Genomic DNA, 97065 nt, shown 5'->3' on the forward strand with positions numbered 1-97065 from the left:
TTTAGATAAAAAGAGCTTCTCTTATTCAATAGAAGCTCATAATCCACATTGATTTAACACTATATTATAGTAGTTGTCTTCTTGCATGTTTCAATGCAGTACGTAATCCTTCTTCTAGTGTTGGATGGTAAAAGGGTTTTTTAAGAATATCATCAATTGTTAACTCTTCACCGATCATCCAAGAGAGTAGATGTGCCATGTGTTCTGCGGATTCTACAAATAATTCAGCACCTAAAAGCTTTCTTGAATTTTTGTCTACATACACTTCTATCGCGCCTTTATTTTTACCTAAAACTAAAGCACGCCCCTGTTTTTCATAGGATACAAATCCTGTCACAAAATCGATATTTTGTGCTTTGAGTGTCTGATAATTTTGCCCGACACTCGCCATTTCAGGGGAGCTAAACATAATTCCAAGCGGGGTAAATGTTTTTATATTCCTGATTTTTGAAAGATTTAAGCAATTATGTACAGCCATTCTCCCTTCTTGTGCAGCTTCGTGTTGAATCGGGGTGTTGGTAAATGCATCACCAACCACAAAAATGGGTAACTCTTCAAGTTGTTTATATTCGGGATGAATTGGGAGTTTTTTCAGATCTTGATATTTTTTATCAATATTTTCAAGGGATAATGTACTCAGCAAAGACTGTCTTCCTGTTGCAACAAGCAGATAATCGGTTTCTAAAATTCTATTTTCATTTGCATATTGATAATGGATTTTTACACCATTTGGTGTTTTTTCAACTCGTTGAGGCAATGTTTCAAATAAAATATTAAGTTCTTGAGAAAGAACTTGTTGCGCCAAGACTTGTAATTGTGGGCTAGACAGTGAACCCACTTTTTTACTGCGTGCAAAAATGGTAGTTGCGACACCTAAACGTTGCATTGCTTGTGCTAATTCAATGGCAATAACACCACTGCCAATGACGGCGATAGATTGAGGAAGTTGTGCTAATTCAAAAATCTGATCTGAAGTAATAAGGCGTTCTTCAAGTTCCTGTTTCCATGCACGATCAAAACTTGGTGTTGAACCTACTGCAATAATAAAGCTTTTGGCTTGAAATAGTTGCTGATTGACTTCAATTGTACTGGCATTAATGAATTTGGCTTTGCCATTGATTTTATGTGTTGGATCCCAACGCTCTACATCTCTCAGCGTTGCTCTTGTAAAGCGATCTCGCAGTTGACGGACATGAGGCATGATTTGAGACGTATCTATTTTTATTTCGATGTTCAATGCAACTTCATTTGCATGTTGAATGTCATATAAACGATTGGCACTTGAAATCAGTACTTTACTTGGCATACAACCAATACGTGCACAGGTTGTATCCCAAGGTCCATCATTAATAATTAAAAGATTTTGTGTGTATTTAATCGCTTCTTTATAGGCAGCAATACCCGCTGTTCCTGCACCGATGATGATGAGATCTAACATTTGTGAATTCCTATCTGATAAAAAAGACATTTAAATGATCATTATCTATATATCATTATTTACACAAAACGTGAATTATGGTTACATAGGGCGGATTTTAATTACAAATTTACTAAAAACTAACCGTAGGGTTTTGGGGATACAAATGACAAATAATAAGGTTGGCTTAAAGTTATCAGCGATAACAATTTCTATTTTGTTAGCAAGCTGTGGTGGTGGTGGTAGCGATGGTTATTTTGATGGGGGAAGTACTGGAGGTGGTTCTACGACTACACCTACAACTCCAGTAGCTGCTAGTGCTGAATTACTATCAGTTGGTCAAAGCAAAAGCAATTTAAATGCAGGTACAACTGATTCAATGACTTTAACAATTCGAACATTGGATAAAAGTGGGGGGGTTGTTCCACAAGCAGGTGTAAAGCTTGAAATAGTCGATGCTCAAAATGCTGGTGCTAGTTTTAGTACTCCAACTTCAATGGTAAGTGATGAAAAAGGCATTGTAACAACAGATTTGGTGTTAGTTGGTGGCTCTAATCTTAACTTGAAGATGAATCGCACAATTACAGTTATTGTAACTTCAGGTAAGGTTAAACAAGAAATTGAAATACAAGTAAATGGAACAGTGGTTTCGATATCATCAGATTTGAATTTACTTGAAGAAGGTCAAACAGCAAAGGTTACTGTTAAAGCGGTAGATTCGTCAGGGAAAGCTTTAAATGGTGCAAAAGCATCTTTAGTAGATGCTCAAGGTAAGGAAATATTTGCACCAATTATAACGGATATTACTGGAAGTGCTATATTTAGTATTCCTTATGCTCAAATTAGTAATACTGCGAATAAGAAACTTGAGCTTGTAGGTAAAATTACAATAGATGGGCAAAATCAAGGAGTGTCTAATCTACTTTCTGCAGGCGGTATAACTTTGGTTGCTAATGTTGCAAATAATGTTTTACAAATACTATCTAACTCTACTCCTGTGGGTGTTGGTGAAAGTAAGGTTATTAAAGTTAAAGTGAATGCTGCAACTCAAGAGGCTTTAGTTGGTAAAAAAGTAAATTTTGAAACAACAAATGGTACTGTAACACCTACAGCAATTATTACAAATATTCGACAAGAAAATGGAAAATGGGTAGGAGAAGCCTCTGCTACCTTAGTTGGTAAAATTGCTGCAATAGCAACTATATCAGCCCAATTTGGTAATGATATTCTTTATATCGGGCAACAAATTAGTGCTGGTGCTCCTGAAACTGTAAGTATTCAATCCGAAGCAAGTGTTTTAGCTCCTGGTGCAAGTACAAAAGTAATAGCACTTGTTAAAGATAAAAATGGAACTCCTATTCCTAATACGAAAGTTAATTTTAAGGTATTGAAAGATACCTCTTCAAATGGTCGTATTTCACAACCTTATGCAATAACAGATTCATCTGGACGAGCAACTGTTATTTATACAGCAGGTTCTGCACAAACGCTTGGTGGTGGTGTTGAAATTCAGGCAATAGCGAGCAATGCATCTGCTCCTTTACCAGTTTATTCTAAAAACTTACTCTTAACAGTTTCTACTCAATCAGCATTTATTACAATTGGTCAAAACCATAACATTTTAAAAGTTACTGGGGATAATACAAATTATTATAAAGAATTTTCAGCGTCTGTAGTTGATAGTGCAGGAAATCCGATTGCTAACCAGAAAATTAGTATTTCACTTGATTTGGATCGCTTCTATAAAGGTCAATTTAATTGGGTAAGAGATTTTAGTTATGGTGCAGATGGTAGTGGAGTGTGGGGTTGGTATAGTACGTTAGGTTGGTCTCGTAGTTACACAATTTATGAAAATAAAGAGCCAAAACGTATAACGACTTTTATTGAGTGCCCAAGTAGTGAGTTCCCAAATCCAATTTCTATTTTAGCAGCAGATAATTCTATTTTAGGAACAACTGGAAGTTTTGTGACAGATGCTCAAGGACAGTTCTCATTTAAAGTCCGTTATGGTCGTAATTATTCAAATTGGCTGAGAGTAAATTTAACAGCATCAACAGTAGTTTCAACTAAAGATAATAAAACAGCACTATCATTCATGCCGCCAGTAGCAGATGATGATGTTGATAATCAAGATGGTAAATGGCGTCCAGATCAAGAAAGTCCATATGGTACAGATATTAGTACTTGTTCTAATTATAAATAAGTTTAAAAAAAACAGCGCTTCGGCGCTGTTTTTTTATTCAAACTAAATGGAAGTACCCATACTTACACCGACAGTTGGTTTAACATTCATCGAACTACATGCTGCTAGGCTTAAACAACACAATATAACTAAGAAAAATTTATTCATAATTTCCAATCCTAAAACAATGCGAAACTAAAGATATTAAAATAATCATAGAGTGTTTCAAGGAGTGCGTCTGTTGTAAATCGTTATTTTTATTGTGAATTTAAGGAGAGATATGAAGTATTATTGATGTGAAAAAATAAATATAGAAAAAATTGACCTATAAACTTTCTTGTATTTTTTAGATAAATTACACAATGTATTTATAGATCAAATCTTTAACCACAGTACAAATTAGTCGTCCAAAAGATCCATTTGTTTTGCGAGTTGGTAGAGATTATTTGAGCGATTACCTGTACGGCAGAACATCAAAACAGGTTTTGGAAGTTCATTAAAGTGATTGGCAAAAGTACGCACATCGACTTCAGAAATTTGACCTGCGACAACTGGTTGATAAACATAGTCTATGCCAGCAGTGCGCGCAGCTTCTTCAATTTGTGCACTTGTTGGTTGCTCAGCCCCACCTTCCATATCAGGACGGTTATTAATGACAGACTTAAAACCTTTCTCAACCACTTGAGAAATATGTTCAGGACCAATTTGACCTGCAAATCCTACATTTTCACTCATAATGTCATTCCTAAATATTGTAAAAAACTATGCTATTATCATAGCATTAAGCTTTGCATTACAATTCAATGCTGAAGCAGATTTATAAGATAAAACCAACAAAAGATAACGAAATGGAGTGCCTATGTACGCTTATACAGTCGAACCACTGTATGTGCCAAGCGGTCAGGAGGTGATTGCTGCTGATTTTTATAAACCTAAAAATATAAAAAAACCAGCTGTAATTGTGATGGCGCATGGATTTGCAGCCTTAAGACAATTCCGATTGATTGAATATGCCAAACGCTTTGCTCAAGCAGGCTATGCGGTAGTGTTATTTGATTATCGTTATTGGGGTGGGAGCACAGGAAATCCACGTGAGCAAATTACTTTGACTGATCAATTAGAAGATTGGAAAACAGTGATTAGCTATGTCAGTGGTAAAAAATGTATTAACCACAAAAAAATTATACTATGGGGAACGTCTTTAAGTGGTGGTTATGTTTTAACACTTGCTTCTGAAGTTAAAAATATTCAAGCAGTGATAGTGCAAATTCCTTTCGTGGATGGCGCTGAAACTGCCAAATTGTACCCAATCCACTATCTACCTAAAGCCTTGAAACTTTCTAGCCAAGACTATATGAGTTCAAAAATAGGCATGCAACCCAAGACATTGCCTGTGGTACACCCTTTTAGCTTATGTTTTATTCCAACCAAAGAAAGTTATAACGGTTATATGTCGATAGTGAATCCTGATTACTATTGGAGTGGTGAAGTTCCTGCACGGGTGTTTTTTAATCTCATTCGTTATCGTCCAATTCAAACGGTGAGAAGTATTAACATTCCTGTGTTGTTTATTGCTGCAAAAAAAGACAATGTTGTTCCGATCGAGTCAAGTCGTGAAACAGCAACCAATATCGCACCATTTGTACAATATTATGAATGGAACATGTCACATTATGATATTTATCATGGGAAATGGTTGGAAAAAGCAATTTTGACCCAATTAGAGTTCTTACATCAACATATTGGAGTGAGCTAGATGATCATTATATGTCCGTCATGTGGTGCTAAAAATCGAATCCCAGATGACAAATTGAATGCACAGCCAACATGTGGAAAATGTCATGAAAATTTGATTCCATTGGCACCAATTGAGCTCAATGAACAAAATTTTGGTAGTTTTATCAGCAATAGTGATTTACCTATATTAATTGATCTTTGGGCGGACTGGTGTGGTCCTTGTAAAATGATGGCACCGCATTTTGCTGAAGTGGCGAGTCATAATCCGCATGTCGTTTTTGGCAAAATTGATACTGAAGCAAACCCTCGTCTAAGCAGTGCATTTAATGTTCGTAGTATTCCTACACTGGTTTTAATGAATAAAACCACAGAAATTGCTAGAATAAGTGGTGCTTTACGTTCTAGCCAGTTACAAGATTGGTTAGATGAGCAGTTAAAATCTTTTTCCGTTAATTGACCAATTTGGAGTTCATGTGTCAGATTCTCATGTAAAACCTGAAGGTACGCTTTCCCTTCAAACCATCGCAATGCCTGCGGATACCAACTGGAGTGGTGATGTCTTTGGTGGATGGATTGTTTCACAAATGGATTTGGCAGGTGCAATTCACGCAGAACGTTTTAGTAAGGGACGTTGTGCAACGATCTCGATTAATCAGATGACATTCTTAGTCCCTGTGAAAGTGGGTGATGTAATTAGTTGTTATACAAAGATATTGAAAGTGGGAAATACCTCGATTCAAATGCAAATCGAAGTGTGGGATAGCCATGACAGTTCTCGTTCGCCTAAACGCGTAACAGAGGGTGTATTTACCTTTGTTGCAGTCGATGTCGCGGGGAACAAGCGTCAAATTCCTGAAGATGTGAAAGTGAAATATGCGGCATCACAAAGTGTTTAACTTTGCTTAAATCGTAAAATAAAAATCCCAACAGCGCTTGGGATTTTTTATTTTTAAATGTTGAAAATAATCATTTAAAACATAGTATTCGTATTGGCACTTGGTTCAGGAATCTCTTGTTGTACATCCCAATGCTCCACAATTTTACCATTTTCAACTCTAAAAATATCGACAATGGCTTCACCACGATCTTGGGCATTTTGACTTGAGTGCACATGTAAAACCACCAAATCACCTTCAGCAATTGCACGTTTGATGACATTTTTTGCTTGCGGATTTTCTTTAAAATAGCCTGTAAAATAGTTCACAAAAGGTGCTTTGCCATCAGGGACATGTGGATTATGCTGGATATATTGGTTGCCAATATAACGGTCTGAATATTCTTGCACTTGGTGCTTGATAAAAACACCCTCATAGAAATCTGTGACGATTTTTTTATTTTTTTCTGCAATGTTTATGTTTGTTGTAATTGTATTTGCGGTTGTAGATTGAGAATTTTGAATTGGACTTTGGCTACACGCAGTCACGAATAATGGTAGTAAAATAACACTAGAAATGAGTGTCTTTTTTAAAAGAGATTTTAACATGATGTTCTCAAGATGATTGTTTTAGAAACATCATCTTGAGTGTTTATATTAAGAATTTACAGTGTGTTATCGTCACTGAATTTGAGGAATTTAGTAAAATCTAAGCTTACCTAAAAGTAAGTTTTATTTACATTTTTTGATTTTTCATTTATTAGATTTTAACTGAGACTTTGCAACCCATGCCCATAACATTTCACAAATAATCGGCTCTTGTCCAGATTCATCTGTAACAGTCACAGCCACTACAGTTTCGCCTTTTCCTGTGTCTTGCATCAGTTTGCGCTGTTCTTCAGTCAACGTTGCAATCGCAGTTAACCCGCCTTTGGATGGACGTTTAAATTGAATATTCATGTGTTTAATGAGTACGATACATGAATCAGGAATGTTCATACCTGTCACAAAACCTGTTGCAGTTTCCGCAACTAATGCCATCGCACAGGCATGCGCTTGCCCGATATGGTTTTGCATATTTTTGTTATTTTCAAGTTTAACTTCGACACGTGATGGGGTGATATCGATATAACGTAGTTTTGCCGTTCCCACCATCGGGACGACTCGACCAAACGCTTTGCTTAATACGGTACTACGAATACCAGAAGGTAATTTAGACGTTGCTTTGACGATTTTTGCTAAACGGTTGGTCTGAGTCATATGAATCCCGATGTGAAAGACCTTAGTCTTTAAAATTGTTAAATTGGAGTGGGACACCAAACTGTTGTTCTTTTAAAAAAGCCATGACTTGTTGCAAAGTATCGCGCTTTTTATCAGTTACACGAATTTTGTCACCTTGAATAGATGATTGCACTTTGACACCACTTTCTTTAATGGCTTTATTAATTTTTTTTGCAGTATCAGAGTCAAGACCATCTTTAAGTTTGATGACTTGGATCACATTTTTACCTGAAGCAGTCATTTTTTGTGGATCAAGTGCTTGGATGTCAATTTTGCGTTTAAAGAAATGATTTTCAAGCATGCTATAAACTTGTTCACACTGGAAATCACTTTCAGTGGAAATTTTAATTTCCTTATTTTTTTCATTAATTTCAATCGAAACATCTTGACCACGGAAGTCAAAGCGAGTCGCAATCTCTTTTTGGGTGTTCTGAACAGCGTGATTTACTTCAAAAATCTCTAATTCTGAAACAATATCGAAAGATGGCATGGTTTAGACCTTTACAAAGGGAAAGAATATCTGAGATGCTAGGGATGTTTTCTTCATTTGCCAAGTGTTGTTTACATCAAAGGAGTGCGCAATGATCCGTAAACAAGAAATTACAACATTTGAGTTCCCAGAAAATGCAGTGATCTGGGATGTTCGTGACGCTAAAGCCTTTGCAGAAGGGCATGTTAAAGGTGCTGTAAATCAGCCCATTGACAGTTTATCAGCGGACAGCTTAACTCAAGTGGATTCGGATCAGTCCATTTACATTTTATGTGGTGGCGGTAGTAAAGCACCTCGTGCAGCAGAAAAATTGGAGGGCTTGGATAGTTCTCGTGATTATGTTGTGCTTATGGGGGGTACACGTGCAGCACGTGACGCAGGCTTGCCTTTAGAGCAAGAAGCATAAAGAAAAGCGCCGTAAGGCGCTTTTTTTGGCATTGGGAAAAGGTTTTTTGAATAAAATGCGCATTTAGAAAAATATAAAACTAAAGTTATGGTGCTTGATAGTAGGGTTTACGAACTCGAACCTTTTTTCGACCACGAGCAGAGCTAAGCGTATTCAATAAGTTTTCTGAGATCGGACAAGCCTCATTTAAAACCAATGCTGCCAAGATTTCACTACACAGTGGTGCAAATAAAAAGCCTTTCGAGCCTAAACCCGCAAAGGTATACATTTCTAAATCATCCACACCTTTGCCGAGTACAGGAAAATAATCCAGTGTTTGTGCACGGACAGAGGCACGACCGTGCCAATTGTCGATTTTAGGCAATGATTTTGCATAGTCAGGGAAAGCAGTGTGGATAAGTTCATAGTTATGCACATGATCGGCATATTCAACTGCTGTATCATCTCGTTCAGGGTGAAATGATGCGCCTAAAATCAAATGCTCAGCATCGAGTTGCATACAATAACCACCAAAACTATAAGCTTGTTTGGGATTTAATTGTAATCCAGTATTTTTCAGCCAGCTCACTTGTCCTCGAATCGCTCTTAAACGGGGATAATGAGAAAAGAAGCGCTGACTTTCACGTGCACAGCACACGACAACATGATCAAATGCTCCTAAGATATTTTGATCAGTATCTAAAAGTTGAACTTGTGCATTGTCCAATTTTTGACAGTGTTCAATTTGTGCGATTTTAAAATCAATCAAATCATGCGCAAGGATTTGATCACACAATTGCTGTGGTGAAATTGCTCCTGCATGTTTTAGTTGTACACTGGAATAGTTTGTTTTCAGGTCTAATTGTTCAGCAGAAAAGTGCTGTAAAACATCAGGAGAATATTCTGTGACTAGATCCAAAGCTTCTTGCGGATTTTTTTGAATCAGCTGTTGTACTGAAATCGCACGAAAAGCTTTAAATTGAGGATAATAATGCTGTGCAAATTGCCATGACAAAGTCATCAGATGGTCTGCACTTTGCGCAATCGGGCTGAGTTTAGGATTCAGGAGCGCAAGGGGATTACCCGAAGCACCTGACAATGGCGCTGATTGGTCGTAAATGCTCACTTGATGTCCACGTTGAGCAAATGCCCATGCAGAGCTTAAACCCGCAATTCCTGCGCCTATGATCGCGATATGGCGTTGTTTAAATTGTAAACTAGATGCGTGTTCAATTTCTTGGGGTGTTGAATTTTGGTTTTCACTCGCTTCATGCGGATTTTCAGCCGTGAATTTTTCTACTTGCACCTCTGGTTTAAGCCAAATCGCTTTCAACATTTCCCGTTTATGTCCAAAACCTTTTGGACGTGAAATAGAAATTCCATGTTGTTTTAAACCACGTTTAAGCACGCCCGCAACACTAAATGAGGCAAATGTTGTTTCAAGATCAGATAGACGAACAATATGATTTAACACATTTTCTTGCCACATATCAGGATTGCAAGAGGGCGCAAAACCATCTAAAAACCATGCATTGACAGGTGCAGTTTTTGGAATAATCGGAAAAATGTCTTGTGCGTCACCGAGCCATAAATCAATCGAGAAGCGTTCATTTGGAAAATTTAGACGATGACAACCTGCAATGGGCAAAGGATATTGCTGAATCAGTTGATCTGCTAAGGGTTTGAGTTCATCCCAAACATTTAAAGCTCGAATCAAATCTGCTTTAGATAAGGGAAATTTTTCGACACTGATGGCATGTAAATGGCTGTGATTATTCGGGCGTACTTGTTGCCAAAGTTGCCATAAGGCTAAAATATTTAAACCCGTGCCGAAACCTGTTTCAGCCACTGTAAAGTATTCAAAAGCCTGTAAATCCGCTAAACGAGTCGAAAGATCATTACCATTTAAAAATACATGGCGAGTTTCAAGCAGTCCATTGTCTTTGGAAAAATAGACATCGCCAAATTGTTTAGAAATCGGAATGTCAATTCCATCAACGCATTGCCAATCCAAGTCAGCAGTTTGAATGGTATTTGGCAATGTGATGTACCTTTTGAAGTTTTAAATAGAAAGCTTAAATTAGAGCGGAGAAGTCAGTGGTTTACCACTGACGACGACGTTTCGTATAGATATAACTTGCGATCAAGAAGCCTAACAATACACCAACAGCAATGGTTGCTGCGCCGTATAAAAACATTTGCGCACTTTGTTCGCTTTGTAAAACTTGAACTTGTACACCAAGATTATCATTTTTTAATTGTAATTCTTGATTCTGTGATAATGCTTCTAAATTGGCTTTTTCAAGTTGCTGTAAGCGCGTGGCTTGGTCTTTGACCAAGGCTTTAACTTTGGCATCTTGTGAGGCTTTCTCTTTAATAATCTGTTCTGCGGTTAAAGGCTTATTTTCCTGTGATTGCGCTTGATTTTGTACAATCGCATTTGCACCTGCAACCGCTGGTAAAATAGAGGGTTTTGGAGGTGGCGTTGCCGCAGCAACTTGTGCAGGATTATTTGTTGGTGTTGTAGCTGTTGGTTCTGCGGATACGACAGAGGAACAGAGTAAAGAAAAACCCAATAAACTTTGGACAACAACACGCATTGGCTTATCCTTTTGGTAGAGCTTTGTTAAATGGTTTCACATCAACGTGGCTATACACACCTTCTTTGACAAAAGGTTCATCTTTCAACCATTCATCTAAGGCTTCACGACTTTCAAAATCTAAAATCATGGTGCTACCATAAAAACCTGCTTGTGGATTTTCACGATCCTTAGGCATTGCACCTGCTACAATCACACGACCTTCGGCATCTAATTTTTCTAAACGTGCTAAATGTTGAGGACGAACAGCAAGACGTTTTTCAACTGTACCGTCTTGGTCGGTACAGGTAATCACAAATAAAGGCATGGAAAAGACCTGATTTACTCTGAAGATTTAAAATGTTTTCGCAAGCAAAATAGTATAACAGCAAGGTAGCTCAAGGATACGATAATATCGCCAAAAGCGGTAAATTCGCCCCAATATTTGCCATCCATATACAAGAAACCAAAAAAGTAATGTAAGCCTGCTAATAAGAAAAATTGACCACACCATGCCCAGTTCAAACGCATCCAACCTTGGCGAGTCAGTTCAAGCATCGAACCTAACATTTTTTGAATAATCGGTAAACGTTCTTTATTGAAGAAAGGTGTGACTAAAAAGCCAATGCCAATGCCTAAATTTAAGATAACTGCTTTGAGTTTGATATAAGTGACATCACTAAAAGCAAGGGTAATTCCCCCAAAAATCACTGACATAATGACAATAAACCATTGCATTTTTTCGAGTCTGAATTTTTGTGCAAAGAATAAACAACCATAAACCACTAAGGTTGAAATTAATAAAGCACAAGTCGCCACTAAAATATGGTTTTGGTCAACATTGCCTGTACTTCCCACCAATTCTAAGAGTGGGTGATGGCTATCTTTAGGATCTGTCGTTTTATAAAAATAAAAGAAGATAATAATTGGTAAATAATCAAATAGCGCTTTCATGCTACAGTAGAGTCATCAAATTTTGGTGACTTAGCATAATACAAACAATGATTGGTGTCGATTTACATACGCATAGTAATATTTCAGATGGCACACTTACGCCTGAAGAATTGCTTGAAGCAGCACATGCATTGGGAATAAAGACCTTTGCACTTACTGACCACGATACGATGGATGGCGTGGCACGTGCGAGAACTTGTGCTGAAAATCTAGGGATGCAATTGATTTCAGGTGTGGAAATATCCAGTCAATGGTCACGTCCTGCAACAAAAAAAAGCTATGGTGTGCATATTGTCGCTTTAAATATGCAAAATCCTGAGCCACTTGAGAGAGTTCTCGCTGAACAGAAACGTATACGGGCAGAACGTTCAGAAAAAATTTGTCAATTACTGTTGCCTTTGATTGGGCAAGATATTTATCCTGATGTTTTGTTGATGGTAGATGGTGAGGCAGATCGGGTGACACGAACTCATATCGCTAAAACATTGGTGGAAAAGGGCATCGTCAGTCGTGCACAACAAGCTTTTGACAAATATATTAAGGAAGGCAAAAAAGCCTATGTGAAGTTTGATGGTTTAGGTTTAGAAGAAACCATCAAAGTTATTCATGATAGCCAAGGCTTTGCTGTTTTGGCACATCCAACACGTTATGATTTATCAGCCACTAATATTCGTTATTTGATTGAAATTTTTGCTCAGTTTGGTGGTGATGCTGTAGAACTTCCGCCTGCGATAGAAACGTTATCGACCCGACAAATGGTCGATCGCATGATTGAGCAGTTTGATTTAAAAGTATCCGTGGGCAGTGATTTTCATGGTAGCCACATGCCTTGGATTAAACTGGGCAATATTCCTCGTGTTCACGATGGGCAAGTGGGCATTTGGGAGTATTTTAGATAATTGAGTGTTAATTTTAGGGTAAAGCGTAAATTAATGATGTGATGCATAGATAACTTGATCAAATTCTAGATTGATATTTATTGTTGTTGTGCTTTGAAATAATGAATGTTTTAACTTTAATGCTTGTAAATAAGTCATGTATTGATGGGGTAATTGTTTTAAATGAAGTGGTGTTTTAGGAATACATACTAATTCATATCTATTTTTATCCGTCCAATCATAAACAAAAAATCCACGTTCAGCGATTGCGATAAACTCATTGGGATAGGGAACAGAAGTTGTTAAATGGGCTAAGCTGGAAATGGGAAATTGTAAAATTTTTTCCTCAAGTTCTATAAAGTTTATTATTGTGGATTGAATGGCATTTAAAGAAATTTCGCCTTCACCCGCAGTGATAAATGCTCCAAGCATTCCTGTTTGATCTACTGCAATCCACACGCAATCGATTCCACTTGGATACATTCTTTTTCCTAAATTGACGATTTGAATAATATTTAAAAAATCACAACAAATTATGATCCTGTGCCTGAATCGGTGGCGGTGTAGGTTTACCTAAAGTCCCTAATAACTCGATTTCAATGGTACGTACCATCGCATCCAAAGGTAAGTCATTACTTTGTGTACCAAAAGGTTCTTCGATTTCACTACTTAAAGCATCCAAACCTAAAAAAGTATAGGCTAAAATCCCAACTAAAAGCGGTGTTGCTAAACCCAATAATGAGCCTAAACTGAATGGCAACATAAAACAGAAAAAATACACAGTACGATTGAGCAAAACAGAATATGCAAAGGGTAAAGGTGTAGTGGCGATCCGATCACAACCTGTTTGCACAAGACTTAGCTCATTGACATGTTCATTCAATTGCGCATAAATAATATCGGAAATTTCACCTTCTTTCAGGGCTTGCATCAGCTCCCATTGGATCAAGCTCAAGGTGTATTGAGGGGCATTGGCTTGCTGATAGAGTTGTTTGAGTGCTTGTTGGCTCATGCCACTAGTTTCAACCAAAGCATCAGGACTGGCAGTTTGATGACGGAGGCGGTCTCGTAAAACATTTGCAAATACAATAACATGTTGGATGATTCTTTCACGTCGACCTTGTGGAAACATACGACAGTCACGGTCAAAATGTCGAGCATTAGCGATCAACATGCCCCAGAGTTTACGTGCTTCCCACCAACGGTCATAACAGGCAGTATTCTTAAAACCTAAAAAAATCGAAAGTACTACACCGATTAGCGTAAAACCTACCAATGGTAATTCAGGAAAACGATATAAACCTGTGTATTCGATGCCACCGACAATGGCAGAGATCAGCATGACAAAGCCTAATGGTGGTAAAACTTTGGGTAAAATCGTGCCACGCCATGAAAAAAGTAGTTTAAAAGTGTCGTTTTGTTCCCGAACAATCATGTAAGTCGAATCTGTTATTTTTGTATGATCTTCCTCACATTAAACACTCTTGTCAATATGATTTGGTACAAAATCCGTAGTGATGATTTGTTGATGTTCAGCAAATGAATAATTTTGTGTAGCTGCCACAATAATATGATCAAGCAGTTGTATTTCAACAAGCTGACAGGCTTTTAAAATCTCCTGTGTAAGCAGATGATCTGCATCGGAAGGTTGTGCCAGACCCTTGGGATGATTATGGGTGATGACAATAAAACTCGCTTGTTTTTGTATGACATAACGCAGCAATTGATTGATGGAAATGTTGCAATAATTGGTTGAACCATAAAATAGTTTTTTGAAGCTGAGTTTACGTAACTGACTGTCTAAACACAGTACTGCAAATACTTCCTGCTGTTCTCCAATCAACTCATAACGTAAATAGTCCTGAATCAGATCAGAGCGGCTTAAATCCATCCCTTGATAAAGTTGTTGTTTGAGATAACGCCGACCAAGCTCTTTGACTGCCATGAGTTGGCTATATTTGGTTTCTGCAATGCCGTGAAATTGGCTGAGATCCTCAAGGCTTGCATCAAATACTGCATTTAAATGCCCAAAATGCTGAATCAGTATCCGTGCCAATTCGACAGCCGAATGCTGTTTTGAACCTGAACGCAGAAATATCGCCAAAAGTTCAGCATCGGATAAGCTTTCTGCACCTTGATTCAGTAAACGTTCCCGTGGACGTTCTTGTTCAGGCCATTGCTTTATCGAAGCGGGTTTATGGGCATTGTTCATTATTATTCCTTGTTATTTACTGTTTTGTTATTGGCTGTTTTAATTTATTTTACTTTTCAATTTTCCCATGTGAATGTCTTGGGATCTGTAATATTTAATGATATTGTGAGCGCCACTGCAACAGAAAGGTGACCTGATCGTGAGTTTCGATCTTAGTGTGTTTTCCAATAAAAATATTATTCTCGCTGTCACAGGCGGAATTGCTGCATATAAAAGTGCAATTCTCGTCCGCCGTTTAAAGGATTACGGTTTTAATGTGCGTGTGGTGATGACCCATGGTGCGCAAGCTTTTATTACCCCTTTAACCTTTCAGGCGTTGTCGGGCAATCCAGTCCATACTGAATTGTTAAACCCAGAAGCTGAAGCGGGAATGGGGCATATTGAGTTGGCTCGTTGGGCGGATTTGCTCCTTGTAGCACCTGCAAGTTGTGACACCATTGCCAAGTTTGCCGCAGGTTTGGCAGATGACTTGCTCAGTACGTTGTATTTGGCGACCAAAGCACCCGTTTGGGTTGCACCAGCCATGAATCAGCAAATGTGGGCTGCCAAGCCAACTCAGCGCAATTTAAATACCTTGGTTGAAGATGGCGTGCATGTGATCATGCCTGATGCAGGCTCGCAAGCGTGTGGTGATGTGGGCTTGGGGCGTATGCCTGAGCCTGAAGATTTAGCGGATCAAGTCAAAGATTATTTCCATCAAGCTCAGCGTGCGCTTGCTGAAAAATTTGGTTTATTGGCAGGTAAACGTGTCACCATTACCGCAGGTCCGACCCGTGAAGCCATTGATCCTGTACGTTATATTTCCAATCACAGTACAGGGAAAATGGGTTTTGCGATTGCAGCAGCCTGCTATACAGCAGGGGCAAAAGTGACATTATTGGCAGGTCCTGTCAGTTTGGATACCCCAAATGGTGTGAAACGTATCAATGTCTCATCAGCCATCAAAATGTTGGATGAAAGCCTGCATCAGCTTGAAGAAGGTTGTGATATTTTCATTGCGACAGCTGCGGTAGCGGATTATCGTGTTGCGGAAGTGGCTGAACATAAGATCAAAAAAGCAGGCGATGAGTTGCATGTATCTCTGATTAAAAATCCTGATATTGTGGCAACCATTGCACAACAGGAAAAACGTCCATTTATGGTGGGTTTTGCCGCAGAAACCCGTAATGTTGAAGAATATGCAGCAGGAAAATTGGTTGCGAAAAAGCTCGATATGATTGCCTGTAATGATGTTTCCCGTGCTGATATTGGTTTTGCTTCGGATCTTAATGCCATGACAGTATTTTTTGCAGACCAATACCAATTGGAAAAGCGTGATCTTGAAAAAGCCTCGAAACAGGAAATCGCACAGCAGTTGGTAGAAGCCATTCACGATGCACTACATCATGAAATAGATCCTGTTTAACTGACGTTTAAACAGCAAAATGCAACGATTTCGTTGCATTTTTTATGGTATAAAAATCTCAGCACAGTGTAAATTTGGCATTCAAGTCAATCGGAATGACATAAACTTTGTTTACAATCCAATCAGTTTAATCAGCCACAGTTTTTCAAAGGATATAACAATGATCAAAAAAACTTTAGCCACGTTAATGCTTGTTTCAGTATGCAGTTTCAGCACGATCAGTTTCGCAGGTGGTGCACTTGAAGGGCACATGGAAATCCTTGCTAAAAACTTCAAAACTTTCAATAAAACCACAAATCAAAATGATGCCATCAAAGCTTTGGACAATATGCGTGCTGCCGCAGTAGAAGCGCAAAAAATAAAACTGAAAGGGCAACAGGATGCTAAAGCCCCAACATCAACACAGTTATATGATCAATTGATTGCTGAAATTGATCAAACCAAAGCACTTGCACAGGTAGGTAAGTTGGCGCAAGCCAAAGAAGAAGCTAAGAAAATTGCTGCGATTCGAGATCAAGGGCATAAATTGTATCGTTAAGTCTATGAAGATTGATCAAACCGCATTGAGATGCGGTTTTTTTATGTCATGAAAATATGCAAAACTGCGCATGATTCGGATATTTTCGCCTTGCTATTCCTGATAACTTAAAATCAGAAAAGAGGGAAAATATGATGCAAGCACAGATTCAGTTTGAACGTATTCGTAAAGCCATTGAATATATCCAATGTAATTTTAAAGATCAGCCAAATTTGGATGAGGTTGCGGCATATTTGCATTTAAGTCCTGCTCATTTTCAGCGTTTATTTACTGAATGGGCGGGAATCAGTCCTAAGAAATTTTTGCAATATATCAGTTTGACACATGCCAAAAATATCTTGAAGCAAGAGCGAAGTGTCTTTGATGCGACCTTTGAAACAGGATTATCCAGTATCAGTCGCCTGCATGAATTGTTTGTGCAAATCGAAGGTATGACCCCTGCTGAATATAAAAATGGCGGAGAACATTTGAGCATTCATTATCAGTTTGTGGATACGCCATTTGGTCAAGTGTTAATTGCTTCGACCAATAAAGGCATTTGTAAAATGTCTTTTGTTGACAACGACACAGAGGCTTTGAATGCGTTGGTTGCACAGTTTCCGAACGCCAATTTTGTGCAGCAATCAGATGAATTACAACAACATGCTTTGGCAATATTTTCATCCAAGACCATAGATTTTCCTCAAATTAAACTACATTTAAAAGCGACAGATTTTCAGCTTAAAGTTTGGGAATGTCTGCTGAAAATTCCAATGGGGCAACTCTCAACTTATGGTGCACTTGCGGAAAATATTGGTCATCCAAAAGCCTCCCGTGCCGTTGGAACTGCAATTGGCAATAATCCTGTCGCATTTTTGATTCCATGTCATCGTGTGATTCAAGCCACAGGTGTATTGGGTGAATATCATTGGGGTAAAGCTCGAAAAACAGCAATAATCGGTTGGGAAGGAGCACAGTGTGATGCAAAGTACTGAAAGCAATCGTGTTCTTCATTCCAATATCTTGCCCTATGAGGGGTGTGTACATTATTTTGGACAGATTTTGACTGAAACTGAGGCAGATGCTTATTTTGAAAAGCTACTGCAAACCATCGCATGGCAACATGATCAAGCGATTATTTTTGGTAAAAAGCTGACAACCAAACGCAAAGTGGCATGGTATGGCGATCAGGCATTTGAATATACCTATTCGCATATTCATAAATATGCGCTGCCGTGGATAGCTGAATTACGTATTTTAAAAGCGTTGGTGGAAGCCGAAACGGGTGAAACATTCAATGCCTGTTTATTAAATCTTTATCATTCAGGGGAAGAGGGCATGGCGTGGCACAGTGATGGAGAAAAAGATTTAAAAAAGAATGGCGCAATTGCATCACTCAGTTTTGGTGCTGTACGTAAATTTGCATTTAAACATAAGCAAAGCAAAGAAAAAATCGACATTATTTTGCAAAATGGCAGTTTATTGTTGATGAAAGATACGACACAACGTCATTGGTGGCATCGTTTACCACCCACGAAAAAAGTTCATACAGCTCGGATTAATTTGACATTTAGAACAATTGTTGAGTCCTGAGACCTTGCCGAGTGTTAAGGCTTGCGAAGTAAATAGCCAATTCCACCGATGACGAACCCCATTAAACAGCCATAAAAAATAACAGAATAAGGCACAAGGGTAGATAAAAACAGTGTTTTACTGAGTGGGAAAAATGGATACATATCACTATGCATCAAAGCATCCAAGAAAATGTGACTAAAACTTCCGATAAATGCACTGAGCGCAGCAACTTTCCAAGAAATTTGCCATGCAGGATAATGAAAAAGCTTTAATACCCATTCACTGATCGGTTTGCCCAACAATGTTGCAAGACCACCAATCAGCAAAGCACCGATGAGATTGTGCGTGTAAAAATGTAAATATTGCCATCCGTAGATCATGCCAAGCAGGGGTTCAAGATCTATCAGCACCTGTGTGCCTGCAAAGATCAGAAAGCTGATTTTTCTATGTCCGATGGCTTTACAACTTGCGCCTAAGCCTAAATGTAATGGAGTAAATGGCATGGCAATGCTGCATGAAAATATTGATTTTAAAATGATAAGTTTTTATACACGATGAAATGTGAAGTCGGGGTGAAGTTTGGATGAAATCTAATAGACAAAACAAAAAAGACCGCATAAAGCGATCTTTTCAGTAGAGTCGTGGCTTAAATGCTTAAGCTTGACCTTCCGCAGCAGCGGCTTGAGCACGTTCCATATTCGCTTCAAACTCAGCATCAAAATTGATCGGAGTAAGTAGTAATTGTGGGAAGCTGCCTTTAGTCACAAGATCATTCACCGCTTCACGAAGGAATGGGAATAAAATGTTTGGGCAGTAAGCACCTAAAATGTATGGAAGACGATCTTCTTCAATACCATCAATCAGGAAAATACCTGCTTGCGTTGCATCTACGATAAATGCAGTTTCGCCAGCATTGTTCGCTTGAACAACAACTTTTAAAGACACTTCAAAGTGTGTTGGGTCAACTTTTTCAGCAGAAGAAGACAAGTTGATGTTGAGTTCAGGTTGCCATTCTTTAGTAAAAACTTGTGCCCCAGGGACTTCAAAAGATAAGTCTTTTGCGTATAAACGTTCTAAAGCAAGTTGTGGTTGAGATTGTTGTTCTTCACTCATTCTTTATATTCCTTAAATATTATGAAGTGATTAAGCGAGTAATTCGTCAAGTTTGCCAGCTTTTTCGAGTGCGTAAAGTTGGTCAAACCCGCCAATGAATTGATCTTTAATAAAAATTTGTGGCACTGTACGGTGTTTTGTACGTTGCATGAGTTCTACACGAACTTCAGGTGCTTCATTTGAAAGATTAACTTCTTTAAACTCAATACCTTTACGCTCAAGAAGTTGTTTTGCTCGAACGCAATATGGGCAAGAAACTGTAGAATATACAATTACATCAGCAGTCATTTTCAACTCCTTAAACTTATTTTGCTTTGATTAATGGTAAGCCTTGGGCTTTCCAGTTGCTAATACCACCATCTAAGCGGTAACTATCTGTATGACCGACTTGTTGCAATGCGCTGCCTGCAACTTGACCCATATTACAAATAAAGACCAATGGACGATCAGCAGTTTTTAACTCTTCCAAATGACTGGTAATTTTGCTGTAAGGGATATTGCGACTACCGCTGATATGACCTTCTTTAAAATCTTTGGCATCACGTAAGTCGATTAACATGGCATTTTTTGCTTTCACTAAAATACCGAGTGATTGAGGCGAGATTTTACGACCACTACGTTGACCTTCAAATACGAAGAACAAAATGATCAGAACCCCTAAAACACCAAATAAGAAGGGGTGATTCCCCATAAACTCAAACCAACGTTCCACAATTCACCTAATTACAATCAAAATTTGTGTCGAGTATAGCCTATATATATGGTGATCAAAATCACTGCTTCAAGGCTAGATTTAAAGAAAATTAATTTTTTTGTTGCGCCTCAGTAATTTCTTCAACTAAGCGCAAATAACTGTCTAAACGTCTAGGTAATATTTCACCTTCAGCAACTGCTTGTTTTAGCGCACATTGCTTTTCGTGCGTATGGGTGCAATTGCGATATTGGCAATGCCCTAAAAAATTGGCAATGTCGGAAAATCCAGCATCTATTTTTTCTAAATCTAAATGCCAAAGCCCAAATTCACGGATGCCAGGAGAGTCGATCAAAGCACCATTTTCACCAAAACGAATTAGACGTGTAGATGTAGTCGTGTGCTGTCCTAGTGCTGAGTTTTCAGAAATAATATTGGTTTTTTGTGCAGCATCAGGCACGATAACATTGATTAAGGAGCTTTTACCTACACCTGATTGTCCAACAAATGCCACAGTTTCATTATCAAGACGCTGATGAAGTTCAGTTAAATCACCTTCAGAGCGTGTGATGAGCACTTCATAACCTAGGGCTTTGTACTCATTTAACATGTTCAAAATTGGATCATTGTCTTTCAATAAATCTGATTTATTCAATACCAATAGCACAGGAATATTTGCATCAGCACATGCCACCAGATAACGATCAACCAATGTGGGTGCAGGTTCAGGTAGAACAGCAAAAACGATGACAATTAAACTGATATTGGCTGCGACAGGTTTGACTTTATGATAGCGGTCAGGGCGGGTCAGTAAAGATGTTCGTGGATGAATGGCAGTGATAATGCCTAAACCTGTATTGGGATCAGCTTGCCATTTGACTTTATCGCCCGTCACCAGTAATTCGAGATTGGTACGGGTATGGCAACGCCAAACACTGTCCAATTCAATCGGCTTCCAAAAAGGTTCAGGGTCGCCCGCTTTCACGTGTGGTTTTTCAGGATGTTGATCTGGAATAGACAGGGCTTGTACTTCGAGTTGTCGTCCATAATGTTGAACAACCAGACCTTCGAGGTCATTTGAAGTGTCGATTTCTTCTTGACGTGTTTTATGTTGTTTCTGAATGCGACGTTGTTGCTGTTCAGTTAAACGACGTTTACGAATTAAAGCCATTCATAACCTAAAAACCATAAAAATAAGAAAGCAAAAATAACATGCTGAACGAATGAATTACAGCGAAGATGTCAGAAATTTGCTAGTATTGATGTTTTATAGTCAAATAAGATTGCACTTTATGAGCAGCAGTACCCCTGATACCCGCTTGATTTGGATTGACCTTGAGATGACAGGTCTAGACACTGACAATGATCAGATTATTGAAGTTGCAACGATTGTGACAGATGATCACTTGAATATTCTTGCGGAAGGTCCTGTACTTGCAGTTCATCAGTCGGATTTGATTTTAAATGCGATGGATGAGTGGAATACCAAGCAACATGGTCAGTCAGGTTTGATTGAACGTGTACGCCGCAGTAAATTAACTGCACGTGATGCTGAACTTCAAACTTTAGAATTTCTAAAGAAATGGGTCAATCCAAAGACATCACCAATGTGTGGTAACTCGATTTGCCAAGACCGCCGTTTTTTACATCGATTAATGCCTGAAATGGAACAATATTTCCATTATCGTAACTTGGATGTGTCGTCTGTGAAAGAGCTTGCAAAACGCTGGCGTCCTGAGATCATGAGCGGTTTAAAGAAAAATGCATCACATTTAGCAATGGATGATATTCGAGATTCGATTGCAGAGTTAAAATACTATCGTCAGTATTTCTTTATCTCAAATCAAGATTAATTAGGTCGTTTTATATCCTAAAAAGAGGCGATATCGCCTCTTTTTTATGCACTTTGCATTTTTGAAAATTAAGTTATACTGTAACGGCAAACGATTTTCGCTTTTGTTACAAAAAGAAGTAAGCTGTACATCAATTTGACAATTCTTCGTTTTACAATCCCTTTATATTTTAAATATTACAATGAGTTGAGATATGCAAAGTAATAACCCTATTTTAACCCGTGTGGAAACACATGCGGACTACAGTCAGCCGATGACCGTACAGGGTGCAATCCAAAAGTCAATCTTAATGACTGTGATTGCTGCTGTGCTTGGCGTAGGCGTTTTTATTTATAGTTTTGCCACCCTAAATTTTGGTATGGCGTATGCTGCAGCAATGGTTGGTGCAATTGGTGGTTTGATTATTGCCTTAGTTGCAACATTTAAACCCAATACTGCACGTGTGTTAGCCATTCCTTATGCATTATTTGAAGGTGCATTCTTAGGTGGTGCATCGGTCATTTTCCAACTGAAATTCCCAGGTGTGCCGTTACAAGCGTTGTTGGCAACTTTTGTCACGACTTTTGTCATGTTTGGCTTGTACCGTTTCCAAATTATTCGTGCGACTGAAAAATTTAAATCGATAGTGATGTCTGCAACGATTGCGATTGCTTTGGTTTTTGTGGTGCAGTTCATCATGAACTTAGCATTTGGTTCAAGTATTCCAGGTCTTTTTGAAAGTTCTTGGTTAGGCATTGGCTTTGCTGCTTTTGTTGCAGTGATTGCTTCACTGAATTTGATCTTAGATTTTGATTTAATTGAAAATGCTGCAGCTCAACGTGCACCGAAAGCATATGAGTGGTTATGTGGCATCGCATTATTGGCGACATTGGTATGGATGTATTATTCATTCATGCGTTTGTTTAGCTTATTACAAGGCGATGACTAAGTTTTAATTTCACTATAATTTCAAAAAAATCGTCCTTGATGGGCGATTTTTTTATGATTTGAGTAAAGTTCTGAAAAAAGGTGGATTATGCAATTTTGTTCTGATTAAACTCTTGGCATTATGCATACAAACTTATTCAAGTGAGAATTTCATGGCACAAGGACTTTTGGCAGGTAAGCGTTTCCTCATCGCAGGTATTGCAAGTAAATTATCGATCGCATTTGGTATTGCACAAGCATTACATCGTGAAGGTGCAGAGCTTGCATTTACTTATCCAAATGAAAAGCTGAAAAAACGTGTAGATGATTTTGCTGAGCAATTTGGTTCTACCTTGGTTTTCCCTTGTGATGTGGCTGTAGATGCTGACATTGACAATGCATTTGCAGAACTTGCAAAACATTGGGATGGCTTGGATGGTGTAGTCCATTCAATTGGTTTTGCACCTGCGCATACGCTTGATGGTGATTTTACTGATGTGACAGACCGTGATGGCTTTAAAGTTGCGCATGACATCAGTGCATATAGCTTTATCGCTATGGCACGTGCGGCAAAACCTTTATTACTTGCACGTCAAGGTTGCTTATTGACATTGACTTATCAAGGTTCTGAGTCGGTCATGCCGAACTATAATGTGATGGGAATGGCAAAAGCATCTTTGGAAGCAGGTGTACGTTATTTGGCGTCTAGCTTAGGTGCTGAAGGGATTCGTGTAAATGCGATTTCAGCAGGTCCAATCCGTACTTTGGCGGCTTCAGGGATTAAATCTTTCCGTAAAATGTTAGATGCGAATGAAAAAATTTCACCACTAAAACGTAATGTTACGATTGAAGATGTCGGTAATGCTGCATTATTCCTTTGTTCTCCTTGGGCGAATGGGATTACGGGTGAGATTTTATATGTTGATGCAGGCTTTAATACAGTTGGTATGAGCGCTTCAATGATGGATGCAGACTGATTTTATTTTGCATTGATGCAAAAAAGGCACTGAATTCAGTGCTTTTTTGTTTGAAAGATTTAGACAAGATGAAAGACTAATTGACTGAACTATTCGGTAATTGTTTCACTGGACTACCACCTAAAGCCTGCATCAAAGTCACATAAGCATTGTATTGATTTTGCTTGGTTTGCACCAAAGACAAACGTGCATTGCGTGTAGTTTCTTGTGTATCTAAGACATTTTTTAATGCTATCGCGCCATTCTTATAACGCACTAAAGTCAGCCTTTCAGTTTTCTCCGCAAGCTCTAGATTACGTTGTTGCAAGGCGACTTGCTTGTCGATCTCAGTACGATTTGACAATGCATTTTCAGTATCTGCAAATGCCTGATATAAAGTTTGGCGATATTGAATAATGGCTTTTTCATAATCCAATTCACTGATCTTTAAATCTTTCTTCATATCGTTATATTGAAGGAAGGGCAGGCTTAAACTTGCACCTAAAGTTAGGGCAGGATTTTGTAAAAGATTGGACAATGATGTACTGCTTGAGCCTAGATTACCTGTCAAACTAATCGAAGGATAATAACTGGCTTTGGTTGCATCTTTACTCGCCAATGCTTCACGTAAACGTAATTCAGCAGCTTTCAAGTCAGGGCGACGTGACAAAATATCTGCTGGTAAACCTGCTGCAATATTCGGTAAGTTGATTCGTGGCAGTTTTTTCGGTTCTTGAATATCCAACTGTTGCACAGGAATTTGTAGTAACACTGCCAATGCTGTTCGTGTTTCAACCAACTGTTGTTCAATTTGGCTCAAACTAGCTTTTTGACTTTGTACAGATTGTTCTGCTTGGGTTAAATCTAAACCTGACACTGCACCTGCACGATACTGTGTGCGTACCAACTCATACAGTTTTTGGGTTGTGGCTAAGCTTTGTTGTGCCACGCTATAGCGTTCATTGAGATAGCCTAATTGCCAATACAGATTTGCTGTTGTACCAATCAAGGTTTGTCCTGTGGCTTGTAAATCTTGCTCGGTAGCTAAAGATTCCCATTTTGCAGCTTCAGTTTGACGGGCTAATTTTCCAAATAGATCAACTTCATAGCTGACACCTGCACTGAGCGATAAACCTTTTGCACTGTCATCGCCTGAATGTAAGTCAACAGAATGACCTGTAGATACGCCTGAACTGACACGAGGACCTTGTTGATCACGTGCCAAACCTGCTCTTAAACGTGCGGTTTGTAAATTAATTCCTGCAACAGCTAAATCGGCATTTTTGGCAATCACTTGTTCAACCAACGCATTCAGTTGAGTGTCGCCAAATAATGTCCACCATTGATCAGCATGTAAATCAGCTTGGATCTGCTGTTGATTCACTTTGCTATAAGCAACTGATTTGGAATATTAACCGTAGGAGCTTCATATGGAGTTTTGACTACAGCCGCACAGCCGACCAAAGAACTTGCAAGAATGAAGGCAGTTGCAAGTTTGGTTAAATTCATTTGCATCATATTTTCCTTATTCTCTTTATTCACGTGAGAGGGCATCGACAGGGTCGAGTTGAGCTGCATTGCGGGCAGGGATAAAACCAAACACCACACCGATTAATGTTGAGCAAACGAAAGCTGCAATGATTGAAGTGGTCGAGTATGCCATTTGGAAACTATCACCTGCAAAATGGCTAATCACTTGTCCGATTCCCAAAGATAGTAGCACCCCTAAAATCCCACCTAAGATACAAACCAAAATCGCTTCAATGAGGAATTGTTGCAAAATATCGCTTTGTCGTGCACCTACAGCCATACGCACACCAATTTCCTGTGTACGCTCAGTCACAGAAACGAGCATGATATTCATCACCCCAATCCCTCCCACGACTAAGGAAATCACGGCAATAGCAGACACTAATAAGGTCATGGTTGCAGTGGTTTGTTCAATCGTTTCTCGAATACTGTCAGAGTTTTGTGTGAATACATCTTGTGCGCCATGACGTTGCTCAAGCAAACTGAGAATGGCATTTTCTGCGACTGCGGTTGGATATTCATCTTTAATACGTACAATAATGCTACGTACATTAGACTGCCCCAACATACGGCTCATCACAGTTGAGTATGGCAAATAAACATTTAAGCTGTCTGAGCTCATCATGCCTTTTTGCGCATCAATCACCCCGATAATTCGACTTGGTACGGTCCCCAATAAAATCACTTGTCCTACAGGATTCGTGCCATCCGCAAAAAAGGTATTTTGCGTATTGGAGTCAATCACTACATCTTGTGCACGTTGCGTTACGCTATGTTTATCAAACGCTTGTCCTGCACTAAAGGTCATCCCTTTAACATCAAAAAAGTCACTACTGACACCATTGACTGTGATCGCAGCTTCAGTGTCTTTGAAGCGCCCTGTTAGGCTTGAATTGACTGAGGGACTGACACCTTCAACATAGGGTTGTTCTGCTAAAGCTTCAGCATCGGCAGGGATGAGGGTTTTGACTTGGGCGGTTTTGGAGTTATCACCAAAGCCTCGACCTTGGAATACCGTAATGGTATTGGTGCCTAAACTGCTAATATTTTCCAAAATTTGTTTTTGTGAGCCATTACCTAGTGCGACAACGGACACCACAGAAGCAATCCCGATAATAATCCCCAGCATGGTCAAGAATGTCCGCATACGATGCGCATTCATTGCCAATAATGCCATGCGGAATGCTTCACTAAAACGATCTAGCGCAGCACGCCATGCAGAAGATTTTTTCTGTTTTTCAATCCCATCGAGAGAAGCTTCTGGATGCTGAATGACTTCAGTTTCAGGAGTGTTTGGTGTATCAGCAATGATATTCCCATCGCTGATTTCAATGATACGTGTCGCATTTTTTGCTACATTCATATCATGGGTAACGAGGATGATGGTATGACCTTTGGCATTCAGTTCACGTAAAATACGCATAACCTCAACACCACTGTTCTTATCCAATGCACCTGTGGGTTCATCGGCAAGGATCACATCACCACCATTCATCAAGGCACGGGCAATAGACACACGTTGCTGCTGACCACCTGAAAGCTGATTAGGGCGATTTTGAGTTTTTTCAGCTAAGCCTAACTCAGTCAGTAATTCTTTTGAGCGTTCTTGGCGAGCAGTTGGATTGACCCCTGCATAAATTGCAGGAACTTCCACATTGGCTGCTGCATTGATATCACCCAATAAATGATAACGTTGGAAGATAAAACCAAAATATTCACGGCGTAACTGCGCCAGTTCATCAGGCTCTAATTGACCTGTTTCACGCCCTTTGACTTTATAACTTCCAGATGTTGGTTTATCCAAACAACCTAAGATATTCATTAAGGTTGACTTACCAGAACCTGATTGCCCAACGATGGCAACCAATTCACCTGCATAAATCTTTAAGTCGATGCCTTTTAAAATCTGAACAGTCGAATCACCAGCGGGAAATTCACGGATCAGATTATTCACCTCAAGCAGAGGTTGTTGAGTCTGATTCATGATTAAAATCTCATTCCGCCTCGGTTACTACGTTTTGCTGCATCATTACTGGTGTCTGAACCATCAGCAATCACCACTTGATCACCTTGTTTCAAACCACGCTTAATTTCCGCAGTTACACGGTTATTTAAGCCGACTAAAACTTGTTGGCGTTTGGCTGTACCATCCGCTTGTACAACACGTACCACAGATACAGAGGCTTTACCTTGATCAACTAAGGCTTTCTCATCTGCAGTGAGTTCTAAGCGTTGTGGACGGTCAGGATTGGCTTGGTCTTTGCCTGCGCTAGGTTTATTTTCTGATGTACGTTGCGCTGCATTTGCACTACGTTGTGGGCGATTTGAATTCTGTAATGCAGATGCAGGTACAGTCAGTACATTTTTAGCTTCAGCCAAAATGATATAAACCTGTGCTGTCATGTCGATGCGTAATTTGCCATCTTCATTCGGTACATCAAACAAAGCATTGTAGTAAACCGCAGTACTTGACGATGATGAAGAACTGTTCGAAGTTTCTGTGTTAATTGATTCAGGTGCAGGTTCAACTTGGCGTAAAGTTGCGTAGCGTTTTTTCTCACTATCCCCCAAAGTGGTGAAATAGACTTTTTGACCTTCTTCGACCTTCATCACATCTGCTTCAGAAATCTGAGATTTAATGGTCATGGTGTCAAGTTGTGCTAATTTCACAATGGTTGGCGCACTTTGATTAGCATTTACCGTTTGACCTTCTTCAGTCACGATTGCAACTACTGTTCCATTCATGGGTGCAACAATACGGGTATAACCAAGGTCTTCTTTAGTGGTGGCAAGGGTTAAGCGAGATTGTTCAATCTGTGCATTCATTGCTGCAATATCCGCTTGTGCTGTTTTAAATGCAGCAAGCGCACTTTCATATTCAGCTTTAGAGGTAGCATCTTGTGCATACATATTTTTTTGGCGGTTATATTCAGCTTCAACTTTTGTTAAGGTCGCTTGTTTGGTTGCCAGTTGCGCTTGTTGATTTTTAATATTAGCTTCTGCTGTTTTTAAATCATTTTCTTGACGTACAGAATCAATTTGCGCAATCAATTGTCCCTGTTTGACTTGGTCGCCAAGTTGTACATACATCTTTTTCACCTGACCTGAAACCTGAGCACCAACGCTGACCATTTTAGTCGCTTCAAGATCACCTGTTGCCAATACAGAATTTTCAATATCACCACGTGTGACTTCTGCACTGATAAATTGGGGTGGGGTTTCTTTCGGTTTTAGCATAAACCAAGCGATTGCAGCAATGATCGTGATGCAGACCATAATGAAAATGATTTTGGACAGCTTTATTTTTGGCATGATGGTCAAAGGAGAAATAAGATAATTGGTTAAATTATAAGATGTAAATAAGGATAAATAGTGAATTTTTTTCACAAAGCTAAATGATAATTAATTCCATTATTAAGCGATTTTCCAAATTTTAATACATAAAAATAATGACGCTTTTTTGTAAGGTATTTCAACGACAAGCTAGGATACAAAATAGCGATTAAGAAAGCATTTAATTTTCTTGAATATGATAATGATTATTGTTCAATTTAACTGTATGATTTTAAAATTTTAATTGACAAAATTAATAAAATATCTAGCATGCTAAGGCATAAGAATTAAAGTCAAAAACAGAGGGGAATATGCGTAAAAATTTATTGAAACTTACAGGGGCTTCTTTAGTTGCGATTACACTAAGTGCATGTGGCGGCGGAGGATCTTCTGATACAACTCAACAACCTATTGCAAAAAATGTAGTTCTTAGTCTAAATGACTTTGAAGATACAGGGCGCGTGAAAACAGACTTTATTACACAAGATCATAATTTTAACTTAGCAGTTAAAGCTGATTTTACCTATAGTCAAACAAGCTATCAGGTATCTAAAGACTTAGGCAAAACATGGACGAATACTTCAGATAAACAGCAACAGTTGGCGGATGGCACATATCAGTTCAAAGTAGTGCTCAAAGATGCCGCAGGTCAAACTGTAAGTAGTAATATCATACAAGTCACAATTGATCGTACAGCGCCTACTTTAGAAAAAATTGAACTCAAAAATGTAGATACGCAAAATGTGGGTATTTCCGATCAAAGCTTAATTTCAGGTCAAACTGAAGCAGGCATGTTGATTAAAGTGAAAGCGGATCAGCAACTTGTCAATGGTGCACCTTTAATTTCCAATACTTTAGGACAATTTCAGTTAGAGATTCCTGCACGTATTCAAGGTGAATCTATTGAAGTGCAAGCAGAAGACTTGGCTGGAAATTTAAGTCAGAGCAAAACAGCGATTGCACCGATTGAAAAATCAGTCTATAGCCATATTGATGTATCTGAATTGAGTGGTGTGTATGAGCTGTCTTATCAAATTACCAAATTGGAAAAAATTCAACAATATTTGTGGATTGATCAAGATGGCGTGATGACCATTTTGAATGATAAAAACAGCAGTTTTTATAGCAAAAACTTGTTAAATGCACAAAACTGTTATGGCTTACCAGAAGTAGGTACACCAAACTGGACATTACAAGGCAAGGAAATTTATAAAAAACAGCCTGAGTCGAAAACATATTTTATCAGTGTAAATGGTGTTGAGTATCAATTTGATCAAAACTTAGATTATTTACATAATGACGGTGCATTAGCTCGTTATATGAATAATATGCCTGCTGATATTAATTATGGAACGAAAAATTGGGTCTTATTCCCATTTGCAAAATCGAATTTGACTGTTGCGGCACTTCAACAAAAAGTGTGTAGCACTGATCAGGCTCGTTTAAAGAAAATGATTCACCCCGCTTTGGTTGATGCACGAAGTGTTGCAGGCATAGTGAAAACCAGTGATGACGCAAAAATAGCTTATACACAAATCACTGAAAATGGTAAATTTAATGTCTACCATTATGATTCTAATGCCAAATGTTATACACATCCGAAAAATTTTGATGTGAATTTTTCACTGGATCAGCAATATTTACAGCAAGATCAGTCAAAACTATTTATTTATCAGCCTTATGGTACGACAGGATTTGGCGCAACAGCATTTGTAAAAGTGATGTTGAGTAATTTGAATCAGCAAGGTGTTGAAGCAAAAGGCGATTATGGTCAAATCTTCTTGCCAAATACAACAGGGCAGCTCAAAGTTGCTATCTCATCGCCAAATATTTATAAACCTGAACATCGCAATTTGATTTTAGGTGGACAGTTTGAGCAGAAAATAACACAACAGCAACTTGAACAGCAGAAATGTAAATAAATTTTGGTTGTTTTAAAACGTGTTGAAACTTTGCTTTCAGCACGTTTTTTTATTGAAGCCATAATAGAATTTAAACTATTCAAAAGTATGAATATTTTAGAGAAAATTAACAGTTTTAAAAGGCTTCATGGGGCAATATTAAATAAGGTTTTTCCACACAATAGAGCAACAGCTTGCTGGATCAGATGTTCAGGGTTTTCATGTCCTAAACCTTTGATGGAGGCATCAATTCTCAGTAATAATGCAGGCCATAATAAAAATGTATGTGGATTCAAACGGCGTAAAGCATCTTGATAATTGGCAATTTTAGTTTTCCAAATCCCAAGTTGTAAGGCATTTTGTGGTTGTTCATACAGTTGCATCAATAGACGCATTTCTTTGCTGATCGTCCATAACAACAAGCTTGCTGCTTCACCTGATTCAATTAGATAATTTAAAATTTTGACTGTTTGAGCAAAATTTCCTGCCAAAATTGCATCACTTAGATCGAAACTGCTATAACGTGATTGATCCTGCAAGCATTCATATAAATGTTCAATTTTGATCTGTTTTTGTTCGGGAAATGTATCAGCAACACGCATTAAGCTGTTTTTTGCAGCCAATAAATTATGTTCATGATGCTGCTCAAGCCAAGCCCAAGCATCTTGATCCAGTTGAATACCCAATTGATCTGCTTCAATCGCTAAAATCCGTTGACGATCTTTGGGATAATTGGCGCTGAGTTGTACCACTACACCATTGGCTTCAACGGTTTGAAAGAAACTTGATTTTAGGCTGTTACTGTCTTGTTTGGGCATCACAATGAGCAATAAATTATGCTCATTATGTTGAATATATTGTTTGAGTTGTTTTAGTCCATTGGCATCGGGTTTGATATTACCATGTACTTCAATCGCTAAATGTTGAGAAAATAAAGATAAGCTATTGAGCGCATTAAATACATGCTTCCAATCCGCTACACTGGTTAAATCATAACGTTGACGTTCAATTTCTTGACGATTCCAACTTTGACGAAATGCATCAAGTAAGTTTTGTTCTAATAACGGCTCTTGACCGTACATAATCCAAGCCCCACGGGCTTCATTGACACGTTTAAAGGCTTGGAGGTAGTCAAGTTTCATAATTCAATTAGATTATTGCGCAGTTTGCGGTACAGATGGATTAGGTAAATATTTTGCTTTCGGCAAACGATTGGCTGAGATCTGACGACTAATTTGTTGTGCAATATCATCAACAATGACTTGTTTTAAATATTTTTCTTGTTGATCATCAGTGTTGACCGTTGCAACGTCATATTGATAACTACGAGATGCGGTCAACGTACGTGGTTCAGTAATCGGATTACCTTGTTGATCTTCGATTTGAAAGGTCACGCTTAAACGCAATAAAGTTTCAATCAATTGACCATTCAGCTCATGACGAATCGGCTTGTAATCTAAAATACGTAGGACAGAAGCATCGCTGGCATTACTCAGTTGTACACCTGATGCAGCTAGATAAACGCTGAGCTTATTTTCCAAATCTTCTGTATTTTTCGGAAGTTGTAGATTTAATTTGGTATAAACCAAAGGAGTTGCTTGTGGGTTTTTGCCTTTTAAATGGAAATCACAACCAACTAAGCCTGCACTGAGACCCAAAGTTAATACAACTGCTGCAACACGTTGAACCAAATGCATGTGGTGTCCTCTGATTTTCCTAAAATGGAAAATAATTTAAAATCTTAGGATGGATTGTAAAGTCAAAGCCCGTTGAATGACAACGGGCTTTGTGTTTTTAAGCTTCCCTTCTTAAAGGTGAGCAGTATGACTGCGCAAGGGAAGGATTATATTCGTCATAAGAATCCCCCTAAATCCCCCTTTGATAAAGGGGGGACTTCCTCTCAAGAATATGCTTCGCGAAAGCACAGCCCCTCCCTTTATTAAAGGGAGGGTGGGAGGGATTTAAAATTAAGACGTTAAACCACCAAATTCACTAACTTATTCGGTACAACGATTTCTTTCTTGGTTGGACCTGTCAAGAATTGTTGAACTTCTGGTAATGCTTTTGCTTGCGCTAAAATGTCGTCTTTGGATGCATCTACAGATACTTCTAACTTACCACGAAGCTTACCATTCACTTGAACCACGATGGTTTGCGTATTACGAGTCAACGCAGATTCATCCACAGCTGGGAATAAAACTGTTGTTAAATCAATACCAAATTCAGCCAATAAAGTTTGACTTAAATGCGGTGCAAATGGTGCAAGTAAAGTTAATAACGTGATGATTGATTCACGAGCAACTGCCACATCATTATCATCTTTTGCTTCAAACTTATTGTTTGCATTTAATAACTCCATCAACGCTGCAATGGCTGTGTTAAATGCATGACGACGTTCGATGTCATCACCCACTTTTTGGATGGTTTCATGCGTTTTACGACGTAAGTCTTGCGCTTCAGTGGATAATTTTGCTGTATCAATCGCAGCAGCATTGTTGCCTTTTTCAAGGAAGCCAGTGGTTAAACGCCAAACACGTTTTAAGAAACGGTTTGCACCCTCAACACCAGCATCTGACCATTCAAGAGATTGATCTGGTGGTGCAGCAAACATCATGAATACACGTGCAGTATCTGCACCGTATTGATCAATAATTGCTTGTGGGTCGATACCGTTATTTTTCGATTTCGACATTTTCTCTTGACCGCCAACAATCACTTCTTGACCATCACCTTGATATTTCGCAGAAGTGATACGACCTTTTTCATCACGCTCTAGGTCGATGTCAGCAGGGTTGAACCAAGTTTTCTTGCCTGACTCAGACTCACGATAGTAAGTGTCTGCAAGTACCATGCCTTGTGTTAACAAGTTGGTGAATGGTTCATTGCCTTGTACCACGCCTTCATCACGCATCAATTTATGGAAGAAACGTGCATAAAGTAAATGCAGGATTGCATGTTCAACACCACCGATGTATTGATTTACAGGCAACCATGATTGCGCAGCTTCGGGCTTAACCAAACCGCCAGTAAAGTTTGGAGATGCATAGCGGGCATAGTACCAAGAAGACTCTACAAAAGTATCCAGAGTATCTGTTTCACGACGTGCTTCGCCACCACAACATGGACATGTCGTTTGGTAGAACTCAGGCATTTTGTTCAGTGGATTACCTGAACCGTCTGGAACCACATCCGTTGGTAAAACAACAGGAAGTTGCTCTTCAGGGACAGTCACTTGACCACACTTGTCACAGTTGATCATTGGAATTGGACAGCCCCAATAACGCTGACGAGAAACACCCCAGTCACGTAAACGGAACTGAACTTTCGCATTTGCTAAAGTTTGTGGTTCTAATTTTGCAAGGAACGCATCATAAGCCGCTTGGAAGTCTAAACCGTCAAATTCATTTGAATTTATGCAAATGCCTTTTAAACCATACCATTCTTGCCAATTTTTAGAATCAAAATCTTCACCTGTAATACCTTCATTTGCAGTATTAACACAGCGACTTTCGATGACTTGTTTGATTGGCAAGTTGTATTTATTGGCGAACTCAAAATCACGCTCATCATGCGCAGGAACAGCCATGACTGCACCTGAACCGTATGACATCAACACATAATTCGCAATCCAGACAGGCACTTCTTCACCTGTGATTGGATGTTTAACTGAAAGACCTGTTGCCATACCTTTCTTTTCAGCAGTGGCAAGATCAGCTTCAGCCACTGAGCCCATACGGCATTCTTCAATAAATGCTTTAAGTGTAGGGTTGTTTTCAGCAGCTTTTAACGCCATCGGATGTTCTGCTGCAACTGCAACATAAGTCACACCCATCAAGGTATCGCCACGCGTGGTATAAACCGTCAAACCATCTGCATAAACATCAGGTTGTGCAGAAGGGAAAGTGATTTCCATCCCTTGTGAACGACCAATCCAGTTACGTTGCATGGTGAGGACTTGTTGTGGCCAACCGTCTTTTAAAGTATCTAAATCGTCTAATAGTTCTTGTGCATAATCAGTGATGCGGAAGTAGTACATTGGAATATCACGTTTTTCAACCAATGCACCTGAACGCCAACCACGACCATTTTCAACTTGTTCGTTTGCTAAAACAGTCTGGTCTACAGGGTCCCAATTCACCGTTGAAAGTTTACGGTAAATTAAGCCTTTTTTATAAAGCTGAACAAATAACCATTGTTCCCAGTGATAGTATTCTGGTGTACATGTTGCAAATTCACGATTCCAATCGACTGAAAGACCAAGCTTTTTCAATTGGTCACGCATGTATGCGATATTTTCAAATGTCCATTTTGCTGGAGCAACTTGGTGTGCAATCGCCGCATTTTCAGCAGGCAAGCCGAAAGCATCCCAACCCATGGGTTGCAGGACAGTTTCGCCTTTGAGACGGTGGAAACGGCTAATTACATCGCCAATGGTATAGTTACGCACATGACCCATATGCAGTTTGCCACTTGGGTAAGGGAACATCGAGAGGATATAACGACGTGGACCTTCTACAGTGTCGGCAACTTTAAAAGATTTGCGATCTTCCCAGTCTTTCTGGACTTGGGGCTCAATCGCACTTGCTTGATATTCAGGGTCAATATGAGTAGTCATAATCAATAAACGTATTTTAAGAAGAGCAAAGATAAAATGTGTTGCACAGCATAGCTTAAAACCTGCCTAAATGTCAGTTATTCAGGCGGTATTTTATGTAAATAGTTGGTGTTAATTTTACTGTGGGCTTAAAATTCATAGAAAGAAATTTTTCTATATTTAAAACGTTAAAATAAAGTGTTTGAATATAAAAATAGGATTAATCTTTTATTAATAAGTTTAATTTTTCTAGATAGGCATTAAATGCTAATACACCATGCTTTTTTTCTATTTTGCTGAGTAGGTTTTGAATAAGAGGTTTTAGTTCATTTAGATCACTGGCTTTTTCTAATTTAAGAATTTGTGTGAAAGATAATAAACCGAAAAATTCAGGTATTTGTATAGATAGAAAGGCATAAGTGCGATGAAAAGAACTACTATTTTCTAACAAGGGTAATTCAATATTTAACTTATTAGAAATTTGTAATGGTAGTTCTGAGTTTTGAGGTGTAGAAATTGTGGCTACATTTTCGCCCCAGTCTGAAATTTCTAAAAATTGTTTTTCTAATAAAGTATCGATAGTACTAAAAGGAATACTGAGCATTAAAACAATTTCTTTTACTGTGAGTTTATCATTAGCAATAATGAGAACATTACGTTCAGCTCTACTTAATTCAGCAGCATGACTAGAAAGAATTTCTCGTCCCTTACTAGATTTTTTCAAAATAGTTGAGGAATTAATTTGTTTTTGATTCATTTAATATTAATCCTTGATGAATTATTGTAATCACTTCCCCGTGATTTTAGTTTTGATAAAACATAATATTTTTAAGCTATTTTAAATAATGTTTTTTATTATAGCAATTTTTATTTTAATTTATTTTAAGTTATTGAATTTAAACTATTATTTTGTTTTTTATATAACATTAGGTAAATAGTGAAAACAATAAAGTGTGACGTATTTCACTTTATTTTTTTCTGAAAGATGCTTTTTATTCCTACTAATTTTTTGGTTAATTTTTATTTTTTAAAAAAATAACAAATAGCGTTTTGTATGTTAATCTTTCCACGCCCTTATGGCTCAGAATTCAAAAAATAATTTTGATTTAGGAGGGATAATAAAATCACTTCAAAAATATTGTGTTTAAAATTTAAAAATTAAGAATATAAATCATTGAGTAGTTAAATAAAAAATCAGAGAGAAGTTGAAGTTGTTTTTATTATTGATTGAAAATTGATCTATAAAACAAAAAAGGATAAATTTAATGGATGTAATAAATCAAGATCATCTAAATAGAAAAATGACAAAAGCAGAGAAGAAAATTATCTTTGCTTCGAGTTTGGGAACAATATTTGAATGGTATGATTTCTATTTATATGGTGCTTTGGCGATCATTATTGCACAGCAATTTTTTACAGATTTAGATGCAACAACAGGATTTATTTTTGCATTATTGGCATTTTCGGCTGGATTTATTGTGCGACCATTTGGTGGTTTAGTTTTTGGTCGACTAGGTGATATGGTTGGGCGGAAATATACATTTTTAATCACGATTGTCATTATGGGGATTTCAACTTTCCTTGTGGGGATATTGCCAAATTATAATTCTATTGGTATTGCAGCTCCAATCATATTGATTATTTTGAGATTAATTCAAGGTTTAGCACTGGGAGGAGAGTATGGTGGTGCGATTACGTATGTGGCGGAGTATGCACCACAATATCGCCGAGGTGCTTATACTGCTTGGATTCAGATTACGGCAACAACGGGTTTATTGTTGTCTTTATTGGTCATTTTAGGTGTGCGCACGGTTGTAGGTGAGGAAGCTTTTAGTACTTGGGGATGGCGTATTCCATTTTTATTTTCTTTTGTTTTGTTGGTTATTAGTATTTGGGTACGTTTGACGATGAGTGAACCCCCTGCATTTAAAAAATTAAAAGAAGCAGGAAAATTGTCTAAAGCACCTATACGAGAGGCTTTTGGGCGCTGGGGAAATCTGAAACTGATTATCTTGGCATTATTGGGTTTAACGATGGGGCAGGGGGTAATTTGGTATACTGGTCAGTTTTATAGTTTGTATTTTTTAACGCAAGCTTTAAAAGTTGATAATGCAACAGCAAGTATATTGGTTTCATATGGGCTATTGATTGGATTACCTTTTTTCATTTTGTTTGGTTATTTATCAGATAAAATTGGACGTAAACCTATCATTATAGTGGGATGTTTACTTGCTGCATGTACATATATTCCATTATTTCAAATGTTAACACAGGCAGCAAATCCACAGCTAGCACAGGCATTAAAGCAATCACCTGTTGTGTTGAGTGTGGATAAATCCGAGTGTTCTTTTCAATTTGATCCTGTCGGGCGGAAAAGTTTTGAGAGTAGTTGTGATATTGCTAAAAAATTATTAGCAACGAATTCGGTAAATTATACGATTGAAGAATTACCTGTTGGCTCAAAAGCACAAATTAAAGTGGGAAGCACTTATATTGAGGGCTTCTCTCCTAAAAATATTTCAGAAGATGATATTTTGCTAGCAGGAAAATTATTGCAACAAAATCAACAACAAGTAAAGCAAAAAATATTTGATGCACAAACTCAACAAGATGAAAAAGCATTGTTGATTGCTAAAAATGAATTAACAGAAGTAGAAGCAGCCATATCCGTGTTTTCACAAAATCCTAAAGTTGCTGCCAGTAATATATTGGATGCAAAATTTAAAGCAGATGTTCATGCAGCATTGGAAGCTGCACATTATCCAGCATATGCAGAGTCTTCACAGGTAAATAAGCCTTTGATTGTCGTTATTTTGGCTATTTTAGTGATCTATGTTGCGATGGTCTATGCACCTATTGCGGCTGCATTGGTTGAAATGTTTGCGACAAAAATTCGTTATACATCTGTAAGTTTGCCCTATCATATTGGAAATGGTTGGTTTGGAGGTTTATTACCAACGATTTCTTTTGCTGTCGTTGCACAAACGGGTAATATTTATAATGGTTTGTGGTATCCAATTATTGTGACCTTGTTATGTATGGTTATTTGCTTGTTTTTTGTCAAGGAATCAAAAAATATTGACATTTTCAAGGATGATTATAAATAAACAGTACATCACACTGTAATTGTAGACATAAAAAACTTCAAAGCGAAAGGTTTTTATAGAAACTGGTTTATAGATTAATTATTGTGGTGCACGCTCAAGTTGACCTTTTTGTAAAGCTGCATTGGCTTCATTTTGTTGATCAGGTTTTGCGGTTTCTGTTGGTTTAGTATCCGTTGTTGTTGATGTTGTGCTGGCAGGTAGTGCGGAAACGGATGAGCTAGAAACATTATGCCCATAAGTTGTTATTGTCGTTTTGTGCTTGGCATTTCTAGGTGGAGGTGTTTCGGAGTAATGTGTAGAACCATTGCTATCAACCCACTTATAAAACTCTTTAGCAAAGCTTGGTGTGGTCATACCTAAAGTTAAGACCAATCCTGTCATTGAAATCAAACCTATTTTTAATTTTTTTAAATTTTGCATAGCTGAACCTTATTTGTGTTGAATACATCAATATTTTAAGTATGCGATGTTTGCAAGGCAGTTAAAACAAAGAATTGTTATCGCAATTTTACTTGATGCTATTTTAAACAAAAAATTAAAACAGTGAAGATTTTTATCGTAAATTTATTAAGTTATAACTATTTGAAAAATTAGTTATAAAATAGCAAAAAAAAAAGGAATAGTTTAAAAAAAAATGCGTATGGTAAATAATCAATAAAAAAGCGAATAGAAACCTTGACTTTGCTCGCTAAAACAACAAAAATGCTGGAACAGTTTTATATGCTTTTATTCGATCACCCTTCGAATAAGAATATCAAAGCAAGCAATAACGTTTTCTCTAAGCCGAGAATTCGAACCTAACCAAAAGATGTTTATCCCAACATTTTTTAGTAATTTATACAGCCCAAACGGCTGTGTGATGATTTATTTTTTATTGCTGCAAAAACTATTAAATATGTGTGTTATAACAGAGCACACAAATCAATGAATGAAAACACAAACTATGTCTCCCATAGGGTTGTGGAAAAAAGATTAGGGTGAATACGTTGGAACTTTTATCTGGTGGTGAAATGCTCGTTCGTGCATTGGCGGACGAAGGCGTTGAACATGTTTTTGGGTACCCAGGCGGCGCAGTTTTGCATATTTATGATGCGCTATTTCAACAAGAGAAAATCAATCATTACCTCGTGCGCCATGAACAAGCAGCAGGTCATATGGCTGATGCTTACTCACGTGTCACAGGTAAGACGGGTGTTGTTCTCGTAACATCTGGTCCTGGTGCGACCAATACCGTAACACCGATTGCAACAGCTTATATGGACTCAATCCCAATGGTGATTTTGTCTGGTCAGGTTGCAAGTCATTTGATCGGTGAGGATGCGTTCCAAGAAACGGATATGGTCGGTATTTCTCGTCCAATCGTGAAGCATAGTTTCCAAGTGCGTCATGCAAGCGAAATTCCTGCGATTATTAAAAAAGCATTCTATATTGCTTCTTCAGGTCGTCCAGGTCCTGTTGTTGTTGATATTCCAAAAGATGCAACAAATCCTGCAGAGAAGTTTGCCTACGAATATCCTGAAAAAGTGAAAATGCGTTCGTATCAACCGCCGCATCGTGGTCACTCAGGTCAAATTCGTAAAGCGATTGATGAATTAATTAATGCTAAGCGCCCTGTAATTTATACAGGTGGTGGTGTGGTTCAAGGCAATGCTTCTGAGCAATTGACTGAGCTTGCACATCTTTTGGGTTATCCAGTTACGAATACATTAATGGGCTTAGGTGCATTCCCTGGGAATGATCCACAGTTCATTGGTATGTTGGGTATGCATGGTACATACGAAGCCAATATGACGATGCATAATGCAGACGTAATTTTATGTATTGGCGCACGTTTTGATGATCGTGTAACCAATAATCCTGCTAAATTCTGTCCAAATGCAAAAGTCATTCATATTGATATTGATCCTGCAACGATTTCTAAAACCATTATGGCGCACATCCCAATCGTGGGTGCTGTAGAGCCTGTGTTACAAGAAATGTTGGCGCAATTGAAACAAATGAATGTGTCTAAGCCTAATCCTGAAGCGATAGCTGCTTGGTGGGATCAAATCAACGAATGGCGTAAAGTTCATGGTTTACGCTATGAAAAAGCCACTGATGGTTCAATGAAGCCACAGCAAGTTGTTGAAACTTTAGATAAAATCACCAATGGTGAAGCCATCATTACTTCCGATGTTGGTCAGCATCAAATGTTTGGTGCGATGTATTATAAATACAGACGTCCACGTCAATGGTTGAACTCTGGTGGTTTAGGTACGATGGGTGTGGGTTTGCCTTATGCAATGGCAGCAAAACTCGCATTCCCTGATCAGCAAGTGGTATGTATCACAGGTGAAGCATCTATTCAGATGTGTATCCAAGAGCTGTCTACATGTAAGCAATATGGCTTAAATGTGAAAATTCTTTGCTTAAATAACCGTGCTTTAGGTATGGTTAAACAATGGCAAGATATGAACTATGAAGGTCGTCATTCAAGCTCTTATGTTGAGTCATTGCCTGACTTCCCTAAATTGATGGAAGCATATGGTCATGTTGGTATTGAGATTAACCATGCGGATGAGCTTGAGTCTAAACTTGCTGAAGCAATGGCAATCAATGATAAATGTGTATTCATCAACGTAATGGTTGATCGTACAGAGCATGTTTATCCAATGTTGATCGCTGGTCAATCTATGAAAGATATGTGGTTGCATAAAGGGGAGCGTACTCAATGAGACATATTATTTCTGTACTCATGGAAAATGAAGCAGGTGCGCTTTCACGTTTAGTAGGTTTGTTTTCTCAACGTGGTTATAACATTGAGACTCTAAACGTTGCACCAACAGAAGATCCAACTTTATCTCGTTTGACATTAACCACCTATGGTGATGATCATAAAATTGAGCAAATCACTAAACAACTGAATAAACTGGTTGAAGTTGTAAAAGTGGTTGATTTGTCAGAAGGTGCACACATTGAGCGTGAACTCATGCTGATTAAAGTCAAAGCATTGGGTTCAGCACGTGCTGAGATCAAACGTACTGCAGATATTTTCCGTGCACAAGTTGTGGATGTGACACCAACGACATATACGATTCAAATCGCAGGAACAACTGAGAAGATTGATGGTTTTATTGATGCATTGGCTGAAAATACCATTCTTGAAGTTGTTCGTTCAGGTGTATCTGGCATCGCACGTGGCGAAAAAGTTTTAACTATTTAATTTATTCACCTATAATCCTCTCCAAATAAAGGAGAGGGCTTAATAATTGTGTGCATAACAACATAAGCACCTTATTAAGTTGAAGGAAACAAAAAGCATTTTAGCGGAGACAGCAATGCAAATTTTTTACGATAAAGACACAGACTTATCTATCATCCAAGGCAAAAAAGTAGCAATCATCGGTTACGGTTCACAAGGTCATGCACATGCGCTTAACCTTAAAGATTCTGGCGTTGATGTAACTGTAGGTTTACGTGCAGGTTCTACTTCTTGGAAAAAAGCTGAAAATTCAGGTCTTAAAGTGTCTGAAGTTCCTGCTGCTGTTGCTCAAGCTGATTTAGTAATGATCTTGACTCCAGATGAATTCCAATCACAACTTTACCGTGACGTGATTGAGCCAAACATCAAGCAAGGTGCAACTTTAGCATTTGCTCATGGTTTCTCTGTTCTTTATAACCAAGTTGTTCCACGTGCTGACCTTGATGTAATCATGGTTGCACCAAAAGCACCTGGTCACACTGTACGTTCAGAATTCCAACGTGGTTCAGGTGTTCCTGACTTAATCGCGATCCATCAAGATGCTTCTGGTAATGCACGTAACGTTGCACTTTCTTATGCTTCAGGTGTAGGTGGTGGTCGTACGGGTATCATCGAAACTTCTTTCCGTGAAGAAACTGAAACTGATTTATTTGGTGAGCAAGCAGTTCTTTGTGGTGGTGCAGTTGAATTGGTTAAAATGGGCTTCGAGACTTTGGTTGAAGCAGGTTATGCACCAGAAATGGCGTATTTCGAATGCTTACACGAACTTAAATTGATCGTTGATTTGATGTTCGAAGGCGGTATCGCGGACATGAACTATTCAGTATCAAACAATGCTGAATATGGCGAATATGTAACTGGTGTTGAAGTGATCAACGAACAGTCTCGTGAAGCGATGCGTAATGCACTTAAACGTATCCAATCTGGTGAATATGCGAAAATGTTCATCCAAGAAGGTGCGTTGAACTATCCTTCTATGACAGCTCGTCGTCGTCAAAACGCAGCTCACGGTATCGAAGTGACTGGTGGTAAATTGCGTGCGATGATGCCATGGATTCAAGCGAATAAGATTGTAGACAAAGAAAAGAACTAAGGTTGCATTACGTGCCTTAAAAATGGGAAAGCAGTGCTTTCCCATTTTTTCGTGCCATGGATTCAAGCGAACAAGATTGTAGATAAAGAAAAGAACTAAGTTTTAGTTTTTTGATTTTAAGAGCCTACTCTATTGAGTGGGCTTTTTTTTGTGATAAATTACACATTATTTTCTGCATACGTTCATGTGGTGAAATTATGAAATTTAAAATATTTTTAAGTCTTGCGGCACTGACTTTTTCGAGTCTTAATCATGCTGAAACTGTGCAAAACACAAATGCAGTCAAGCCATTGAATGATGTGCGTGTGTCTATGCAACGTATGCTGCGCTCTACAGAAGGACGTTATTTTTTAAGCCTTTATGCAGGGATTTGGAATCCGCATGCTGTGCTGACAGACTTGGTAGAAAATAAAAATATTGCATTCAAAGGGCTACAAAAAGCGGATCAACTCACTTTAAAGTCTGTGAATTCGGAAACTGATGCAACTGAAAATGGTGCTTATCAACTGACGGGAACTTTAAATGCAAATACAGGTTATTTTAAAACTTTGCTCTCGGAAAGCACGGATACTTTTGGTAAAAATATCCAATTTGAGCCCGCTGTAAAAGTGAGTAATAAGCCATCTTTTGTGTTTAAATTTTATAGTGGTAATGAAAATACACCTTATGGAGCACCATTACAGCGTGTTGATGTGATTAATAAAAGTACAAATCAAACCATTCAATCTCTCACGGGATTTGTGGCATATCCAAAAAGTATTGGCTATATGGATATTAACTTTGATGGTTATTATGATGTGATTTTGTCTGATATTTCACAGTCGTATTCAGTGGAAGATAAGCGTTATATTTACTGGATGTATAACCCGAAAACTGGGAAATTCCAGCGTTCACCACAGCTTGAAAAAATCATAGGTTTCCCAAATTTACATGGTGAAAAGCAGCAAATTGATTTTGGTGGTGATCGAATTTATCAAGTCACTAATGGTTTATTAAATAGAATCTAGTTTAAATCATCAATATTGTTAGGGCTTAAAATATTCACTATGATGAAATATTAATGATCTTATAGAGATAAGTTTGTTGAGGATTCTGGATGAATATAAAAATTCATCATTTTTTATGACTTGTTATTTGGTTTTGTATTTGAAAATTGTAATTTTGTAGGAATAACTTTTTATGAAAAAAATGCTTTTTATTATATTTTCAACTTTTATGACAGCAAGTCTTCAAGCAAAAAATGTAGATTATGAAGTGCTTAAGCAGCAAGCGATTGAATATGAAAATAGTTTGACGGAAGTTGAGAAATCGCAGTTAAATCAATCTTACGCACAGCCATTATCTAACTCTATTGGTTTTTGTGCACAATTTTATCAAGGGACTTCTTTTGAAATTATATCTAAAGTTGATCAGAATGGGGTGATGTTAGAAAATTGGACGAATACAGAGGGGACTTTTGCTGAATGTATACGTATGATGTTTAATCATCGTCAAATTCAATCTGTTCGCAATGAAGAATTTTATGCAATTTTAGAGTTTAATTTAACAAAGCACTAATTCACTGTAAGCAAAACGTCATTGCATCATCATCTAAGTGTAAAAAAGAAAACCTAAACTACTCAAAAATGAAGAGAAGATGATAGGTGATCGTATGAACAAGACGTACGCAGAAGCCTTACTGTATAGACAACAAGAATTTCCAGATTATTTTAAATTTTATTTAAAAAAAAATAAAAATCCTAACCATATTTCTGAGAATTTAAATACGCTTCAAAAACTTGTTCGTCCAAGGCTAAAAATTGCAATTGTTACTGAAACATGGCCACCCGAAATTAATGGAGTGGCAATGTCTTTGATGCAGTTATGTAAAGGCTTGCAAAAACAAGGACATAAAATTTTATTGGTTCGTCCAAAACAAAAGCATTCATGTCAGGAATTTTCACCAAATAAAGAATGTTTAGTCACTGCACAAGCTGTGCCTAAATATCCTGATATGCGTTTTGGTTGGCCGCAGTATTTAAAAGTGTCACAAGCGATTTCTGAATTTGTGCCAGATGTTATTCATATCGTGACTGAAGGGCCGTTGGGTTTTACTGCTCTGCATGCAGCGAAAGCGAAGCATATTCCTGTGTCAAGTGGTTTTCATTCACCATTTCAAGAGTTTAGTCGGTTTTTTGATTTGGCATTTTTGATTAAGCCAATTCAGCATTATTTGAAGTGGTTTCATAACAATACCCAACTGACTTGTGTTCCAAGTGTAGATACTGAAAAGGCATTACGTCAATTTGGTGTGATTTGTCCGATGCAAGTGGTTGGACGTGGCGTAGATATTGAGAAATTTTCAATAAAGCATCGCTCAGAAAAGCTGAGACGAACGTGGGGTGTTGATCAAGATACAACAGTTTTGTTGTATGTAGGACGTTTGTCTCCTGAGAAAGAAATTAATGTTTTGATTGAGGCTTATGCAGCAATGAAAAATCATCACGATAAAAAAGTGAAATTTGTCATTGTTGGAGATGGACCTGATCGTAAGCGTTTAGAAAAAATGATGGGTGCTGAACAGATCATTTTCACAGGAAGTTTGAGTGGTATGAAACTTGCTGAAGCATATGCAAGTGCTGATGTATTTGTTTTTGCCAGTCAAGTTGAAACATTTGGCAATGTGGTACTTGAAGCGATGGCAAGTGGTTTACCTGTTGTGGCATATAACTATGCAAGTACGCAACTTTATGTGAAGCATCAACAAACAGGTTGGGTGTGTCCTTTGGGTGCAACTGATCAATTTATCCAAAATATTTTACAACTACCCAGTAACTCGATTCTGCATGATATGGGGCTACATGCTATGCATGATGTGCAAAATATTGGTTGGCAGCACGCAGTACAACAATTTGAACAAGCACTTTATCAAGTCACGCAAGATCAGGTTTTAGTGACTTAAAACCATCTCGGATAGAGAGGAGAGCTAAAATGAATTTTAAAGAGACTAAAATAAAAATACTCGATTTAGATTTAAGAGGCTGCTTATATCTTAATAATCTATCTCATGTGCAACATATTGCTTTGTTTTTTAAAGTGATCAGTCGACTAGGTGATGGTGCATTTTGGTATGCAATGTTATTTATTGTCTGGTTAAATAAGGGTTTGATGTATGGCTTAAAATTACTGTATGTGGTTTTGAGTGCTTTGATTGGTACAGGTATTTATAAACTACTGAAACATAAAACGGTGCGTCCTCGCCCTTATCAGGTGCATCAAGTGATTCGTTTGGGAGAGAGACCATTGGATCATTTTAGTTTCCCGTCTGGGCATACTTTACATGCGGTCATGACAACAGTTGTACTCGGTTATATTCAACCTGTGCTGCTATTTATCATGATGCCATTTACGATTTTAGTGGCATTGTCACGTATGGTATTGGGTTTGCATTATCCAAGTGATGTAATTGTAGGGGCTTTGATTGGTGCAACGGTGGCAAGTATGATTTTGGTTGCTGCACCATTCTTAAATATTAGTTTATAAAAAGCCGTAGTATTTTGGACAATAAAAATCTATTTTGGCAAATGTATGAATTTTGCTAAAGTAGAGCAATACATTATGGATAGGATGACCTGAATGGGTTTACGTTGGACAGATACAATTGATATCGCAATTGAGCTTTATGAAGCTCACCCTGATGTCGACCCGCAGTGGGTGCGTTTTACTGATTTACATGCATGGATTTGTGCATTGCCTGAGTTTAGTGATGATCCAACAAAGTCAACTGAAGGCTTATTAGAAGCCATTCAAATGGCTTGGATTGACGAAGCAAGCTAAAAATCAACTCAATCTGTCTAAAAAATCATTTTTTTACAGTTTAAACAGCGGAAAATTGCGCATTATTCGGTATAATGCGGCAAAATTTTCGTGTCAATTTGACTTAAGGAGCCAATCAATGGCTATTGAACGTACTTTATCTATCGTAAAACCAGATGCAGTTGCTAAAAACCACATCGGTGACATCTTTGCTCGTTTCGAAAAAGCTGGTCTTAAAATCGTTGCGACTAAAATGAAACACCTTTCTCAAGCTGAAGCTGAAGGTTTCTATGCTGAACATAAAGAACGTGGTTTCTTTGCTGACTTAGTTGCGTTCATGACTTCTGGTCCTGTTGTTGTTTCAGTTCTTGAAGGTGAAAATGCAGTTCTTGCTCACCGTGATATCTTAGGTGCTACAAACCCTAAAGAAGCTGCTCCTGGTACAATCCGTGCAGATTTCGCTGTAAGCATCGACGAAAATGCTGCTCACGGTTCTGATTCTGTAGCTTCTGCTGATCGTGAAGTAAACTACTTCTTCGCTCAAACTGAAGTTTGCCCACGTACTCGTTAATTCTGAGGCGTTAGGGTCGAGGAACAACGTAAAAGCTATGCTTTTGTAAATTGTAAACAGACCCTGAACCAGATAAGTGTTATACTGCTTGTCTGGTTTTTTTATTTTTAATGTTCGAATATTGAACGAATCCTACCCATTGGCATGTTTTTTAGGTAATACTCATGAATTCTGAAGTTGTCGCTTCGTCATTAACGCAAGATGAACAGAAGCCTGCATCATCAAAATCTGCACAGCAAGCACATGTACAGAAAGTGAATTTACTGGGCATGTCACGTCCGCAGTTGGAAAAATTCTTCGAAGAAATGGGAGAGAAAAAATTCCGTGCAGGACAGGTGATGAAGTGGATTCATCAATTCTTCGTCACTGATTTTGCTGAAATGACCAATATTTCAGGAAAGTTACGTGAAAAACTAGAAAAAGTTTGTGTGATCGAAGCACCTGAAGTGGTACATCGTAACTACTCCAAAGATGGTACACGTAAGTGGGTGTTCCGAGTAGGCGAAGGTGAAGGCTCACTGGTTGAAACCGTATTGATTCCTGCAGAAGATAAGACAGGCTCACGTAAAACCTTGTGTATTTCATCACAAGTAGGCTGTGCTTTGGATTGTTCATTCTGCTCGACAGGTAAGCAAGGTTTTCAGCGTGATCTAACTCCAGCAGAAATCATTGGTCAGTTGTGGATGGCAAATTATTCTTATATGGAAGAAGTGCCCGTTGCAGAGCGTGAGCGTTCAGTGACCAATGTGGTGATGATGGGGATGGGTGAACCATTACTCAACTATGATGCTGTGCTAAGTTCGATGAATATCATGTTAGATGACTTTGCATATGGTATGTCGAAACGTCGTGTAACACTATCTACATCAGGTGTTGTGCCAAAAATTGATCAATTAGCACAAGATATTGATGTTGCTTTGGCGATTTCGTTACATGCGCCAAATGATGAGCTTCGTAACGAACTTGTACCAATTAATAAAAAATATCCATTAGAACAATTGATTGCAGCATGTCAGCGTTATATTACTAAAGATGGTAATGAAAGCTCTCGTAAGCATGTAACTATTGAATATGTCATGTTGGATGGTGTAAATGATCATCCTGAACATGCACAGCAAATGATTAAGTTATTGAAAAACTTACCAAGTAAAATTAATTTAATTCCGTTTAATCCATTTCCTCATGCACCTTATGGTCGCTCAAGCCGTAATCGTATTATTTCTTTTCAAAAAACTTTGTCTGATGCGGGATTTGTGTGTACGATTCGTCAGACACGTGGTGATGATATCGATGCTGCGTGTGGTCAATTGGTTGGTCAAGTGGCTGACCGTACTCGCCGTGCAGAACAATGGAAAAAGAAAGTGGCGCAGCAAAATGAGATTTTGCGCTCACAAGGTTGACCATTTTAAAAAATTAAATATGGGGATCAGGCTTTGAGAAATAAAATGTACAAAAAAACAGGCGCAATTGTGGCGATCTGTTGCACTGCTTTATTGACACAAGCATGTCAAACCACACAAACAGGGACAGTTTTGCAAAAAGACCCTGAAAAATCAGTGAAAGTACGTACTCAATTGGCTGCTGAATATATTCGAACACGTGATTTAGATGCTGCAAAACGTTCACTTGATCAAGCTTTGGAAATAGATTCAGGTGATTCAACTGCAAATATGATGATGGGGGTTTTACTGCAACAAGAAGGCAGTAAAGTCAGCATGGACAAAGCTGAAAGCTATTTTAAACGTGCCATTTCCCGTGATCCTGACAATGCACAAGCCCGTAATAATTATGGGACTTACTTATATTTGATGAAGCGTTATAATGATGCGATTGAACAACTCAAACTTGCAGGGACGAGTTTAGGCTATGACCAACGCTACAAAGCTTTGGAAAATCTCGGCAAAGTCTATATGATTGTGGGCGATAAAGAGAATGCTGAAAAAACATTCAAGCAGACCCTGCAAGTGAATCGAGATTCGGATATCGCTTTAATCGAGTTGGCAGAACTATTATATTTAAAACAACAAACCGCTCAAGCAAGTCAACTTTATGAGCAGTTTGTACGTTTAGTGGGTCAGAAAAATCAAGACCCAAGAGCACTTTGGATCGGAATTCGTATCGCTAGAGCGAATGGTGATCAGATGGGATCGCAAGTATTGGTCAATCAATTACGTGCGCTTTTCCCTGAGAGCCGAGAATATCAACGTTATTTGCAATTACAGTACAGTACTGAGGCCGTATGGAAGTAAATCCTAATTCACAGCAACCTACTGGTTCAAACGTAGCACCTAATGGTTTAGGAAATGTTCAGCGTCCGGGCGAGTATTTACGCCAAGTTCGTATTTCACAGCAACGTGATATTAAAACCGTCGCTACAGACTTAAATATGCCTTTAAAAACATTAGAGGCTTTGGAAAAAGATGAATATAAATCCTTGCCTGAAGCAACATTTATTAAAGGCTATTATCGCTCGTATGCAAAATATTTAAAAGTTGATGCAACTGCAATCATTCAACGTTTTGATGATATTTATCAAAATGATACAGGTTTAATGCCAAATCATGCATTAAATAATTCACCGATTAAAATCATGGGGAAACTCCCAGGTTCAAACAGTGATCGTAATAAAAAGTGGTTGAAGCGGGCTTTGATTGCGATTGCTGTTTTGGCGGTGATTTGGGCAGTCGTGGCAGGCGTACAAAAATGGTCATCCAGTAAAAATGGTGATACTGATGCAAAACCACAACAGTCTGATGTTGAAATATTATCAATGAACAATAGTTCTAGTAATAGTTCTGGCGATCAAATGGTGTTAAATTTTAGTCATCCAACTTCTGTGAAAATTGTAGACAGTACGGGTAAAGTGTTGGCTACAGGTCGTCAATCAGCAACTTTAACATTGACAGGCGAGTCTCCATTCCAGATTCGACTTGATGATGCTTCTGCTGTGTCATTAAGCCTTAATAATGAACAGATTTCATTGTCTCCATATACTGTGAACGGAAAAGCAGAATTCCGTTTATCTCGTTAATTCAAATTAAGTCGAGCGGTACAATGATTGAAAATCCTATTAAACGTCGCCCAACCCGAAAAATTCGTGTCGGTTCAGTCTATGTGGGTGGTGATGCACCGATTAGCATCCAAAGTATGACCAACACAGAAACGTGTGATGTTGAAGCAACAGTTGCTCAGATTCAGCGTTGTGTAGATGTGGGTGCAGATATCATGCGTGTATCTGTGCCGACGATGGAAGCCGCTGCTGCTTTTGGTGAGATTCGTAAGCGTGTCACTGTTCCATTGGTTGCTGACATCCATTTTGATTATAAAATTGCTTTGGCTGTTGCTGACTTTGGTGCGGATTGTCTGCGAATTAATCCGGGGAATATTGGTTCTGAAGCAAAAATTCGTGAAGTTGTTGCTGCGGCAAAACATCATGATATTTCCATGCGGATCGGTGTAAATGCGGGTTCATTGGAAAAAGATATTCAGAAAAAATATGGCGAGCCTACAGGTCAAGCTTTACTTGAGTCTGCAATGCGCCATATTGATATTCTAGATCGTTTAGATTTTCAAGAGTTTAAAGTGTCGGTAAAAGCATCGAATGTGTTTTTAACGATGGATGCTTATCGTTTATTGTCAGCACAAATCGATAACCCTTTACATTTAGGGGTGACTGAAGCAGGTGTGTATCGTACAGGTTCTGTAAAATCAGCAATCGCTTTGGGTGGTTTGTTGATGGATGGAGTTGGTGACACCATGCGTATTTCTTTGGCAGCAGAGCCAGAGGAAGAAGTTAAAATCGGTTTTGATATTTTAAAATCATTGGGTTTACGTTCTAATGGGATTAATTTTATTGCTTGCCCAAGTTGTTCACGCCAAGAATTTAATGTGATCAAAGTAATGCAAGCTTTGGAAGAGCGTCTAGAAGATGTACGTACCCCAATGGATGTATCTGTGATTGGTTGTAAAGTGAATGGACCGGGTGAGGCGAAAGAAGCGGATATCGGTGTGGTGGGTGCTGCACCACGTTCACTGGTCTATCGTAATGGTGAAAAAAGCCATTTGATCGATACCAATCAATTGGTTGATGAGATCGAATCTATGGTTCGTCAACGTGTTGTAGAGCTTGAAGAAGCTAAATCTAAAGAGATTATTCGCACCAGTTTTTCTGAGTAAATCATGAGTTCAATTGTCGCAATTAAAGGTTTTAATGACGTTCTTCCATCACAAACGGCTGCATGGAGACGTCTAGAGCAACATTTAGCATCATTGATGGATGCCTATGGTTATCAACAAATTCGTTTACCGATTGTTGAGCAAACCAATTTATTTAAACGTTCGATTGGGGATGCAACGGATATTGTCGAAAAGGAAATGTATACATTTTTTGACAAAGGTAATCCACCAGAGTCGTTGACTTTGCGTCCAGAAGGAACAGCAGGTTGTGTTCGTGCGATGCTTGAACATAACTTACTCCGTGGTGCAAATCCACGAGTGTGGTATGTTGGTCCAATGTTTCGTTATGAGAAACCACAAAAAGGGCGTTATCGTCAGTTCCATCAGTTTGGTGTAGAAACTTTTGGTGTTGCAACACCTGACCAAGATGCTGAGTTGATTTTGATGACTGCACGTTTGTGGAAACGCATGGGGGTTGCTGATAAAGTTCAATTAGAATTGAATACTTTAGGTGAGTCTGACGAGCGTGCGGAATATCGTGCGGCATTGGTTGAGTTTTTAACCCAACATAAAAATGATTTGGATGAAGATTCACAGCGCCGTTTAACGACTAATCCGTTGCGTATTCTAGATTCAAAAGATGCTAAAACACAACAAATTCTAGAAAATGCGCCAAAATTGCATGACTTCATGGGTGAAGATACGATGCAGCACTTTACGCAATTGAAGCAGTATTTGAGTGATGCAGGTATTGAATTTGTAATTAATCAAAAATTGGTACGTGGTTTAGATTATTACAATAAAACAGTATTTGAATGGACAACGACACATTTAGGTTCACAAGGTACAGTGTGTGCTGGTGGGCGTTATGATGGTTTGGTTGGACAATTAAAAGCGAAACCTGATCAATCTATTCCTGCGGTGGGTTTTGCGATGGGTATGGAGCGTTTATTGCTGCTTCTTGAGCAAGTTGAAGACCCAACACCTGTGCGTGAATGTGAGTTGTTCTTAGTGTCTGATCCCGCAACTCAAAGTAAAGCTTTAGTGCTTGCGGAAAGTATTCGAGATCAACTTGAAGCGTTAAATAGTACGATACGTTTGAAAACTGGTTCACAAGGTTCAATGAAAAGCCAAATGAAAAAAGCAGATCAATCAGGTGCTGTGTATGCTTTGATTTATGGTGAGCGTGAGCAAGCAGCACAACAAGTCTTGGTGAAAGAGCTTGCAACAGCAGAACAGCATGAAGTCGCAGTTGCTGATTTGGTTGCATTTTCTATAGAAAAGTTTTCTTCAAAATAAGTGAAAATATTAGGAAAAGGGTAATCGCATGAGCGCAATGACAGATGAAGAACAACTTGATGGTTTAAAGTCGTTTTTAAAAAAATATGGCTCAGCGATGGTGAGCGGCATTCTCATTGCGTTGATTGCCTTTTTTGGTTGGCAGTATTGGCAAAAAAATAACTTGGCAGATCATCAAAATCAAACTGCAAAAGTACAGCAATTATTTGATCAAGCTGCGGCAGCACATGGCGATGCGAAAGCTGCAACTGCTTTAACTGCAGCTGCGGATAAGTTGGTGAAAGAGAATCCTGATTCGATTCAAGCAATTCAAACACAGTTTATGATGGCAAAATTAGCCTATGATCAAGCGGATTATGCTAAGGCTGAACGTGAGTTGAAAAAAGTTGAAAATTCGAAAATAGATGATAAAGGTCTTCTACAAGCAGTTAAAATTCGTTTAGCAGATGCACAATTTGCCCAAAATAAATATGATGAAGCTCTAAAAACATTATCAACAGTAACTGAACCTACTTTTAAGTCGACTATGGAAGAAATGAAAGGTGATGTTTATGTTGCAAAAAATGATATTGAAAATGCTAAAAAATCATATCAAGCTGCATGGGATGCGTTGTTGGAACGTAAACAAGAACGTCAAATTTTACAAATTAAACTCGAAAGTGTCGGCGTATTAGTGGATGATCCTGATTTTGAACGCCCAATCTTAGAAACACAAGTGGATGAGTCTTAATGGATAGAAAATATAAAATACCTTTTGCTTTGGCAATATTATCAGCAGCATTAGTTGGCTGTTCAAGCAATAAAGTAAAAGAGGAAAAAGTTAAACCCAATCCACTTTCTAAAATTGTGCAGGCAACAGGTCTTGTCCAGGTATTTTCACAAAGTGTTTCTTCAACCGCTAAAGAAGATCCTTTGCGTTTAAGACTTGATGCGGATAATGGTAAAATTTTCCTACTGGATCCAAATGGTAAAGTGGAAGCATATCAAGGTAAGCACGTCTTTGGTCAAAAAAAGTGTCTAAAAATGGTTTGAGTTCAGGTGTTGAAGCAGCACAAGGGCTTGTCATTGTAGGGAATACTAAAGGTCAGTTATTTGCCCTAGATCAAACCACAGGTGAGCAAAAATGGGCAGCGCAGCTTTCAGGTGCAATTATTAGCCCAGCACATATCCAAACGGGTCGTGTGATTGTCGTGGCAAACGACGGTACGGTTTATGCCTTTGACCAAGAAACTGGTCAACAAACTTGGACATATAAATTATCGAATGCATCATTTAGCTTACGTGGTCAAGCTGCACCTGTAGAGTTAGATCCACGTACGATTGCGGTGACTACATCGACAGGTTATGTGTATGCAATTGATAGTTTGTCAGGTATGCCTCGTATGCAGCGCCGTGTTGCGGTGACAGAGGGTCGCTCTGATATCCAACGTTTGATTGATATTGATGGTGAGCCTGTAGTTGCAGGTCAGTTTGTGGTGACTAATAGTTACCAAGGACAAGTCACTGTACTTGATCTTGCATCACAACGTGTACTTTGGAGTGTGGGAGCAAGTAGTGCGACACGTCCAGAGGTATATGATAATAAAGTGTTTACCGCCCAAAGTAATGGTAAGTTTGCTGCATTTGACTTAACTTCTGGTCAAGTTATTTGGTCAAATGATCAGCTGTTAAATCGTGAACTGAGCAATATTGTGGTACTTGGACAGTATTTAGTAGTAGGTGATTTGGATGGTGTGTTGCATCTCATTGATCCAAGTACAGGTTCGATAGTTGGTCGTGCAAAAACGAGTGGTGAAGTACGTACTTTACGTGTGATTGATAACCAACTTTATGTTGCAACACGCACAGGTAAATTAACTGTTTGGCAGAACCGTTAATTTTTTTGGCGCTTGTGTTAAACTAGTCGATATATATATTTAAAAGAACTCGGGGTGATTGAAAATCAATACCCCGAGTTCTTTATTTTAGTGAATTTGATCGAAAGGTCGTGGAGTCTTTACTCCTACATTCTTCCTCGCTCTCTGATGTTCAGACCAGTCCAACTGGCTGATCTTGAATTAAGGTTAATCTATGAAACCCGTAATTGCGCTCATTGGACGTCCGAACGTCGGAAAATCAACGTTATTTAACCAGATTACTAAGAGTCGTGATGCACTTGTTGCAGACTTTGCTGGTCTGACGCGTGACCGTAAGTATGGTGATGCGAAATTTGAAAATAAATCATTCATTGTTGTTGATACAGGTGGTATCGGTGAAAGTGAAGGTGGAATCGACTCATATATGGCAGAGCAGTCAAAAACTGCCATTAATGAAGCAGATATTATTGTATTTGTCGTCGATGCACGAGCAGGTTTATTGGCATCGGACGAGCAAATCGCGCGTGAACTTCGTACTTTAGGTAAAAAAGTATATTTAGTTGCCAACAAAGTTGATGGTGTACATGCTGAGGCAGCTTTGGTTGAGTTTTTTAAACTCGGTATGGGTGAGCCATTACAAGTTGCAGCGAGTCATGGTCGTGGTGTTCAGCAAATGCTTGAAGAAGTGTTGACTGAAGTTCCTGAAGATGAAGATGAAGCAGAGCACGATAAAGCCACAGGTTTACGTTTAGCAATTATTGGTCGCCCAAATGTGGGTAAATCTACATTGGTCAATCGTTTGTTGGGCGAAGAACGTGTTGTGGCATTTGACCAACCTGGTACAACACGTGACTCGATTTATATTCCATACGAGCGTGATGGTCGTCAATATACCTTGATTGATACCGCAGGGGTACGTCGTAAAGGTAAAGTTGATGAAATGATTGAGAAGTTTTCAATCGTAAAAACTTTACAAGCGATTAAAGATGCACACGTGATTGTTGTGGTTTTAGATGCACGTGAAGGTGTTGTTGAGCAAGATCTACATTTAATTGGTTATGCGCTTGAAGCTGGGCGTGCCATGGTAATTGCCATTAACAAATGGGACAACATGACGGAATACGATCGCAAACAATGTAAATTGGATGTGGATCGTCGCTTTGACTTTATTCCTTGGGCAAAAGTGCATTTAATCTCAGCATTGCATGGTACAGGTGTGGGGGATATGTATCCAACAATTCATCGTGCTTATGATTCATCACACTTAAAAGTTTCACCTGCAAAATTGACGCAGATTTTGAATGATGCAACAGAAGCGCATCAACCACCAATGTTTAGTGGTAAACGTATCAAAATGCGTTATGCGCATATGGGTGGGCAAAATCCACCAACGATTGTTATTCATGGTAATAAAGTAGACAAAACACCTGCGGACTATCGTCGTTATTTGGAAAATGTATTCCGTAAAGTCTATAAACTTGAAGGAACACCTGTTCGAATTGACTTTAAAACTTCTGAAAACCCATTTGAAGGGCGTAAGTCTCAGATGGATGAGCGGACAGCGGCACGTAAACGCCGTTATATTCAGAAATTTAAAAAAGCTGAAAAGAAATTTAAACGTTAATTTCTATACCGTATTTGAGGTAAATGTAAGAAACCCAAAGTTAGCTTTGGGTTTTTTGTTCGATCGTTGCAGATTTAATGAAAAAAATACAAAAAACAAGTTGATTTCTTCTAAGTATTTTTAATGGGCGGTGATATAATCAGCCCGCAATGTAGGGGTTGCAAACAAATATAATAGTAATGCTGCAGGTAGATGATTCAATATGATTCAACTGAATATCTCACAACTTAAATATAGTTGTGCGGGTGAGAGCGTTCCTGCACTTGAGCATATTCCTGCGATGCAGCGCAGACGATTATCTTCAATTGCAAAATTAGCTTTAAATAGTGCCATTGAGTGTTTACAGCAAAATCGAGTAGATTATATTGTTTGGGCATCGCAATACGGTGATGAACACAAAACCTATAAAATATTAGAAGACGTACTGCAAGGTTTAACACCATCGCCAACACAGTTTTCAACTTCTGTACATAATGCGATAGCGGGTTTGTACTCGATTTTATGCCAAGATGCGACACCCTCGACCAGTGTGTGTACAAGTTGGTCTGAAGCTGTAGTTGAAGCTTATGCGTATTTAAAAACCATGTGCCCACAAGGTCGTGCAATGGTGGTGTATTATGATGAAGCTTTACCTGATTTGTATATAGAACATCAAATTTTTCAAGGTTTTGCACTCGCAGCAGTGTTTGATTTAACCGATGTAAATGTGCAGTTAAATGAATGTGGTTTGATACAAGTTGAGCCTAAGTACTTAGATGCACAGCATTTTTATAATTTTTGGATAGATCCATTGCAACTGTATTGTGATGCTTGGTCAAGATGTAAATGATGAAACAAATTCGTAAAAAAATAAACTACGCTTGGCGTGTAGGTGCAACTGGTTTTAGTTTTGCTAGTTTTGGCTTGGGTGGCGTTGCGATTGGTGGCATTATTGCACCTTTGGTCAATTTATCGAGTAAAGATCCAAATACTAGGCAAAATCGTGCACAGCAAGTCATTCGGCATAGTTTTAAAGGTTTTACTGAAATGATGGTGAAACTGGGAATTATGACTTATGAGATTGAAGGCTTAGACAAACTACAGCACAGTCGTCAGGAATTGGTGATTGCCAATCATCCAACCTTAGTCGATGTTGTGGTGTTGATTGGACTGATGGAAAAAGCCAATTGTGTGGTGAAAGAAGCATTATGGTCGAATCCCTTTACCAAAGGTCCTGTACGTTCAGCAGGCTATATTTTAAATGCAGGTTCAGAACAGTTTATTCATGATTGTGTGGCACGCTTACAAGAAGATCAAGCCGCTTCGTTGCTCATTTTTCCTGAGGGAACACGGACAGCAAAAGGTGAAATGTTAAATGAATTTCAACGTGGTGCAGCGAATATTGCATTACGTGCCAATGTACCTATTCGCCCGATTTTAATTCGATGTACGCCATCGACATTAACCAAAAATGAAAAATGGTATCATGTTCCATCCGAGCCATTTCATATCCAAATCAAAGTTTTGGATGCAATTCATATTGACGAAGTACTTGAAGATACGCAAGTTTCTCCAAAGCAAGTTCGTCAATTAAACCAGAAACTTCAACAATTTTTTAATCAAGAGTTATCCAACAATGAGCAATCTTGCTGATGAATTAAAACAAATGATTATTGATGTACTTGCACTAGAGGACATCAGCATAGATGATATCGACACCGAAGCACCTTTGTTTGGGGATGGCTTAGGCTTAGATTCCATTGATGCATTAGAATTGGGTTTAGCGTTAAAAAAACGCTATAACATCCATTTAAATGCAGAGTCTGCTGATACTAAGCAGCACTTTAAATCGATTCAAAGCTTAGTTGCTTTGGTTGAAAGCCAACAAAAAGCATAAGAGGTTAAGATGTTAACGCAAGAACAAATTTTAGAAAAACTGCGCGAGTGGATGGAAGAGTTATTTGAGATTGAACCTGAAAATATTCAGTTGGATTCAAACTTATATTCTGATCTAGATGTGGACAGCATTGATGCGATTGATTTGGTCGTGAAAATTAAAGAATTAACGGGTAAACAAGTACAACCTGAAGATTTTAAAAATGTCCGCACCATTCAAGATGTGGTGACAGTCATTCAAAATATGTCCGCTGAATGAAAAATATTTTGAAAGGGATTGTGGTCATTCTCATGGTCGCATATCCCTTTTTAGTAGGGTGGGGGTTATCCCAAGGACAATTCGTTTGGGTCAGTGCGATTTTGATTGGGCTTGGCATTATTCGATTGTTTAGTAAAGGTAATCAGTTGCTTTTACCACTCACATGGTTTGCTATCCTTTGTGGTGGGTTGAGTTTATTACTCAAAGATCATGCTTGGTTGAAAATGTATCCAGTCTTTATGAGTGTGGGTGCAGGCATTATTTTTGCGTCAACCTTGATCAAACCACCCTCGATGATTGAACGTTTTGCGCGTTTGGTGGAGCCAGATTTACCCGAATCAGGGGTAATTTGGACGAGAAAAGTCACCATTGTTTGGTGCATTTTTTTTGTATGTAATGCTGCCATTGCTTTATATACAGTGCTTTTTGTACCTATGAAAATTTGGGTAATTTACAATGGTTTTATTTCCTATATTTTGATGGGAATTTTATTCTTAGGCGAATTTATTTTGCGTAAACGCCATCAACGTTTAAATCAGCAGCAATTGGCTGAGTTAGATGACCAAAAGAAAGAGTGATTTAAAATGTTGTTGTGTCATTTTCAAACGCATATCCAATCATTGAACACTTTATGTATTCAAGAGGATTTAAGCCAAATCAGTTTTAGTGATTTTTGGCAAGTGGTCTGTCAGCAAGCCAGTGCGATCCAACATTTAGATGCAGAACAATATGCACTTTGGGAAAATGACAGCTATACATTTTTGGTCTTATTTTTTGCAGCATTGTTGGCAAATAAGCAAGTAATCCTTGCACCAAATCGAGTTAAAGATTTGGAGTTGGAGTTGGCAGCGCAGGGGATTTATTTTCTAAGTTATCAGCCGGTTTTAGCATCTGCTAACGATTTTACAAGTTTTGCTCCTGAACAACTTATTTTAGACGATGCATTTCTTACACAAGCACAGGTCTATTTTTATACCTCAGGTTCAACAGGGCAGCCGAAAAAAATTCCAAGAACATTGCGCCAATTGTTGAATGAGGTACAAGGTCTAGATCAAAGTTTTGATTTAGGTCGTGATAGCATTGCGATCGCAACCGTTAGTCATCAGCATATTTATGGTTTATTATTCAAACTGTTATTGCCTTTGGCGAGTGGACGTAGTTTTTATACAATGCAATTGGCATTTCCTGAAGATGTTGTGGCAGCACAACGAAAATTAAAACAGTTAGAACAAGAAAATTATGTGATCTCAAGCCCTGCTTTACTCAAGCGTTGGACAAGTGATGTAGTATTGGAAAATTGCCAATATGTGTATTCTTCAGGTGGAAAACTGGAATCAGGTGTACGTCCTTTTTTAAATCGTCCGATTGTTGAAGTGCTTGGAAGTTCTGAGACAGGTGGGATTGCACATCGTCAACAAGATGATGCATTGTGGACGCCTTTTGCCAATGTGGAAATACAGGTGACAGAACAAGAAGAATTGGGCGTGAAAACCAACCATGCTTTTAGTGATGATTGGATTTTTACAGGTGATCGTGCACATGCTGTAGATGGAACACAGACACAATCGGCTTTTCAGTTATTGGGACGTTTAGATCGTATTGTAAAATTAGAAGAAAAACGTTTAAGTTTGGATGCGATTGAGCAGAAAATCTTAACTTTAGATGATGTTGTGGAATGTCATACTTTATTGATTGAAAAGCAGCATCGACAAATCTTGGCATGTGTTGCGGTTTTATCTGATCAGGCAAGACAGATGTTAGCACAAGGTAATAAAGCGCATTTTGTTGCTCAACTAAAGCAGCAACTTACTGATAAATTGGAAAGTATCGCAATACCAAGACAATGGCGATTTCTGTCACAATTACCACGTAATACACAATCGAAACTGAATAAACACGCGATGCAAGCCTTATTTCAACCACAGTTCAGTCCTGTGGTTTTACAACAACAGTATAAGAATGAACAAGCTCAATTTCAGTTAGAGTTTCCACCAGAGTTAGCCTGTTTTAATGGGCATTTTCCAAGCTATCCGATTTATCCTGGTGTAGGACAGATTGGTTTTATTCAGCAGTTTGCAAAGCAAGTGTGGGCAGACTTGTCATGGTGTAATGGTTATGAGCAGCTTAAATTCCAAGATTTGATAAAACCATTTGCAGTGGTTGAACTCATTTTAGTACGTAAGCAACATAAAGTGCATTTTGAAATGCGCTCAGAACAGCATGTTTTGGCATCAGGACGTTTATTGTTTGTGCTTGAAACAGTACAAGATCATTGCAATATTTCTGTCGTCACAGGAGTTGAACATGTCGAATTATAGTTTTGTGATCCCTGTTTATAATCATCCACATTATATTCAGGCTTTGCTTGAGCATTTAAATGATTTTGCTTTGCCAATGATCGTGGTGAATGATGGCAGTGATGTTGAATGCACACAACTTTTGCGTACTTTAGACGAACAGTTTGAGCATGTTGTTTTAGTTGAGCATGAGATCAATCAAGGCAAAGGGCAGGCTGTTATGACAGGTTTGCAAAAAGCCTTGGATTTGGGTTTGAGTCATGCATTACAAATTGATTCAGATGGGCAGCATGACTGGAATGATATCGCCAAGTTTTTAGATATGTCTCAGCAGCATCCAAAAGCGATGGTCATTGGGCAACCGATTTTTGATGACACTGTGCCTAAAGGACGTTTATATGGACGTTATGCTACGCATATTTGGGTGTGGATTAATAGTTTGTCTTTTGAGATTAAGGACAGTATGTGTGGTTTTCGTGTCTACCCGTTAGCAGCGACAATTCCAATTTTAAATACTGCAAAATTTCAATCACGTATGGGCTTTGATAGTGAAATATTGGTACGTTTAAAATGGGAGAATGTTCCTTTTGTAAATGTGCCAACTAAAGTGATTTATCCTGAGCAAGGCATTTCACATTTTGATGTTTGGCGAGATAATCTTGGACTCACTAAAGCACATTCCCGTTTATTTGCAGGTATGTTGCTGCGTTTACCCAAACTACTGAAAAATAAATATAAAGGTTCGACTGATGTCTGACACAGGTTCACCACGTTGGAGTGATCTCAAAGAAAAAGGTGGAACATTGCCTTTGATGTTGATGTTGTGGTTTTACCGTTTAGGCGGTCGCTTCTTATGTCGGATTGTTTTGTATTTTGTCATTATGTGGTATTGGCTATTTTCCAAAATCGCCAAACAAGCATCTTTAGAATATTTGAGTAAATTACACCAATTTGCAGGTGAACAATCACCTTTTTCACAAACACCAACCCTTGCCAATAGTTATACGCATTTGATGCAATTTGGTGAATGTATTTTAGATAAAATCGAAGGTTGGTTAGGGCATATTCCAGATCAAAAGCTTAATTTGCATGGGCATGAAGTTTTTCGTGAACATTACCAGAAAGGTGCAATTATTGTGGTTTCGCACTTTGGTAATACAGAACTTTTGCGTGCCATAAAATCTGAACATGCACAAAAAATTAATGTCTTGGTCTATCAAAAACATGCCACTAAATTTAATGATTTTATTAAAAAATTAAATAGTAAAGCTGATATCCAACTGATTTCTGTGGACGAGTTAGGGATAGATACAGCATTGCTGTTACAAGATAAAGTTGATCAAGGTGAGTGGGTAGTCATTGCTGCTGACCGTGTACCTGTACAGTCTGATCGTGTGCAAAGTGTACAGTTTTTGGGTGAAGAAGCGTACTGGCCACAAGGTGGATGGATTTTAGCTAATTTATTGAAAGTGCCGTTATTGGCAGTATTTTGTTATCGACAACAAGATCGGTTTGATGTGCATATTCATTTGTTGGCTGAAAAAATGGAATTACCACGTCGTGAACGTGCCACTGCAATGCATGACATTACCCGTAGATATGTACAGTTGTTAGAACAACATTGTATACGTGCACCTTATCAATGGTTTAATTTTTATCATTTTTGGAATAAGTAATTGGAAAATAACAACATGCAAGTTTTAGTGGTTGGGGAACAAGCGTTAACGATCGAACAAATTGTAGCTGTAGCACAAAATTGTTGTCGTGTGGCATTACCTGAAACGGCAGAATGGCGTCAGTTGATTCAACGTGGTGCAGATTTTCTGGATCAGTTGTTAGCAGAAGAAGGTGTGATTTATGGTGTAACCACAGGTTATGGTGATTCATGCCTTGTGGAAATTCCACCACATCAAGTACATGAGCTACCTTTGCATTTATCACGCTTTCATGGTTGTGGTTTAGGGCAAAACCTTGATTTGATCACTGCACGTGCAGTAGTTGTCACCCGTTTATGTTCTTTGGCACGGGGTTATTCAGGTGTGTCATTGGCATTGCTTGAGCGTTTGGTTTGGATGCTGAATGAAAATATCATTCCTGTGATTCCATCGGAAGGTTCTGTGGGGGCAAGTGGTGATTTAACGCCATTGTCTTATATTGCTGGGGCATTGGTCGGTGAACGTGACGTGTATTTACAGTCACAAGAAAAAATTGTTCCAATCGCACAAGTTTATGCTGAACAGAACATTGAGGCTTTGGTGTTGCGTCCGAAAGAAGGTTTGGCACTGATGAATGGCACAGCAGTGATGACAGCAATTGCTTGTTTGAACTATAAAAAAGCTGAACAAATTTCTTTGACCAGTACTTTGGTGACAGCACTGAATGTTTTGGCTTTGGAGGGTAATCCAAGTCATTTTGATGAAGTTTTATTTGCACAAAAACCACATCAAGGGCAACAACAGATTGCAGCACAGTTGCGGGCTTGGTTAAACAGTGAGGTACAAACTGAACATCAAAGTCCACGCCTACAAGACCGTTATTCATTGCGTTGTGCGCCACATGTCATCGGTGTATTTGAAGATTCAAAAGTTTGGTTACGTCAGTTTATTGAGAATGAATTGAACTCAAGTAATGACAACCCCTTGATTGATCCTGTGAATTTGCGTGTTTTACATGGTGGACACTTCTATGGTGGACACATTGCACAAGCGATGGACAGTTTAAAGATTATGATCGCCAATATTGCAGATTTGATGGATCGTCAATTGGCGCAATTGGTCGATCATAAAATGAATCACGGTTTGCCTCGTAATTTGACAGGTTCAAGTCTTGAGCGTTTACCATTGAATCATGGTTTTAAAGCTGTACAAATCGGGGTGTCTGCTTGGACGGCAGAAGCATTGAAACAAACCCTTGCCGCTTCAATTTTTTCACGTTCTACCGAATGTCATAACCAAGACAAAGTTAGCATGGGAACGATTGCTGCACGTGATGCGAGTCGTGTGATCTTGTTGACTGAACAAGTCATGGCAGCATTAAGTTGTGCAGCGGTGCAAGCCATTCAGCTCAAAGGTTTGTCTACCGAAATTAGCGAAGTGTTAACGCAGTTCCAACACTGGGTGCTTGAAAGCTTCACTTTTGTAGAAGAAGATCGTCCTTTACAACAGGATTTACAGCGTTTGGTAGATCGTTTTGAACAGTTTGATTTGCTCGATGCAGATCAACAGTTGAAATGGAGCTAAGTCATGCATGCAGATGTGATTATTGAAATTCCATTTCATGATGTTGATACCATGAATATTGTTTGGCATGGGCATTACATCAAATACTTTGAGATTGCACGATGCAAATTGTTAGATGAGTTTCAGTATAACTATGTACAAATGAAAGAATCAGGTTATGCATGGCCTGTGATTGAAAGCTATGTACGCTATGTGCAAGGTATCGAGTTTCAACAAAAAATACGTGTACGTGCCATTTTAAAAGAATGGGAAAACCGTTTGAAAATCGAGTATCAAATTTTTGATGCAGATTCAGGTAAGCGTTTGACCAAAGGCTTTACTTCGCAAGTGGCTGTAGATATTGAGAGTCGAGAAATGTGTTTCCAATCGCCATCTGTTTTGTTTGAACGTTTAAATGCATGGTCGGCTTTTCAGCCTGCTTAGCTTGAATTTAGAGGAAATAGTCATGCAAGATATTAAAGCTTCATCTCAAGCGGTGAGCTTAGAGCAGACAAAGTTTACATGTGCGATCATGTGTAAGTTCTTGTTGAGCTGTTTATGTGTTGTGGTTTTTTGTATGACCTTTTCCACCACAAGTTTTGCACAGAACAGCCAAGTTGGACAAATTTTTAAACAATTGTCAGCAACACCAACAGTACGTGCGAATTTTCAACAGCAAAAAAAACTTGCATCTTTGAATAAAACTTTTGTTTCGAATGGTACGGTTTTATTTTCCAAACAAAATGGTGTGTTGTGGCAGATTCAAAGCCCAGTGCAAGCCAGTCTGATTGTGACACCGAAAAAGTTAGTACAAAAAACCCAACGTACTTTTAGTCAAATTGAAATTGATAAATCGCCATATGGCTCAGTGGCAACCATGTTTTTACAGTTAATGTCAGGCAATGAAGCGGCATTGGCAAAAAACTTTAATATTGTTTCGGCGAATTATGCTCCGACCCAATGGAATGTGACACTGACCCCGAAAAGTAGTTTATTTAAAAAATTATTTGTCCGTGTTGATGCTCAAGGGCAACGTTTTGTGGATCGTATTGTCATCACTGAAAAAGCCAATAATGCAACGACTATTCAATTTAGTCAGCATACGACTCAACCTGTTCAAATGATGGCGACAGAAGATGCTCTTTTCAAATTGGCAAAATAAATTTACGGCTTTATGGCTTGCCATTTTATTGCTTGTCGTTGCATGTTTAGCCTATGCGTGGGTACAGCGTGATATTCATATTCAAACCAATATCTTTGCTTTATTGCCAGAAGAAAACCAAGATAAAGCTTCTGAGCAAACGCAAAAATATGTCAGTGAGCAACTGAATAATCAAGTGTTTTTGGTGGTTGATGCACCCAATGATCAAGTGTTGGATCAAGCTACTCAACTACTTAAGCAACGTGTTGCTGAAACTCAGTTGTGGCAGCCATTAAAGCCACAATTAGATACAGATAAGTTCGCACAAACGTTATATCAACATCATGCAGGTTTGCTGAGTACAGAAGATATCACTACGTTAAAACAGCAAGATTATGCCAGTTTTACTGAGCAAGCTTTATTGCAAGTGATGAGTCCGGGAATGCCGATTACTGCGGAGTTATTGCAAAAAGACCCTTTATTATTATTTCCACGTTTTGCAATGAATTTGTCCAATCAGAAAACGGATCAAAGCATTGAAATGGAACAAGGTTTTGCAAGTATTCATGATGAAAAAACCAATTCACGATTTTTTAGTTTAGCACTGACACAAAGCCCATATAATATTGATTATCAAGAAAGTACAACTGTTTGGATGCAGCAGCTTGATGCTGAAATGCAAAAAATGGGGGCAAAAACGCATTGGACTGGCACACTATTATTTTCAAGTTTTGGTACGCAGTCGGCTGAAAAGGAAATTTCAACCATTGGCTTAGGTTCAAGTCTCGGTGTGTTGTTATTGGTGTGGTTTGGCTTTCGTTCATTGCGTCCGATGCTGACAGAGTTTATCGCAGTGAGTAGCGGTAGTTTGGTGGCATTTGCGATTACTCATTGGGTTTTTGGTGAAATCCATCTGATGACTTTGGTCTTTGGTGCGAGTCTGGTCGGAGTTTGTGTCGATTTTTCTTTTTATTTTATGGCATTGCAGTCACAGCATCCTAAAGTGAATGGTTTTCAGGTTTTAAAACCTGTGTTACCCAGCTTGTTTATGGGCTTGATGACGACTTTGGTTGCTTATGTATTTTTGACATTCACACCATTTCCAGGCTTTAAACAAATTGCGGTATTTTCCATTGTGGGGCTGAGTGCTGCGTGGATCACCAGTATTTTGTTATTGCCACGTTTAAAGGCACTGAATGCACAACCCGCAATTGATACTTTAAGCTTCATTGGTCATGCACGAGATTATGTTTTAACACATGATAAATTGCGTTTTGGCATGATTGCAGTCATAGCTGTGGTATCGATCAGTAGTTTGTATTTTCTAAAAGCCAATGATGATATTCGTAATTTACAAAGTATGGATCAAAAACTAAAACAAGAAGATCGTTATGTGCGTGAGCGTTTTGGGCAACAACAAAGTAATGATTATTTTGTGATTCGTGCGAAAGATAGTGCTGAACTTGAACAGCTTGAGCAAAATTTATTAGTTAAGTTAAATCAATTACAACAACAAGGTCAGTTGCAAAGTGTGCAAGCGATTGGGCAGTCTGTCCCATCTTTAGCGACGCAACGAGCCAATATTCAACTGTTACAACAGATTCCAAAAGCTGAGCTAGAAAGCTATGCCACAGCCATGCAATTGAATGTGGCAGATGTGTTGTCGTGGCAGCGACAACTTGCACAGCAACCCTTATTAAGTATGTCAGCATTTACACAGCATCCTTTGGCATTTTTGCAGGTCAATGCACATGAGCGTTTGGTGATGGTGCAAGGTGTACAACAGGCACAGGTATTCAAACAGTTGCAAACAGAGCAGATACAGTTTTTACAACCTGTTAGTAATTTATCAGCATTGTTTCAGGATCATCGAATCCAAGCACAATATTTACTGCTTTATGCTTTGGTGGCATTGCTGATTGGCTTGGCGGTGATTTATGGTATCAAATCTATTGTGGCGTTGATTTTACCCGTCAGTTTGGCTTTGTTGAGCACTTTTGCTGTGCAGGCATGGCTCGGTGTAGAAATTAACTTATTTAGTATTATGGGGACATTCCTGATCATTGGGATCGGGGTGGATTATGCGATTTTTTATCGGCATGGACATGATCATCCGCAAGTCGTAGGCATGGCATTATTTTTATGTATGATGTCAACGCTACTTGGTTTTGGTTTATTGTCATTTAGTTCAACTTATGCCATTCATTGTTTTGGTTTAACGGTTTTATTTGGCGTCATATTTTCATTTATTTATGCCACAATTTTCACTAAAGCAGATCATCGACATCGTATTATTTTAAAAAATCAGCAAGATAGCTGAGATTGAGGGAAATCATGAATGCAATTCAACAAACCGATGTATTAATTATTGGTGCAGGTCCATCAGGAAGTTCAGCAGCCGCATTATTACGACAAAAAGGCTATGCGGTTACGGTCATTGAAAAGCAATATTTTCCACGTTTTTCAATTGGTGAATCTTTACTGCCACAATCTATGGTGTTTTTAGAGGAGGCAGGCTTGTTAGACACCATTAAAGATCATGTTGAAGAATGTGCTTTTCAGTTTAAAAATGGTGCAGCCTTTTTGAAAGGTGAACAACGCAGTTTTTATGATTTTACTGAAAAGTTTAGTGATGGTCCGGGAACGACTTGGCAAGTACGCCGTGCCAATTTTGACCATTTATTGGCATTGCAAGCAGAAGAATATGGTACAGAAATCCGTTTTGGGCATGAAGTAATCGCAGTTGATGTTGAGTCTGATCATCCGATTTTAACTGTTAAAGATGAACAGGCTGCTGAATATCAAATCCAAGCAAAATTTTTACTTGATGCTAGTGGTTTTGGGCGCATTTTACCAAAGTTTTTAGACCTTGAAAGTCCATCTGATTTTCCTGTACGACGTGCGATTTTCACCCATATCGAAGATGGGATTTTAGATGATCCTGATTTTGATCGTGAAAAGATTTTAATTACGGTACATGAAAAAGACCCACGTGCATGGTATTGGTTGATTCCATTTGCAGATGGTCGTGCGTCTTTTGGTGTGGTGGCAGAGCAAGATTTCTTTGATCATTATCAGTTTGATGATACAAGCCCTGATACTTTACAAGCAACATTTGCACGTATTTTAGCGGATGATCCTGCTTTGTCACATGTACTGCGTAATAAAAAATTTGATACCCCTGTACGTACTTTGGTGGGCTATTCTGCCAACGTAAAACATTTGGCTGCACGTAATTATGCACTCTTGGGCAATGCAGGTGAGTTCCTAGATCCTGTATTTTCATCAGGTGTGACCATTGCTTTGAAGTCATCAAGTTTGGCTATACCGTTGGTTGAGCGGGTGATCAAAGGTGAACAAGTCGATTGGATGCAGGATTATGAGCAGCCTTTACGTAAAGGTATCAAAGTGTTCCGTGCTTATGTCGAGTCTTGGTATGAGGGCGAATTTCAGGACGTGGTCTTTTCAAAAACGCAAAATGATAAAATCCGTCGTATGATCGCATCATTGCTTGCAGGTTATGCATGGGATGACCAAAATCCAATTCATAAAAATGCCAAACAGCGTTTATCGACCTTAGCTGAGTATTGTCGTGAAGGGCAGCCACAAGCTGATGTTGTTGGAATCGAATAATGCAAATGAAATGGAAAAAGTATGCTTTAACTTTGTTGATGATCATGCCATTGAGTGCATGTCAGCAGCTTTTGCCTAAAGCTCAAGGTTTAGTGACCACGCAATGGACTGCACAACAATATCAACGTCAAGATCAAGTTGAAGTTCAGTGGAAAGACCATGGTTTTAGCTTTTTGTTGTATCAACAGCAGCAAGGACAAGACTTAGATTTCTTAGCATTGAGTTTAACAGGACAGCAACTTTTTAAAGTGCATTTTGATGGTCAAAAGGTCACTGTAGAACAGCGCATTGATGCGATGAAATTGTTACCTTTTGAGTTTGTGGTACGTGATATTTTATTTGCAACTTATCCAAATTTCATTCAGCATCCACCTGAACAGGTCAGTGTGAAACAATATGTTGATAGTGCGAATACACAAGTTCAAGAAGTTGAAATTCAACAACAAAAAGTATTAAACATAAGACACTTTGCCACACAGATTGAGCTGGATAATCTACAAGTTCCTTATCAGATGGTATTTAGTACTGTGCCAAATACCTTAGAAAATAATGAGTAAATGCTAAATGTCTCAACAGATTGATGCCAAAAATCCAGCAGTCGGGATTCAACTCAGTGTTGGCTTATCTGCTTTGGGTGCAGATGCGATACAGATGCAACAAGCATTAACCCAAACAGAGAATACGTTGAGTTTAAGCTCAGACTTTATTGCTGAGAAAAAAGTTTGGGTGGGTACATGCTCAGTTGATTTAATTGACTCCGTTTCTGACAGCTTGAAAGCGATCGAAACACGTAATTTACGTTTTGCGTTAACAGCTTTACAACGTATTGAAGCAGAGTTACGTGCTTATACAGCACAATTTGATTCAAAACGTCTGGCGATTATTATCGGAACATCAACCTCAGGAATCGCAGACAATGAACCTGAGTTACAGCGTCATTTTCAAGGGGATCAAACGCTTCAAGTTTTGCAAAAAAAACAGGAAATGGACAGTTTAGCCAAAGCTTTACAGCACTATTTGGCTTGGGAGGGTGTCGCTTACACTATTTCCACAGCCTGTTCTTCGAGTGCTAAAGCATTTGCTGCGGGGCAGCGTTTGATCAATGCAGGGCTTGCGGATGCGGTGCTTGTTGGTGGTGTTGATACTTTATGTAAATTAACCTTAAATGGTTTTGATAGCTTGGAAAGTTTATCAAATGGCGTGTGTCAGCCATGCGGGCAACAGCGAGATGGTATTAATATTGGCGAAGCAGCCGCTTTATTTCTACTCAGTAAACAGACTGCACCTGTGATGCTTATGTCAGCGGGTGAATCTATGGATGCTTGGCATATTTCTGCGCCACATCCTGAAGGCTTAGGCGCTGCCAAAGCCATGCAGACAGCTTTGGATTTGGCACAGCTAAAAGCGCAAGAAATTGGTTATCTAAATCTGCATGGCACAGCAACACCACAAAATGATGCAATGGAAATCAAAGCAGTACAGCAAATTTTTCAGGATTATGCCGTGCCTTTAAGCAGTACCAAACATAAAACTGGGCATTGTTTAGGTGCAGCAGGGGCAATAGAGGCGATGATTTGCACCCAAATTTTACGAGATCAAGCATGGTTGCCTTTGCATCAAACTACTGTGCTTGATGCAGAATTAGATACGCAAAATTTTGTTGATAATGCACAATTGACACATAAAATAAGCTATGTCATGTCAAACTCATTTGCATTTGGCGGTAGTAATATTAGTTTAATTTTTGGAACAGAATTGCCATGAATGCACTACACGGTTTAGATGCCATTGATTTTATTCCGCATGAAAAGCCGATGGTTTTTGTAGATGATATTGTAGAAATAACAGATCATTTTGCAGTTGCAAAGTTGACCATTCGCCCAGAGCTGATGTTTTGTGAAGTACAAGGTTTGCCAACATGGTCAAGCATTGAATTAATGGCGCAAACCGTGAGTTTATATGCAGGTGTGCAAAGCCAAAAAATTGGCAAAGCGCCTAAGATCGGCTTTCTTTTAGGAACACGAAAGTTACATTTACCTATGCCATTTTTTGCGATGGGCGATGAAGTCATCATTCGTGCAGAACGCCAATATTTGCATGAAGGATTGGGACAATTTGCCTGTGAAATCCAATACCAAGGACATACAATTAATGCCATGTTGAGTGTGTATGAACCTGAAGAACATCAGTCAATTTAAAAGATTAGAAAAGATTAGGATAAGTGTGTGACAAGAAGAATTTTAGTAACGGGATCAAGTCGAGGCATTGGTAAAGCCATTGCATTACAGTTAGCACAAGCGGGTTTTGATGTTACTGTTCATGCGCGTTCTAGAAAGATGGAAGCAGAACAAGTTGTTGCTGAAATTCAAGCGATGGGACGTCAAAGTCATGCGATTTTATTTGATGTGACTGAACGTGCACAAGTACAACAATTATTAGAACAAAATATTGCTGAACATGGTGCATTTTATGGTGTAGTTCTCAATGCAGGTTTAACGCATGATGGTGCATTTCCAGCCTTGACGGACAATGATTGGGATGAAGTGATTTCAACTTCTTTAGATGGTTTTTATAATGTTTTAAAACCTGTCATCATGCCGATGATTCGTCTGAAAAAAGGTGGACGTGTTGTAACGATGTCATCAGTTTCAGGAGTGATGGGTAATCGTGGGCAGGTTAACTATAGTGCTGCTAAAGCAGGGCTGATTGGAGCGACAAAAGCTTTAGCACTTGAACTGGCAAAACGTAAAATTACAGTAAATTGTGTTGCACCAGGTTTAATTGAAACGGAAATGGTCAGTGCAGAAGTCCAAGAGCATGCGTTACAAATGATTCCGATGCAACGTATGGGACAGGTCGATGAAGTGGCAAAAGTAGTAAAATTTTTGTGTAGTGATGATGCAAGTTATATCACGCGTCAAGTCATTTCAGTGAATGGGGGATTGATCTGATGAAGCGTGTTGTCGTAACAGGTATGGCTGGTATTACCTCTTTGGGTGAAACGGCGGATGCAATTTTTGCACAGTTTGAGGCTGCTAAAAGTGGCATTCGTTATATGCCAGAGTGGGAAGTATTTACAGATTTACGCTGTAAAATTGCAGGTCCTGTTGAGCATTTTGATATACCCAAACACTTTAATCGCAAAGTTACGCGTGGTATGGGGCGAGTTGCTTTAATGTCAGTGATTAGTGCTGAAAAAGCATTAATAGATGCCAATTTACTTCATGATCCAATTTTACAAAATGGTGAAACAGGTGTGGCATTTGGCTCGTCAGCAGGTAGTGTTGATGCTGTTGCTGAGTTCGGCTCAATGTTAACAGACAACAACATGAGCAGAATGAATGCGACGACGTATATTCGTATGATGTCACATACTAGTGCGGTCAATATGACCGTGTATTTTGGTTTGAAAGGTCTGACATTGCCCACCTCGAGTGCTTGTACATCAGGTTCGATGGCAATTGGTCAAGCTTATGAAGCAATCAAATATGGCAAGCAAACCATCATGCTTGCAGGTGGCGCTGAGGAATTGAGTTCTACGGGTTGTGCAGTATTTGATGTATTACTGGCAACGAGTGGCATGAATGAGCAGCCTGAAAAATCACCACGCCCATTTGATCAAGATCGAGATGGTTTGGTGGTTGGTGAGGGTGCAGGTTGTTTAATCTTAGAAGAATATGAACATGCCAAAGCGCGTGGTGCTAAGATCTATGCTGAAATTATCGGTTATGGCAGTAATACCGATGGTCAGCATGTGACACGTCCTGATTCAGAAATGATGGGGCGATGTATGCAGTTGGCACTTAAAGATGCAAACATTGCAGCTGAGCAGATTGATTATGTAAACGCACATGGTACTTCAACAGATCAAGGTGATATTGCAGAAAGCCAAGCAACTGCACGTGTTTTAGGGTATAAACCGATCAGTTCTTTAAAAAGTTATTTTGGACATACTTTGGGGGCATGCGGTGCGATTGAAGCATGGCTCTGTCTAGAAATGTTACAAAGACAATTGTTCATTCCAACATTAAATTTAGAAAATATTGATCCACTGTGTGGAGATTTAGATTATATTGTGGGGAAAGCTCGAACAATAAATGCCGAAATATTGATGAGTAATAATTTCGCTTTTGGAGGGATTAACACCTCCATTATTTTCAAAAAAACAGATCACAAACAAGGGTAATTCTATGTCTATTAAAAATATCTGTATGGCTTTAACTTTGGGCATCAGTGGTGTTGCTTCTGTGCAAGCGGCTGATTCTATGAACCAATTCAATTTCCAAGAGGCAGTTGCACGTGCAGTTGCTGATGGTGCTTTAGACGGTTCTGTAAAATTTTATTTGGCGGGTACGAAGTCTGGTGGTCAGGTTTTACAGAAAGGCTTAGTGACCAATAAAAAAACCAATGGTTTTGGTAAATCAGCAGAAACAGCATGTGATCATGTATTGCGTTCAGCATTGATCCAGTTCCAAAATACAGCAAAATCTCGTGGTGCGAATGCAGTTACGAATTTGGTGAGTTTCTATAAGTCAAATGAAACACGTAGTACAACAACATATGACTGTGCAAAAGGTACAGCAGTTGCAGGTGTGGCATTAAAAGGTGATATTACAAAATTCTAAGTTGAGTTTTGTAGATGATATTTGAGTGAAACAATTGAGCCAATGAAAAAAAGAACAATACAGATCCATGTTCAAGCATTGGCTCAATTTATCCATTTACCAAAGGCAGATTTTGCAAATTTGCCTGCCTATAATCATTATAAAAAAAATACGATTTATCAGCAGCGTAATCAGTATTTGTCTGCATTTTTACAGCATGATATTGCAGATCAAGACATTCTTAGAACCGAATTTGGTAAACCATATTTAGCCCATTTTACAAAAATTGCATTTAACCATTCTCATAGTCAGCAACATTATGCTTTGGCAATTTCAGAGCAGGTGCAAGATATTGGTGTGGATCTTGAAGATTTAGAGCGTAAAGTACGTTTTGAGGCTTTGGCAAAGCATGCTTTTCATCCGCAAGAATATCAAACATGGCAAGAATTAGATGCTGATCCAGAGTATTGGTTTAAGGTTTGGACAACTAAAGAGGCTGTGTTAAAAGCATCAGGTTTGGGAATTCGTTTAAGTTTGAATGAGTTAAATACTTATGTTCATCCACTTGAAAATGGAGGAATATGTTCTCATCCTTTAATTGGTGTGTTTGCTTACCAAAATTATCGTTTAGCACATTGTATGTTAACCATTGCATGGCGTTCAGAGCATTCGTGTAAAGGCTTCGCTTTCCCAGATATTCAAATCATTCAGCATTAACAATTGATGGATTTTTAGATATAAAAAAGCTCATCCAAAGATGAGCTATTTTAAAATGAGGATATTAATGTGGAATTTGTTCTTCATCTTCAAATTCAGGTTTAACCTGAACAATAAAGTCCTGACGGTTTAGACCACGCCATAAAGCGAATGCTGTACCGATATAAATCGAAGAATATGTACCCACAAATACACCGATACACATTGCCACAGAGAACCATTTCAAACCATCACCGCCTAAGAACATCATGGCAAGTACCACGAGTAATAGTGTCATAGAGGTGTGAATGGTACGGCGTAACGTTTCAGTCAATGCGGAGTTAACCACTTCAAGTGGGCTCGCACCACGGATCTTACGGAAATTTTCACGGATACGGTCAGACACAACGATGTTATCGTTGAGTGAGAAACCGATTAATGCAAGAATGGCAGCCAACACTGTTAAGTCAAATGGCCATTGCATCATCGCAAAAATCCCGACAGTCACGATCACATCGTGCAGTAAAGAAAGTACTGCACCCACTGCAAGTTTAAACTCAAAGCGAATTGTGACATAGACCAACATCAGTAACATTGCTAATGCAACAGCACCAGCAGAGCGGATATACAGTTCATTACCGACTTGCCCGCCGACAGAGTCAACTTTATGAACTTTTGCTGGATTGTCTGGGAGTTGAACTGCTTTGGTTAATGCATTATTTAAGTCTTCAACATCAATATCTTGTACAGGCATACGTACAATTAAATCTTTGTTTGTACCTAAAGTTTGCACAACTGCATCTTTAAAGCCAGCTTTATCTAATGTACGGATGACTTCCTCAGGTTTTGCTTCACGTTGATAGTTTAATTCAGCAGAAACCCCACCTGTGAAATCTAAACCAAGATTTAGACCTTTGGTGACAATAAAGAACAAACTTGCAATGGTCAAAATGATGGAAAGGATTGCCGCAGGTTTGGCAATCTTCATAAAGTTTATGATTTTTTCATCATCAGGACGACCATACTTTTTGGTTGTAGGCACTTCTGGTTGAGTCACATCAGTCATCATAGATCTCCTATATGCTCAACTTTTTCAAGTTGCGTTTTTTACCATAAATGATTTGTACGATACCACGTGTTACTGTAATCGCAGTAAACATTGAGCAGACGATACCAATCATCAAGGTGACAGCAAAGCCTTTAATCGGACCTGTACCAATCGCAAACAAGATAAAAGCAACCAAGAATGTGGTTAAGTTCGAGTCAAAAATGGTGTTATATGCTCGATCATAACCTGCCACAATCGCCTGTTTAGGGGAGGCACCCCAACGCATTTCTTCCCGTATTCGTTCACAGATCAGTACGTTGGCATCGACTGCCATACCAATTGTGATGACGATCCCTGCAATACCCGGTAGAGTTAGAGAAGCACCGATCCACGACATAATGGTGAGGAGCATAGCAAGGTTAATTACGAGTGCTAAATCAGCAATAATACCAAACACACGGAAGAACACGACCATCCAGATTGCTACAAGAATGAAGCCAACTTGGGTAGACAGTACACCTTTATCAATATTTTCTTGCCCAAGACTTGGACCAACCACACGTTCTTCAACAAAGTACATTGGTGCAGCGAGTGCACCTGCACGTAACATCAAGGCAAGTTCTGCTGCTTCTTGTGGAGAATCTAAACCTGTAATACGGAACTGTGCGCCAAGTACAGCTTGAATGGTTGCTGCATTGATCACCACTGATTCTGTATATGGTGTACGTACTTCCGTTTGTACCCCAGTTGTTGGGTCTGTAATAAATTCAATTTTTTGTTTATTTTCAATAAACAATACCGCCATACGTTTGCCAACAGCATTACGTGTTGCATCTGCCATGAGCTTACCGCCAGCGTTGTCCAAAGTAATATTTACTTCTGCACCGCCAGTATCTTGGCTAAATCCACTTGAGGCATTTTGAACACGTTCACCTGTTAAGATACGGTTACGATTCAAAAGTAATTGTTTACCACTTTCTAAAGACTCGTAAGCAAATAATTCTGTGCCTGGCGGAATAGGTTGACCATTCGATTGACCATTTGGAATGACATATTGATCATTTAAATCAGACACTAAACGAAATTCTAAGTTTGCTGTACGACCCAGTACACGTTTTGCCTCAGCAGTATCTTGAACACCTGGTAACTCAACCACGATACGATTACTACCTTGACTTTGTACCAAGGCTTCAGCTACACCTAACTCATTAATACGGTTACGTAAAGTTGTTAAGTTCTGATCTAAAGCATAAGACTGAATCTCTTGCTTAGTCGTATCATTATAAGTGAGTTTTAAGGTAGAACCTGTTTCTGTTGCAAGAGCTTGTTGGGTGTACTTATTACCATTACTACGTAGAAAATCCATTGCAGCAGCACGATCATCATTATTTGCAAATAGCAAAGTAATCGTGTTGTTATTCAACGATAAACTATTGAATTTAATTTTTTGTTCACGCAAGTCACGACGCAAATCAGTTGCAGATGTTTCCATACGTTGTGCAATTGCTTTGTCCATATCTACTTCAAGTAAGAAATGAACACCACCACGCAAGTCAAGCCCCAGTTTCATTGGTTTTGCACCAATTTTCTGTAGCCATTCTGGTGTGGTTGGCGCAAGGTTCAGCGCAACAACATATTCGTCACCTAAATTTTTACGCAAAGCTTCTTGGGCTTTGAGCTGGGCATCAGATGAACTCACACGCAACAATGCGGCATTGTTGGTAAAGGTATTGTCATGAGTGGCAATATTGTCACTCTTTAATATTTGCTCTGCTTTTTGTATGACAGATTGATCAATCTGCGTACCAGCCTTGGCACCAGAGATCTGAACAGCAGGTTCATCAGGATACAAACTTGGCAGGGCATATAATGTACTGATCACAAGGACAACAAGGATCAGTAAATATTTCCATGCAGGGTAACGCATTCGCTTTCTTCTTAAAATTAAAAAGTCGTGCGAGGTGCACGACTACTTTTTGATTAAAGGTTATTTAATGTGCCTTCAGGAAGTACTGAAATAACACTTGCACGTTGTATTTTTACTTCATTACCACGATTAAGTTCAATTACTGCAAAGTCACCGTCAATTTTTGTCACACGACCCATTAAGCCACCTGCAAAAACCACTTCACTACCGACACCTAAGCTTTCAATCAGTGCACGATGTTCTTTCGCACGTTTTGCTTGAGGACGCCAAATGAGGAAATAGAAAATTGCAACAAACACAGCAATCATCAATAAATTAGCCATCATGCTTGGACCTTGTGCAGGTGCATCAGCTGCATGAGCAGCAGAAATAAATAAACTCATTTTAGTTTCCTAAAGTTAAATAACGGGTGTCAAAAACATGACATTTAAATTGACTTGTTCTGCAATTTACATGGTCTTGTGGCTCAGCGCAAATCCTGATGAATGAAAAGTACACCATCTTTAGGATTATTCATCGACTGGGCAAGGCGGAACTTCTAAACCACGACGTTGATAGAAATCAGTGACAAATTCATCAAAAGTATCATTGTCTAGAGCATCACGAATATCTTGAGTAAAACGTTGGTAATAACGCAAGTTATGAATCGTACCAAGCATTGAACCTAACATTTCGCCACATTTTTCTAAATGGAATAAATAGGCACGCGTAAAGTTTTTACAGGTATAACAATCACAATGCGGATCAAGTGGACTTTGATCATGACGATATTTGGCATTACGAATACGCACTAAACCATCCGTCACAAAATAATGACCATTACGTGCGTTACGGGTTGGCATCACACAGTCAAACATATCGACACCACGGCGAATCGCTTCAACAATGTCTTCAGGTTTGCCCACACCCATCAAGTAACGAGGTTTATCTTCTGGCATTTTTGCAGGCAGATAATCCAAAACCTTGATCATTTCTTCTTTTGGTTCACCTACAGATAAGCCACCAATGGCGAAACCATCAAAATCAATTTCTTTTAAGCCATTTAAAGACTCATCACGTAAATCTTCATACATGCCACCTTGGATAATTCCAAACAACGCATTTTTATTTTTGAGTACGTCGTGGTGATGGGTTTTACAACGTTTCGCCCAACGTAAAGAAAGCTGCAAAGATTTTTGTGCTTCTTCGTGCGTTGCAGGATAAGGCGTACATTCATCAAAAATCATCACGATATCTGAGTTCAATGTTTTTTGGATTTCCATTGAAATTTCAGGTGATAAAAATACTTTTGAACCATCAATCGGAGAACGGAAAGTAACCCCTTCTTCTTTGATTTTACGCATCGCACCCAAGCTAAATACTTGGAAGCCGCCTGAGTCTGTTAAAATAGGTTTGTCCCATTTAATAAACTCATGTAAACCACCATGTTCTTGAACCACTTCAAGACCTGGACGTAAATATAAATGGAAAGTATTACCTAAAATAATTTGTGCTTGAATTTCTTCAATATCACGCGGCAACATACCTTTGACTGTACCGTAAGTACCTACAGGCATGAACACAGGTGTTTCTACTACACCATGTTCTAAGGTTAAACGACCACGACGGGCACGCCCCGACTGACCTAATTTTTCAAACTTCATAAATGACCTAAATCTGGCGAAAAAACAGTTCGCTGATTGATTGCTGCAAAGGTGGTTATTTTCCCATGTTTTTATGGTGAATTGCTAGTCATGTTAAAGACTAAATGTGAATTGAAAATGAAAGCTGTGTTGGAATATTTTCATTGATAAGTTTTTAATATAAATCATGATCGGGTACTTATGTGGCTACGCATTTTCCGAAGTAAGCACTACGTTTTGACGAATGAAATCTTATGAAGAAATTTAAGGGGCAATCCTAAATTAAAATTAGTTCTATTCAGTATTTTGTATGTTGCGATTGTTCTAGTCTTCATCAAAATCTTTGTTTAAAATTTCTTCATGCTTAACAAAGAGCAAATCAATAGCTAAACATGGAATTGAATGGGGAAAATGATGGATTTCTTATCTCAACAGTTGCTTTATTTAACAAAAAATAAATTTTCTAAATATTTCAGTGTAGTAATAACTTTATTAATAGCTCCAATTCAGGGTTTTGCAGAAACTGATCAGCAACTTATGGCTGCTGGGCAATGGCGTGATCCTGTTACTAAATTAATTTGGATGCGCTGTTCGATTGGACAATCATGGTCAGGTTCTACATGTACAGGTGATCCACTTATATTTCATGATTCTGAAGATGCTCAAAATGCGATCAAAAAACTCAATACTGCAGGTGGCTTTGCGGATAAAACCAATTGGCGTTTACCTCAAATTAAAGAATTGGTCACTATTCGTAAATGTAGTCATGGTTGGAGAAAAATAGGAGATATTAATTTACCAGAACGAGAGCGACGAAATTTTGGTGAAGATCATGAACTAGAAATGAAAAAAATACCAAAAGGAGGGGAGGTACCAACAAATTGTATGGATCATTCAACTGCGCCAACCTTAGATACGCATATTTTTCCTAATACGCCAGCTAATGGCAAATATTGGTCCAGTTCTTTTTCATGGCAACCAATTGGTTATCAATATAAAGCATGGCATGTAGACTTTAGCTTTGGTTTTGTTGCACGTACAATTAATTATACGGATTATCAAGGTCTTGCTCGAGCAGTACGCAATGATCAATAAACTAAAAACTTCAAAAGCTTAATTAATCCAAATTGCGGAAATACATAAAGCGTAGATTCAACACCGAAGTACAACACTTTGGGGTGTAGTTGAGAAATGAGTTTGGAGTCTAAAAAGATTTCACGCTCCATTTCTTGCGCCCAATGCTGAATCTCAATCTTGGTTTTCTTAACCTTGCTTTTTCGTTGACCGTAGGCTTCCAGATCTCCACGCCAACTACCATTTTTATTTTTATAAATGGATAAACTTTATAAAGCTATCAATCCCAATAACTTAGATCTACAAAACACACATAAAAAAAGTGTGTAAAAAATGTGTAAATGCATACCCTAAATTACTCTTAAATATCTCAAAAAAAACCAAACCCCAGACATGAAAAAACCCCGAAGCCTTTATGTAGCAAGGCTTCGGGGTCTTTAGAATTTGTTCAACCTAAGTTGATGGTCCCGAGGGTCGGACTCGAACCGACACGTCATCGCTGACAGTGGATTTTGAGTCCACCGCGTCTACCAATTTCACCACCTCGGGAGAGGTTGTGTGGCTATAATAGCGTTTTTCAGATCATTGTCAATCAAGATATTTCACATTTGTTTATTTTTAATTCAGATGTGATTTTTTTGGACTAAAAAGCAGCAATTTCTGCGATAAAGTATAAAAAAGACTATACTACACCGAGTTTTATTTCCTAAATTTTTTGTTTTATGCAACTTTCTGATTTTAATTTTGATCTTCCCGATGAGCTGATTGCTCGTTATCCACTTGAAACTCGTAGTGCATCACGTCTCTTACATTTAACTGCGGATGGCTCATACCAAGATCATCATTTCACGGACATTTTAGATCTGTTCGATGAAGGTGACTTAATGGTGTTAAATGACACCAAGGTGATGAAAGCACGCTTGAAAGGCAAACGTGCAACAGGTGGCGCAGTTGAAGTTTTAGTTGAACGTATTTTCGATCAAACTATTGCACATTGTCATATTAAAGCCAGTAACTCGCCGAAAGCAGGTGCTGAATTATTCATTGGTCCCGATGAAGTAAAAGTCACGGTCACAGGTCGTCATGAAAATCTATTTGTAGTTGAGTTTTCCCAGCCGATCTTGCAAGTGCTAGATGCTTATGGTCAGTTACCGATTCCACCTTATTTTAATCGTGAAGCCGAAGCGATTGACACTGAACGTTATCAAACCGTTTTTAATGATCCAACCAAGTTGGCATCTGTTGCAGCACCAACAGCGAGTTTGCATTTCGATGAAGACCTTTTGGCAAAACTTGCACAAAAAGGAGTCAATAAAACCTTTGTGACTTTACATGTGGGGGCGGGGACTTTCTTGCCTGTACGTACAACTGATATTGAAAATCACATCATGCACAGTGAATGGTGTGAAGTATCGGAAGAAGCGGCAAAACTGATTCAGGAAACGCAAGCTCGTGGCAATAAAGTGATTGCCATAGGTACAACAGCAACCCGTGCGGTTGAAAGTGCTGCTCAAGCTTGTGGTGGTAAAATTGGTGCATGGACGGGTGATACACAGATTTTTATTTATCCAGGTTATCAGTTCTGTGTCGTGGATCGTTTGATTACCAATTTTCATTTACCTGAATCAACTTTATTAATGTTGGTTTCAGCATTGTCAAATAAGGAAAATATTCTTAAAGCTTACCAACATGCTGTTACGAATAAGTACCGTTTCTTTAGTTATGGTGATGCGATGTTGATTGAAAAGACTATAGTTTAAGTAAGTTTTGGATTTACACATAAAAAAACGATGCATGAGCATCGTTTTTTATTACACTGAAAAATCAGTGATGACTTTAATTATTGAGCTGCTTCAAGTGCTGCATTTAAAGTTGCACTTGGACGCATTACTGCATCAACTTTTGCAGTATCAACAGCATAGTAACCACCGATATCTACAGCATTACCTTGAACAGCTGAAAGTTCTGCAAGAATCTTATCTTCGTTTTCGTCTAATGCTTTCGCAAGTGGCGCAAACTTCGCTTTAAGATCAGCGTCTTCATCTTGTGCAGCAAGCGCATCAGCCCAATATTTTGCAAGATAATAATGACTGCCACGGTTATCCAACTCACCTGTACGGCGTGATGGTGACTTATCATTATCAAGTAATAAATCTGTCGCTTGGTCTAAAGTTTTCGCAAGAAGTTTTGCTTTTGCATTATCTTCTTTGATGCCCATTTCTTCCAAAGAAGCAGCAAGCGCCAAGAACTCACCTAAAGAATCCCAACGTAAGTGGTTTTCTTCAACAAGTTGCTGTACGTGTTTAGGCGCAGAACCACCAGCACCAGTTTCGTACATACCACCGCCCGCCATTAACGGAACGATAGACAACATTTTCGCAGAAGTACCTAATTCCATGATTGGGAACAAGTCTGTTAAATAGTCACGTAAAATGTTACCCGTTACAGAAATGGTATCCAAGCCACGCGCTACACGTTCAAGTGTATAACGCATTGCACGTACTTGAGACATGATTTGAATGTCTAAACCAGCAGTGTCATGCTCTTTCAAGTATTTTTGTACTTTCTTGATCAATTCATTTTCGTGTGGACGGTACGGGTCAAGCCAGAAGATTGCTGGCATGCCAGAGTTACGTGCACGCGTTACAGCAAGTTTCACCCAGTCGCGGATCGGTGCGTCTTTCACCTGACACATACGCCAGATATCGCCTTCTTCCACGTTTTGTGACATTAACACTTCACCAGTTTCTAAGTCAGTGATGTTCGCAACACCCGCAGCAGAAACTTCGAAAGTTTTGTCATGTGAACCGTATTCTTCAGCTTTTTGCGCCATCAAACCAACGTTAGGTACAGTACCCATGGTACGTGGATCGAAGTTACCATTCCATTTACAGAAATTGATCATTTCTTGGTAAATACGTGCGAATGTAGACTCAGGCATCACTGCTTTACAGTCGTAAGGTTTGCCGTCAGCACCCCACATTTTACCACCACCACGGATCATTGCTGGCATAGAAGCATCTACAATCACGTCGTTTGGTGAATGGAAGTTAGTGATACCTTTAGCAGAGTCAACCATCGCTAATGCAGGACGGTGTTCTTGGCAAGCGTGTAAATCTTCGATGATTTCTTCACGTAAAGACGTCGGTAAAGTTGCGATCTTTTCATAAAGACCTGCCATACCATTGTTTACGTTAATGCCGAGTTCGTCGAACAATTTACCATGTTTTTCAAAAGCTTCTTTGTAGTAAATTTTCACACAGTGACCAAATACGATCGGGTGTGAAACTTTCATCATCGTTGCTTTAACGTGTAAAGAGAACAAAATGCCCGCTTCTTTACAATCATCTAATTCTTTTTCATAGAAGTCGCAAAGTGCTTTTTTGCTCATGAACATTGAATCAATCACTTCGCCATCTTGAAGCGCAACTTTTGGCTTAAGTACGATGGTTTCGCCAGCAGTTGTGATCAATTCCATTTTCACGTTACGCGCACGATCAAGTGTCATTGATTTTTCGCCATGGTAGAAGTCACCTTCGTCCATGTGTGAAACGTGAGTTTGTGACCACTGTTTCCATTCACCCATAGAGTGTGGGTGTTTTTTTGCATAGTTTTTAACAGCAGCAGGTGCACGACGGTCAGAGTTACCTTCACGTAATACAGGGTTTACAGCAGAGCCTAAGCATTTGCCATAACGTGCTTTAATTTCTTTCTCTTCATCAGTGGTTGGATTTTCTGGATAATCAGGAATCGCATAACCTTTCGATTGAAGTTCTTTGATACATGCTGTTAATTGCGCAACAGATGCACTGATATTTGGAAGTTTAATGATATTTGTATCAGGATCTTGAGTAAGACGACCTAATTCTGCAAGGTTATTATTAACCTTTTGCTCATCGTTTAGATAGTCTGTAAATTCTGCAAGCACACGTGCAGCAACAGAGATGTCGGTTTTAACGATCTCTACGCCAGCGGGCTTAGTAAAGGTCTCAATGATCGGCAGCAGTGAATAAGTCGCCAATAACGGCGCCTCATCGGTCAGTGTGTAAATGATAGTTGACTTTCCACCAGCCATATATAGCCCCTTGCTTTGGATTATGTTTTTGAGGACTAAACTTGTGGTTCAGTCCCTACGAACCGATTTGCTTAAATAAAAACATTGAAAGTATCAATGTTCATTGCATTACAGTCAATGTAAGATCTAGTGATAACGACATTTCGCTAGGAAATGATGCTAGGTTTGCATGACTGCTTCATGACGAGATCTGTCATATCCGTTGTAAATCTGAAAATACCTTCAGTTTCCATATCTATGCGACAAAACACATAACAATTTATGCAGGATGAATTTGGGTTTGAATGTGAGTGAATTGTAACAGCGTAGTATTTCTTATTTTTATATTACGACAATCACTTGCACATTTAACACCAAGTGTGTTCTGACTGAAGAATACACAACCTGTCAATATTTGCAAATCTATAACTTGGCGACATGATAACAGAATTTGTTTACACATGCTGAATTAAGCTTGCAGTAATGCTGTCCAATCATCGGACAAAATAGAGAAAAAATGCATGTAGGATCATCCATTCTTAAAAAAGGGCAAATAACATATCAGGTATCATTGTGATTAGAATTAAATATATTGATAAAAAGTGGGTTGATTTTTTAAATAGGTATTTGATATTTTTTTGTAATACATATTTATGATTCATCTTTTATAAAAATATTTTTCACATCTTTATTTTTTGGGTTTCAAGGATGATATTTTAAAAACATACATAAATGTAAGTAAATATACGGCATTTAAATAAAATACAGAGTTTAGCCTTATATATCCTGCTATTTAGGGCTGATTTTATGTCTATTGGCTTAAAAAACGATGATTTTGAATAATGATTCAAATTTGGAAATGTTATAGATAAATGGCTATATTATTCTATAAATATTGTTGATATATTAAAACTGTGACATCTTGTAAATAAATATTGATCATACATTCTTTTTATTCATCCTCATGAGGCAACCATGGCATTAAAACTCTTAGAAATGAGTGAGGCTGATAAGCTAAGTGCTTGTAAGCTCTCTTTATTGTTGGGTGTAAATAGCTCGGATAATAAAATTGAACGTTATATGCGTGTGGCTCGCGGTATATTAAATGTGCAAAAAGCCATTTTTTATTTTCATGATGAGCCGTATGCTTGGTATACCGAATCATTGTATGATTTCCGATTTTTCCAAATTGAACATAAAAATAAAAACTTGATGTCTTATTTTGAACAAGATTTGCTGATTACGCCTTATCATCGTAATTATCAGGCTTTTTCACAGCATATTCGCAATTTAAATGTGCCACATCAACGTGCTTTTGGGCTGAATTTTAAATATAGTGATACTGGTCAGTCTTTTGGACAAGTGATTTTTTTTGATGATGCAGAGGGTGATTTAAACGCAGATAAAATTAGTTTATTGGATGAATTAAGCTCTGGTTTGGTCACGATTTTAGAAAAGAGAACAGAATCAGAAAATTATTTAGAGCTTTATGAACAAGAGCGTGCACTCAATTTTAGTAAAACTAAATTTTTCCAAATCATCGCACATGACTTACGTGCACCATTTCATGGTTTGATTGGTTTTTCTGAGGTTTTAGCCAAAGAACAAGAAACTTTAGATGCGGACAGTATTCAAAATATTTCTGAATATTTATATGACACTGCGATGTCAACCTATACTTTATTGGAGAATTTGCTGAATTGGGCAATGGCAGAAGGGGGACGTTTTGTCTATCACCCGATTAATTTTAATTTAAAACAGTCCACAAAGATTGTCTATGATGTGCTCAATATGTTGGCAGTACGAAAAAATATTCAATTAATTGATGAAGTTCCTGATCAGATCAAAGTCTATGCTGACATTAACATGGTCACTTCGATTATCCAAAATTTGGTGTCAAATGCATTAAAATTCACACATATTGATGGATCAGGTAAAGTCATTATTTCTGCACAAGAAAGTCAACATGGTATTGAAATTTCGATTCGTGATACAGGGATGGGCATGTCAGAGCAGCAAATGCAGAAGATTTTTGAACCTGAAATTAATGCCAGTTTTAAAGGTACATCAGGTGAGCGAGGAACAGGTTTAGGTCTAGTTTTGTGTAAGCGTTTTGTGGACTTAAATCAAGGGCTAATTTCTGTGAGTTCAAGGATCGGGGATGGCACCACATTTAAAGTATTATTACCAAAAGCAAAGCATAGTCATCAAGCTTTAGTTATTGATAGTCTAGATAAAAAATCATCATTAGAACAAGAGTGTATTAAATCTCAATAACTGAGTTTGAGCACCCAAATTAAGTATTCGTAATCTACTGGTCATTTGCCTGACAGCACAGAAAAATTGCTTTTAAAATCTGCCTGTATTGGTGATAACCTGTTATAAAGAGTAAGGTGAATTAAAAAGTATAGGCTCTTTCCTCATGAACGCTGAGCAATTGCAAAAAACCTTACGTGCAAGTCAGTATGCAGAACAAGTATTAAGTTTACATCAGAATTTTTTAGAACAAGATTATGCTGTTGATCAGTTTCAGTGTTCACTTTCAACGGAAAAAATTCAGCAATATTTACATGAAAATTTAATGGATCTTACTGACGAACTGCAATGGATGAAAGCCATTCGAGTGTTACGTGCACGCTTAATGTTTCGTTGGATTTGGCAAGATGCCAATCAGTTGACCAATGTGGTGACATTGACACGAGAATTATCTGATTTTGCTGATGCCTGTATTAATGCTGCTAAGAACTTTGCTCGTATTCCTCTAATTGCAAAGTACGGTGAACCTGTCAGTTATTCAGGGAAAGTACAAGATTTGATTGTGATCGCGATGGGGAAATTGGGCGCTCAAGAACTGAACTTATCTAGTGATATTGATCTGATTTTTGCTTTTGATGAGCAAGGTGAGACCAATGGGCGTAAGTGTATAGATGTGCAGCAGTTTTGTATTTTATGGGGACAAAAGCTGATTTATTTACTCGAGCATATTACCGCAGATGGTTTTGTGTTTCGTGTGGATATGCGTCTGCGTCCATGGGGGGATGGTTCTGCTTTGGCAATTAGCCATGTCGCTTTAGAGAAATATTTGAGTCAGCATGGACGTGAATGGGAACGTTATGCGTGGATCAAAGCACGTATCGTCTCTGGTGGCAAAGAGGGTGATGATTTATTGGATATGACACGACCTTTCGTGTTTCGTAAATATGTTGATTACACTGCTTTTGAAGCCATGCGTGATATGAAAGCCATGATTGAAAGAGAAGTGGCACGTCGTAATATTTCTGATGACATTAAGCTCGGTGCAGGTGGTATTCGTGAAGTTGAGTTTATTGTTCAAGTCTTTCAGTTGATTTATGGTGGCTCAAAATTAGAATTACAAGATCGTCAATGTTTAGTGAGTTTACAGCACCTTGGAGAAGTCGGTTTACTTGATGCACAAGCGGTGCTTGATTTAGAAGATGCTTACTTATTTTTACGCCGTTTAGAGCATGCAATTCAAGCACTTAATGATCAACAAACTCAGTCTTTACCCACTGAACCAGAATTAAGACAGCGTATTATTGACACGCTTGGCTTTGAAAGTTGGCAGCAATTTATCGATGTTTTAAATGAAAAGCGCAGTAAAGTCATTTACCAATTTGAGCATTTAATTAAAGAAAAAGGCTATGACTCACCGGCAGAAAGTTTTAGCCAGCTTGAACAACAATTAGAAGATGTGTTGGATGAAAATGCCAAAAATTTAATCCATGAATTTTGGTATGGACATGCGATTAAGAAACTTCCTGCCAAAGCTGTGCAACGTTTAAAAGAGTTTTGGCCACATTTGATCGAAGCTGTACTTCAGTCGGATAGTCCGCAAGTGGCATTGATGCGTTTGATGCCTTTGGTTGAGTCAGTAATGCGCCGTACTGTGTATTTGGTGATGTTGATTGAAAGCAAAGGTGCATTACAGCGTTTAGTCAAAATGGCGACTGTAAGCCCATGGATTTGTGAAGAATTGACCCATTACCCAGTGCTTTTGGATGAATTTTTGTCGATGGATTTCGAGTTGCCAAAACGTAAAGACTTGGAAGATTCACTCCGTCAGCAACTATTACGCATCGAGATTGATCAAGTTGAAGATCAAATGCGAGTATTGCGTTTATTTAAAAAATCCAATGTACTCACTGTTGCAGCCAGTGATGTTTTGGCTGAAAGCCCACTCATGAAAGTCTCGGATGCATTGACTGACATTGCAGAAGTTTCAGTGATTGCAACATTAAATTTAGCTTATCAAATGGTCGCTAAACGGCATGGTTATCCGCTAGATGCTGATGGGCAACGCTGTTCATTGGATCATATTGCATTTACTGTGATTGGTTATGGTAAGGTGGGTGGAATTGAGCTCGGCTATGGTTCTGATTTAGATCTCGTTTTTATTCATTATATGGATGAGCAGGCAGATACAGATGGACAAAAAGCCATTAGTGGTTTTGAGTTTGCCATGCGTGTAGCACAGAAATTTATGTCGCTGATGACCACACAAACTTTGGATGGTCGTGTTTATGAAATCGACACACGTTTACGTCCATCAGGTGAGGCAGGTTTGTTGGTCACAAGTTTAAAAGCTTTTGAACAATATCAACTAAAAAGTGCATGGGTATGGGAACATCAAGCCATTGTTCGTGCACGTTCAATTGCAGGTGAATCTTCATTGCGGACTAAGTTTGAAGAATTACGCTGTCGTATTTTAACTTTGCCACGTGAAGAAGAAATGGTGCGTCAAGAAGTATTAAAAATGCGCCAAAAAATGAAAGATCATCTAGGTTCTTCAAAAGAACAGAAAAAAGATGGAATTTTTCATTTAAAACAGGATGCAGGTGGTATCGTTGACATTGAATTTATGGCACAGTATGCAGTACTCGCATGGAGTGGGACGAATAAAGATCTCGCCCATTTTTCCGATAATGTGCGAATTCTTGAAGATGCTGCAAAAGCAGGCTGCTTATCCAGTGAAGATGCCTCAGCATTAATCCAAGCTTATCTGCGTGAACGAGCCGAGAGCCACCGTCTAGCCCTTGCAAATCATAATATGCAAGTGAGTGCTACGGATTGGCACGATACCAGAGAGATCGTTTGCAAGTTATGGCAAAGACTAATTGATCCAACTGCGATTTTCGCATTGGAAAGTGAATAATTGTGTAAAAAGAATATATTGGAGTTGTGTCATGAATTTGGCTGATCGTGATGGTTTTATTTGGCAAGATGGACAAATGGTGGATTGGCGTGAAGCAAAAGTCCACGTCTTAACGCATACGCTACATTATAGTATGGGTGTGTTTGAAGGCGTCCGAGCTTATGAAACACCAAATGGTACCGCGATTTTCCGTCTCCAAGATCATACAAAACGTTTGTTAAATTCTGCAAAAATTTATCAAATGAAAGTCCCATTTGATCAAGCGACACTTGAACAAGCTCAAATTGATGTGGTACGTGAAAATAAATTGGCATCTTGCTATTTACGTCCAATCATTTTCATTGGTTCGGAAAAACTCGGTATTGCTGCAACAGATAACACCATTCATGCCACTGTAGCGGCATGGAGCTGGGGTGCTTATCTTGGTGATGACGCAATGGCGAAAGGCATTCGTGTAAAAACGTCTTCATTTACCCATCATCACCCGAATGTGACGATGTGTAAGGCAAAAGCGGCAGGTAACTATACTTTGTCTATTCTTGCACACCAAGAAGTTGCTCAAGCAGGTTATGACGAAGCAATGTTAATGGACCCACAAGGTTATGTATGCCAAGGTTCAGGCGAAAACGTATTCTTGGTGAAAGATGGTGTATTGCATACGCCTGATATCGCAGGCGGTGCGTTGGATGGTATTACCCGTCAAACCATTATGACCATTGCTAAAGATTTGGGTATTGAAGTAGTTGAACGCCGTATTACTCGTGATGAATTCTACATCGGTGATGAAGCATTCTTTACAGGAACTGCTGCTGAAGTGACACCAATCCGTGAATATGATGACCGAGAAATTGGTTCAGGTACTCGTGGTCCGATCACTGAAAAAATCCAAAAAGCATTCTTTGATGCTGTTCAGGGTAAAGACCCTAAATATGCACATTGGTTGACTTATGTTAAATAAGTTGATCAGTTAAGATAAAAGGCGGAACATTATGTTTCGCCTTTTTTATTAGACCTCTTGCGAAAGTTATTTTCAGCGAGATCTAAATCAATATTGAATGTTCCCTCTCCTTTCAGGATGAGAAACATCGTTTCGCAAGAGGGAGAGGTTTTCTATTTAAAAGCCCCCTCATCCTCTTGCGGAGTTACCTCCTCATCCCTGAGCCATATATGGCGCAAGAGAAGGAACTCCCAATATTCTTTTGGATATGTTTTTAATCTAAAATTTGAACATTTTTTGACTTACGCAAGAGGTCTATTGTTTATTTTCAATTTTTTTTGAATGTTTGTAAGGATGTTGAGATGCATATCGTCTATGTCAGTGATGGAAAAGCAGGGCATCGTTCACAGGCGATGGGGCTGTTTAAAGCCATGCAAAGACAGTCATTACAGCAGGTGACTTTTGAAGAAATTTCAATTGAAACATTGCCTATTTTTCCTTTGCTGATGGGGATATTCAAAAAGGATATTTCACAACTGAAGCAAGCACCTGATTATATTTTTGGTGTGGGCAGTCATACCCAATTACGTGTTTTACTATTGGGAAAAATATATCAAAATGCCAAAACTGTGATTTTGATGAAACCCAATTTTCCATTTTCATGGTTTGATTATGCTGTGATTCCTGAGCATGATGAGGTGCAAGCATCGGAGCATGTTATTGTGACGCAAGGTGCATTGAATCCGATTGTGAATGAGCAGCGACATCAGCAAAATCGGATTTTAATTACGCTTGGTGGCTCATCTAAACGACATCAGTGGAATGCTGGAAAAGTATTGCAAAATATTGAAAGTATTGTACAAGATAATCCTCATGCTGAGATTATTCTGACCACGTCACGTCGTACTCCAAATGAATTTTTAGCGCAGTTGCAGCAGTATGATTTTGCAGAAAAATTGCAGATTTTCCCTGTAGAGCAAACACCACAAGGATGGATCTTTGAGGAAATGCAAAAAGCCGAAGCAGTGTGGGTGACAGAAGACAGCGTTTCGATGATTTATGAAGCATTAACCGCAGGTTGTCGAGTGGGGGTGATCATGATTGATCGTTTAAAATCTGATAGAATTACGAGGGTATTGGATCAGTTGATTTCTTCGAATAATTTTGATCAGCAAATGATCATTTATTTAATTCAGAACTGAACGAAGCAACTCGAGTTGCTCAAGTGTTATTGAAAACATAGAGTTTTTTCATGAAAATTTTACACATTGCAAATTTTGGCTTTAATAAACAAGGTGCTCATTTTTATTGTACAGACCGTAAAATTTCATCAGGTCTAATTGAAAATGGGCATTTTGTATATGATTTTAGTTTTCGTGATATGGCGCGAATGGGGACTATATTTAAGACTAAAAAACTAGGTGCAAGTTGGGCAAATAAAGAAATTTTAAAAATTGTTCATAATATTGAACCTGATTTAGTCTTAATTGGACATAGTGACTTAATGAGTCCTATGGTGCTCCAGAATATTAAGCAATTATTTCCAAAAACGAAGATTGCATTTTGGTATGTTGATCCTTTGTACTTGGAGCAAAAATTAGGTTTTATACGTGAGTTTTCTCCTTATTTAGATGCAATATTTTGTACGACAGGTGGAGAATATTTACAGAAATTAAAACAACCACATTTAAAAGTCGCTTATATGCCAAATGTAGGACATCGAAATGTTGAGGTCTTAAAGCAGTTTGAGTCTGAAAATATTGATAAAGATTTTATTTTCTGTGGTGTTGTATATAAAGAGCCAGTACGTGAAAAGTTCTTAAAAGACTTAGCTGATACTTTACAGAATAACCAAGTTAAATATCAGTATTATGGTTGTTTTGATCAAGCAGGTGTTTATGGTAAAGGCTATTATAAAGTGTTGTCAGAGGCGAGAATGGGATTAAATTATTCTCGTAAAAATGATGTGACTTTATATAGTTCAGATCGTATTGTGCAATTAACAGGAAATGGGTTATTGACATTCAGCCCACGTATTCCTGATTTTGAAAAATTATATACCGAGCAAGAGATCATTTATTTTGATGATCAAAATGATTTAGCATACAAAATTAAATATTATGCCGATCATTTGATTGAAGCGAAACAAATTGCTGAAGCTGGGTGGAATAAAACACGCCATAGTTTTAATGCGAAACGTATTAGTCAATTTATGTTGGAAGTTACGTTTGATCAACTACTTTCGGAAGTATATGAATGGGCAGATGAGGTGTATACATAATGTGGTTTTTTTACATGATCTTAGGGTTCTCCATCTTTGCAAGTGTATTATATTTTATGGGGAATTACACCTTTTGGCTGCCATTGCGTAGTGCAAAACTACCTCGTGTGATTATGTTCCATCAAGTGACGCCCTATGCTGAATCATCAGGTATGAATATGCCACCTGAAAAATTTGAGCAATTACTACAATACTTGTTGAAAAAAAATGCAATATTTTGTTTTGTGTCTGAACTTGATCAATATCAAGGGCAAAGTAATGTATTTGCATTATCATTTGATGATGGCTTTTTAGATAATTACCAATTTGCTTATCCATTAATCAAAAAATATAAAGCGAAAGCAACGATTTATCTTGCGACTCAAATCGAAGGGATTGAAAAGTTAGATTCTAAACAAATTCAAGAAATGGCGGAGTCGGGCATAATTGAATTTGGTGCACACACACAGCACCATGTGAATTTATTAAAATTGAGTGATGATGAAGCCTATCGTGAAATGCAGGCATCAAAACAAGATGTTGAAGCACTTGTTGGTTGTTGCCCAAGCTTTGCTTACCCATTTGGGCGTTTTACTGAAAAGCATCAGCATATGGCGAAGGAAATTGGTTTTAAAAATGCAGTTTCTACACGTAAAAAAGTTGAAGCATATACGCCTGATAATCAGTTTAATTTACCCCGTGTCAGTACACATGGTGCAATGAATGCTTTGCAAATGCGTATTGCTTTAGCAAAAGGACGTTATAAATTATGATTCCTTGTAGTGTTTATATTGTGACCTTGAACTGTGGCGCATGGCTTAAGGATACTTTAAAAAGTGTGCAAGATTTTTCAGAAGTGATTATCTTAGATTCGGGAAGTACAGATGATACTTATCAAATTGCCAAATCCTTTGCGAATGTCACGATTTCACATCAAGATTGGCAAGGCTATGCAGGGCAAAAAAGCTTAGCATTGGCTAAGTGCCAAAATGAGTGGGTATTAAATCTTGATGGTGATGAAGTTTTATCACCTGAGTTGAAAGCTGAAATATCACAAACAATTCAAGATAGCCAAATTGATGCTTTAATTACACCGATTAATGATGTTTTTCTTGGTGTTGCGAATAGTAAGCATACAAAAAAACATGCCAAAATTCGTTTTTTTCGTAAGAGCAAAGGACATTATGACCTTGAAAATAAAGTCCATGAAAATGTAATTGTGGATGGGCAAAGCATTCGTGCTGATGGGGATATTTATCATTATGGTGAATCGAGTATTTTCGTTAAAGTTGAAAAAAATAATCAATATTCAAATTTAAAAGCAATCGAAAAATTTCAAAAGGGTAAAAAACCAAGTCTGTTAAAGTTGAGTTTAGTGATGCCAATGACTTTCTTAAAGTCTTACTTTATTCGACGCAGTTTTTTAAATGGTTGGCGTGGTTTTGTAAATAGCATGATTAATGCATTTTATGCTTTTTTGAAAGAAGCAAAATTATTCGAACAATATCAAAATGCAGCCAAGAAAAAACAGGATCAATCATGAAAGTTGTGCAAGTATTAGCGACAAGTGGTGGTGTGGGAGGCTTGGAGCAGCATACTTTTAGTCTTGTCAATGAAATGGCATTACAACATGAAGTACATATCTTAGCGCATCTATGTTATGCAGATAAATTTACTTCAAATGTACATTTTCATGCAGTAAATTTTGCACGTAGTCGTTGGAATATATTTTTATTATGGCAACTCAAAAATATCATTAATCAAATTCAGCCCGATATCGTGCATGCACAAGCAGGAAAAGCGGCTGAATTGGTTTCAAAAATACATCGCTGTTTAAAACCTGTAAAATTTGTGACCACCATTCACGGAACTAAAAAAAATAAAGCCATTTATGCATCAGGAGATGCGGTGATTGCAGTGAGTCAGGCGTTAACGGAAGGTATTCCAAGCGACAAAGTTCATGTGATTTATAATGGTGTACATACACAGAAAACACTTTCTGAAGTACAAAAAACACAATTAAAAACGGAAATTTATGGTCAATTTTCCAACTTAGATGCGACCAAAAAAATAGTGATGTGCATTGGTCGGCTAGAACCTGTAAAAAATATCAGTGTATTGATCAAAGCCATGCAAGGTATAGATGCAAATCTTTGGATCATAGGTGATGGATCATTAAGAAAAGACTTAGAGTTACAAGTAGCTCAGCAAAATATGCAAAACCGAGTGGCATTTTGGGGCTTTAGAATGGATGCGCGAGATTTAATACAACTCGCTGATATCGTTGCACTTTCATCTGATCGAGAAGGATTTCCATTGGTAATGGTTGAAGCATTACAATCTGATAAAGTAATGGCATCAACCAAAGTGAATGGTGTTGTTGAGTGGTTGCCTGACATGTATCTGGCAAATATTGGTGATGTTGACGGTTTACAAAAAGCGATTCAATCTGCTTTAGAGCAAACGGCAATTGATGATTTTCAACCATTGTTTACCAAAGCCAAAGCGGAGTTAACGGTTACAGCTATGACTCAGCAAACATTGGAAATCTATCAGCATTTACTGAATGCACATGAATAGTCATTGTTTTTTATTGGATAAGCGAATGGCATCCAAAACAATAAAATTATTTTCAGCATTAATCGTATGGCAGCCATCATCCTCCGTATTCCATTCAGGTAAAATAACTTCTAAAAGTTGTTCTTTATAGGAGGTTGGACTTAGTTCTAAAATTTCTTTAAGCTCGATATTTCCACCATATCGTTTAAGAGAATCTTGGCTTGGACGAACTAATTTTCCATTGTAAATAAATGGTTTACCAGCCATGCGGAATTGTTGATGACCTTTGCATACAGGATTTTGAGGATGCTCTTGCCAATGAGGATCTAAAATATTTTCAGTGAAGAATACATCTAAGCGATCGCCAAACTTTTTGCAATTTCTGCGTGTTGAAGTAAACAAATACCATACACCTTGATGATAAAATGGTGTGCTATCCACTGCTTCGATATTTTCTAAAATGTCGGAATGTTTTTGCCATTTTAAGGGGAAGTCTACAGATTGCCAAAGCTCAACGGTTTTGTTGGCACTTGTTTCGGGGATCATGTACCAGCCGTTTTCAACGTTGAATACACATGGGTAAGAAAGGTGATTATCCAATTTTAGAATGGTTTGTGGTTTAGTGTAAGAGCCATCTTTAAATACTTCTAGGACTGATAAAAACCCGACTGGATGAACATCATCAACCTCTTCAAAAAAAATGAAATGACGATCATTCTCAAAAGCATAAAAACAATCGGCAAATGTAAACTTTTGAAGAGAATGAATTTCAAATAAATTTTTAAGTTGATCTTGCTGTTTCAATGGTTTATCAAGCCAGCCAAAGCGCATATACCAATGTGAATTGAATTTTTTCGCCTGTTGTTTTTGTTGGAATTTATACCATTTTTTTAAAATTGTACGCATCATGTCACTAAGTAAAAACATAAGACTATGTATCTGATTCTATATTCGGTATTATATTGTCTAAGACAATATTGGTCTATATCTATAATTATTTATACATAGATTTTTATCCTGTCGCAGGTTATGTAAAGTACATAACTTCAGTAATTATATTTCTTCTCGCTTGAGTCATTTGGGTACTTTTGCATAAGTTCTATTTTTAATATTTTTTGTTATATCATTGCTTTAGGAATAAAAAAGTGAAAATTGTTCATACTTTACATTGGATTCAATTTGCTGGCACAGAAAAAGTATGTGTGGATTTATGCAATGAGATGAGTAAAGAACATCAAGTTTATCTTTTAAGTAATGAAAAAGTCCGCCCTTATTTAAATGACCAAGTGCAATTAATAGATTTTGACTTTGAAAAAAATCGTTATAATCCACTGTTTTTGTATCAAACAGCACAACTACTTAAAGAGATTTCTCCAGATATTATTCATTGTCACAACACTAAAGAATTAGAGATAATGAAATATACTCAAATATTTTTGAGCAAAAAAATACCTATCGTTGGAACTCGACATAATCCTATATTGAAAAAGAAATTTGCATATGCAGATTTAGGTATAGCGGTTTCACCAGAGACTTTGGATTATACCAATGCTAAAAAAAATATATTAATTACAAATGGGGTTAAATATCAGTCACCATCAGATTTAAATTTTCAGAACAACTTTAATATTATTGCTGTTGGAAGGTTGGCAAAAGTTAAAGGATTTGATGTACTAATTAGAGCATTAAATGAGGTAAATTTTAATTTTAAAGTGAGAATTATTGGTGAGGGAGAACTAAAAGAAGAATTACAGCAACTTATTACTACGCTTAAATTGGAAAATAAAATTGAGTTGGTCGGTTTTGTCAGCAATGTAAATGATTATTTATATAGTTCAGATTTACAAATTATTTCTTCTCATGAAGAGGGTTTATCGCTCGCTTTAATCGAAGGAATATTTTATGGTAAAGCTATTGTAGCGAGTGATATTGCGAACCATAAGGCATTACTTGGAGAACGACTAGTATTTGATATTGAAAATGTAGACAACATCAAATTATTGGCTGAAAAATTAAATGAAATTTATACACATTATGATGAGATTGTAGAGTTATTTAATGATGTAAAAGCTAAAAAGGATAACTTTAGTATTGAAAAAATGACAACCAGTTATTTAGATGCATACCAAGATTTGATTGAGAAAAATAAGGCTGTTTAATATATTTTGAATGTGCTTAAAAAACATACTGACTATATTTCATCTACCACATCAATATTATAAAATTTTGAAAATATAGTGAATTTAGTTTCTATATTTTCAATTTTTTTATTGACAGACTTGAGTGGTATACTTTTTGAAACACCACCAAAAATAGGTAGTATACCAAAAAGTATGCTGAAAGAAAGACAGGTAAGAATTTGATACTATAGGGAAATGCAAATAACTCTACAAATCAAATGTCCTACCTGCCTGAGTGACAGTATAAAGAAAAATGGTATAAAAGTGTATGGTAAGCAAAATTACCAATGCAAAATATGCAAACGTCAATTTATCGGTGACCATGCACTAAGTTACCAAGGCTGTCACTCAGGGATCAAAAGCAAAATACTACATCTGATGGT

The 97065-nt window shown here is 38.2% G+C and carries 93 protein-coding genes, 1 tRNA gene and 2 pseudogenes; 64 read left to right on the forward strand and 32 right to left on the reverse strand.

From position 1 onward, the window contains the following. Positions 1–64 precede the first annotated feature (64 nt). On the reverse strand, positions 65–1438 hold the full coding sequence (locus tag AVJ19_RS05525; protein WP_111858781.1) for a dihydrolipoyl dehydrogenase: 1374 nt from the start codon (positions 1436–1438) through the stop codon (positions 65–67). Positions 1439–1472: 34 nt separating this feature from the next. Between AVJ19_RS05525 and AVJ19_RS05530 the strand changes: the two genes are divergently transcribed. Then, a complete protein-coding gene (locus AVJ19_RS05530) occupies positions 1473–3620 on the forward strand; it encodes an Ig-like domain-containing protein (RefSeq protein WP_228203297.1) in 2148 nt (715 codons plus the stop codon). 378 nt (positions 3621–3998) lie between these two features. Here AVJ19_RS05530 and AVJ19_RS05535 read toward each other — a convergent pair whose 3' ends face one another. After that, the gene (locus tag AVJ19_RS05535) at positions 3999–4334 is read right to left on the reverse strand and encodes a TIGR01244 family sulfur transferase (RefSeq protein WP_111858783.1); all 336 of its coding nucleotides are present in this window, start codon (positions 4332–4334) and stop codon (positions 3999–4001) included. A 124-nt stretch (positions 4335–4458) separates the two neighbouring features. Between AVJ19_RS05535 and AVJ19_RS05540 the strand changes: the two genes are divergently transcribed. From AVJ19_RS05540 to AVJ19_RS05550, 3 genes are all read left to right on the forward strand, one after another. Then, positions 4459–5355 (forward strand): alpha/beta hydrolase, encoded by an 897-nt coding sequence (locus AVJ19_RS05540; protein ID WP_111858784.1) that lies wholly within the window; start codon positions 4459–4461, stop codon positions 5353–5355. Further along, complete coding sequence (trxC, locus tag AVJ19_RS05545) at positions 5356–5793, forward strand: thioredoxin TrxC (protein ID WP_111858785.1); 438 nt, start codon at positions 5356–5358, stop codon at positions 5791–5793. 70 nt (positions 5794–5863) lie between these two features. After that, positions 5864–6232, forward strand: a complete 369-nt coding sequence (locus AVJ19_RS05550) for an acyl-CoA thioesterase (protein WP_416240570.1) — start codon at positions 5864–5866, stop codon at positions 6230–6232. A gap of 74 nt (positions 6233–6306) precedes the next feature. Here AVJ19_RS05550 and AVJ19_RS05555 read toward each other — a convergent pair whose 3' ends face one another. The 3 genes from AVJ19_RS05555 to AVJ19_RS05565 form a co-directional block, all read right to left on the reverse strand. After that, positions 6307–6819 (reverse strand): ester cyclase, encoded by a 513-nt coding sequence (locus AVJ19_RS05555; protein WP_111858787.1) that lies wholly within the window; start codon positions 6817–6819, stop codon positions 6307–6309. Positions 6820–6963: 144 nt separating this feature from the next. Next, complete coding sequence (locus tag AVJ19_RS05560; RefSeq protein ID WP_111858788.1) at positions 6964–7470, reverse strand: DUF4442 domain-containing protein; 507 nt, start codon at positions 7468–7470, stop codon at positions 6964–6966. Between the two features lie 22 nt (positions 7471–7492). Next, entirely contained in the window at positions 7493–7981 is a 489-nt protein-coding gene (locus AVJ19_RS05565) for a YajQ family cyclic di-GMP-binding protein (RefSeq protein WP_111858789.1), read from the reverse strand. Between the two features lie 91 nt (positions 7982–8072). On the opposite strand from AVJ19_RS05565, the gene AVJ19_RS05570 reads away from it, so the two are divergent. Beyond that, positions 8073–8387: a rhodanese-like domain-containing protein gene (locus tag AVJ19_RS05570; RefSeq protein ID WP_111858790.1), complete on the forward strand. Its 315-nt coding sequence runs from the start codon at positions 8073–8075 to the stop codon at positions 8385–8387. An 85-nt stretch (positions 8388–8472) separates the two neighbouring features. Here the strand turns inward: AVJ19_RS05570 and mnmC are convergent, their stop codons facing one another. The 4 genes from mnmC to AVJ19_RS05590 all read right to left on the reverse strand — a co-directional run bounded on the left by mnmC (position 8473) and on the right by AVJ19_RS05590 (position 11899). After that, positions 8473–10407: an FAD-dependent 5-carboxymethylaminomethyl-2-thiouridine(34) oxidoreductase MnmC gene (gene mnmC, locus AVJ19_RS05575; RefSeq protein ID WP_111858791.1), complete on the reverse strand. Its 1935-nt coding sequence runs from the start codon at positions 10405–10407 to the stop codon at positions 8473–8475. Between the two features lie 61 nt (positions 10408–10468). Further along, positions 10469–10966 carry a hypothetical protein gene (locus AVJ19_RS05580; RefSeq protein WP_111858792.1) on the reverse strand — a complete coding sequence of 166 codons (498 nt, stop codon included), beginning with the start codon at positions 10964–10966 and terminating at the stop codon, positions 10469–10471. A gap of 4 nt (positions 10967–10970) precedes the next feature. Next, entirely contained in the window at positions 10971–11273 is a 303-nt protein-coding gene (locus tag AVJ19_RS05585; protein WP_065993513.1) for a YciI family protein, read from the reverse strand. Between the two features lie 14 nt (positions 11274–11287). Then, entirely contained in the window at positions 11288–11899 is a 612-nt protein-coding gene (locus AVJ19_RS05590; RefSeq protein ID WP_111858793.1) for an inner membrane-spanning protein YciB, read from the reverse strand. A gap of 47 nt (positions 11900–11946) precedes the next feature. Here AVJ19_RS05590 and AVJ19_RS05595 point away from each other — a divergent pair, with 47 nt between their 5' ends. Beyond that, positions 11947–12798 carry a PHP domain-containing protein gene (locus AVJ19_RS05595; RefSeq protein ID WP_111858794.1) on the forward strand — a complete coding sequence of 284 codons (852 nt, stop codon included), beginning with the start codon at positions 11947–11949 and terminating at the stop codon, positions 12796–12798. A 30-nt stretch (positions 12799–12828) separates the two neighbouring features. On the opposite strand, the gene AVJ19_RS05600 is transcribed toward AVJ19_RS05595, so the two are convergent. The 3 genes from AVJ19_RS05600 to radC form a co-directional block, all read right to left on the reverse strand. Then, positions 12829–13236 (reverse strand): hypothetical protein, encoded by a 408-nt coding sequence (locus AVJ19_RS05600; RefSeq protein ID WP_162626543.1) that lies wholly within the window; start codon positions 13234–13236, stop codon positions 12829–12831. 64 nt (positions 13237–13300) lie between these two features. Continuing rightward, a complete protein-coding gene (locus AVJ19_RS05605; protein WP_111858796.1) occupies positions 13301–14212 on the reverse strand; it encodes a bestrophin family protein in 912 nt (303 codons plus the stop codon). 39 nt (positions 14213–14251) lie between these two features. Continuing rightward, positions 14252–14989 (reverse strand): RadC family protein, encoded by a 738-nt coding sequence (gene radC, locus AVJ19_RS05610; RefSeq protein ID WP_111858797.1) that lies wholly within the window; start codon positions 14987–14989, stop codon positions 14252–14254. A gap of 139 nt (positions 14990–15128) precedes the next feature. Here radC and coaBC point away from each other — a divergent pair, with 139 nt between their 5' ends. The 4 genes from coaBC (at position 15129) to AVJ19_RS05630 (ending at position 18504) form a co-directional block, all read left to right on the forward strand. After that, a complete protein-coding gene (gene coaBC / locus AVJ19_RS05615) occupies positions 15129–16394 on the forward strand; it encodes a bifunctional phosphopantothenoylcysteine decarboxylase/phosphopantothenate--cysteine ligase CoaBC (RefSeq protein WP_111858798.1) in 1266 nt (421 codons plus the stop codon). A 160-nt stretch (positions 16395–16554) separates the two neighbouring features. Continuing rightward, complete coding sequence (locus tag AVJ19_RS05620) at positions 16555–16932, forward strand: cytochrome b562 (RefSeq protein ID WP_111858799.1); 378 nt, start codon at positions 16555–16557, stop codon at positions 16930–16932. Between the two features lie 134 nt (positions 16933–17066). After that, the gene (locus tag AVJ19_RS05625) at positions 17067–17906 is read left to right on the forward strand and encodes a methylated-DNA--[protein]-cysteine S-methyltransferase (RefSeq protein WP_111858800.1); all 840 of its coding nucleotides are present in this window, start codon (positions 17067–17069) and stop codon (positions 17904–17906) included. Next, positions 17893–18504: an alpha-ketoglutarate-dependent dioxygenase AlkB family protein gene (locus AVJ19_RS05630; protein ID WP_111858801.1), complete on the forward strand. Its 612-nt coding sequence runs from the start codon at positions 17893–17895 to the stop codon at positions 18502–18504. The genes AVJ19_RS05625 and AVJ19_RS05630 overlap by 14 nt, the downstream gene beginning before the upstream one ends. 14 nt (positions 18505–18518) lie before the next feature. Here AVJ19_RS05630 and AVJ19_RS05635 read toward each other — a convergent pair whose 3' ends face one another. The 5 genes from AVJ19_RS05635 to rsgA form a co-directional block, all read right to left on the reverse strand. Then, the gene (locus AVJ19_RS05635) at positions 18519–18989 is read right to left on the reverse strand and encodes a hydrolase (RefSeq protein WP_111858802.1); all 471 of its coding nucleotides are present in this window, start codon (positions 18987–18989) and stop codon (positions 18519–18521) included. Positions 18990–19140: 151 nt separating this feature from the next. Then, entirely contained in the window at positions 19141–19599 is a 459-nt protein-coding gene (secB, locus tag AVJ19_RS05640; protein WP_111858803.1) for a protein-export chaperone SecB, read from the reverse strand. Positions 19600–19629: 30 nt separating this feature from the next. Continuing rightward, on the reverse strand, positions 19630–19887 hold the full coding sequence (gene grxC / locus AVJ19_RS05645; protein ID WP_065993522.1) for a glutaredoxin 3: 258 nt from the start codon (positions 19885–19887) through the stop codon (positions 19630–19632). A gap of 16 nt (positions 19888–19903) precedes the next feature. Next, complete coding sequence (locus AVJ19_RS05650) at positions 19904–20311, reverse strand: rhodanese-like domain-containing protein (protein ID WP_111858804.1); 408 nt, start codon at positions 20309–20311, stop codon at positions 19904–19906. Between the two features lie 91 nt (positions 20312–20402). Beyond that, positions 20403–21461 (reverse strand): small ribosomal subunit biogenesis GTPase RsgA, encoded by a 1059-nt coding sequence (gene rsgA, locus AVJ19_RS05655; RefSeq protein ID WP_111858805.1) that lies wholly within the window; start codon positions 21459–21461, stop codon positions 20403–20405. A gap of 121 nt (positions 21462–21582) precedes the next feature. On the opposite strand from rsgA, the gene orn reads away from it, so the two are divergent. The 3 genes from orn to AVJ19_RS05670 all read left to right on the forward strand — a co-directional run bounded on the left by orn (position 21583) and on the right by AVJ19_RS05670 (position 24026). Further along, positions 21583–22143, forward strand: coding sequence for an oligoribonuclease (gene orn / locus AVJ19_RS05660; protein ID WP_171334167.1), 561 nt, complete (start codon positions 21583–21585; stop codon positions 22141–22143). Positions 22144–22336: 193 nt separating this feature from the next. Beyond that, entirely contained in the window at positions 22337–23071 is a 735-nt protein-coding gene (locus AVJ19_RS05665; protein ID WP_111858807.1) for a Bax inhibitor-1/YccA family membrane protein, read from the forward strand. Positions 23072–23222: 151 nt separating this feature from the next. Further along, positions 23223–24026, forward strand: coding sequence for an enoyl-ACP reductase FabI (locus AVJ19_RS05670; protein WP_111858808.1), 804 nt, complete (start codon positions 23223–23225; stop codon positions 24024–24026). Between the two features lie 76 nt (positions 24027–24102). On the opposite strand, the pseudogene AVJ19_RS05675 reads toward AVJ19_RS05670, so the two are convergent. The 3 genes and pseudogenes from AVJ19_RS05675 to AVJ19_RS05685 all read right to left on the reverse strand — a co-directional run bounded on the left by AVJ19_RS05675 (position 24103) and on the right by AVJ19_RS05685 (position 28847). Next, positions 24103–25520, reverse strand: a pseudogene (locus tag AVJ19_RS05675) (efflux transporter outer membrane subunit). A 19-nt stretch (positions 25521–25539) separates the two neighbouring features. Beyond that, entirely contained in the window at positions 25540–27519 is a 1980-nt protein-coding gene (locus AVJ19_RS05680; RefSeq protein WP_111858809.1) for a MacB family efflux pump subunit, read from the reverse strand. A gap of 2 nt (positions 27520–27521) precedes the next feature. Continuing rightward, on the reverse strand, positions 27522–28847 hold the full coding sequence (locus tag AVJ19_RS05685) for a MacA family efflux pump subunit (RefSeq protein ID WP_111858863.1): 1326 nt from the start codon (positions 28845–28847) through the stop codon (positions 27522–27524). Between the two features lie 332 nt (positions 28848–29179). Here AVJ19_RS05685 and AVJ19_RS05690 point away from each other — a divergent pair, with 332 nt between their 5' ends. Then, positions 29180–30790 carry an Ig-like domain-containing protein gene (locus tag AVJ19_RS05690; RefSeq protein ID WP_111858810.1) on the forward strand — a complete coding sequence of 537 codons (1611 nt, stop codon included), beginning with the start codon at positions 29180–29182 and terminating at the stop codon, positions 30788–30790. A gap of 125 nt (positions 30791–30915) precedes the next feature. On the opposite strand, the gene holA is transcribed toward AVJ19_RS05690, so the two are convergent. The 4 genes from holA to AVJ19_RS05710 form a co-directional block, all read right to left on the reverse strand. Beyond that, a complete protein-coding gene (gene holA / locus AVJ19_RS05695; protein WP_111858811.1) occupies positions 30916–31911 on the reverse strand; it encodes a DNA polymerase III subunit delta in 996 nt (331 codons plus the stop codon). A 12-nt stretch (positions 31912–31923) separates the two neighbouring features. Continuing rightward, the gene (lptE, locus tag AVJ19_RS05700; RefSeq protein ID WP_111858812.1) at positions 31924–32466 is read right to left on the reverse strand and encodes an LPS assembly lipoprotein LptE; all 543 of its coding nucleotides are present in this window, start codon (positions 32464–32466) and stop codon (positions 31924–31926) included. 278 nt (positions 32467–32744) lie between these two features. Continuing rightward, positions 32745–35387 (reverse strand): leucine--tRNA ligase, encoded by a 2643-nt coding sequence (leuS, locus tag AVJ19_RS05705; RefSeq protein ID WP_171334168.1) that lies wholly within the window; start codon positions 35385–35387, stop codon positions 32745–32747. A gap of 196 nt (positions 35388–35583) precedes the next feature. Further along, complete coding sequence (locus AVJ19_RS05710; protein WP_111858814.1) at positions 35584–36120, reverse strand: hypothetical protein; 537 nt, start codon at positions 36118–36120, stop codon at positions 35584–35586. Between the two features lie 508 nt (positions 36121–36628). On the opposite strand from AVJ19_RS05710, the gene AVJ19_RS22460 reads away from it, so the two are divergent. Beyond that, a complete protein-coding gene (locus AVJ19_RS22460) occupies positions 36629–38470 on the forward strand; it encodes an MFS transporter (RefSeq protein WP_228203298.1) in 1842 nt (613 codons plus the stop codon). Positions 38471–38548: 78 nt separating this feature from the next. On the opposite strand, the gene AVJ19_RS05720 is transcribed toward AVJ19_RS22460, so the two are convergent. Next, positions 38549–38890, reverse strand: a complete 342-nt coding sequence (locus AVJ19_RS05720; protein ID WP_111858815.1) for a DUF4124 domain-containing protein — start codon at positions 38888–38890, stop codon at positions 38549–38551. 566 nt (positions 38891–39456) lie between these two features. Here AVJ19_RS05720 and AVJ19_RS05725 point away from each other — a divergent pair. From AVJ19_RS05725 to AVJ19_RS05905, 37 genes and pseudogenes are all read left to right on the forward strand, one after another. Then, the gene (locus AVJ19_RS05725; protein WP_111858816.1) at positions 39457–41184 is read left to right on the forward strand and encodes an acetolactate synthase 3 large subunit; all 1728 of its coding nucleotides are present in this window, start codon (positions 39457–39459) and stop codon (positions 41182–41184) included. Continuing rightward, positions 41181–41672, forward strand: a complete 492-nt coding sequence (gene ilvN, locus AVJ19_RS05730) for an acetolactate synthase small subunit (RefSeq protein WP_111858817.1) — start codon at positions 41181–41183, stop codon at positions 41670–41672. Before AVJ19_RS05725 ends, ilvN begins: the two co-directional genes overlap by 4 nt. Before the next feature lie 115 nt (positions 41673–41787). Beyond that, the gene (gene ilvC / locus AVJ19_RS05735) at positions 41788–42804 is read left to right on the forward strand and encodes a ketol-acid reductoisomerase (RefSeq protein ID WP_111858865.1); all 1017 of its coding nucleotides are present in this window, start codon (positions 41788–41790) and stop codon (positions 42802–42804) included. 197 nt (positions 42805–43001) lie between these two features. Then, the gene (locus AVJ19_RS05740; protein ID WP_111858818.1) at positions 43002–43811 is read left to right on the forward strand and encodes an XAC2610-related protein; all 810 of its coding nucleotides are present in this window, start codon (positions 43002–43004) and stop codon (positions 43809–43811) included. Between the two features lie 172 nt (positions 43812–43983). Further along, positions 43984–44361 (forward strand): hypothetical protein, encoded by a 378-nt coding sequence (locus AVJ19_RS05745; RefSeq protein ID WP_111858819.1) that lies wholly within the window; start codon positions 43984–43986, stop codon positions 44359–44361. A gap of 94 nt (positions 44362–44455) precedes the next feature. Further along, complete coding sequence (locus AVJ19_RS05750) at positions 44456–45745, forward strand: glycosyltransferase family 4 protein (protein ID WP_111858866.1); 1290 nt, start codon at positions 44456–44458, stop codon at positions 45743–45745. A 29-nt stretch (positions 45746–45774) separates the two neighbouring features. Beyond that, complete coding sequence (locus AVJ19_RS05755) at positions 45775–46326, forward strand: phosphatase PAP2 family protein (protein WP_111858820.1); 552 nt, start codon at positions 45775–45777, stop codon at positions 46324–46326. 93 nt (positions 46327–46419) lie between these two features. After that, the gene (iscX, locus tag AVJ19_RS05760) at positions 46420–46620 is read left to right on the forward strand and encodes a Fe-S cluster assembly protein IscX (RefSeq protein WP_111858821.1); all 201 of its coding nucleotides are present in this window, start codon (positions 46420–46422) and stop codon (positions 46618–46620) included. Positions 46621–46738: 118 nt separating this feature from the next. Then, the gene (gene ndk / locus AVJ19_RS05765; RefSeq protein ID WP_107008317.1) at positions 46739–47170 is read left to right on the forward strand and encodes a nucleoside-diphosphate kinase; all 432 of its coding nucleotides are present in this window, start codon (positions 46739–46741) and stop codon (positions 47168–47170) included. Positions 47171–47334: 164 nt separating this feature from the next. Then, complete coding sequence (gene rlmN, locus AVJ19_RS05770) at positions 47335–48570, forward strand: 23S rRNA (adenine(2503)-C(2))-methyltransferase RlmN (protein WP_111858822.1); 1236 nt, start codon at positions 47335–47337, stop codon at positions 48568–48570. 45 nt (positions 48571–48615) lie between these two features. Continuing rightward, complete coding sequence (pilW, locus tag AVJ19_RS05775; RefSeq protein ID WP_111858823.1) at positions 48616–49419, forward strand: type IV pilus biogenesis/stability protein PilW; 804 nt, start codon at positions 48616–48618, stop codon at positions 49417–49419. Then, on the forward strand, positions 49410–50201 hold the full coding sequence (locus tag AVJ19_RS05780) for a helix-turn-helix domain-containing protein (RefSeq protein ID WP_111858824.1): 792 nt from the start codon (positions 49410–49412) through the stop codon (positions 50199–50201). The genes pilW and AVJ19_RS05780 overlap by 10 nt, the downstream gene beginning before the upstream one ends. A gap of 23 nt (positions 50202–50224) precedes the next feature. Then, positions 50225–51346 (forward strand): flavodoxin-dependent (E)-4-hydroxy-3-methylbut-2-enyl-diphosphate synthase, encoded by a 1122-nt coding sequence (gene ispG / locus AVJ19_RS05785; protein ID WP_111858825.1) that lies wholly within the window; start codon positions 50225–50227, stop codon positions 51344–51346. 3 nt (positions 51347–51349) lie between these two features. Beyond that, on the forward strand, positions 51350–52645 hold the full coding sequence (hisS, locus tag AVJ19_RS05790; protein WP_111858826.1) for a histidine--tRNA ligase: 1296 nt from the start codon (positions 51350–51352) through the stop codon (positions 52643–52645). 28 nt (positions 52646–52673) lie between these two features. Further along, positions 52674–53375: a YfgM family protein gene (locus AVJ19_RS05795; RefSeq protein WP_111858827.1), complete on the forward strand. Its 702-nt coding sequence runs from the start codon at positions 52674–52676 to the stop codon at positions 53373–53375. Beyond that, positions 53375–54522, forward strand: a pseudogene (gene bamB / locus AVJ19_RS05800) (outer membrane protein assembly factor BamB). Before AVJ19_RS05795 ends, bamB begins: the two are co-directional and overlap by 1 nt. 193 nt (positions 54523–54715) lie before the next feature. Continuing rightward, positions 54716–56125 carry a ribosome biogenesis GTPase Der gene (der, locus tag AVJ19_RS05805; protein ID WP_111858828.1) on the forward strand — a complete coding sequence of 470 codons (1410 nt, stop codon included), beginning with the start codon at positions 54716–54718 and terminating at the stop codon, positions 56123–56125. A 202-nt stretch (positions 56126–56327) separates the two neighbouring features. After that, positions 56328–56954, forward strand: coding sequence for a beta-ketoacyl synthase chain length factor (locus tag AVJ19_RS05810; RefSeq protein ID WP_111858829.1), 627 nt, complete (start codon positions 56328–56330; stop codon positions 56952–56954). Continuing rightward, positions 56951–57757, forward strand: a complete 807-nt coding sequence (locus AVJ19_RS05815; RefSeq protein ID WP_111858830.1) for a lysophospholipid acyltransferase family protein — start codon at positions 56951–56953, stop codon at positions 57755–57757. The genes AVJ19_RS05810 and AVJ19_RS05815 overlap by 4 nt, the downstream gene beginning before the upstream one ends. Then, a complete protein-coding gene (locus tag AVJ19_RS05820; protein ID WP_111858831.1) occupies positions 57741–58001 on the forward strand; it encodes a phosphopantetheine-binding protein in 261 nt (86 codons plus the stop codon). The genes AVJ19_RS05815 and AVJ19_RS05820 overlap by 17 nt, the downstream gene beginning before the upstream one ends. A 9-nt stretch (positions 58002–58010) precedes the next feature. Further along, positions 58011–58259, forward strand: coding sequence for an acyl carrier protein (locus tag AVJ19_RS05825; RefSeq protein WP_111858832.1), 249 nt, complete (start codon positions 58011–58013; stop codon positions 58257–58259). Next, the gene (locus AVJ19_RS05830) at positions 58256–58837 is read left to right on the forward strand and encodes a septation protein IspZ (protein ID WP_111858833.1); all 582 of its coding nucleotides are present in this window, start codon (positions 58256–58258) and stop codon (positions 58835–58837) included. Before AVJ19_RS05825 ends, AVJ19_RS05830 begins: the two co-directional genes overlap by 4 nt. A gap of 9 nt (positions 58838–58846) precedes the next feature. Next, entirely contained in the window at positions 58847–60577 is a 1731-nt protein-coding gene (locus AVJ19_RS05835) for an AMP-binding protein (RefSeq protein ID WP_111858867.1), read from the forward strand. Then, positions 60564–61313, forward strand: a complete 750-nt coding sequence (locus tag AVJ19_RS05840; protein WP_111858834.1) for a glycosyltransferase family 2 protein — start codon at positions 60564–60566, stop codon at positions 61311–61313. The genes AVJ19_RS05835 and AVJ19_RS05840 overlap by 14 nt, the downstream gene beginning before the upstream one ends. Beyond that, positions 61306–62232, forward strand: a complete 927-nt coding sequence (locus AVJ19_RS05845; protein WP_111858835.1) for an acyltransferase — start codon at positions 61306–61308, stop codon at positions 62230–62232. Before AVJ19_RS05840 ends, AVJ19_RS05845 begins: the two co-directional genes overlap by 8 nt. Before the next feature lie 15 nt (positions 62233–62247). Continuing rightward, positions 62248–63795 carry an HAL/PAL/TAL family ammonia-lyase gene (locus AVJ19_RS05850; protein WP_111858836.1) on the forward strand — a complete coding sequence of 516 codons (1548 nt, stop codon included), beginning with the start codon at positions 62248–62250 and terminating at the stop codon, positions 63793–63795. A 3-nt stretch (positions 63796–63798) separates the two neighbouring features. Beyond that, positions 63799–64218: an acyl-CoA thioesterase gene (locus AVJ19_RS05855; RefSeq protein WP_111858837.1), complete on the forward strand. Its 420-nt coding sequence runs from the start codon at positions 63799–63801 to the stop codon at positions 64216–64218. A gap of 133 nt (positions 64219–64351) precedes the next feature. Further along, entirely contained in the window at positions 64352–64936 is a 585-nt protein-coding gene (locus AVJ19_RS05860; protein WP_228203299.1) for a LolA family protein, read from the forward strand. Further along, positions 64911–67235 carry an MMPL family transporter gene (locus tag AVJ19_RS05865; protein WP_111858838.1) on the forward strand — a complete coding sequence of 775 codons (2325 nt, stop codon included), beginning with the start codon at positions 64911–64913 and terminating at the stop codon, positions 67233–67235. The genes AVJ19_RS05860 and AVJ19_RS05865 overlap by 26 nt, the downstream gene beginning before the upstream one ends. 14 nt (positions 67236–67249) lie before the next feature. Beyond that, the gene (locus AVJ19_RS05870; RefSeq protein WP_111858839.1) at positions 67250–68548 is read left to right on the forward strand and encodes an NAD(P)/FAD-dependent oxidoreductase; all 1299 of its coding nucleotides are present in this window, start codon (positions 67250–67252) and stop codon (positions 68546–68548) included. Beyond that, entirely contained in the window at positions 68548–69105 is a 558-nt protein-coding gene (locus AVJ19_RS05875; protein WP_111858840.1) for a DUF3261 domain-containing protein, read from the forward strand. Before AVJ19_RS05870 ends, AVJ19_RS05875 begins: the two co-directional genes overlap by 1 nt. A 7-nt stretch (positions 69106–69112) precedes the next feature. Then, complete coding sequence (locus AVJ19_RS05880) at positions 69113–70312, forward strand: beta-ketoacyl-[acyl-carrier-protein] synthase family protein (protein ID WP_111858841.1); 1200 nt, start codon at positions 69113–69115, stop codon at positions 70310–70312. Beyond that, positions 70309–70746 carry a 3-hydroxylacyl-ACP dehydratase gene (locus AVJ19_RS05885; protein WP_111858842.1) on the forward strand — a complete coding sequence of 146 codons (438 nt, stop codon included), beginning with the start codon at positions 70309–70311 and terminating at the stop codon, positions 70744–70746. Before AVJ19_RS05880 ends, AVJ19_RS05885 begins: the two co-directional genes overlap by 4 nt. Positions 70747–70773: 27 nt before the next feature. Beyond that, positions 70774–71499, forward strand: coding sequence for a 3-ketoacyl-ACP reductase FabG2 (locus AVJ19_RS05890; RefSeq protein ID WP_111858843.1), 726 nt, complete (start codon positions 70774–70776; stop codon positions 71497–71499). Continuing rightward, a complete protein-coding gene (locus AVJ19_RS05895; RefSeq protein ID WP_111858844.1) occupies positions 71499–72734 on the forward strand; it encodes a beta-ketoacyl-ACP synthase in 1236 nt (411 codons plus the stop codon). The genes AVJ19_RS05890 and AVJ19_RS05895 overlap by 1 nt, the downstream gene beginning before the upstream one ends. A gap of 4 nt (positions 72735–72738) precedes the next feature. Further along, positions 72739–73173, forward strand: coding sequence for an excinuclease (locus AVJ19_RS05900; RefSeq protein ID WP_111858845.1), 435 nt, complete (start codon positions 72739–72741; stop codon positions 73171–73173). Positions 73174–73215: 42 nt separating this feature from the next. Next, the gene (locus AVJ19_RS05905; protein WP_111858846.1) at positions 73216–73869 is read left to right on the forward strand and encodes a 4'-phosphopantetheinyl transferase family protein; all 654 of its coding nucleotides are present in this window, start codon (positions 73216–73218) and stop codon (positions 73867–73869) included. Between the two features lie 64 nt (positions 73870–73933). Here AVJ19_RS05905 and secF read toward each other — a convergent pair whose 3' ends face one another. The 4 genes from secF to tgt all read right to left on the reverse strand — a co-directional run bounded on the left by secF (position 73934) and on the right by tgt (position 78466). Continuing rightward, positions 73934–74917 carry a protein translocase subunit SecF gene (secF, locus tag AVJ19_RS05910; protein WP_111858847.1) on the reverse strand — a complete coding sequence of 328 codons (984 nt, stop codon included), beginning with the start codon at positions 74915–74917 and terminating at the stop codon, positions 73934–73936. 7 nt (positions 74918–74924) lie between these two features. Continuing rightward, on the reverse strand, positions 74925–76823 hold the full coding sequence (gene secD / locus AVJ19_RS05915; RefSeq protein ID WP_111858848.1) for a protein translocase subunit SecD: 1899 nt from the start codon (positions 76821–76823) through the stop codon (positions 74925–74927). Between the two features lie 53 nt (positions 76824–76876). Continuing rightward, on the reverse strand, positions 76877–77206 hold the full coding sequence (gene yajC, locus AVJ19_RS05920; RefSeq protein ID WP_111858849.1) for a preprotein translocase subunit YajC: 330 nt from the start codon (positions 77204–77206) through the stop codon (positions 76877–76879). 126 nt (positions 77207–77332) lie between these two features. Then, the gene (tgt, locus tag AVJ19_RS05925) at positions 77333–78466 is read right to left on the reverse strand and encodes a tRNA guanosine(34) transglycosylase Tgt (protein ID WP_111858850.1); all 1134 of its coding nucleotides are present in this window, start codon (positions 78464–78466) and stop codon (positions 77333–77335) included. Between the two features lie 393 nt (positions 78467–78859). On the opposite strand from tgt, the gene AVJ19_RS05930 reads away from it, so the two are divergent. Then, on the forward strand, positions 78860–79540 hold the full coding sequence (locus AVJ19_RS05930) for a DUF1566 domain-containing protein (RefSeq protein WP_111858851.1): 681 nt from the start codon (positions 78860–78862) through the stop codon (positions 79538–79540). Positions 79541–79981: 441 nt separating this feature from the next. Here AVJ19_RS05930 and AVJ19_RS05935 read toward each other — a convergent pair. Then, positions 79982–80068: transfer RNA gene (locus AVJ19_RS05935), tRNA-Leu, on the reverse strand. A gap of 173 nt (positions 80069–80241) precedes the next feature. Between AVJ19_RS05935 and queA the strand changes: the two genes are divergently transcribed. After that, positions 80242–81279 (forward strand): tRNA preQ1(34) S-adenosylmethionine ribosyltransferase-isomerase QueA, encoded by a 1038-nt coding sequence (gene queA / locus AVJ19_RS05940; protein WP_111858852.1) that lies wholly within the window; start codon positions 80242–80244, stop codon positions 81277–81279. 80 nt (positions 81280–81359) lie between these two features. Here the strand turns inward: queA and AVJ19_RS05945 are convergent, their stop codons facing one another. After that, entirely contained in the window at positions 81360–83594 is a 2235-nt protein-coding gene (locus tag AVJ19_RS05945) for an NADP-dependent isocitrate dehydrogenase (protein ID WP_111858853.1), read from the reverse strand. A gap of 954 nt (positions 83595–84548) precedes the next feature. Here AVJ19_RS05945 and AVJ19_RS05950 point away from each other — a divergent pair. The 8 genes from AVJ19_RS05950 to AVJ19_RS05985 all read left to right on the forward strand — a co-directional run bounded on the left by AVJ19_RS05950 (position 84549) and on the right by AVJ19_RS05985 (position 94523). After that, entirely contained in the window at positions 84549–85850 is a 1302-nt protein-coding gene (locus AVJ19_RS05950) for a sensor histidine kinase (RefSeq protein WP_111858854.1), read from the forward strand. Between the two features lie 145 nt (positions 85851–85995). Continuing rightward, entirely contained in the window at positions 85996–88746 is a 2751-nt protein-coding gene (gene glnE, locus AVJ19_RS05955) for a bifunctional [glutamate--ammonia ligase]-adenylyl-L-tyrosine phosphorylase/[glutamate--ammonia-ligase] adenylyltransferase (RefSeq protein ID WP_111858855.1), read from the forward strand. A gap of 31 nt (positions 88747–88777) precedes the next feature. Continuing rightward, positions 88778–89704 (forward strand): branched-chain amino acid transaminase, encoded by a 927-nt coding sequence (locus AVJ19_RS05960; protein WP_111858856.1) that lies wholly within the window; start codon positions 88778–88780, stop codon positions 89702–89704. 341 nt (positions 89705–90045) lie between these two features. Then, the gene (locus AVJ19_RS05965) at positions 90046–90885 is read left to right on the forward strand and encodes an ELM1/GtrOC1 family putative glycosyltransferase (RefSeq protein WP_111858857.1); all 840 of its coding nucleotides are present in this window, start codon (positions 90046–90048) and stop codon (positions 90883–90885) included. A gap of 50 nt (positions 90886–90935) precedes the next feature. After that, positions 90936–91964, forward strand: a complete 1029-nt coding sequence (locus AVJ19_RS05970; protein ID WP_111858858.1) for a glycosyltransferase — start codon at positions 90936–90938, stop codon at positions 91962–91964. After that, complete coding sequence (locus AVJ19_RS05975; protein ID WP_213067196.1) at positions 91961–92716, forward strand: polysaccharide deacetylase family protein; 756 nt, start codon at positions 91961–91963, stop codon at positions 92714–92716. Before AVJ19_RS05970 ends, AVJ19_RS05975 begins: the two co-directional genes overlap by 4 nt. Next, complete coding sequence (locus AVJ19_RS05980; protein WP_111858860.1) at positions 92713–93486, forward strand: glycosyltransferase family 2 protein; 774 nt, start codon at positions 92713–92715, stop codon at positions 93484–93486. Before AVJ19_RS05975 ends, AVJ19_RS05980 begins: the two co-directional genes overlap by 4 nt. Next, the gene (locus AVJ19_RS05985) at positions 93483–94523 is read left to right on the forward strand and encodes a glycosyltransferase (protein ID WP_111858861.1); all 1041 of its coding nucleotides are present in this window, start codon (positions 93483–93485) and stop codon (positions 94521–94523) included. Before AVJ19_RS05980 ends, AVJ19_RS05985 begins: the two co-directional genes overlap by 4 nt. Here AVJ19_RS05985 and AVJ19_RS05990 read toward each other — a convergent pair whose 3' ends face one another. After that, positions 94524–95411, reverse strand: a complete 888-nt coding sequence (locus AVJ19_RS05990; RefSeq protein WP_111858869.1) for a hypothetical protein — start codon at positions 95409–95411, stop codon at positions 94524–94526. 236 nt (positions 95412–95647) lie between these two features. On the opposite strand from AVJ19_RS05990, the gene AVJ19_RS05995 reads away from it, so the two are divergent. After that, positions 95648–96661, forward strand: a complete 1014-nt coding sequence (locus tag AVJ19_RS05995) for a glycosyltransferase (protein ID WP_111858862.1) — start codon at positions 95648–95650, stop codon at positions 96659–96661. A gap of 216 nt (positions 96662–96877) precedes the next feature. Next, positions 96878–97065 (forward strand): IS1 family transposase (locus AVJ19_RS06000; RefSeq protein WP_162626544.1); only part of this gene is annotated, 188 nt, incomplete at its 3' end.

This window comes from Acinetobacter sp. CFCC 10889 (genome assembly GCF_003268395.1).
Lineage (GTDB): Bacteria > Pseudomonadota > Gammaproteobacteria > Pseudomonadales > Moraxellaceae > Acinetobacter.

Excerpts from the sequence above, each read along its gene's own strand:
- AVJ19_RS05525 (WP_111858781.1), bottom strand. The coding sequence starts at position 1,438 with ATGTTAGATCTCATCATCATCGGTGCAGGAACAGCGGGTATTGCTGCC.
- AVJ19_RS05530 (WP_228203297.1), top strand. The coding sequence starts at position 1,473 with ATGATCATTATCTATATATCATTATTTACACAAAACGTGAATTATGGT.
- AVJ19_RS05535 (WP_111858783.1), bottom strand. The coding sequence starts at position 4,334 with ATGAGTGAAAATGTAGGATTTGCAGGTCAAATTGGTCCTGAACATATT.
- AVJ19_RS05540 (WP_111858784.1), top strand. The coding sequence starts at position 4,459 with ATGTACGCTTATACAGTCGAACCACTGTATGTGCCAAGCGGTCAGGAG.
- trxC (WP_111858785.1), top strand. The coding sequence starts at position 5,356 with ATGATCATTATATGTCCGTCATGTGGTGCTAAAAATCGAATCCCAGAT.
- AVJ19_RS05550 (WP_416240570.1), top strand. The coding sequence starts at position 5,864 with ATGCCTGCGGATACCAACTGGAGTGGTGATGTCTTTGGTGGATGGATT.
- AVJ19_RS05555 (WP_111858787.1), bottom strand. The coding sequence starts at position 6,819 with ATGTTAAAATCTCTTTTAAAAAAGACACTCATTTCTAGTGTTATTTTA.
- AVJ19_RS05560 (WP_111858788.1), bottom strand. The coding sequence starts at position 7,470 with ATGACTCAGACCAACCGTTTAGCAAAAATCGTCAAAGCAACGTCTAAA.
- AVJ19_RS05565 (WP_111858789.1), bottom strand. The coding sequence starts at position 7,981 with ATGCCATCTTTCGATATTGTTTCAGAATTAGAGATTTTTGAAGTAAAT.
- AVJ19_RS05570 (WP_111858790.1), top strand. The coding sequence starts at position 8,073 with ATGATCCGTAAACAAGAAATTACAACATTTGAGTTCCCAGAAAATGCA.
- AVJ19_RS05580 (WP_111858792.1), bottom strand. The coding sequence starts at position 10,966 with ATGCGTGTTGTTGTCCAAAGTTTATTGGGTTTTTCTTTACTCTGTTCC.
- AVJ19_RS05585 (WP_065993513.1), bottom strand. The coding sequence starts at position 11,273 with ATGCCTTTATTTGTGATTACCTGTACCGACCAAGACGGTACAGTTGAA.
- AVJ19_RS05590 (WP_111858793.1), bottom strand. The coding sequence starts at position 11,899 with ATGAAAGCGCTATTTGATTATTTACCAATTATTATCTTCTTTTATTTT.
- AVJ19_RS05595 (WP_111858794.1), top strand. The coding sequence starts at position 11,947 with ATGATTGGTGTCGATTTACATACGCATAGTAATATTTCAGATGGCACA.
- AVJ19_RS05605 (WP_111858796.1), bottom strand. The coding sequence starts at position 14,212 with ATGATTGTTCGGGAACAAAACGACACTTTTAAACTACTTTTTTCATGG.
- radC (WP_111858797.1), bottom strand. The coding sequence starts at position 14,989 with ATGAACAATGCCCATAAACCCGCTTCGATAAAGCAATGGCCTGAACAA.
- AVJ19_RS05620 (WP_111858799.1), top strand. The coding sequence starts at position 16,555 with ATGATCAAAAAAACTTTAGCCACGTTAATGCTTGTTTCAGTATGCAGT.
- AVJ19_RS05625 (WP_111858800.1), top strand. The coding sequence starts at position 17,067 with ATGCAAGCACAGATTCAGTTTGAACGTATTCGTAAAGCCATTGAATAT.
- AVJ19_RS05630 (WP_111858801.1), top strand. The coding sequence starts at position 17,893 with ATGCAAAGTACTGAAAGCAATCGTGTTCTTCATTCCAATATCTTGCCC.
- AVJ19_RS05635 (WP_111858802.1), bottom strand. The coding sequence starts at position 18,989 with ATGCCATTTACTCCATTACATTTAGGCTTAGGCGCAAGTTGTAAAGCC.
- secB (WP_111858803.1), bottom strand. The coding sequence starts at position 19,599 with ATGAGTGAAGAACAACAATCTCAACCACAACTTGCTTTAGAACGTTTA.
- grxC (WP_065993522.1), bottom strand. The coding sequence starts at position 19,887 with ATGACTGCTGATGTAATTGTATATTCTACAGTTTCTTGCCCATATTGC.
- rsgA (WP_111858805.1), bottom strand. The coding sequence starts at position 21,461 with ATGGCTTTAATTCGTAAACGTCGTTTAACTGAACAGCAACAACGTCGC.
- orn (WP_171334167.1), top strand. The coding sequence starts at position 21,583 with ATGAGCAGCAGTACCCCTGATACCCGCTTGATTTGGATTGACCTTGAG.
- AVJ19_RS05665 (WP_111858807.1), top strand. The coding sequence starts at position 22,337 with ATGCAAAGTAATAACCCTATTTTAACCCGTGTGGAAACACATGCGGAC.
- AVJ19_RS05670 (WP_111858808.1), top strand. The coding sequence starts at position 23,223 with ATGGCACAAGGACTTTTGGCAGGTAAGCGTTTCCTCATCGCAGGTATT.
- AVJ19_RS05680 (WP_111858809.1), bottom strand. The coding sequence starts at position 27,519 with ATGAATCAGACTCAACAACCTCTGCTTGAGGTGAATAATCTGATCCGT.
- AVJ19_RS05685 (WP_111858863.1), bottom strand. The coding sequence starts at position 28,847 with ATGCCAAAAATAAAGCTGTCCAAAATCATTTTCATTATGGTCTGCATC.
- AVJ19_RS05690 (WP_111858810.1), top strand. The coding sequence starts at position 29,180 with ATGCGTAAAAATTTATTGAAACTTACAGGGGCTTCTTTAGTTGCGATT.
- holA (WP_111858811.1), bottom strand. The coding sequence starts at position 31,911 with ATGAAACTTGACTACCTCCAAGCCTTTAAACGTGTCAATGAAGCCCGT.
- lptE (WP_111858812.1), bottom strand. The coding sequence starts at position 32,466 with ATGCATTTGGTTCAACGTGTTGCAGCAGTTGTATTAACTTTGGGTCTC.
- AVJ19_RS05710 (WP_111858814.1), bottom strand. The coding sequence starts at position 36,120 with ATGAATCAAAAACAAATTAATTCCTCAACTATTTTGAAAAAATCTAGT.
- AVJ19_RS22460 (WP_228203298.1), top strand. The coding sequence starts at position 36,629 with ATGGATGTAATAAATCAAGATCATCTAAATAGAAAAATGACAAAAGCA.
- AVJ19_RS05720 (WP_111858815.1), bottom strand. The coding sequence starts at position 38,890 with ATGCAAAATTTAAAAAAATTAAAAATAGGTTTGATTTCAATGACAGGA.
- ilvN (WP_111858817.1), top strand. The coding sequence starts at position 41,181 with ATGAGACATATTATTTCTGTACTCATGGAAAATGAAGCAGGTGCGCTT.
- ilvC (WP_111858865.1), top strand. The coding sequence starts at position 41,788 with ATGCAAATTTTTTACGATAAAGACACAGACTTATCTATCATCCAAGGC.
- AVJ19_RS05740 (WP_111858818.1), top strand. The coding sequence starts at position 43,002 with ATGAAATTTAAAATATTTTTAAGTCTTGCGGCACTGACTTTTTCGAGT.
- AVJ19_RS05745 (WP_111858819.1), top strand. The coding sequence starts at position 43,984 with ATGAAAAAAATGCTTTTTATTATATTTTCAACTTTTATGACAGCAAGT.
- AVJ19_RS05750 (WP_111858866.1), top strand. The coding sequence starts at position 44,456 with ATGAACAAGACGTACGCAGAAGCCTTACTGTATAGACAACAAGAATTT.
- AVJ19_RS05755 (WP_111858820.1), top strand. The coding sequence starts at position 45,775 with ATGAATTTTAAAGAGACTAAAATAAAAATACTCGATTTAGATTTAAGA.
- iscX (WP_111858821.1), top strand. The coding sequence starts at position 46,420 with ATGGGTTTACGTTGGACAGATACAATTGATATCGCAATTGAGCTTTAT.
- ndk (WP_107008317.1), top strand. The coding sequence starts at position 46,739 with ATGGCTATTGAACGTACTTTATCTATCGTAAAACCAGATGCAGTTGCT.
- rlmN (WP_111858822.1), top strand. The coding sequence starts at position 47,335 with ATGAATTCTGAAGTTGTCGCTTCGTCATTAACGCAAGATGAACAGAAG.
- pilW (WP_111858823.1), top strand. The coding sequence starts at position 48,616 with ATGTACAAAAAAACAGGCGCAATTGTGGCGATCTGTTGCACTGCTTTA.
- AVJ19_RS05780 (WP_111858824.1), top strand. The coding sequence starts at position 49,410 with ATGGAAGTAAATCCTAATTCACAGCAACCTACTGGTTCAAACGTAGCA.
- ispG (WP_111858825.1), top strand. The coding sequence starts at position 50,225 with ATGATTGAAAATCCTATTAAACGTCGCCCAACCCGAAAAATTCGTGTC.
- hisS (WP_111858826.1), top strand. The coding sequence starts at position 51,350 with ATGAGTTCAATTGTCGCAATTAAAGGTTTTAATGACGTTCTTCCATCA.
- AVJ19_RS05795 (WP_111858827.1), top strand. The coding sequence starts at position 52,674 with ATGAGCGCAATGACAGATGAAGAACAACTTGATGGTTTAAAGTCGTTT.
- der (WP_111858828.1), top strand. The coding sequence starts at position 54,716 with ATGAAACCCGTAATTGCGCTCATTGGACGTCCGAACGTCGGAAAATCA.
- AVJ19_RS05810 (WP_111858829.1), top strand. The coding sequence starts at position 56,328 with ATGATTCAACTGAATATCTCACAACTTAAATATAGTTGTGCGGGTGAG.
- AVJ19_RS05815 (WP_111858830.1), top strand. The coding sequence starts at position 56,951 with ATGATGAAACAAATTCGTAAAAAAATAAACTACGCTTGGCGTGTAGGT.
- AVJ19_RS05820 (WP_111858831.1), top strand. The coding sequence starts at position 57,741 with ATGAGCAATCTTGCTGATGAATTAAAACAAATGATTATTGATGTACTT.
- AVJ19_RS05825 (WP_111858832.1), top strand. The coding sequence starts at position 58,011 with ATGTTAACGCAAGAACAAATTTTAGAAAAACTGCGCGAGTGGATGGAA.
- AVJ19_RS05830 (WP_111858833.1), top strand. The coding sequence starts at position 58,256 with ATGAAAAATATTTTGAAAGGGATTGTGGTCATTCTCATGGTCGCATAT.
- AVJ19_RS05840 (WP_111858834.1), top strand. The coding sequence starts at position 60,564 with ATGTCGAATTATAGTTTTGTGATCCCTGTTTATAATCATCCACATTAT.
- AVJ19_RS05845 (WP_111858835.1), top strand. The coding sequence starts at position 61,306 with ATGTCTGACACAGGTTCACCACGTTGGAGTGATCTCAAAGAAAAAGGT.
- AVJ19_RS05850 (WP_111858836.1), top strand. The coding sequence starts at position 62,248 with ATGCAAGTTTTAGTGGTTGGGGAACAAGCGTTAACGATCGAACAAATT.
- AVJ19_RS05855 (WP_111858837.1), top strand. The coding sequence starts at position 63,799 with ATGCATGCAGATGTGATTATTGAAATTCCATTTCATGATGTTGATACC.
- AVJ19_RS05860 (WP_228203299.1), top strand. The coding sequence starts at position 64,352 with ATGACCTTTTCCACCACAAGTTTTGCACAGAACAGCCAAGTTGGACAA.
- AVJ19_RS05865 (WP_111858838.1), top strand. The coding sequence starts at position 64,911 with ATGCTCTTTTCAAATTGGCAAAATAAATTTACGGCTTTATGGCTTGCC.
- AVJ19_RS05870 (WP_111858839.1), top strand. The coding sequence starts at position 67,250 with ATGAATGCAATTCAACAAACCGATGTATTAATTATTGGTGCAGGTCCA.
- AVJ19_RS05875 (WP_111858840.1), top strand. The coding sequence starts at position 68,548 with ATGCAAATGAAATGGAAAAAGTATGCTTTAACTTTGTTGATGATCATG.
- AVJ19_RS05880 (WP_111858841.1), top strand. The coding sequence starts at position 69,113 with ATGTCTCAACAGATTGATGCCAAAAATCCAGCAGTCGGGATTCAACTC.
- AVJ19_RS05885 (WP_111858842.1), top strand. The coding sequence starts at position 70,309 with ATGAATGCACTACACGGTTTAGATGCCATTGATTTTATTCCGCATGAA.
- AVJ19_RS05895 (WP_111858844.1), top strand. The coding sequence starts at position 71,499 with ATGAAGCGTGTTGTCGTAACAGGTATGGCTGGTATTACCTCTTTGGGT.
- AVJ19_RS05900 (WP_111858845.1), top strand. The coding sequence starts at position 72,739 with ATGTCTATTAAAAATATCTGTATGGCTTTAACTTTGGGCATCAGTGGT.
- AVJ19_RS05905 (WP_111858846.1), top strand. The coding sequence starts at position 73,216 with ATGAAAAAAAGAACAATACAGATCCATGTTCAAGCATTGGCTCAATTT.
- secF (WP_111858847.1), bottom strand. The coding sequence starts at position 74,917 with ATGATGACTGATGTGACTCAACCAGAAGTGCCTACAACCAAAAAGTAT.
- secD (WP_111858848.1), bottom strand. The coding sequence starts at position 76,823 with ATGCGTTACCCTGCATGGAAATATTTACTGATCCTTGTTGTCCTTGTG.
- yajC (WP_111858849.1), bottom strand. The coding sequence starts at position 77,206 with ATGAGTTTATTTATTTCTGCTGCTCATGCAGCTGATGCACCTGCACAA.
- tgt (WP_111858850.1), bottom strand. The coding sequence starts at position 78,466 with ATGAAGTTTGAAAAATTAGGTCAGTCGGGGCGTGCCCGTCGTGGTCGT.
- AVJ19_RS05930 (WP_111858851.1), top strand. The coding sequence starts at position 78,860 with ATGGATTTCTTATCTCAACAGTTGCTTTATTTAACAAAAAATAAATTT.
- queA (WP_111858852.1), top strand. The coding sequence starts at position 80,242 with ATGCAACTTTCTGATTTTAATTTTGATCTTCCCGATGAGCTGATTGCT.
- AVJ19_RS05945 (WP_111858853.1), bottom strand. The coding sequence starts at position 83,594 with ATGGCTGGTGGAAAGTCAACTATCATTTACACACTGACCGATGAGGCG.
- AVJ19_RS05950 (WP_111858854.1), top strand. The coding sequence starts at position 84,549 with ATGGCATTAAAACTCTTAGAAATGAGTGAGGCTGATAAGCTAAGTGCT.
- glnE (WP_111858855.1), top strand. The coding sequence starts at position 85,996 with ATGAACGCTGAGCAATTGCAAAAAACCTTACGTGCAAGTCAGTATGCA.
- AVJ19_RS05960 (WP_111858856.1), top strand. The coding sequence starts at position 88,778 with ATGAATTTGGCTGATCGTGATGGTTTTATTTGGCAAGATGGACAAATG.
- AVJ19_RS05965 (WP_111858857.1), top strand. The coding sequence starts at position 90,046 with ATGCATATCGTCTATGTCAGTGATGGAAAAGCAGGGCATCGTTCACAG.
- AVJ19_RS05970 (WP_111858858.1), top strand. The coding sequence starts at position 90,936 with ATGAAAATTTTACACATTGCAAATTTTGGCTTTAATAAACAAGGTGCT.
- AVJ19_RS05980 (WP_111858860.1), top strand. The coding sequence starts at position 92,713 with ATGATTCCTTGTAGTGTTTATATTGTGACCTTGAACTGTGGCGCATGG.
- AVJ19_RS05985 (WP_111858861.1), top strand. The coding sequence starts at position 93,483 with ATGAAAGTTGTGCAAGTATTAGCGACAAGTGGTGGTGTGGGAGGCTTG.
- AVJ19_RS05990 (WP_111858869.1), bottom strand. The coding sequence starts at position 95,411 with ATGATGCGTACAATTTTAAAAAAATGGTATAAATTCCAACAAAAACAA.